The 115,343-nt window shown below is 68.3% G+C and carries 97 protein-coding genes (2 of these 97 cut by a window edge); 52 read left to right on the top strand and 45 right to left on the bottom strand.

What is annotated here, in order from left to right; translation table 11 throughout:
• Window positions 1-487, top strand: partial view of an aminopeptidase P N-terminal domain-containing protein gene (locus KF709_08530; protein MBX3174447.1) — the final stretch only. 1,007 nt of this gene lie to the left of the window's left edge; only the last 487 of its 1,494 coding nucleotides appear in the window; the start codon falls outside the window, past its left edge; its stop codon occupies window positions 485-487.
• Here KF709_08530 and KF709_08525 read toward each other — a convergent pair whose 3' ends face one another.
• Entirely contained in the window at window positions 488-2,206 is a 1,719-nt protein-coding gene (locus tag KF709_08525) for a M61 family metallopeptidase (GenBank protein MBX3174446.1), read from the bottom strand.
• Between the two features lie 233 nt (window positions 2,207-2,439).
• Between KF709_08525 and KF709_08520 the strand changes: the two genes are divergently transcribed.
• Complete coding sequence (locus tag KF709_08520) at window positions 2,440-2,961, top strand: hypothetical protein (protein ID MBX3174445.1); 522 nt, start codon at window positions 2,440-2,442, stop codon at window positions 2,959-2,961.
• Here the strand turns inward: KF709_08520 and KF709_08515 are convergent.
• Window positions 2,951-3,796, bottom strand: coding sequence for a hypothetical protein (locus tag KF709_08515; GenBank protein MBX3174444.1), 846 nt, complete (start codon window positions 3,794-3,796; stop codon window positions 2,951-2,953). The genes KF709_08520 and KF709_08515 overlap by 11 nt on opposite strands.
• Before the next feature lie 134 nt (window positions 3,797-3,930).
• Here KF709_08515 and KF709_08510 point away from each other — a divergent pair, with 134 nt between their 5' ends.
• Window positions 3,931-5,799 carry a M61 family metallopeptidase gene (locus KF709_08510; GenBank protein MBX3174443.1) on the top strand — a complete coding sequence of 623 codons (1,869 nt, stop codon included), beginning with the start codon at window positions 3,931-3,933 and terminating at the stop codon, window positions 5,797-5,799.
• Here the strand turns inward: KF709_08510 and solA are convergent.
• Window positions 5,780-6,904 (bottom strand): N-methyl-L-tryptophan oxidase, encoded by a 1,125-nt coding sequence (gene solA, locus KF709_08505; GenBank protein ID MBX3174442.1) that lies wholly within the window; start codon window positions 6,902-6,904, stop codon window positions 5,780-5,782. The genes KF709_08510 and solA overlap by 20 nt on opposite strands.
• Before the next feature lie 201 nt (window positions 6,905-7,105).
• Here solA and KF709_08500 point away from each other — a divergent pair, with 201 nt between their 5' ends.
• Genes KF709_08500 through KF709_08485 form a run of 4 tightly spaced genes read left to right on the top strand, consistent with a single transcriptional unit; the run spans window position 7,106 to window position 11,171 of the window.
• Complete coding sequence (locus KF709_08500) at window positions 7,106-8,788, top strand: amidohydrolase family protein (protein ID MBX3174441.1); 1,683 nt, start codon at window positions 7,106-7,108, stop codon at window positions 8,786-8,788.
• Between the two features lie 3 nt (window positions 8,789-8,791).
• Window positions 8,792-9,169: a hypothetical protein gene (locus KF709_08495; protein ID MBX3174440.1), complete on the top strand. Its 378-nt coding sequence runs from the start codon at window positions 8,792-8,794 to the stop codon at window positions 9,167-9,169.
• 8 nt (window positions 9,170-9,177) lie between these two features.
• Window positions 9,178-10,089: an ABC transporter substrate-binding protein gene (locus tag KF709_08490; protein MBX3174439.1), complete on the top strand. Its 912-nt coding sequence runs from the start codon at window positions 9,178-9,180 to the stop codon at window positions 10,087-10,089.
• Window positions 10,090-10,100: 11 nt separating this feature from the next.
• A complete protein-coding gene (locus tag KF709_08485; GenBank protein MBX3174438.1) occupies window positions 10,101-11,171 on the top strand; it encodes a M42 family metallopeptidase in 1,071 nt (356 codons plus the stop codon).
• Here KF709_08485 and KF709_08480 read toward each other — a convergent pair.
• Entirely contained in the window at window positions 11,158-12,849 is a 1,692-nt protein-coding gene (locus KF709_08480) for a HEAT repeat domain-containing protein (protein ID MBX3174437.1), read from the bottom strand. The genes KF709_08485 and KF709_08480 overlap by 14 nt on opposite strands.
• 95 nt (window positions 12,850-12,944) lie before the next feature.
• On the opposite strand from KF709_08480, the gene KF709_08475 reads away from it, so the two are divergent.
• The 10 genes from KF709_08475 to KF709_08430 all read left to right on the top strand — a co-directional run bounded on the left by KF709_08475 (window position 12,945) and on the right by KF709_08430 (window position 22,117).
• Window positions 12,945-14,267, top strand: a complete 1,323-nt coding sequence (locus tag KF709_08475) for an amidohydrolase family protein (protein ID MBX3174436.1) — start codon at window positions 12,945-12,947, stop codon at window positions 14,265-14,267.
• Between the two features lie 26 nt (window positions 14,268-14,293).
• The gene (locus KF709_08470) at window positions 14,294-15,202 is read left to right on the top strand and encodes a histone deacetylase (GenBank protein MBX3174435.1); all 909 of its coding nucleotides are present in this window, start codon (window positions 14,294-14,296) and stop codon (window positions 15,200-15,202) included.
• Window positions 15,202-16,095, top strand: coding sequence for an alpha/beta hydrolase (locus tag KF709_08465; GenBank protein ID MBX3174434.1), 894 nt, complete (start codon window positions 15,202-15,204; stop codon window positions 16,093-16,095). The genes KF709_08470 and KF709_08465 overlap by 1 nt, the downstream gene beginning before the upstream one ends.
• Entirely contained in the window at window positions 16,095-16,550 is a 456-nt protein-coding gene (locus KF709_08460; GenBank protein MBX3174433.1) for a hypothetical protein, read from the top strand. Before KF709_08465 ends, KF709_08460 begins: the two co-directional genes overlap by 1 nt.
• A gap of 66 nt (window positions 16,551-16,616) precedes the next feature.
• Window positions 16,617-18,350: a hypothetical protein gene (locus KF709_08455; protein ID MBX3174432.1), complete on the top strand. Its 1,734-nt coding sequence runs from the start codon at window positions 16,617-16,619 to the stop codon at window positions 18,348-18,350.
• Between the two features lie 65 nt (window positions 18,351-18,415).
• Window positions 18,416-19,081, top strand: coding sequence for an endonuclease III (gene nth, locus KF709_08450; GenBank protein ID MBX3174431.1), 666 nt, complete (start codon window positions 18,416-18,418; stop codon window positions 19,079-19,081).
• A gap of 2 nt (window positions 19,082-19,083) precedes the next feature.
• Entirely contained in the window at window positions 19,084-19,533 is a 450-nt protein-coding gene (locus KF709_08445) for a hypothetical protein (GenBank protein MBX3174430.1), read from the top strand.
• Between the two features lie 16 nt (window positions 19,534-19,549).
• Entirely contained in the window at window positions 19,550-20,008 is a 459-nt protein-coding gene (locus KF709_08440; protein MBX3174429.1) for a peptidylprolyl isomerase, read from the top strand.
• 45 nt (window positions 20,009-20,053) lie between these two features.
• A complete protein-coding gene (locus tag KF709_08435) occupies window positions 20,054-20,215 on the top strand; it encodes a hypothetical protein (GenBank protein MBX3174428.1) in 162 nt (53 codons plus the stop codon).
• 3 nt (window positions 20,216-20,218) lie between these two features.
• Window positions 20,219-22,117 (top strand): heavy metal translocating P-type ATPase, encoded by a 1,899-nt coding sequence (locus KF709_08430; GenBank protein ID MBX3174427.1) that lies wholly within the window; start codon window positions 20,219-20,221, stop codon window positions 22,115-22,117.
• On the opposite strand, the gene ccoS is transcribed toward KF709_08430, so the two are convergent.
• The 9 genes from ccoS to KF709_08385 form a co-directional block, all read right to left on the bottom strand.
• Window positions 22,089-22,283, bottom strand: coding sequence for a cbb3-type cytochrome oxidase assembly protein CcoS (gene ccoS / locus KF709_08425; protein MBX3174426.1), 195 nt, complete (start codon window positions 22,281-22,283; stop codon window positions 22,089-22,091). The genes KF709_08430 and ccoS overlap by 29 nt on opposite strands.
• A complete protein-coding gene (locus tag KF709_08420) occupies window positions 22,280-24,730 on the bottom strand; it encodes a heavy metal translocating P-type ATPase metal-binding domain-containing protein (protein MBX3174425.1) in 2,451 nt (816 codons plus the stop codon). Before KF709_08420 ends, ccoS begins: the two co-directional genes overlap by 4 nt.
• Complete coding sequence (locus KF709_08415; GenBank protein ID MBX3174424.1) at window positions 24,708-25,490, bottom strand: sulfite exporter TauE/SafE family protein; 783 nt, start codon at window positions 25,488-25,490, stop codon at window positions 24,708-24,710. The genes KF709_08420 and KF709_08415 overlap by 23 nt, the downstream gene beginning before the upstream one ends.
• Entirely contained in the window at window positions 25,487-25,957 is a 471-nt protein-coding gene (locus tag KF709_08410; protein MBX3174423.1) for a FixH family protein, read from the bottom strand. The genes KF709_08415 and KF709_08410 overlap by 4 nt, the downstream gene beginning before the upstream one ends.
• Window positions 25,954-27,360 (bottom strand): cytochrome c oxidase accessory protein CcoG, encoded by a 1,407-nt coding sequence (gene ccoG, locus KF709_08405; protein ID MBX3174422.1) that lies wholly within the window; start codon window positions 27,358-27,360, stop codon window positions 25,954-25,956. The genes KF709_08410 and ccoG overlap by 4 nt, the downstream gene beginning before the upstream one ends.
• A complete protein-coding gene (locus KF709_08400) occupies window positions 27,357-27,920 on the bottom strand; it encodes a c-type cytochrome (protein MBX3174421.1) in 564 nt (187 codons plus the stop codon). Before KF709_08400 ends, ccoG begins: the two co-directional genes overlap by 4 nt.
• Complete coding sequence (locus KF709_08395) at window positions 27,913-28,119, bottom strand: cbb3-type cytochrome c oxidase subunit 3 (protein MBX3174420.1); 207 nt, start codon at window positions 28,117-28,119, stop codon at window positions 27,913-27,915. The genes KF709_08400 and KF709_08395 overlap by 8 nt, the downstream gene beginning before the upstream one ends.
• Window positions 28,116-30,305 (bottom strand): cytochrome-c oxidase, cbb3-type subunit I, encoded by a 2,190-nt coding sequence (ccoN, locus tag KF709_08390; GenBank protein ID MBX3174419.1) that lies wholly within the window; start codon window positions 30,303-30,305, stop codon window positions 28,116-28,118. The genes KF709_08395 and ccoN overlap by 4 nt, the downstream gene beginning before the upstream one ends.
• A 210-nt stretch (window positions 30,306-30,515) precedes the next feature.
• A complete protein-coding gene (locus KF709_08385) occupies window positions 30,516-31,979 on the bottom strand; it encodes a hypothetical protein (GenBank protein ID MBX3174418.1) in 1,464 nt (487 codons plus the stop codon).
• A 156-nt stretch (window positions 31,980-32,135) separates the two neighbouring features.
• On the opposite strand from KF709_08385, the gene KF709_08380 reads away from it, so the two are divergent.
• From KF709_08380 to KF709_08335, 10 genes are all read left to right on the top strand, one after another.
• Entirely contained in the window at window positions 32,136-32,789 is a 654-nt protein-coding gene (locus KF709_08380; protein MBX3174417.1) for a hypothetical protein, read from the top strand.
• A gap of 120 nt (window positions 32,790-32,909) precedes the next feature.
• Window positions 32,910-33,509 carry an HDIG domain-containing protein gene (locus tag KF709_08375; protein MBX3174416.1) on the top strand — a complete coding sequence of 200 codons (600 nt, stop codon included), beginning with the start codon at window positions 32,910-32,912 and terminating at the stop codon, window positions 33,507-33,509.
• Window positions 33,510-33,640: 131 nt separating this feature from the next.
• Window positions 33,641-34,201, top strand: coding sequence for a sigma-70 family RNA polymerase sigma factor (locus KF709_08370; GenBank protein ID MBX3174415.1), 561 nt, complete (start codon window positions 33,641-33,643; stop codon window positions 34,199-34,201).
• On the top strand, window positions 34,198-34,575 hold the full coding sequence (locus KF709_08365) for a hypothetical protein (protein MBX3174414.1): 378 nt from the start codon (window positions 34,198-34,200) through the stop codon (window positions 34,573-34,575). Before KF709_08370 ends, KF709_08365 begins: the two co-directional genes overlap by 4 nt.
• Before the next feature lie 15 nt (window positions 34,576-34,590).
• Window positions 34,591-34,968, top strand: a complete 378-nt coding sequence (locus KF709_08360; GenBank protein ID MBX3174413.1) for a hypothetical protein — start codon at window positions 34,591-34,593, stop codon at window positions 34,966-34,968.
• Complete coding sequence (locus tag KF709_08355) at window positions 34,965-36,266, top strand: TolC family protein (protein MBX3174412.1); 1,302 nt, start codon at window positions 34,965-34,967, stop codon at window positions 36,264-36,266. Before KF709_08360 ends, KF709_08355 begins: the two co-directional genes overlap by 4 nt.
• A gap of 49 nt (window positions 36,267-36,315) precedes the next feature.
• Window positions 36,316-38,034 (top strand): efflux RND transporter periplasmic adaptor subunit, encoded by a 1,719-nt coding sequence (locus KF709_08350; GenBank protein MBX3174411.1) that lies wholly within the window; start codon window positions 36,316-36,318, stop codon window positions 38,032-38,034.
• 6 nt (window positions 38,035-38,040) lie between these two features.
• Entirely contained in the window at window positions 38,041-39,261 is a 1,221-nt protein-coding gene (locus tag KF709_08345; protein MBX3174410.1) for an ABC transporter permease, read from the top strand.
• A gap of 95 nt (window positions 39,262-39,356) precedes the next feature.
• On the top strand, window positions 39,357-41,342 hold the full coding sequence (locus KF709_08340; protein ID MBX3174409.1) for a potassium transporter Kup: 1,986 nt from the start codon (window positions 39,357-39,359) through the stop codon (window positions 41,340-41,342).
• Window positions 41,343-41,465: 123 nt separating this feature from the next.
• The gene (locus KF709_08335) at window positions 41,466-44,213 is read left to right on the top strand and encodes a hypothetical protein (GenBank protein ID MBX3174408.1); all 2,748 of its coding nucleotides are present in this window, start codon (window positions 41,466-41,468) and stop codon (window positions 44,211-44,213) included.
• 6 nt (window positions 44,214-44,219) lie between these two features.
• Here the strand turns inward: KF709_08335 and KF709_08330 are convergent, their stop codons facing one another.
• Window positions 44,220-45,230, bottom strand: coding sequence for a PDZ domain-containing protein (locus KF709_08330; protein MBX3174407.1), 1,011 nt, complete (start codon window positions 45,228-45,230; stop codon window positions 44,220-44,222).
• A 136-nt stretch (window positions 45,231-45,366) separates the two neighbouring features.
• Here KF709_08330 and KF709_08325 point away from each other — a divergent pair, with 136 nt between their 5' ends.
• Window positions 45,367-48,669, top strand: coding sequence for a hypothetical protein (locus tag KF709_08325; GenBank protein ID MBX3174406.1), 3,303 nt, complete (start codon window positions 45,367-45,369; stop codon window positions 48,667-48,669).
• 221 nt (window positions 48,670-48,890) lie between these two features.
• Here KF709_08325 and KF709_08320 read toward each other — a convergent pair whose 3' ends face one another.
• From KF709_08320 to KF709_08295, 6 genes are all read right to left on the bottom strand, one after another.
• Window positions 48,891-51,647: a UPF0182 family protein gene (locus KF709_08320; GenBank protein MBX3174405.1), complete on the bottom strand. Its 2,757-nt coding sequence runs from the start codon at window positions 51,645-51,647 to the stop codon at window positions 48,891-48,893.
• Window position 51,648: 1 nt separating this feature from the next.
• Window positions 51,649-52,167, bottom strand: coding sequence for a DinB family protein (locus KF709_08315; protein MBX3174404.1), 519 nt, complete (start codon window positions 52,165-52,167; stop codon window positions 51,649-51,651).
• Between the two features lie 78 nt (window positions 52,168-52,245).
• Entirely contained in the window at window positions 52,246-54,666 is a 2,421-nt protein-coding gene (locus KF709_08310) for an ABC transporter permease (GenBank protein ID MBX3174403.1), read from the bottom strand.
• Between the two features lie 69 nt (window positions 54,667-54,735).
• Window positions 54,736-55,317: a hypothetical protein gene (locus KF709_08305; GenBank protein ID MBX3174402.1), complete on the bottom strand. Its 582-nt coding sequence runs from the start codon at window positions 55,315-55,317 to the stop codon at window positions 54,736-54,738.
• Window positions 55,314-57,056, bottom strand: a complete 1,743-nt coding sequence (locus KF709_08300; GenBank protein MBX3174401.1) for a DEAD/DEAH box helicase — start codon at window positions 57,054-57,056, stop codon at window positions 55,314-55,316. Before KF709_08300 ends, KF709_08305 begins: the two co-directional genes overlap by 4 nt.
• A gap of 73 nt (window positions 57,057-57,129) precedes the next feature.
• Window positions 57,130-58,323: a beta-lactamase family protein gene (locus KF709_08295; GenBank protein MBX3174400.1), complete on the bottom strand. Its 1,194-nt coding sequence runs from the start codon at window positions 58,321-58,323 to the stop codon at window positions 57,130-57,132.
• Between the two features lie 108 nt (window positions 58,324-58,431).
• Here KF709_08295 and KF709_08290 point away from each other — a divergent pair, with 108 nt between their 5' ends.
• The 4 genes from KF709_08290 (at window position 58,432) to KF709_08275 (ending at window position 63,847) form a co-directional block, all read left to right on the top strand.
• Window positions 58,432-59,550, top strand: coding sequence for a site-2 protease family protein (locus KF709_08290; GenBank protein MBX3174399.1), 1,119 nt, complete (start codon window positions 58,432-58,434; stop codon window positions 59,548-59,550).
• Window positions 59,547-60,131 (top strand): rhomboid family intramembrane serine protease, encoded by a 585-nt coding sequence (locus KF709_08285; GenBank protein MBX3174398.1) that lies wholly within the window; start codon window positions 59,547-59,549, stop codon window positions 60,129-60,131. Before KF709_08290 ends, KF709_08285 begins: the two co-directional genes overlap by 4 nt.
• Before the next feature lie 160 nt (window positions 60,132-60,291).
• The gene (locus KF709_08280) at window positions 60,292-61,995 is read left to right on the top strand and encodes a hypothetical protein (GenBank protein ID MBX3174397.1); all 1,704 of its coding nucleotides are present in this window, start codon (window positions 60,292-60,294) and stop codon (window positions 61,993-61,995) included.
• Window positions 61,996-62,044: 49 nt separating this feature from the next.
• Window positions 62,045-63,847 carry a hypothetical protein gene (locus KF709_08275; GenBank protein ID MBX3174396.1) on the top strand — a complete coding sequence of 601 codons (1,803 nt, stop codon included), beginning with the start codon at window positions 62,045-62,047 and terminating at the stop codon, window positions 63,845-63,847.
• Window positions 63,848-64,062: 215 nt separating this feature from the next.
• On the opposite strand, the gene leuS is transcribed toward KF709_08275, so the two are convergent.
• Window positions 64,063-66,546 (bottom strand): leucine--tRNA ligase, encoded by a 2,484-nt coding sequence (gene leuS / locus KF709_08270; protein MBX3174395.1) that lies wholly within the window; start codon window positions 66,544-66,546, stop codon window positions 64,063-64,065.
• A gap of 35 nt (window positions 66,547-66,581) precedes the next feature.
• Here leuS and KF709_08265 point away from each other — a divergent pair, with 35 nt between their 5' ends.
• Entirely contained in the window at window positions 66,582-67,922 is a 1,341-nt protein-coding gene (locus KF709_08265) for a methyl-accepting chemotaxis protein (protein MBX3174394.1), read from the top strand.
• Between the two features lie 86 nt (window positions 67,923-68,008).
• Here the strand turns inward: KF709_08265 and KF709_08260 are convergent, their stop codons facing one another.
• Window positions 68,009-69,037 carry a N(4)-(beta-N-acetylglucosaminyl)-L-asparaginase gene (locus KF709_08260; protein ID MBX3174393.1) on the bottom strand — a complete coding sequence of 343 codons (1,029 nt, stop codon included), beginning with the start codon at window positions 69,035-69,037 and terminating at the stop codon, window positions 68,009-68,011.
• A 194-nt stretch (window positions 69,038-69,231) separates the two neighbouring features.
• Window positions 69,232-69,645, bottom strand: a complete 414-nt coding sequence (locus tag KF709_08255) for a four helix bundle protein (GenBank protein ID MBX3174392.1) — start codon at window positions 69,643-69,645, stop codon at window positions 69,232-69,234.
• 198 nt (window positions 69,646-69,843) lie between these two features.
• Here KF709_08255 and KF709_08250 point away from each other — a divergent pair, with 198 nt between their 5' ends.
• The 9 genes from KF709_08250 to dacB all read left to right on the top strand — a co-directional run bounded on the left by KF709_08250 (window position 69,844) and on the right by dacB (window position 80,589).
• The gene (locus KF709_08250) at window positions 69,844-71,238 is read left to right on the top strand and encodes a M20/M25/M40 family metallo-hydrolase (protein MBX3174391.1); all 1,395 of its coding nucleotides are present in this window, start codon (window positions 69,844-69,846) and stop codon (window positions 71,236-71,238) included.
• 17 nt (window positions 71,239-71,255) lie between these two features.
• Window positions 71,256-73,115 carry an aspartate ammonia-lyase gene (locus KF709_08245; GenBank protein MBX3174390.1) on the top strand — a complete coding sequence of 620 codons (1,860 nt, stop codon included), beginning with the start codon at window positions 71,256-71,258 and terminating at the stop codon, window positions 73,113-73,115.
• Between the two features lie 152 nt (window positions 73,116-73,267).
• Window positions 73,268-73,642: a hypothetical protein gene (locus KF709_08240; protein MBX3174389.1), complete on the top strand. Its 375-nt coding sequence runs from the start codon at window positions 73,268-73,270 to the stop codon at window positions 73,640-73,642.
• 219 nt (window positions 73,643-73,861) lie between these two features.
• Window positions 73,862-75,055 carry a cytochrome c oxidase subunit II gene (gene coxB, locus KF709_08235; protein ID MBX3174388.1) on the top strand — a complete coding sequence of 398 codons (1,194 nt, stop codon included), beginning with the start codon at window positions 73,862-73,864 and terminating at the stop codon, window positions 75,053-75,055.
• 17 nt (window positions 75,056-75,072) lie between these two features.
• Window positions 75,073-76,989 (top strand): cytochrome c oxidase subunit I, encoded by a 1,917-nt coding sequence (gene ctaD / locus KF709_08230; GenBank protein MBX3174387.1) that lies wholly within the window; start codon window positions 75,073-75,075, stop codon window positions 76,987-76,989.
• 14 nt (window positions 76,990-77,003) lie between these two features.
• Window positions 77,004-77,696, top strand: a complete 693-nt coding sequence (locus tag KF709_08225; GenBank protein MBX3174386.1) for a cytochrome c oxidase subunit 3 — start codon at window positions 77,004-77,006, stop codon at window positions 77,694-77,696.
• 16 nt (window positions 77,697-77,712) lie between these two features.
• Window positions 77,713-78,024: a cytochrome C oxidase subunit IV family protein gene (locus KF709_08220; protein ID MBX3174385.1), complete on the top strand. Its 312-nt coding sequence runs from the start codon at window positions 77,713-77,715 to the stop codon at window positions 78,022-78,024.
• Between the two features lie 195 nt (window positions 78,025-78,219).
• Complete coding sequence (locus KF709_08215; GenBank protein MBX3174384.1) at window positions 78,220-79,041, top strand: cytochrome c oxidase assembly protein; 822 nt, start codon at window positions 78,220-78,222, stop codon at window positions 79,039-79,041.
• A gap of 30 nt (window positions 79,042-79,071) precedes the next feature.
• The gene (dacB, locus tag KF709_08210) at window positions 79,072-80,589 is read left to right on the top strand and encodes a D-alanyl-D-alanine carboxypeptidase/D-alanyl-D-alanine-endopeptidase (protein ID MBX3174383.1); all 1,518 of its coding nucleotides are present in this window, start codon (window positions 79,072-79,074) and stop codon (window positions 80,587-80,589) included.
• Between the two features lie 34 nt (window positions 80,590-80,623).
• On the opposite strand, the gene KF709_08205 is transcribed toward dacB, so the two are convergent.
• Window positions 80,624-80,878, bottom strand: a complete 255-nt coding sequence (locus tag KF709_08205; protein MBX3174382.1) for a DUF2007 domain-containing protein — start codon at window positions 80,876-80,878, stop codon at window positions 80,624-80,626.
• A 213-nt stretch (window positions 80,879-81,091) separates the two neighbouring features.
• Window positions 81,092-82,243 carry a saccharopine dehydrogenase NADP-binding domain-containing protein gene (locus tag KF709_08200; protein MBX3174381.1) on the bottom strand — a complete coding sequence of 384 codons (1,152 nt, stop codon included), beginning with the start codon at window positions 82,241-82,243 and terminating at the stop codon, window positions 81,092-81,094.
• Window positions 82,244-82,311: 68 nt separating this feature from the next.
• On the opposite strand from KF709_08200, the gene KF709_08195 reads away from it, so the two are divergent.
• Window positions 82,312-82,752 (top strand): CoA-binding protein, encoded by a 441-nt coding sequence (locus tag KF709_08195; protein ID MBX3174380.1) that lies wholly within the window; start codon window positions 82,312-82,314, stop codon window positions 82,750-82,752.
• A gap of 34 nt (window positions 82,753-82,786) precedes the next feature.
• Window positions 82,787-83,095, top strand: a complete 309-nt coding sequence (locus tag KF709_08190; GenBank protein MBX3174379.1) for a hypothetical protein — start codon at window positions 82,787-82,789, stop codon at window positions 83,093-83,095.
• 2 nt (window positions 83,096-83,097) lie between these two features.
• On the opposite strand, the gene KF709_08185 is transcribed toward KF709_08190, so the two are convergent.
• A complete protein-coding gene (locus KF709_08185; GenBank protein MBX3174378.1) occupies window positions 83,098-83,331 on the bottom strand; it encodes a hypothetical protein in 234 nt (77 codons plus the stop codon).
• Window positions 83,332-83,554: 223 nt separating this feature from the next.
• On the opposite strand from KF709_08185, the gene KF709_08180 reads away from it, so the two are divergent.
• Both KF709_08180 and KF709_08175 read left to right on the top strand, forming a co-directional pair.
• On the top strand, window positions 83,555-84,118 hold the full coding sequence (locus tag KF709_08180) for a hypothetical protein (GenBank protein MBX3174377.1): 564 nt from the start codon (window positions 83,555-83,557) through the stop codon (window positions 84,116-84,118).
• Window positions 84,119-84,224: 106 nt separating this feature from the next.
• Window positions 84,225-85,499 (top strand): alpha-hydroxy-acid oxidizing protein, encoded by a 1,275-nt coding sequence (locus KF709_08175; GenBank protein MBX3174376.1) that lies wholly within the window; start codon window positions 84,225-84,227, stop codon window positions 85,497-85,499.
• Window positions 85,500-85,570: 71 nt separating this feature from the next.
• Here KF709_08175 and KF709_08170 read toward each other — a convergent pair whose 3' ends face one another.
• The 5 genes from KF709_08170 to KF709_08150 all read right to left on the bottom strand — a co-directional run bounded on the left by KF709_08170 (window position 85,571) and on the right by KF709_08150 (window position 91,178).
• The gene (locus KF709_08170) at window positions 85,571-86,548 is read right to left on the bottom strand and encodes a tetratricopeptide repeat protein (GenBank protein MBX3174375.1); all 978 of its coding nucleotides are present in this window, start codon (window positions 86,546-86,548) and stop codon (window positions 85,571-85,573) included.
• Between the two features lie 216 nt (window positions 86,549-86,764).
• On the bottom strand, window positions 86,765-88,135 hold the full coding sequence (locus KF709_08165) for a sigma-54-dependent Fis family transcriptional regulator (GenBank protein ID MBX3174374.1): 1,371 nt from the start codon (window positions 88,133-88,135) through the stop codon (window positions 86,765-86,767).
• Complete coding sequence (locus KF709_08160) at window positions 88,132-89,781, bottom strand: HAMP domain-containing protein (protein ID MBX3174373.1); 1,650 nt, start codon at window positions 89,779-89,781, stop codon at window positions 88,132-88,134. Before KF709_08160 ends, KF709_08165 begins: the two co-directional genes overlap by 4 nt.
• Window positions 89,778-90,536 carry a hypothetical protein gene (locus tag KF709_08155; protein ID MBX3174372.1) on the bottom strand — a complete coding sequence of 253 codons (759 nt, stop codon included), beginning with the start codon at window positions 90,534-90,536 and terminating at the stop codon, window positions 89,778-89,780. Before KF709_08155 ends, KF709_08160 begins: the two co-directional genes overlap by 4 nt.
• A gap of 231 nt (window positions 90,537-90,767) precedes the next feature.
• Window positions 90,768-91,178 (bottom strand): helix-turn-helix domain-containing protein, encoded by a 411-nt coding sequence (locus KF709_08150; GenBank protein ID MBX3174371.1) that lies wholly within the window; start codon window positions 91,176-91,178, stop codon window positions 90,768-90,770.
• Between the two features lie 80 nt (window positions 91,179-91,258).
• Here KF709_08150 and KF709_08145 point away from each other — a divergent pair, with 80 nt between their 5' ends.
• Together KF709_08145 and KF709_08140 are read left to right on the top strand one after the other, a co-directional pair.
• Window positions 91,259-91,750 carry a DUF2938 domain-containing protein gene (locus KF709_08145; GenBank protein ID MBX3174370.1) on the top strand — a complete coding sequence of 164 codons (492 nt, stop codon included), beginning with the start codon at window positions 91,259-91,261 and terminating at the stop codon, window positions 91,748-91,750.
• Between the two features lie 10 nt (window positions 91,751-91,760).
• Window positions 91,761-91,997: a DUF2798 domain-containing protein gene (locus KF709_08140; GenBank protein ID MBX3174369.1), complete on the top strand. Its 237-nt coding sequence runs from the start codon at window positions 91,761-91,763 to the stop codon at window positions 91,995-91,997.
• Here KF709_08140 and KF709_08135 read toward each other — a convergent pair.
• The 3 genes from KF709_08135 to KF709_08125 are packed head-to-tail and all read right to left on the bottom strand — an operon-like array spanning window position 91,975 to window position 94,335.
• Entirely contained in the window at window positions 91,975-93,015 is a 1,041-nt protein-coding gene (locus KF709_08135; protein ID MBX3174368.1) for an alpha/beta hydrolase, read from the bottom strand. The genes KF709_08140 and KF709_08135 overlap by 23 nt on opposite strands.
• Window positions 93,016-93,029: 14 nt before the next feature.
• Complete coding sequence (locus KF709_08130; GenBank protein ID MBX3174367.1) at window positions 93,030-93,701, bottom strand: DUF2306 domain-containing protein; 672 nt, start codon at window positions 93,699-93,701, stop codon at window positions 93,030-93,032.
• Between the two features lie 25 nt (window positions 93,702-93,726).
• A complete protein-coding gene (locus KF709_08125; GenBank protein MBX3174366.1) occupies window positions 93,727-94,335 on the bottom strand; it encodes a hypothetical protein in 609 nt (202 codons plus the stop codon).
• A 164-nt stretch (window positions 94,336-94,499) separates the two neighbouring features.
• On the opposite strand from KF709_08125, the gene KF709_08120 reads away from it, so the two are divergent.
• Both KF709_08120 and KF709_08115 read left to right on the top strand, forming a co-directional pair.
• The gene (locus KF709_08120) at window positions 94,500-95,333 is read left to right on the top strand and encodes a TetR/AcrR family transcriptional regulator C-terminal domain-containing protein (GenBank protein ID MBX3174365.1); all 834 of its coding nucleotides are present in this window, start codon (window positions 94,500-94,502) and stop codon (window positions 95,331-95,333) included.
• 55 nt (window positions 95,334-95,388) lie between these two features.
• Window positions 95,389-96,954, top strand: a complete 1,566-nt coding sequence (locus KF709_08115) for a Na+/H+ antiporter (GenBank protein MBX3174364.1) — start codon at window positions 95,389-95,391, stop codon at window positions 96,952-96,954.
• 23 nt (window positions 96,955-96,977) lie between these two features.
• On the opposite strand, the gene KF709_08110 is transcribed toward KF709_08115, so the two are convergent.
• The gene (locus KF709_08110; protein MBX3174363.1) at window positions 96,978-97,988 is read right to left on the bottom strand and encodes a hypothetical protein; all 1,011 of its coding nucleotides are present in this window, start codon (window positions 97,986-97,988) and stop codon (window positions 96,978-96,980) included.
• A 158-nt stretch (window positions 97,989-98,146) separates the two neighbouring features.
• On the bottom strand, window positions 98,147-99,325 hold the full coding sequence (locus KF709_08105; protein ID MBX3174362.1) for a winged helix-turn-helix domain-containing protein: 1,179 nt from the start codon (window positions 99,323-99,325) through the stop codon (window positions 98,147-98,149).
• A gap of 228 nt (window positions 99,326-99,553) precedes the next feature.
• Here KF709_08105 and KF709_08100 point away from each other — a divergent pair, with 228 nt between their 5' ends.
• Window positions 99,554-100,876, top strand: coding sequence for a hypothetical protein (locus tag KF709_08100; protein ID MBX3174361.1), 1,323 nt, complete (start codon window positions 99,554-99,556; stop codon window positions 100,874-100,876).
• Window positions 100,877-100,916: 40 nt separating this feature from the next.
• Here the strand turns inward: KF709_08100 and KF709_08095 are convergent, their stop codons facing one another.
• From KF709_08095 to KF709_08055, 9 genes are all read right to left on the bottom strand, one after another.
• Window positions 100,917-101,837, bottom strand: coding sequence for a hypothetical protein (locus tag KF709_08095; protein MBX3174360.1), 921 nt, complete (start codon window positions 101,835-101,837; stop codon window positions 100,917-100,919).
• A gap of 1 nt (window position 101,838) precedes the next feature.
• Window positions 101,839-102,858: a protein kinase gene (locus KF709_08090; GenBank protein MBX3174359.1), complete on the bottom strand. Its 1,020-nt coding sequence runs from the start codon at window positions 102,856-102,858 to the stop codon at window positions 101,839-101,841.
• A complete protein-coding gene (locus KF709_08085; GenBank protein ID MBX3174358.1) occupies window positions 102,858-103,847 on the bottom strand; it encodes a threonine/serine dehydratase in 990 nt (329 codons plus the stop codon). Before KF709_08085 ends, KF709_08090 begins: the two co-directional genes overlap by 1 nt.
• Before the next feature lie 105 nt (window positions 103,848-103,952).
• Window positions 103,953-104,561 carry a histidine phosphatase family protein gene (locus tag KF709_08080; protein ID MBX3174357.1) on the bottom strand — a complete coding sequence of 203 codons (609 nt, stop codon included), beginning with the start codon at window positions 104,559-104,561 and terminating at the stop codon, window positions 103,953-103,955.
• A gap of 46 nt (window positions 104,562-104,607) precedes the next feature.
• Window positions 104,608-107,691: an efflux RND transporter permease subunit gene (locus tag KF709_08075; protein ID MBX3174356.1), complete on the bottom strand. Its 3,084-nt coding sequence runs from the start codon at window positions 107,689-107,691 to the stop codon at window positions 104,608-104,610.
• 11 nt (window positions 107,692-107,702) lie between these two features.
• The gene (locus tag KF709_08070; protein ID MBX3174355.1) at window positions 107,703-110,825 is read right to left on the bottom strand and encodes an efflux RND transporter permease subunit; all 3,123 of its coding nucleotides are present in this window, start codon (window positions 110,823-110,825) and stop codon (window positions 107,703-107,705) included.
• Window positions 110,826-110,843: 18 nt separating this feature from the next.
• On the bottom strand, window positions 110,844-111,995 hold the full coding sequence (locus KF709_08065; protein ID MBX3174354.1) for an efflux RND transporter periplasmic adaptor subunit: 1,152 nt from the start codon (window positions 111,993-111,995) through the stop codon (window positions 110,844-110,846).
• A 117-nt stretch (window positions 111,996-112,112) separates the two neighbouring features.
• Complete coding sequence (locus KF709_08060) at window positions 112,113-113,270, bottom strand: hypothetical protein (protein ID MBX3174353.1); 1,158 nt, start codon at window positions 113,268-113,270, stop codon at window positions 112,113-112,115.
• Window positions 113,271-113,394: 124 nt separating this feature from the next.
• Window positions 113,395-114,648 (bottom strand): hypothetical protein, encoded by a 1,254-nt coding sequence (locus KF709_08055; GenBank protein ID MBX3174352.1) that lies wholly within the window; start codon window positions 114,646-114,648, stop codon window positions 113,395-113,397.
• 141 nt (window positions 114,649-114,789) lie between these two features.
• Here KF709_08055 and KF709_08050 point away from each other — a divergent pair, with 141 nt between their 5' ends.
• Window positions 114,790-115,343, top strand: partial view of a PQQ-binding-like beta-propeller repeat protein gene (locus tag KF709_08050; protein ID MBX3174351.1) — the start only. The gene runs 745 nt beyond the window's last position; the window shows 554 of its 1,299 coding nt (coding positions 1-554); its start codon is at window positions 114,790-114,792; its stop codon lies beyond the right edge, outside the window.

Raw genomic sequence — 115,343 nt, 5'->3', positions numbered from 1 at the left:
GGTGCTGCGCGAGGGGCTGGCGCGGCTGGGACTGATCGAGTCACCCGGCGCCACCTACGACTGCGGTACGGCCGCGCGCGCGCGCCAGTGCCCGCAGATCGGACTCTTCTATATGCACGGGCTCGGGCACGGCATCGGGCTCGAGGTGCACGACCCCGACCAGTACTACGCCACGGGCGTGATCGGCGTGGGTAGCGCGTTCACACTCGAGCCCGGCATCTACGTGCGCGAGAATCTCGCCGAGGCGATGCCGGACACACCGCGGAACCGCGCGTACCTCGCCAAGATCGCCGCGGCGTTCACGCGCTACGCGGGCATCGGCGTGCGGATCGAGGACGACTACCTCGTCACCGCGAACGGCGTGCTCCGGCCGAGCAGCGGCGTGCCGCGCGACATCGATGCCGTGGAGCGGGTGATGACCGAGCCACGGACGCCGCGCGATCCGACGGTGATTGAGCGCTTTCGTCGATATCGCAGCGGCCGCTAGTCAGGGCCTTGGCGTGCCGGCGAGGATGCCGGCACGGATGCGCCGCGCCTTCGCGTCAGCGTTGGGATCGGGCTCGATGCGTCGCTCGACGCGCGGCTGCAGTTCCACGGTCGCGCTCAACACCAGCGACTGGCCCGCGCGCGTGGCGCGGATCGGCAGCATCGCGCCGGGCCGGCGGCCCCACACGCCTCGCCAGTAGTCCCCAAACCCGGGGTCGAGCACCGAGCGCCCACCCAGTTCCGTGATCACGTCACCGATCTGCAGGCCCGCGCGGGCGCCAGCGCCCTCGGGGTCGACGGCGGAGACCAGCACACCGTCAGGATGCTCGCGCAACAGGACGCCGAGCCGCGGTTCGGCGATCGAGTCCTCGACGAGCCGCCATCCTCCTCGTTGCAGCCAGTCAGCCCAGGGATACGTGTCCCGGCCGTCGAGATAGCGGCGCTCGAAGTCGCCCCAGGCGCGCCCGCGCGTCGCGCGTGCGACGGCGTTCCAGAAATCATCGTGCGTAAAGCCGCGCCCCGCGCGATACGTGCCGTCGTAGAGTTCACGCACCACGTGGTCGAGCGAGCGCTCATTTGCGCTGGCGTCGCGGATCAGGATGTCCAGGGCCAGACCTGCGAGCGATCCCTTGTCGTAGTAGAGGTCGCCGGTGCCGTCCTCGATGCCGATCCACGCCTGCAGCGAGGCGTCTTCGAGCGCGGTGGGTGGGCGCGCGGTCACGCTCTCGATCTTGTCGAGTGTAGCGGAGAGGAAGGCGGACTCATCGCGAATGCCACCTCGCAGCAGCGCCAAGTCGGCGTAGTAGTCGGTGATGCCTTCGCTCACCCAGAGCCACGGCGTGGGCTGCGCGCGGTCGTAGCGGTACGGTACGAGTTCTGATGGCCGCAGGCGCTTCACGTTCCACGCGTGCACAATCTCGTGCGCGTGGATGCTGAGCACGAAGGGTTCGTCGAGGAAGGAACTGCCCACCAGCGCCAGTTCGCTCTCGCTGTGCTCGAGTGCGCTCATTCCCGGCACGTCCGGATGCGCCACCTGCAGGATCGTGTAGCTCCGCCAAGGCAGGTCGCCGAAGACGGCGACCATGGGTTCGACACTGCGCATCGCGGCATCCCAGAGTGCGGCGCGGCGAGCGCCAGCGAGACTTCCCTCGGGCCAGGTCGCCAGACGCATCCAGCGCTCGCCCACCAGCGCAGAGTCGAGGTCGAAGCGACCGACGAACACGGGATGGTCCATCAGGTCGTGCACATCCTCGGCGCGAAAGACGTTGGTGGAGTCGTGTGGCGTCATGCCCGTGGTCACACGCCAGTCGCTTGGGACATCGATGGCGACCAGCGCCGGAGTGTGAGGGCGCCCCTCGACCTCGAGGAACAGGTTGGTGCCGTTGAAGAAGCCGAAGCCCTCAGTCAGCCAACTACCGGCAACATCGAGACGCTCTGCGCGCACTCGGTAGCGCAGCTCCACTCGACCCGATCGCTGCGGCCAGACGCGCCAGGTGTCAGGATCGAGCTTGTCCCAACGCAACGGTCGACCGGCCTGCGTGGCAGCGAACCCCATCACGCTGCGAGCGTGGTTTGCGATCTCGTACGCACCCGGTGTCCACGCCGGCATCGAGAGCAGCACGGGCCCAGTTCCCTGAACTGCGAACTCCGCGCGCAGCTCGAGCAGGCCGTCGGACACCTGCTGCGGGCCGACGCTCACGACGAATCGCAACCCGGTCACCGCGGCCGAGACTGGCGGTCGCTCCCGTGCCCCGAGGGTGGCTGCCTCGGGGGCGCGTCGCTGCGACGCCGCCGTCCCGGCCGTGAGGGCAAGCGCCGCAATGAGGCAGACTGGCCGCCAAACACCTATGTTCTGCATCCCGAAGCCTCGAACACGGCCGGTCTCGCCCGCAAGTGGGCGTATCGTTCACAGGCGTGGCTCGTCAGTACCTCAGACCTCAGCTGCCCGACCCAATGACTGCTCCCACCGGACGCCAGCGCACTAGAGAGAGTAAGCGCCTCCACATCATCCTTCGCGACGGCAATCTCGTCGAAGGCGCAATCCACATCGCCGAGGATATGTCGTTGGTTGCGTTCCTCGGCAGCCGCAAGGGCGGCTTCGTGAACATGGTGGACGCGCATCGACCGAAGCTGCAGGAGGCGCGCGGTCACCTGATCGTGCAGACGGCGTTGGCGGTGCTGGTGACGGCGCCCGACGCGAACATGGCGGTTGTGGGTCCGGCCGGTTCCGGCCAGGGCGAGCGCGAGGTGGAGCTGCACCTGGTGGGCGGCAAGTCGCTGCGCGGCACGATGTCGCTGGCCCCGATGCAGCGGATGAGCGACTACCTGCACCACTGCGGCCAGTTCGTGGGCATCAGCAAGGCGGTGCTGGTTGCGGAGAACAAGCCCGTCGGGGACGTGGCCGTGAACATCTCGGCCATCGCAATGATTCGCGAGGCGCGCGACGAGTCGGCGGCCGAGCCGGCTAGCGGCTGACTAGCCGCCGGATCAAGTCGGGTCGATCGGTGAACATCCCGTCGACCCCGAGCCCCAGCATATAGACCATCACCGTGGAGTCGTTCACCGTGTACGGGTGCACGACGAGCCCGGCCACGTGCGCGCGCTCGACGAAACGTGCCGAGACGATACGACGCGACGGACCGACGCCCACCGCGTAGCCGGCGATAGCCGCGAACCGGGCGTCCAATGAATCCGCAGGGATCGGATCATCGAGCAGCTGCACGAGGCGCAGCCGTGGCGCCTTGCTGTGCAGCTCACGCAGTGCCGCCGCGCTGAAGGACTGCACGAGCAGGCGCCGCCGGATTGCCTCTGGCATCAGCAGGCCGTGCTGCCCGAGTGCGGCAAGCAGTGAGTCGATCATCCCCGGCGCTTCGTCAGGATTCTTGATTTCGATGTACAGCCGCGCCCTCGGCGCGAAGCGCGCGAGCGCTTCATCGAACGTGGGAATCCGCGCGCCGATGAAGGCATCCGACGCGCGATCTGGGTGGTCCGCGTTGAACCAGACGCCAACGTCGCAGCCGGCAAGTTGCCGCAGCGTCTTGCTGCGCACGTCGCCCCGGCAGTCGTCGACCGGCCCGCGCGCCGTACGGTCCAAGGTCTCGTCGTGCAGCACGACCAACTGGCCGTCGGCCGCCTGCTGCAGGTCGAACTCGAGCCAGTCGGCGTCGTGGCGCAGGGCCAGGTCCCAACTGGCGAAGGTGTGCTCCGGTGCGTCCCAGGACGCCCCGCGGTGCGCGATGACCTGCACGTCGTCATCGTCAACGCAGGCCACGACGCCAACGAATAGCAGGGCGAGGGCGATCAATCGCATGCCGGAGTGTCGCGCCGAGCCTCCTCGTCGCGCAATCTTTCCTACGTCACAGCCTCGTCCCGGCCGACGTGGCGCTCGCCGCTGCGAGCGTCCTCCGGTCGATCTTCCCGACCCTCCGCGTGCCAATCCGACCGATGCCCAAGACCACTGCCCTGCTCGCCGCGCTCTGTCTCGCCTCCGGCTCGCTGGCCGCACAGGCGACCCCCGCCGCATCCGCGAACGACACGCGCATCGAAGTGCGCTTCCCGAATGCCGTGCATCACGAGGCCGAGGTCTCGATCAGCTATCGCGATGTGCCCTCGGGGCCGCTGGAGCTGCGGATGGCCCGCAGTTCACCGGGCCGCTACGCGGCGCACGACTTTTCCAAGAACGTCTACGCGTTCCGTGCCACAGACGGCGCGGGACGTGCGCTCGAGGTGCAGCGCGTCCGGCCAAACGTCTGGGAGGTGCGGGGGCATCGCGGCCGCGTGGATGTGGCCTACACGCTCTTTGCCGACCGCGCGGACGGCACCTACGCGGGGGTGGATGAGTCACGCGCGCACCTCAACATCCCGGCCACGCTGGCCTACGCGCCGGCGTTGGCCAACCGCGGCATCATCGTCACCTTCGTGCCGCCCGACAGCTCGTGGCGCGTCGCGACACAGCTGGCCCCAACGACGGATCGCTACACGTTCCGCGCCCCGCACCTGCAGTACCTGATGGACTCGCCGACGCACCTCGGCCGACTCGACATCCGGGAGTGGCAGGTGGGCAGCGGTCAACGCCAGCAGACGATCCGACTGGCACTGAACCACCTGGGCACCGCTGACGAGGCCGCGAACTTTGCCGACCTGACCAAGCGCGTGGTGGACGAGATGACCGCCGTGTTCGGTGAGTTGCCGCGCTTCGACTACGGCACGTACACGTTCATCGCCTGCTACCGTCCCAACTGCTCCGGCGACGGGATGGAGCATCGCAACTCGACGTCGCTGACCTCGGGCAATTCGCTCGCACGCTCGGCGGCAGGATTGCTCGGCACCGTGAGCCACGAGTTCTTCCACGCGTGGAATGTCGAGCGCATCCGGCCCGCGGCGCTGGAGCCCTTCGACTTCAGCGATGCCAACATGAGCGGCGAGCTGTGGTTCGCCGAGGGTTTCACGAACTACTACGGGCCGCTGGTGATCCGCCGGGCGGGCATCATGGACACGCCGCAGTACGCGCAGCGCATCTCCGGCGCCATCAACACCGTCTCGCAGCACCCAGGGCGGCGCTTCTTCGGCCCCGTGGGCATGAGCCAGCAGGCGCCGTTCGTGGATGCGGCGACGAGCATCGACCCGAACAACCGCGCCAACATGTTCATCTCGTACTACACGTACGGCGAGGCGATCGGGCTGGCGCTGGACCTGACCCTGCGCGCGCGCACGCCGGCGCGCACGCTGGATGACGTGATGCGCACGATGTGGCGGCGCTTCGGGCCGCAGACGTCGTCGCTGGCGCCCGTCCGCGGCTACACCGTGGCGGACGTCGAGGCCGCGCTCGCCGAGGTCAGCGGCGACGCGGCGTTCGCAAAGGACTTCTTCGACCGGTATGTGCGCGGCAGTGAACTGCCCGACTACCCGCGCCTGCTCGCAGCAGCAGGCTTCGTGCTGCGACCGGCACAAGCGCAGCAGGCGTGGATGGGCGACACCCGGCTCTCGGGATTCGAGGGTGAGGTCGTCGTGGCTGGCCCTACCACCTTTGGGACGCCGATGTACGCACTCGGACTGGACGCGGGTGACCGGCTGCTGTCGATGGACGGCCGAGGGATCGGGTCCACGGCCGACGTGAACGCCGTGCTTGCGTCACATCGTCCCGGCGATGTCATCGTGGTGAGCTGGCGGTCGCGGGGCGGGGATCGCAGCGGCCAGCTCACGCTGCAGTCCAACCCGCGACTCGAGGTCTTGCCGATCGAGGAGACGGGCACCGCGCCATCCGCGGCGCAGCGCGCCTTCCGCGAAGCCTGGCTCAGCTCGAAGCAGCGCTAGCGAGCCGCCAACCCGGCCAGTGCAGCGGGGACTCGTCGCCGTCGACCATCGCGGCGACGAGCTCCCCAAGCGCGGGTGCGAACTTGAATCCGAAACCGTTGCAGGGACTGGCCAGCACCACCTGCGCGTGCTCAGGATGCCGATCCACGATGAAGTGGCCACTCGGCGTGCGTGTGTAGAGACAGGTCTTGGCTTCGCGATGCGCGCCGTGGCGCCCCGGGAGCCATCGGTCGAGTGTCTCCTGCACCGCAGCGATGTCGGCCGCGTGGATCTCGCGGTCCACGTCCTCGGGACGCGCGACACGATCCGGGCTTCCGTGACCGGCAACCTTCACGAGTCCGTTCCGCGCGGGAAAGATCACGGTGGCGTGGTCGTTGCCGTCGGTGACGATCAGGACCGGACGCTGCTCGTCCTCCTCGCTAGCGGACTCGAACCAATGCATCGTCTGCCGTTCGATCTCGAGCCGCAGGCCGAGCGGGGCCAGCATCGGCGGCATCCACGCGCCGAGTGCGAGAATCAAGGCATCGGCCTCGAGCTCGCCGCGCACGGTCCGCACTGCGACTCCCGAGTCGCGCGCATCCCACGAAAGTAGCGGTTCATCGAAACGCAGGTCTGCGCCGGCCGCAGCTGCGGTGCTGAGCATCGCGGACAGCGCGTCGTCCAGCAGGAGCACGCCGGCGCCCGGATCCTCCACAACGACACTGCGCGGTGACAATCGCAGTCCGGGTGCGCGCGAAGCGGCGCTCGAGGCATCGACTTCCACAACCGGCACATCGGAGTCAGCGGCCGAACGCAGGGTTTCGGCCACGATCTCTTCCTGCGCTTCGCCGATGAAGAGCGCCCCGCATCGCTGGCGAATCTTCCGGGAGGAAACCGACTCGAGTTCGTCCCAGAGCTCGTGTGCCCGTGCGGCCAGCGGCACGTAGGCGGCGCCTTCCCACGCGGTCGCGCGCGTGACGCGCGTGTCGCCGTGGGACGAACCGTTCGAATGCGGCGGCCGCCAACGGTCCAATCCAATCACGTGGTGGCCCTGACGGGCGAGCCGCCACGCGGCGGCAGCCCCGGCCGCGCCGAGTCCGGCGACGACGATGCGACGGGCGCTCACGGCGGCGATGTGGGGCAGTCTGCCATACGCCAAGAGAAGCGCCGGGCGAACACAGGCGCTAGGGCGGGACGCGCCGCAGCGGTCCCCGGCCGCGGCAGGCCACGTCCAGCGGCGATGACAATACGCTGCAACTGGCGCCGTCCCGTCATTCCAGCGAAACTCATCGGGTTGTCATCCGCGCCACGCTCCCCAATCGAATCCATGACACGCATTTCCATCTGTCGCGCCGCGCTCGCGTTCGCCCCGCTCACGCTGCTCGCGCAGGCACCGTCGGCCGCGAACGCCCCGGCCGACCTCGTCATCACCAACGCCCGCATCTACACGGCCGACCAGTCGCGACCGGTGGTGGACGCCATCGCAGTTCGGGGCGGCCGCGTGGTGTTTGCCGGCAACGCCGCCGGCGCCAAGGCGCTGACCGGCGCCAGCACCCGGACCATCGACCTCGGCGGTCGCACGGTGATCCCCGGGATGACCGACGCCCACGCGCACGTCGCCGGGCTCGGCGAACGCCTGCGCAACGTGGACCTGATGGAGACGCGCTCGTACGAAGAAGTCATCGCGCGCGTGGTGGACCGCGCGCGGACGACGCCCAAGGGTGAGTGGATCCTCGGACGCGGTTGGGACCAGAACGACTGGGGCGACACGCGCTGGCCCCTGCACGAGGCGCTTACGCGCGCCGTGCCCGACCATCCGGTGATGCTGACGCGCGTGGACGGACACGCCGGCCTCGCGAACGCCGCCGCGATGCGGCTCGCCAACCTCACGTCGAGCACGGCCAGCCCGACGGGTGGCGAGATCATCAAGGATGAGCGCGGTGCACCCACGGGCGTGCTGATCGACAACGCGCAGGGACTCATCCGCCGCGTCATTCCCGCCGCGACGCCGGCGCAGGTGAAGGAGAATGTCCGCGCGGCGATCGCCGAGATGCATCGCTGGGGCCTCACCGGTGTGCACGACGCCGGCGCCTCGGCCGGCGTGCTGGCGGCCTACGAGGAGCTGGGTCGCGAGGGCGCGCTCAACATCCGCCTCTACGCGATGATCTCCGACCACGCGCCGACCATCGAGGCCTGGTTCCGCCGCGGCCCGATGGTCGCCGGCCACAACGGCATGCTCTGGGTGCGGAGCGTCAAGCTGTATCAGGACGGCGCGCTCGGCTCGCGCGGCGCGGCGCTGCTCGAGCCCTACAGCGACGACCCACGCACCAACGGCCTGTTGGTCTCGCGCACCGAGCATATCCAGGAGGTGTCAGGCCGCGCGCTTGCCGCGGGCTTCCAGGTGAACACCCACGCGATCGGCGACCGCGGGAATCGCTTGGTGCTCGACGCCTACGAGGCCGCGCTGGCGGCACGCCCAACGGCCGACCATCGCTTCCGCGTGGAGCACGCGCAGATCCTGCACTCCGACGACATCCCGCGCTTCGCCAAGCTGGGCGTCATCCCCTCGATGCAGGCGTCGCATCAGACCAGCGATATGTACTGGGCCGGCACGCGCCTGGGGGAGACGCGCCTGCGCGGTGCCTACGCCTGGCGCTCGCTGCTCGCGACGAACGTCGTCATCCCCAACGGCTCGGACTTCCCGGTGGAGTACGTGAACCCGCTGATCTCCTTCAACGCCTCCGTCGCGCGGCAGGACGCCGCGGGATGGCCGGCGGGTGGTTGGTTCCCGGAGCAGCGCATGACGCGCGAGGAAGCGCTGCTCTCGATGAGCCTGTGGCCGGCCTACGCCGCGTTTCAGGAAGCGGAGCTCGGATCGCTGACGCCCGGCAAGCGCGCCGACTTCGTCGTGCTCGACCAGGACATCATGCGCGTGCCCACCGAGATGATCCTGCAGACCCACGTGCTGTCCACCTGGGTCGGCGGCGCGATGGTCTACGAACGGAGGTAGGCGATGCCCAGCAAGCAACTCTTCATCGTACGCGTCGGACTGGTCGCCGGCGTCTTTACCTTCGCCGCCATCGCCCTCTACCAGCGAGGTACGGGGACAGCGAACTCCATCGTGCTGCCCATCGATTCCCTGCGCTACGTACTGTGGGTGCTGATCGGTGCCTCGGTGCTCTCGGCGATGTTCCTGCGGCCCAAGGTCGAGGTCGCCGCGCCGGCGCAGAAGGGCCTGCTGACGCTGATCGGTTGGTCCTTCGGTGAAGGCGTGGCGTTGTTCGGCATCGTGCTGCACTACGCGGGCGGTCCGGTGTCGATGCTCGCGCTGGGCATGCTGGCCTTCGTGTTCGCCCTGCTGATGCTGCCCGTTCCCCAAGTGCGACGCTGATGCGCGTGGTGTCGCTGTTGCCGAGCGCGACGGAGATCGTGGCCGCGCTCGGCGCAATGGAATCGCTGGTTGGGGTGACGCACTGCTGCGACTATCCGGCCGTCGTGGATTCGCGCGTACGCGTGACGACAACGTCGGTGGATGCGAACGCGGCGCCCGACGAGATCGACCGGCAGGTGCGTGCCTTGATGGACGGGGGCGCGCCGCTCTACCAGCTGCTCGAGGACCGCATTCGCGACCTGCGTCCTGACCTGATTCTCACGCAAGCGCTCTGTGATGTGTGTGCAGTGGTGGAGACCGACGTGCGCGCGCTGGCGGCGCGGCTCGATCCCTCGCCGAGCGTCGTGTCGCTGAGCGCCACGACACTGGACGGCGTGCTCGACGACATCGCGCGCGCGGCGGAGGCCCTGGGCGCGCAGGACGAGGCCGAGGAACTGCTCGCGGGAGCGCGGGCACGGATGCGCCTAGTACACGAGACGCTCAAGGCGGCGAAGGCCCCGCGGCCGCGCGTGGCCGTCATCGAATGGGGCGATCCAATCTTTGCAGCGGGCCACTGGGTACCAGAGATGGTTCGGCGCGCCGGGGGCATCGACGTGCTCGCCACCGCGGGCGAACACTCGCGCACGTTCACGCTGCAGCAGCTGCGTGACGCTGATCCCGAGATCCTGCTCATCGCGCCCTGCGGCTACGACCTGCAATCCTCACTCGACGAGGCGCAGCGCCTGCTGGCCCTGCCCGAATGGGCCTGGTCGCGCGAGCGCCTGGTGTTCGCGCTCGATGCCAACGCGTTGGTCAGCCGGCCCGGCCCGCGCGTGATCGACGGCATCGAGGTGATGGCGCGACTGTTCAACCCCTCGCTGTTCTCCCCCGTGGATCCCCACTACGCCGCGCCGCTGCGCGCGGCGACGCTGCACGCATAGAGGACGCCTAGATGCTGAAGCCGAACGCCATCAAGTTCCTGAAGCAGTTGCTCGACACCCCGGGTCCCTCCGGCTACGAGGCCGCTGCCGCGAAGGTCTGGCGCGACGAGGCCGCCGGCTTCGCCGCCGAGGTCAGTGGCGACGTACACGGCAACTCGATGGCCGTGGTAAACCCCGAGGGTAGCCCGACGATCATGCTCGCCGGCCATATCGACGAAATCGGCGTGATCGTCACCTACATCGATGACGACGGCTTCGTCTACATCGCGCCGATCGGTGGCTGGGACCCGCAGGTGTTGGTCGCGCAGCGCATCCGCTTCCAGGGCCGCGAGGGCGAGGTGATGGGCGCGGTGGGCAAGAAGCCCATCCACCTGATGAAGCCCGACGAGCGCGAGAAGGCCTCGAAGATGACGGACCTCTGGGTGGACGTCGGGGCCACGACCCGCGCGCAGGCCGAGGCGATGCTCTCCATCGGCGACGCCGGCGTGATTGACTCACGCAGCCTGGATTTTCCGAACGACCGCATCGTGTCGCGCTCGATCGACGACCGCATCGGCGCGTTCGTGGTGCTCGAGGCGCTGCGGCGCTACGCGGCGGAGCCCGGCGAGGCGCGCGTGGTGGCGGTGGCGACCACGCAGGAGGAGATCGCGTACCGCGGCGGTGGCGCGCTGGTCGGCGCCGAGCGCGTGGACCCGGCGATGGCTGTCGTGGTGGATGTCACCTTCGCCACCGACCATCCCGGCGTGAAGAAGGAGGAGTTGGGACATTCGCCCTTGGGCAGTGGCCCGGTGTTGACGCGCGGTTCCGTGGTCTCGCCCGTGGCCTTCAGTATCCTGCGCGACACGGCGGAGTCACTGCGCATCCCGTTCACGCTGCACGCCGCGGGCCGCGAGACCAGCACCGACGCCGACGCGATCCATCTCGCGCGACAGGGCGTGGCGACGGCGCTGCTGTCGGTGCCGAACCGCTATATGCACTCGCCCAACGAGATGGTGAGCCTAGTGGACCTCGATCACGCCGCGGCGTTGATCGCGGCGGCCTGTCGCGCGGTGAGCGCGAAGACGGACTTTACGGCGCGCTGACGGCGCGCATCGACGTCGTGGTGCGGCGCGCCGCCTGCGCCACCAGGCGCAGCGCGCCCGCTCGTACGTCCTTGTCCCGGTCGTCCCGCAGGGCCTGCACGGCGGCCATCGCCTGCGGAGTGCGGATCACCACCAGCGCACGGCAGGCCTGGAGCCGGTACTCAGACGAGCGCTTGCGGGCATGGGCGCTCTCGCCGGTCGCGACGCGGACCAAGGCCTGCACACAGTCCGGCGTCCCGATGCGCGCGAGGGCCATCACGGCGCTGGCCAGCACCTCCGCGTCGGCTTCCGAGTCCAGCAAGGGCAGCAGGTTCGGCAAGGCGGACTCCCCGCGCGTGGCGAGCGCGTGCACGGCGCGGGCACGGACCAAGACCGACTCGTCGAGCAGGGCGACACCCAGGGCGTCCAGCGAGGTCGGGCTCTTGTAGTGCTCGAGGGCCGCAACCACATCGCGGCGCACCGCACGGTCCGGATGCCGCTGCAGTTCAAGCAGCATCCCCTCCGCCCGCACGTCACCCAGATGGCCCAGCAAGCGGGCGGCCACGCGAACCATCGCGTGATCGGTCTCGCGCACGAGTTCGAACAGTGCGTCGTGCGTTCGACGCAGGCCGCGCAGGCCGACGAGGCAGTGGACGCGCGCCGTGCCGTCCGGCGCCGACGCCCACTCGTCGATCAGGGCCTCCGCCCCATCGGTCCCGAAGCGGTAGAGCACCGCCTGCACGCGGACCTTGAGCTCCGGTGCGTCCGCCAATTGGTGCCGCAGGATGGCGAACTGCCGCAGCACCAACGGCGAGGCAAGCTTGCGCAGCGCCTGGCCGAACTCGCGGCGGCGCTCGTCCGAGGGGTCGCGCTCAAGCTGCAGGTACTCGATGGCAACGATGCCGGAGACGGCATCGAGTAGGTTGTGCCAGCGACCGGTGCGGAAGGCGAGGTCCGCGGCTTCAATGAGCGCCCCGAGCGGCGCCGCAAGGTCCGCGACCTCCTGGGCAGTGTGAAGTTGCTCCAGCGCGGCGGCAATGGTGGGGTTCGATGCCGTGGGGATGGACAGCGCCTCCTTGAGGCGCTCCGAGCGCGGATCTGCGGCGCTGGGGCTCTCGCGGATCTCCTCCTCGTCCACCGAGTCCTCGAGCGGCGTCTCCAAGTCACCTATGGGGCCCTCTGCGGCCCCGGTTGCCTGCGCCGCGGCCACGACCGGGGCGCTGGCGATGCCCGCGACAGTCGTCGCTGGCGCGGCTGGCATCGCTGGCGAAGTGTCCGACGGCCTTGCCCGCAACTGCCGCGGGATCCCTCGGGCGTCCACCGCGGCTACGCGTGCCGCGAAGAACGCTAGCGGGTCCGCCTGCGTCGGTGCGGTCGCCAAGGCCCGCGCGAGATCGAGCAGGTCCGCGTCAGCGGACTTGGCGCCAAGTGAGAACTGTTCCAGCCCGTACGCACTGAGGCGCGAGGCCAATGCGCGGAGCACCTCGGCCTCGTCATCGGTGGACTCGGCAACCGGTGCGCCGTTCACGGTCAATGCATCACCCGAGGAGAGGCTGAATCCCAGCCCGTCTCGCGGCATTGCCTTCAAGAGTGCGCGAATCGCGGCGCGATGCTCCTGCAGCGCGCTCGGCTGCGCCGACACGTCGAACACGAGGCGGGCGAACTGGGCGGCGAGGCTGAGGTCGGATGCGTCGGTCATCGTTGCTGGTGGGGCGTGGTCCGGTGGCATAACATACCCGTCGCACCAGGCAGCGACCACGCACCTGGGCCCTTCATCTCTGCCTTGGGAATGCCATGCGCGTCCTCCTCGCCGCCGCCCTGCTGCTGGTCTCCTCCGCACTCGAGGCGCAGCGCCTCCCGACTGCCGGCAGCGGGACGGTGGCCATCCGCGCCGCTCGCATCATCGACGGCACCGGCGCCGCAGCCATCCAGAACGGCGTCGTGGTGGTCACCGACGACCGCATCGTCGCGGTCGGGCCGGCGTCGAGCGTGCGCGTGCCGACCGGCGCCCGGCGCGTGGACCTCGGCGATGTGACGCTGCTGCCCGGCTTCATCGATATGCACGTGCACTTGATGGGTCGCGAGTTCGATGACCCTGGCGTGTTCGACGCGAACGTGAGCGACTACCCGGGCTTCATCGCAGCGCTTGGCGTGGAGCACGCACGGCGCACCTTGATGGCCGGCTTCACCAGCGTACGGATGGTTGGCGCCCTCGGCTTCGAGGACGTCGGACTACGCAAGGCGATCGACGGCGGCTACGTGCCCGGACCGCGTATCCAGACCGCCGGACACGCGCTGGGCATCACCGGCGGACACTGCGACGAGAACAACTATCGGCCGGGACTGCTCGACGGCACGCCGGAAACCGGCATCGCCGATGGCGTGGACGAGGTGGTCCGCGCCGTGCGTTACCAGGTGAAGTATGGCGCCGACGTCATCAAGACCTGCGCCACCGCCGGCGTGCTGAGCGGCGGGACGCAGGGCGTTGGGGCCTCGCAGTACACATTGGCAGAACTGAGCGCGATGGTCTCGACCGCGCGCACGCTGGACCGCAAGGTCGCCGCGCACGCGCACGGCACCGAGGGCATCAAGCTCGCGGTGCGGGCGGGCGTGGCCAGTATCGAGCACGGCTCCTTCCTCGACGAGGAGGGCGCGCGCTTGATGGTCGCGCAGGGCACGATGTTCGTGCCGACGCTGATGGCCGGTGAGGCGGTGTTGGCGCTCGCCGATGCCGGCCAGATGCCGCCGCTGGTGGCTGTGAAGGCGCGCGCCGCCGGCGCCGCGATGCGCAACGCCATCCGCATCGCCAAGGCCGCGGGTGTGCGCATCGCGTTGGGCACCGATGCCGGTGTGGGCAAGCACGGGCGCAACGGGCACGAGTTCACGCTGATGGTGGAATGGGGCGGCCTCACGCCGATGGAAGCCATCGTCGCCGGGACGAGCACGGCCGCCGAGCTGCTGGGCTGGCAGGATCGCGTGGGCACGATCGCCGTTGGCAAGCTCGCCGACCTCGTGGCGGTGCCGGGTGATCCGCTGCGCGATGTCACCGCGCTCGAGCGCGCCAGCTTCGTGATGAAGGGCGGCGTGGTCTTCAAGGGCGAGGGTGCCGTTCGCTGAGCGGCCGCGCCGCTGCGACTGACCGCGTGAGCCTCCACGCCTGGTCCAGCGCGCAGTACGTCATCGCGCTGCCCGAGGGGCACCGCTTTCCGATCGCCAAGTACGCCTTGCTCCGCGACGCGGTCCTGGCGGAAGGCATCGTGGCCGCGGCCGCGATGCACAACCCCGAGCGTGCGCCGCTGGAGGACGTGCGGCGCGTGCACGACGCGGCGTACATCGAGCGCCTGCTGCGCGGCACGATGCCCGCTGCCGAACAGCGCGCGCTTGGGTTCCCGTGGTCCGAGGGATTGGTGGAGCGCTCGTTCCGCGCCGCGGGTGGCACGCTGGAAGCCGCGACCCACGCCCTCACCGCAGGCATCGCGATGAACCTCGCCGGCGGGACGCACCACGCCTTCGCCGCGCACGGTGAGGGTTTCTGCGTGCTCAACGACGTGGCAATCGCAGTCCGTGCGCTGCGTGCGCGCGGCCGCATCCATCGGGCCGCCGTCGTGGATCTCGATGTGCACCAGGGCAACGGGACGCACGCGATCTTCGCCGACGACGACGAGACCTTCACGTTCTCGATGCACGGGCGGCGCAATTACCCGTTCCGAAAGGTGGCGGGCCGGCTCGATGTCGAGCTCGAGGACGGCACGGGCGATGGCGAATACCTCGAAAAGCTGGGCGAGGCCCTCCCGCAGGTATTGGCAGTCTCGCGCCCGGACCTTGTGTTCTATCTCGCCGGCGCCGACCCGCACGAAGGCGATACGCTGGGCCGCCTCAAGCTGAGCTTCGACGGTTTGATGCGCCGCGATGCGATGGTGCTCGACGCCTGCCGAAGCGTTGGCGTGCCAGTGGCAATCGCCATTGCCGGTGGCTATGGTCGGGACATCCACGACACGGTGCGCGTGCACGTGAACACAGCCCGTGTCGCCAAGAGCTTCCTCTCGCCCTGATGCCTGCGATTCCTGCACCCACCACCGACGGCTACACGTCGACCACGCCAGTCCCCCTGTACTGGTGCCGGTACTCGCAGGACTCGTCGGTTGGACGGCTCGTGGTGCTGCACGGCGGGCCCGGCGCGCATCACGACTACCTGCTGCCCCAGATGCTTGAGTTGGCCAAGTCACGGGACTGCCTGCTCTACGACCAGCGTGGCGGCGGACGCAGCAAGACTGATGACCGCACGCCGATCACCTGGCAGACGCACGTCGCCGACCTCAGCGCGGTGCTCGAGGAGCATCACGATGGTCCGTTGACCCTCGTGGGCTACTCCTGGGGCGCGATGCTCGCAGCGCTCTATGCGATCGAGTCGGCAGCTGGTCGGGCTGGCCCTGCACCCGCGCGGCTCGTGCTGATCAACCCGGCCCCCATGTCCCGCGCCTGGCGGCAGGAGTTCGAGACGGAGTTCGCCCGACGCCAAGGCGGCGCGGAAGTCGCCGCACTGCGCGAACAACTGGCGGCCAGTGGACTCCGGGAGTCCGACCCGGCCGCGTACCGCCAGCGCACCTTCGAGCTCTCGGTCGCCGGCTACTTCGCCGACCCCAGTCGCGCCCGCGACCTCACGCCGTTCCGCGTCACCGGCCGCGTGCAACAATCCGTATGGGAGTCGATGGGTGAGTTCGACCTCATCCCCGCCCTTCGCGATCTCCGGGTCCCGGCACTGGTCGTGCACGGCCGACAGGACCCGATCCCCCTCGCCTCCGCAAAGGCCGCCGCCGAGGCGCTGGACGCCGAGTCGCTATGGCTGGAGGACTGCGGGCACGTACCGTATGTTGAGCAACCGGAGGAGTTGTTCGACGCCGTCGAACGCTTCCTCGCCCGCACCGAGGCCTCGACCGCTCCCTGATGTCGCTGCAGTCGGAAATCACCCAGCCGCACATCACGACCATCGAGACCGATGGGCGTCGCTACAACGTGTCGGTGCGCATCGCCTTCGACGGCATCGAGTTCCTCGGCCGCCTCTGGTTCGCCGACGAGGCCTGGGACGACCTCGGCATCCCCGACCGTGGCCCGTTGGCCGGCCGCTCGCGCGACGACATCGTCGCACTGGCCCGCAAGCTCACGCATGAGGAGCTGCGCGCGCGGCATCGTCGAGCGCTCTCGGAGAAGCGCCGCTTCATCGGACTGCGCAAACACACCGATGAAATCCTCGCCAAGATCCGCTACCTGAACCAGGTGGCCGTGTCGATGCGCGCCGGCCTGCTCGACGTCGCCGGCGCCGCGCAGGAGATCGACCTCACGCAGGAGCAGCTGCACAAGTTGATCGACGACCTCGGCACCTTCGCGGGGAAGGAAGACTAGGACGCGTCCGGGGATTTCCCCGCCGACTGCTTCACCGCCCCGCGCGATTTGGCCATCTTTCGGGTGATGGACTCCCGAGCCGCCGCCCACCTGCTGCACGAGATCGCCGCCCTGTTGGAACTGCAGGGCGAGGATCCGGCCGTCCCCGCGCCATTCTCCGACGCCGCGCGGGCCTTGGCCTCGGCGGAGCCGCGTCCGCTGAAGGAACTGCTCAAGCGCGACCTGCGCCGCTTCGCCCCCGAGGTCGTCGAGGCACTGGAACAGCTGCGCGACGAGGGCGACTCCGAACTCCTCGACCGCCTGCGCGAAAGCACGCCCGAAGGACTCTTCGAGATGATGCGCGTGCCTGGCCTCGGCCCCTCGCGCATCCGCCGCATCCACGAAGGATTGGGCATCGACACGCTGCAGGAACTCGAGGAGGCCGCCCGCGACGGCCGGCTGGCCAAGTTGCCGCGCTTTGGCGAACGCACGGCCGAACAGGTGCTGCGCGGGATCGCGTGGCTCAAGGAGTCTGGCGCGCAGATCCTGCTGCCGCACGGGCGCGCGGAGGCCGAGCGCGTACTGGCGGCGTTGCGTCGTCAGCCCGGCGTCGTGCGCGCCGAGGTAGCGGGCGCCGTGCGGCGGCATTGCGAGACGGTGAATGAGCTCGAGGTGGTGGCGGCCTGCTCGCGGGATCCCGAGAAGGTGGCGGCCGCATTCGCGCATTCGCCGGGTGTGCGCGACTCCGTGGGCGTGGGCACGCGCAAGGTGTCCATCCGCTTCGACGACGGCGTGCGCCTGCAGCTCTACTGCGTGCCTCCCGATGAGTTCATCGTCACCTGGTTCCGCGCCACGGGGGCTCTGGCGCACGTGCAGGAGGTCGCGGCGCGCGCCAGCCTGCGCGGGCTGACGCTCGAAGAGCACCACCTGCTCGATGCCAGCGGCGCCGCGGTTGACCTGGCCGACGAACCTGCGTTGTACGCGGCAATCGGCTTGCCCTGGCTGGCTCCGGAACTGCGTGAGGGACTCGGGGAGTCGGCGGCCGCCGCCTCGGGCGAGCTCTCGGGCCTCATCACGCTGAACGAGGTCCGCGGTGTGCTGCACTGCCATTCGCAGTACTCCGACGGCGGCGCGAGCATCGCCGAGTTGGCGGCGGCGGCGCGGGCTCGCGGCTGGAGCTACCTCGGCATTTCCGACCATTCGCAGTCGGCGTTCTACGCGGGCGGCCTGACAGCGGAGACGCTGGCGCAACAGCACGAGGAGATCGACGCCATCAACGCGACGTTCTCGGACTTCCGGGTGCTGAAGGGCGTCGAGGCGGACATCCTGCCCTGCGGGCGCATCGATTATCCCACGGCCGTGCTTGATCGCTTCGACTACGTGATTGCGTCCGTGCACTCGCGTCTTGGCATGAACGAGACGCAGATGACCGAGCGCGTGCTCAAGGCGCTGGATGACCCGCACATCGCAGTGTTGGGGCATCCGACCGGTCGCCTGCTGCTCACGCGCGAGCCGTATGCAATCGACATGGACGCCGTGCTGGAGAAGGCGGGACGACTGGGCGTGGCGGTGGAGTTGAACGCCGACCCGCACCGCTTGGACCTCGACTGGCGACTCGCGCGCCGCGCGCGGGACTTTGGCGCGCGCATCGAGATCGGTCCGGACGCGCACTCCGTGGACGGGCTCGACAACATGGCCTTGGGCATCGGGATGGCGCGCAAGGCCTGGCTACGCCCGGAGGACGTGATCAACACGCGGGATGCGGAGGCGTTCGTGGCGTTCGCCACCGCGCGTCGGCGAGCCGCGGCCGGCAGCGCCTGAGCCGCGTGTCCACGGGGAAGTCGAAGCCTGCGTCGAAGCGCGGGCCCGCCAAGCGTCCTGCGACCATGCGTCCGCCGCGGACCAAGGCCCCGCGGGGCACGGCGCTCAAGGAGCACGCGGCCGAAGTCCTGAAGCGGCTATTCGCCCTGTATCCCGACGCCCACTGCGAGCTGGACTACCGCAACCCGTACGAGCTCGCCGTCGCCACCATCCTCTCAGCGCAATGCACGGACAAGCGCGTGAACCTCGTCACGCCGGATCTGTTCGGGCGCTGGCCGGACGCCGCCGCACTCGCCGCGGCGCCGCGCGAGGAGATCGAGACGGTCATCCAGTCGACCGGCTTCTTTCGCAACAAGGCCAAGTCGCTGTCGGGCTTCGCCAATCGTGTCGTCGACGAACACGGCGGCGAGGTGCCGGCGGAGATGGACGCGCTCGTGGCCCTGCCTGGCATCGGCCGAAAGACGGCGAATGTCGTTCTCGGGAACGCCTTCGGCCGCAACGAGGGTATAGTGGTGGACACCCATGTCCAGCGGCTGGCGAAGCGTCTCGGACTGACCAAGGAGTCGGACCCCGTGAAGGTGGAGCGGGCGCTGATCCCGCTCATCCCCCGCGACGACTGGACGATGCTTTCCCATTTGATGATCTGGCACGGACGCCGCGTCTGCGACGCCCGGAAGCCGAAGTGCGGCGACTGCGCGCTCGCCGATATCTGCCCCTCCTCGACCATTTGAAGATGCGACTGACTGTCACAGCCGTGACGTTTGCGCTGGCCCTCGTCGGCGCGGCCTGCGCCACGACCCCGAAGGTTCGGAACGCCCAGCTCCTGGAGCCACCCAAGGACGTCTGCGAACTCGCCCGCGAGGACGCGGCGCTGGACCCGCGGCTCGACGTGGAGCGTGTGCCGACGCCCGTGAAGATGGACCCGGCACCCATCCGCACCCCCGTGCCCCGCACGGCCCTGCGCCGCGACGGCAGCTCGTCCCTCAAGGTCGAGGTCCTGGTGGATACGCTGGGCAAGGCCGACATGACGACGTTCACGGTCATCGAGTCGACGAGCGCCTGGCTCACGACGGGCGTGCGGCGCGCCATCGAGCGCTGGACCTTCGAGCCCGCGTTGCTCCGGGGCTGCAAGGTGCCCCGCTACTACCAGTTCAGCGCCTCCTCCCCGCCGCGCCGCCGCTAGTCGTTAGATTTCGGGGATGAAGACTGCCACGTTTGAAACCAACAAGGGCACGATCACGGCCGAGCTCTACGAGAAGGACGCGCCGGGGACCGTCGCCAATTTCGAGAAGCTTGCCAACGACGGCTTCTACGACAACATCCGCTTCCACCGCGTGATCCCCGAGTTCGTCGTGCAGGGCGGCTGCCCGAACGCGAAGATCGGCGGCACGCCGAAGGGCCCGCCGGGCACTGGCGGCCCGGGCTGGACCATCAAGTGCGAGACCGCGGGCAACCCGCAGACCCACAAGGTTGGCGCGCTGTCGATGGCGCACGCCGGCAAGGACACGGGCGGCTCCCAGTTCTTCATGGTGCTCAGCGAGGCCAACACGCGGCACCTGAACGGCGTGCACACCGTGTTCGGCCAGGTCACCGGCGGGCTGGACGTGATGAACCAGCTCACGCAGAATGACCACATGGTCAAGGTGCGCGTCGCCTAGCCGTCTGTTGCTTTCGTCCTTCCACCTCCTACCTCCCCCTTCGTTATGACTGCTGGCACTCCCATGACCGGCAAGGACACAGCCGCCTATTTCAAGGGGCTGTTGGTGGGCGCGATCTTCATTGGCGTCGTCGTGGTCTCGATCACGATCATGACCAACAAGAAGTTCGACGCGCACGAAGCCACGCCCGCGGCTGAAACACACTAAGCCGTGACCGGCGCATCCGCGCCTGAACGCCCCGCGCCCCTCACCAGGGCCGGGGCGTTGTCGTTGGTACCGCTGCGGGCGGTGCTGCCGCCGGCGCTGACGCTGTCCGCGCTCATCGGCGGTGGCGTGTTCACGCTCGGCGAGGCCACGCGGCCCTTCGCGTTCCCGCTGCACTACGGCGCGCTGATCCTGCTCGGCCTGCCGCTCGTCTGGCGCACCCTGCGCGGGATGCTGCGCGGCGTGTTCGCCGCCGATGTGGTCGCGATGCTCGCCGTGGTGACGGCGGTGGCCCTGCAGCAGCCGGTCGCGGGCCTGGTGATCGTGCTGATGCAGACTGGCGGCGAGCTGCTGGAGCGCTACGCCGAGGGCCGGGCGTCGGACGCCGTACGCGAGCTCGAGGCGGCGGCGCCGCACACCGCGCACCGGCTCATCGCCGACAGCGCCAACCAGACCGAAGACGTGCCCGCCGAGTCCGTGCGCATCGGCGATCGTATCCTCGTGCGGCCGGGCGAGATGCTGCCCTGCGACGGCACGGTACTCGAGGGCTCGAGCTCGCTGGACACCTCGCGCCTCACGGGTGAGCCGCTGCCTGAGCGCGTGGGGCCGGGCGCACCCGTACAGTCGGGCGTCGTGAACCTGCAGAGCCCGCTGGTCCTGTCGGTGACGGCACCGGCCTCGCAGTCACTCTATGCGCGCATCGTCGAGTTGGTCCGGACGGCACAGGCGGAGAAGTCGCCCATCCAGCGGCTCGCCGACCGCTGGGCCGTCTGGTTCACGCCACTCACCCTTGTGGTCTGCGCGCTGGCGTACTGGCTCTCCGGCGACCCACTGCGTGTGCTTGCCGTCCTCGTGGTCGCCACGCCCTGCCCGCTCATCCTCGCCACGCCGGTGGCGGTGATCGGCGGCATCAATCGCGCGGCACGGCGGCAGGTCGTCGTGCGCAACGGCTCCGCGCTGGAGCTGCTCGCCCGCGTGGACACGGCCGTGTTCGACAAGACCGGCACCCTGACCATCGGTCGGCCGGACGTGGACCGTGTCGAGACCGTCGGCGGCCTGCCGGACGGCGAGCTACTGCGCCTCGCGGCCGCCCTCGAGGTGGGCAGCGGACACTTGCTTGCCCGCTCCATCGTCGCCGCGGCCACCACGCGCGGGATCGCGGTGCCAACGGCCAGCGACATCGTCGAGCATTCCGGACAGGGCGTCGAGGGCAAGGTGGACGGCCGCCGCGTCACCGTGGGGTCGCTGCCGCTGGTGCAGGCGCGGCATCCCGCGGCCGCTGATGCCCTGCGCGCGATGCACGACGGCGGTGCGGGCCTCAAGGCCTACGTGGCGGCGGACGACAGCGCGCTGGGCTGCATCCGATTCGCCGACCGCGTGCGCCCCGACCTCGCGCCGATGTTCGCGCGGCTCTCGGCGCTCGGCCTGGGACGCACGCTCCTGCTCTCCGGCGACCACACGGAGAACGTGGCGCCGATCGCCGAGGCCGTGGGCATCGCAGAGGCGCGTGGCGACCTGCTGCCCGCCGACAAGGTGGCCGCTGTGCGCGCGCTCGAGGCCGAAGGCCGACGCGTCCTGATGGTCGGCGACGGCACCAACGACGCGCCCGCGCTCTCCGCCGCGACCGTCGGTGTCGCGCTCGCCGCCCACGGTGGCGGCATCTCGGCCGAGGCCGCCGGCGTCGTCCTGCTCGCCGATGATGTCACGCGCGTGGCTGATGCTGTAGACATCGGCCAGCGCACCGTGCGGATCGCGCGGCAAAGCATCGGCTGGGGACTCGGTCTCTCGGGCGCGGCGATGGTCGTGGCGGCGCTGGGCTACATCCCGCCGACGGTGGGCGCGCTGCTGCAGGAAGCGATCGACGTTGCCGTGATCGTCAACGCGCTGCGGGCGGCTCGGGGCTAGCGCTCGAGCGCTGTCTCGACGACGGCGACGCATCGTCCTGCACGGCGCGCATCGCCGGCGTGGTGAGGTCGTCGAACTGCCCGCTGCGTGCCGACCACACGTAGGCGCCCACGAACACGGCCACCAAGAGGATGGCCAGCGGCACGAGGAGGAACAGCACGCTCACGCGGCAGCCCGCGAGAAGGTCCGACCCTGCCAGGCGCCGAGCACCACGGTCAGGGAGCTCAGCGGCATCAGAATCGCCGCGAACAATGGGTCGATCACGCCCATCACCGCCAGCGTCACACCGATGAGGTTGTAGCCCAGCGCCAGGAGCACATTGCGCTCGATGATGCCCGTGGTGCGACGCGCGCCCTGCACCAGTTCCTGCAGCGCCGCGATACCACCGCGCGCCAAGTACACATCCGCCGCCGCCATCGAGGCCTCCGCGCCACCGCGCACCGCGATGCCCACCGTTGCCGTGGCGATTGCCGCCGCGTCGTTCACGCCATCGCCGACCATCACCACGTGCCCGTGTTGGCGCGCCGCGCGAACGGCCTCGCGCTTTCGTTCGGGGCTGGCGCCCCCTTCGGCGTCCGCGGCCGCGATGCCCAAGGCTTCCGCCACCGCCGCGACCACCTCCGGTGCGTCACCGGATAGCAGGCGCACCTGCCAGCCGCGCCGCTGCAGAGCACGCACGGCGTCGGGTGCCTCCGCGCGCAATGGATCGCCGAACGCGAGTCGCGCCACGATCTCGCCGTCCACCGCGACAAGGACAGGGGTCAGCCGCGGATTGAGCGGCGCGAACTCGCGGCGTGCGGCGGCGCTGCGCCCCACCTCGCGCTCCACCCACGCGGGCCGACCGACCACCACCTCGTGCCCAGCCACGATGCCGCGCAGCCCGCCGCCCAGCGTTTCGCGCACTCCGTGCGCCTCGAGTGCGGCGCCGTCATCCATTGCGGCGAGGACAGCTGCCGCCACGGGGTGACGTGAGTGACGCTCCAGCGCAACGACCAACGGGCGCACGGCCTCGTCGCCGTCCATCTGTTCCAGCAGCATCTGCCCCGTGGTCAGCGTGCCCGTCTTGTCGAGGAATAGCGTGCCGGGCTTGTCGAGCGTCTCCAACGCGTGCGCACCCTTGATGAGGATGCCGCGAGCCGCCGCACGGCCGATAGCCACCGTGAACGTCAGCGGCGTAGCCATGGCGAGCGCGCAGGGGCAGGTCACGACCAACATCGCGATGGCGTTATCGATGGCCGTGGCCTGGTCGCGGCCCCACCAGAGCGCGGCCGTCGTCACGGCCAGCGCCAATACGGCGGCAATGAACCAGCCGGCAAGCCGGTCCGCGAGCAGCACCACGGGCGGCCGTTCGCGCGCACCATCCTCGACGTCGCGCAGCAAGCGTCCGAGCCGGCTTGTGATGCCCGCCTCCTCCACGCGCACGCGCAACGGGTGCGAGAGGTTGACCGTGCCGGCAAACACGCGGTCGCCCTCACCGACGCTCACGGGACGCGACTCGCCCGTGAGCAACGCGAGGTCCAGCGACGAGTGGCCGCGCAGCACGCTGCCGTCAGCGGCGAGCGTATCGCCGGCGCGCACCTCCAGCTCCATCCCCGGCAGCACGGCCTCGGTGGGCAGCTCCCGCACGCTGTCGCCCTCGACGACGCGTGCCGTGGTCGGCGTCAGCGCGCCGAGCAGCGCCGCGGAATCGGCGGCGGAGCGTTGCGCGCGGTGCTGCAAGTATCGCCCGAGCAGCAGCAGGAAGATCAACGTGCCGACGGCGTCGAAGTAGATCGGCCCGGAATCCCGGAATGTGTTGAACGTGCCCTGCGCGTAGCCCACCGCCAACGCGGCGGCGATCGGCACGTCCATGTGCAGTCCGCCGTTGCGCAGCGCCTGCCAGGCACTCGTGAAGAACACGCGGCCCGGCCAGAGCATCGCCGGCGTGACCAAGGCGAAGCTGAGCCAACGGAAATAGGTCTCGAACTCGCGCGCCATCCCGCCGAACACACCGCTGTAGAGCGCCAGCGCGATGGTCATCACGTTCGCCGCGATCGCGCCCGCCACGCCGATGCGTGTGAGCATCACGCGCTCCTCGGCGCGCCGCGCCTCGTCGGCACCGCGGCCGCGGAAGGCGTGCGGTGGATAGCCGAGCCGGTCCAGCGTGCGTGCGATCGCACTGAGCGTCGTCGCCGCGGGATCCCACTCCACGTGCGCGACGCCACGCGGCACGTCGAGTTCGGCGCGTACGGCGCCGGGCACGATCATCGGCACGCGTTCCACCAACCACACGCAGCTCGCGCAGTGCACACCCTCGAGGTAGAGCGTCACCTCGTGTAGGCCGTCGGCGCGCGCGCGGACGTGGACCCGCTGGAAGGCCTCGTGGTCAAACTCCGCGTAACTGCGCTGGCTGGCCGCCACGCGCAGGTTGCGGCGCTCCGGCAGGGAGTAGAAGCCGCTGTCGAGCCCACTTTGGCGCAGGATACTCGCGGCGGTCTCGCAGCCAGCGCAGCAGTAGAGCGCGCCGTCCACGCATCGGCTCTCACCCGGAAGGGCGTCGAGGCCGCAATGCGCGCAACGGAGGTCGTCCGCCGCAGCGAGCGCGCCGAACTCAGCGGTGGCCGTCGTGCTCATCGGCGGCGGCGGCGGGGAGAGCGGCAGCGGGAACGGCCGAGCTCCGGGCGTCGGACCCGGCGGAAGCCGGCGCGGCCGCATGCGCGTGCGGCATCGGCGTGAACCGACCGGCAACGGTCAGCGCGCCGAGAATCACCAGCACGCTCGCCGTGACAACCGGCAGGCGGCGGCGGAACGGCCCGAGCAGGCGCTGTGCTCCCAGCCCCACGGCGGCCATCATCGGCACGGTGCCGGCCCAGAACGCCGCCATCGTGGCGGCGCCGCCGAGGGCACTGCCCGCGGCGGCCGAGGTCGCCACGAAGGCGTAGAGCCAGCCGCAGGGCAGCGCGGCACTGAGCGCACCCAGCGCGAGTCCGCGCGCAGCGGGCGGACGCTCCTGCACGGCGCGCACCGCGCGCGCGATGCGCGAGGCCAGTGCCGGCGGGACATCGAGCATCGGGACACGCACGCCGAGCGCGGAGAGCAGCGACGCGAGTCCCCAAAGGATGAGCAGGATCCCCGCAGCGACCGCTGCCGGACGCGCCAACCCGGCAATCGTGCCCGCGCGATCCAGCCCCGCCCCGGCGGCGCCGGCAAGCGCACCGAGCGTGGTGTACGAGAGCAAACGACCGCCGTTGTAGGCGGCGGTCGACTTCAGGCTCTGACGGCCGCTCGAGGCATCACCACCAGACGCGAGGCAGGCAAAGCTCCCGCACATCCCCGCGCAGTGGGCGCTGCCGAGCAGTCCGGCGACGAAGACCGAGCTGGCCAGCGCGATCACGGCGCCTCGACGTGCGTGGTGTGATAGAAGCGTGCCTGACCTCGACGGGCCTCCACGCGCACTTCCCAACGGCCAGCCCGCGTGGCCGCGAGTTCGGCGCTGTACTCCCCGGCCCTGGCCGTGAGCGCGGACTGCAGCGGATGCGCCGCCTCGAGATTGTGGATCAGGGTGACGCGGACATCGGCGCCGGTGACGGGCGCGCCGCTCGCGTCGCGGAGCTTCACCGTCACCCTGCGGCCGTCAGGTGAGGAGGACCCCATGGCGACCTCAGCCTGCCAGCCCAGGGCGTCGCTGGTCGCGCGCTGCGCCATCGTGCGGTCCCACTCCACCGCCTTGCGATAATACTCGGGCTCGACGACGGTGCCGTTGGGATCCGCACCGGCGGCAAAGAGCATCACCACGTTGACACCCACCGTGAACAACAGCGAGGCGGTGATCAACACGGGCCACTGCCATCCGCGTTTCATCGTTCGTGCTCCTTCTCGTCGTCGTGGATCTCGGGGCCCGGCAGGCGTCGCGCGAACTCGCGCGTGAAGCCGTCGCCGTCGCTGATACGGAAGTGGACGAGCCGCTCCCCATCATCGAAGCGCGTCGCAGGCTGGGTGACGAACACCGACGTGGTCACCGTCGCGCCCGCCGCGACTGCGAGGGGATTCTCAGGGGCGATCATCGTCGCGCCGGCCTCATCGACATAGGTGATGTGGTAGCGATGCGCACTCCTGCCGCGGTTCGCGATCTTGATGCGCACCTGGTTCACCACCATCCCCGCTGCGTCCACGGTGAACGGCGCGCCGATCGGACCCAGCAGCGTCACATCCGCCGGTGAGCGCGTGGCCAGCGTGACGAGGAAGCCGCCGAAGAACAGCAGGAAGGCCAGCGGATACAGCACGGTGCGCACACGCAGGAAGCGCGGCGGCTTGCCGGCCAGCGCGTCCTGCGAGGCGTAGCGGATCAGCCCCTTTGGCTTGCCCACCTTCTCCATGATGCTGTCGCAGGCGTCGGCGCATTGCGTGCAGTGGATGCACTCCATCTGCAGGCCGTCGCGGATGTCGATGCCCGTGGGGCAGGTGTTCACGCAGGCGTTGCAGGCCACGCAGTCGCCGAGGCCCGGACGCGCACCGGCGCCGTGCCCACGCGGTTCGCCGCGCGTGGTGTCGTAGGCGACGATCAACGACGAACGGTCCAACAGCGCCGACTGCCAGCGCCCGTACGGACAGGCCACGAGACAGGTCTGCTCGCGGAACCAGGTGAAATCGAGGAAGACGCCGAGCGAGGTCACCGCCATCACGAGGAACGGCGTCGGGTGGTCGATGGGCGAGCGCGTCACCCACTCGCGCAGCGCGTCAGTGCCCACGAAATACGCGAGGAACGTGTTGCCGAGGATGATCGCCAGCACGCCATAGATGGCGTACTTGAGCAACCGTCGCGGCGTGAAGTGCCGCTTGTCCTTGTCGAGCCGTCGCGACTCGCCGTAGCCGCCTTCCACCAGGCGCTCGATGGGCCGGAACAGGAACTCCATCCACACGGTCTGCGGACAGGCCCAGCCGCACCACACGCGGCCGAACAGCGCGGTCAGCAGAAAGATGCCGATCAACACGCTCACGAACAGCAGCATCAACAGCAGCGTGTCCGTGGGCAGGAAGGTCGAGCCGAAGAAAGTGAACTCACGCCTTGGAAAGTCGATCTGCATCCACGGCTTGCCGTTCCAGCGCAAGTGCGGGATCGCCAGGTACAGCGCCATCAGCGCGTAGGCCACCACGCGCCGGCGGATCAACCACTTGCCCTGGGAGGGCTTGGGACGGATCCAGCGGCGCGACCCATCCTCGTTCAGTGTCGCGAGAACACGTCCGGTAGCGACAGGAGCGGTCACGGGATGACCGTGCCCTCGGGCGCCTTCGGGTTCGGCGGGTTCGTGCCGGCCAGCGAGATCACGTACGCGGTGACCGCATTCACCTGCTCCGGCCGCAGGATGCGCTCCCAGGGCGGCATGCCTTTCTCGAGGACGCCGTTGGCCACGGTGGCGTGAATCTCCGCCGGCGTGCCGCCGTGAATCCACGCGTTGTCCGTGAGGTTCGGGCCGATCATGCCGCCGCCGTCAGGCCGATGGCAGGCCGCGCAGTTGGCGTCGAACACGACCTTGCCGTCGGCGATCGCCTGCGCGTTGCCGACGAGCGACGCGAGTTGGTCGGCGGTCGCCGAGGGGTCGGCGGGCGGCGGACGCATGGCCTCGTACTTCGCGACCTCCGCCTCGTACTCGGCGATCTTTCCCGGCCCCTCGCCGAAGGGCAGCGGCAGGAAGTAGTAGGCCACCGCGAAGATCACCGTGGCGTAGAGGATCCATAGCCACCAGCGCGGCAGCGGGTTGTCGTACTCCTGGATGCCGTCGTACTCGTGGTCGAGCAGGCGGTCTTCGGCGGACTTGTCAGCCATTGGTGCTCCCGGTCCGCGAGGCGGTCCGTGCAGGATGGTCGTCGTCGAGCGGCAGGCGCGCAATCTCCGCGTGCTTGTGCGTGTTGTCGGGAATCACCAGCAGCAGCACCACGGTCACGAAGGCCGCCACGAACAGCAGCAGCGCGACGATCGCGTACATCGAGAGGCCGCTGGCACTCATCACGTCCACGAGTTTCACTGGATGCCTCCCGTGCTCGCGACGCCGGGCGCCGACTTGATGTCCTGGCCGAGGCGCTGCAGGTACGCGATCAGCGCCACCACCTCGCGGTCGGCAATGCCGCTCGGACCACCGGAGGACTCGATGCTGGCGCCGATCCGCTGGGCCTGCTCGCGCGCCATCGCCGGCGCGTTGCGCACCGCGTCACCGTAGGGCACGCCGAGCATCACCATCGCATCCACGCGCGCCTGTACGCCATCAAAGTCCATCGGGCGCTGCAGCAGGTGCTTGTAGACCGGCATGATCGAGTTGGCCACGATGCTCCTGGGCTCCTCGAAGTGCCGCAGGTGCCAGAGGTCGGGATACTTGCCGCCCACGCGCGCGAGGTCCGGCCCGATGCGGCGCGAGCCCCAGAGGAACGGATGGTCGTAGACGAACTCACCCGGCTTGGAGTACTCGCCGAAGCGCTCCGTCTCATGGCGCAAGGGCCGCACCATCTGCGAGTGGCAGTTGAAGCAACCCTCGCGGATGTAGAGGTCACGCCCTGCCAGCTCCAGCGGCGTGTATGGCTGCACGCTGGCGATGCTCGGCACGTTCGAGCGGATCAGGAAGGTCGGCACGATCTCAGCCAACGAGGCCACCGCCACCGCGAGCACGACCATCACCGTGAAGAACAGCGGCAGGCCTTCCCAGCGGCGGTGCCAGTTGGCGGAGGTGAAGCGCGCCCACAGGCCGGCCGGCTCCGGCGCGGCGTGCAGCTCGGGCGCCTTGCGCACGAGCGGCGGCGCCGAGACGGTCGGCTCTTCATAGGTTGCCGGCCGCGCCTTCCAGGTCATCAAGATGTTGTACAGGAAGATCAGCGTGCCGACGATGAACAACGAGCCGCCGACCACGCGCACCCAGTACATCGGCATCAGCTGCATCACCGTCTCGACGAAGTCGGGATACGCCAGGCGGCCCGTCTCGTCGAACGCGCGCCACATCAGGCCCTGCGTGATGCCGGCCGAGTAGATGCTGGCCACGTAGAGCAGGATGCCGAACGACGCGATCCAGAAGTGCAGCTCGGCCAGCTTCTTGGAATGGAGCGGCGCCTGGAAGAGCCGCGGCGCCAGCCAGTACACCATGCCGAAGGTCAGCAGGCCGTTCCAGCCCAGCGCACCCGTATGCACGTGGGCGATGATCCAGTCGGTGTAGTGCGCGAGCGCGTTGACGCTCTTCACCGAGAGCATCGGGCCCTCGAAGGTGCTCATGCCGTAGGCCGTGATGGCCACGACGAAGAACTTGAGCACCGGCTCCTCGGTGACCTTGTGCCAGGCTCCGCGCAGCGTGAGCAGGCCGTTCACCATGCCGCCCCAGCTCGGCATCCAGAGCATCACCGAGAAGACCATCCCCAGCGTCGAGGCCCAGTCCGGCAGCGCCGTGTAGTGCAGGTGGTGCGGACCGGCCCAGATGTACAGGAAGACCAGCGACCAGAAGTGCAGGATCGAGAGCTTGTACGAGAAGACCGGTCGCTCGGCCGCCTTCGGCATGAAGTAGTACATCAGGCCGAGGAAGGGCGTGGTGAGGAAGAAGGCCACCGCGTTGTGGCCGTACCACCACTGCATGAAGGCGTCCTGCACACCGGCATAGACCGAGTAGCTCTTCAGCCAACCGGCGGGGACGCTCAGGTTGTTGAAGATGTGCAGCACCGCGACCGTGATGATGCTCGCGATGTAGAACCAGATGGCCACGTAGATGTGGCGCTCGCGCCGCCGCCAGATGGTGCCGAAGAAGTTGATGGCGAAGGCCACCCAGACCACGGCGATGGCGATGTCGATCGGCCACTCGAGCTCGGCGTACTCCTTGGCCTGCGTGAAGCCCAAGGGCAGCGTGAGCGCCGCGGCGACGATGATCGCCTGCCAACCCCAGAAGTGGAAGTTGCTCAAGCCGTCGGAGAACATCCGCGTCTTGAGCAAGCGTTGCGTGGAGTAGTAGGCGCCGGTGAAGATCGCGTTGCCGGCGAACGCGAAGATGACGGCGTTCGTGTGCAAGGGTCGCAGGCGGCCGAAGGACAGCCACGAGATGTCGAAGTTGAACATCGGGTTGGCCAACTGCAGCGCGATCAGCAGACCGACCGAGAACCCGACAAGCCCCCAGATGATCGTCGCCCACAGGAACTTGCGGACGATGGCGTCATCGTAGGAGAAGGTGTCGACGTGCGTGCTCATTCCGGCTCCGAGGGAACAGGGAACGGACGCCGGGAGTGGGAGCGGCGCCGTGGGGGGATGCATCGGGAAATAGGATGCGCCCGCACGGCTGGTACGGATAGTCAGCGGATGTCGGGAATCACCGTAGGGCGGTCGCTCCCAACGGTGTAGGGGAATCCCCCGCTATCGTCTCGATGGTTGCGGACCGACGGGCAGTACCCCCCCCCCCCGCTAGGGCGCCGTGGCGAGGCGGCGGGCCATGTCGATTGCGGGATCACGCCCGGCGAGAATGTCGGCGACGCGCAGTGGAACCACGTGGTCGGGCACAATTCCGCGCCCGCCGGGCACTGCGCTCACGGCGTTCCAATAGCCGTACATCATCACGCGCAGGCTGAGCCGGGAGTTCGGCAGGATGATGCGGGCGTTGAGTCCCGAGGTGTTGCCTTCATACGTGCCGGCGGTCTCCTCGCCGATGAAGACCGCCCGATTGCGCGACCTCAACTGCGCCGCGACATCCGCGGTGGTCGAGAAGCTGCCACCGTCGATCAGCACCGTGAGGCGGCCACGGAAGCCAGGAGCCGACGGCTGTTGGGTCCCCACGCCCGAGTGGCGCTGCTCCGTGATGCGGAAGCCACCCGCCGGATCTGCGACAGACCCCGCGCGCAGCGCGTCACCCGTGCGCGGCAGCCAGGTCGCGAACGACGGCGCGACCGTCGTGACGTGGATGTGGTCGAAGTAGCGGAACGGCTGCTCCGTGAAGTACGACACGAGCAGCGCGCCGTACTCATCCACACCACCGCCGTTGCCACGCAGGTCGAGCACCAGATGCTGTGTCCCGCGCTCGCGGAGCTGGCGGAAGATGCTGTCGAGCGTCGAGGGAAACGCCTGCCCGTCGAACGCGCGTACGCGAAGCCGCGCGGTTCGACCATCCGCGTCGAACGCTACCCCGACGCGTTCCTCGATGCCGTCAAGCCGCGCCACGTTGCGCGCGAACGCTGCGTTGACCGGGTTTTCGACGTTCCGCCGCTCGCGGTCCGTTATGCCGGGAATCGTTGCGCGCACAACGCTGCCATCGGCCTGCCGTGCGACGAGTTCGTAGCGCTCCGCCTGCTCCACGTACAACCAGTGCAGGCGCGCAAAGTCCACGCCCACGCGGTGGCGCCTCCCAGTCTCGATGAAACCATCCGGCGAGATTTTCGGCAGCAGCGCCGCGAAAAGGTCCGTGCTCGATCGACCATTGATGCTCAGCAACTCCATCCCGGGCAGGATGCTGCGGTCCGTCGGTGAGTCGTTGGCGCGCACGATGAGATGCTCGCCCTCAAGCTGCACGCGAAGCGGGAGCAGCAGGGCCGATCCGAGCGCGGCGTTCGTCAGCGAGTCGAACTCCAAGCGCGCGTGCCCGTCGCGCAGCTCGGCGATGGCCTCCGACAGGAGGCCGGCAAACTCGTACTGGCCGAGGGGCCGCGTGATGCGCGCCCTGTGCGTCGCGAAGCGCCGCGCCAGCTCGGTGCGCTCGACAAATCGATCGTAGCCACCGTGGGCCTCCTCGAGCGCCCGCTGCAGGACATCGAGGTCCTCCCGCGCCTGTTCCACCGTGAGGGGCGCGCGCGACGACTGCGCCTCGGTGCTCGAAACGGGGAGCAACAGAATGGCAGCGATGACGAGCGGCAGGGCCGTGCGGAGACACGGGGTCATCTCAGGCGAGTCCTTGGGTGGGGTCTTCCATTGGAGGGCCTCAGGGTCGTGATGGTTGCGTGGGCTCCCATCGCACCCCCCTCGCGCCCTAGGCCTGGTCCATACATCATTCAAACAGTCCCGAGTACGGCCCCCCACCCTTCGGAGATCACGTCGATGCGCCGTGTTGCGTTCGCCCTCGCCCTGGGAGCGCTGGTTCTCAGCCCCCTCACCCTCGACGCCCAAGGCCGCTCGGCCGGGACCGGCGGCACCGGTGGTACGGCCCGCGGTCGACCGGGACAGCGCGGCGAGGCCGCCGGCCGTCAGCCCAGCCCGCTGCCGAACGTGCGCGCGGTGACCAACGGCATGAACCCGGCGACGGAGCTGGTGGACAGCCGGCGCAAGCTGAAGCTCGACGACGCCACCGTGACCCGCCTGCGTGCGCTGTCCGAGGCAATGGACGCCCGCTACGCGCCGATGCTCGCCCGCTACGACACGATGCGCGTGCAGGCGAACATGGCCCGCAACCAGGCGGCGGCTGCCTCGGCCGCCAACATCGGTGGCCAGGCCGCACGGCCGCAGGCCAACGAGGAGGAGCAGGCGCTGGCCCGCGAGCGCATCGCCGTGCTGCGCACCGTGATGGCCGAGGTCCGCGAGCAGCGAGCCAAGGATGTCGAGGAGGCGCTGGCCGCGATTCCTGAGGACAAGCGCGAGGACGCCAAGAAGATCCTCGACGACCAGGCCGAGGCGATGGCCCGCACCTTCCGGCGCAGCGGCGCTGAGGGCGCGGCAGCGGCGGGTCCGGCCGGCGGCGCGCAACGACGCCCCTGACTCCGGAACAGCGGCGAGGCTACTAACCTTCTCGTCGCTTCGGTTGTCCAATCCAGTACGGGTTGGCCGCAGAGCCTGCGGCCGACCCGTAGTTTTGTATCCCACCCCAACCCGCACGGGATGTCTGATTCACTGCCGGCGCGCGCCGATGCGCTCGCCCTGATGGAGTCGTGGACCGCGAGCGAGTCGCTGCGCAAGCATATGCTCGCCGTGGAAGGCGCGATGATCGCCTACGCCCGTCACTACGGCGAGGACGAGCATCGCTGGGCCCTGGCCGGCCTGCTGCACGACTTCGACTACGAGCGCTTCCCGAACGCGGCGCAGGCGGCCGACACCGAGCACCCCAGCGAGGGCGTGCGGCATCTCCGTGGGCTGGGCTATCCCGAGGACATCCTCCAGGCCATCCTCGGCCACGCGCTGTTCACGGGCGTCGCCCGGGAGACGCGGATGGCCAAGGCCCTGTTCGCGGTGGACGAACTCTGTGGCCTCATCACGGCGGCGGCCCTGGTGCGGCCGTCGCGCAGCGTGCTTGACCTCGAGGCCTCGAGCGTGAAGAAGAAGATGAAGGACAAGGCCTTCGCCCGTGGCGTCTCGCGGGAGGATGTCCGGCTGGGCGCCGAGGAGCTCGGCGTGGAGCTCGAGCCGCACATCGCCTTCGTGATCCAAGCCATGCGGGAGCGGGCCGACCTGCTCGGGCTTGCCGGCCCCTCCGCCAGCTAGCCGTGCCGCACTGCGGTCCCCGGGCCCAACGAGGGCCAACGTCCGGCCAACGCCCCGAGGCGGCCCCGCGTATTTGGGGGCGTGAAGATTGAGCGTGACACGTGACTGCAATCGCCCTCCCCTGGGAAGGCGTGCGGCGGCGGACCGTGACTGAGCGGCCAGCCGACGAAAAGGCACTCGTGCTTGCTGCCCAGCGTGGCGAGCAGGAGGCGTTCTCCGAGCTGGTGCGACGGCACCAGCGCCGGGCGTACGCCGTGGCTCGTTCGATCGTCACCAACCATGAGGATGCGGAGGACGCCGTGCAGGAGGCGTTCCTCCACGCCTACAAGGCCATTCACCGGTTCCTGCCGGACCAGGCCTTTGGCGCGTGGCTGCATCGCATCGTGGCGAATGCCTCGTTGGACGTGACGCGCCGCCGCAAGGTGCGCGACGCGGATGAACTGCCCGAGACGGTGGCCTCGCCGTTCCGGGATCCGGCAGTGGGGGACGAACTCCGCCGTCGGCTGAAAGAGGCGCTGGATGCACTCCCCGAGCGGCAACGCGCGGTGATCGTCCTGCACGATGTGGAAGGCTACAAACACGCGGAGATCGGGCAGATGCTGTCGATACCTGAAGGGACAGCGCGCTCCGACCTCCATTACGCAAGATCTCACCTACGCCAGATCCTGGCCGCCGTGAGGGGTGAACTATGACGGAACATCATCGCGAAGGCCCGGCATTGGTCCGGGATGACGAATTGACGACGCAGCTGCGGGCCATCGTGGCCCCGCCGGCCGACGCGTCGTATTGGGACGGGCTTGAGGCGCGCATCCTCGCGCGCATCGAGCGCGGCCGTGAGGAGCGTCGCTGGTGGGCGCTGTCCGAGCGGGCATATCAGTTTGGATTGCTGGCCGCGGGTCTCACGCTGATCGTGGCGGGCTCGGTGTTCCTGCGCGAGCGCGCGCTGGAACGCCGGATGGCCATCCGCTCGGTGATCGAGACGCCGGCACCGGCGCCGCAGGTGTGGGCCCGTCGGGGTTTGGTCCCCGATCGGCAGGCAACCCTGCGCGCCGTCACGGACCACTAACGAACGGCGCGTTCGATGAGTCGAACCAATGGGCTGGCGCTCGCGTTCTTCGCGGCGGCGTTCGCGGCAGGTGTCGCGGCCGGCGTAGCGACGGACCGAATGCTGGTGCGCGAGCGGGCGCAGGAGCAGTGGGGTGACCAGAGCGCGATGCGCGCTCGGTTGGCGGACGATCTCGGGATGACGCCCGAGCAGCGGACGCAGCTCGACTCGGTCCTCGATGAGCGGGAGCGGTTGCGGGATTCGATCATGGATCCCGTGCGGCCCAAGCTCGATTCGCTCGGCACCAGGGCGCGCCAAGGCATACGGCAGCTGCTCAATCCCGGGCAGCAGGCCATCTACGACCAGATGTTGCGGGAGCGCGAGGAAGCGCGCCGCCAGGAGAAGAGGCAATGAAGCGGTTGATGCAGGCAGCAGCGGTGATGGCAGCAGTGATCCCGATGACCTTGGCCGCGCAGGATGCGCGGCCGATTTCTCTTGATGAGGCGGTGCGGCTGGCGCGGCGCAATGCGCCGGCCACGGTGCAGGCGCGGAACGCGCTGCGCACCAATGCCGCGCAGGTGCGCTCGCGCTACGGCGCGTTCCTGCCCTCGCTGAGCTTCAGCGCCGGCGTCAGCCGCCAGGACGGCTCGCGCTTCGTGCCCGACTTCAACACGGTGGTCGCCAACGACCAGCCCTGGCGTGGCAGCCATCGCTTCAACTCGAACCTTGAGCTCTTTGACGGCGGCCGTCGCTACTTCGACCTCCAGGCCGCCCGCGCGAACCTCTCTGCCGCCGAGGCCACCGAGATCTCGCAGTCGTTCAACGTCGCGCTGCAAGTGAAGCAGCAGTACTACGGCGTGCTCGCCGCCCGCGAGCAGCGCGCCGCGGCGCAGAAGCAGCTCGAGCAGGCCGAGCAGCAGCTGCGCGCCTCGACCGCCCGCGTGCAGGCCGGTGCCGCCACGCGCTCGGACTCGCTGCGCACCTCGATCCAGGTGGGCAACGCCCGCCTGGCGATCCTGAATGCCGAGAACTCGCTGGCCACGGCCAACGCCGCGCTCTCGCGCCTCATCGGCTCGGACTTCATCGTCACCGCCGACCCGGCCGACACGGCCGAGACCGGCCTGCTCGCCGCCTCCGAGGCCGAGCTGATGACGCTGGCCGAGCAGGGCCCGATCGTGCGCCAGGCGCAGGCCAACCACGCCGCGGCCCGGCAGTCCTCGCGCGCCGCCAAGACGCCGTACCTGCCGACGCTCTCGGCCGGCCTCGGCTGGTCCTACGCCGCCGCCGACACCGGCTTCCGCTTCCTCGGTGACGGCCGCAATCGCAACATCTCCACCTCGCTGAGCATCAGCTTCCCGATCTTCAACGGGCTGAACCGCGAGCAGCAGGTCGTCTCGGCCTCCGTGGCCGAGGACAACGCCCGCGTGCAGCTGCGCGACGCGAAGCTCAATGCGCGCCAGCAGATGATCCAGCAGCTGGGCGCCTTCCGCACCGCCGAGGCCCGCGTGCAGATCCAGCTGGCCTCCGTGGCCGCCGGCGAGGAGGACCTCCGCGTGCAGCAGGAGCGCTACGCACTGGGTGCCTCCACACTGCTCGACGTGCTCAACTCGCAGACCACCCTCGACCAGGCCCGCCGCGACCTCATCCAGGCGCGGCTCGACGCCCGCACGGCCAAGGCGCAGATCGAGGCCCTCATCGGCCGCGATCTCTGATCGCAGCATCGTTCGACCCCACCATCGCAACCATTCGGAGTATCAAGTCGTGTCGCCCCGCCTGAAGTACCTGTCCTTCGCCGCGCTGCTTGGCGCCGTCGCCGCCTGCGGCGGCAAGAAGGAGACCGCCCTCCAGATCCAGACCGCCGGTGTCGAGCGCCGCACGATCGTCGTGCAGGCCGAGGCCACGGGCGTGATCGAGCCCATCAACGTCGTCGAGGTGAAGTCGCGCTCCTCGGGTCAGATCGTCGAGATGCCGGTCGAGACCGGCACGCTGGTGCGCCCCGGCGCGCTGATCGTGCAGCTCGACACGCGCGACGTGCAGAACCAGTACGACCAGTCCAAGGCCGACCTGGAGAGCGCCGAGAAGTCGCTCGAGGTGGCGTCGCAGAACAAGAAGCGCTCGGATGACCTCTTCAAGGCGCAGATCATCACCGCGCAGGAGAACGAGCAGGCGGGGCTGACCTACCAGAACGCGCTCTCGCAGATCGTCCGTGCGCGCACCAATCTCGACCTCGCGCAGCAGCGCCTCGACGACGCCCGCGTCGTCGCGCCGGTGATGGGCACGGTGATCGAGAAGCCGGTCGCGCTCGGCCAGGTGATTCAGTCGGGCACCAGCGCCGTCGGCGGTGGCACGACCATCGTGAAGATGGCCGACCTCACCAAGGTGCGGGCCCGTGCCCTGGTGAACGAGACGGACATCGGCCGTGTGTCGCCGGGGCAGGACGCGACGGTGACCGTGGACGCCTTCCCCGACCGCCCGTTCCGCGGCGTCGTGGAGAAGATCGAGCCGCAGGCCGTGGTGCAGCAGAACGTGACGATGTTCCCGGTGCTGGTCTCGCTCGAGAACCGCGACGGCCTCCTGCTGCCGGGCATGAACGGCGAGGTGGCCATCATCTCCGATCGCCGCGAGAACGTCGTGGCGGTGCCGAACGAGGCCATCCGCTCGGTGCGTGAGGCCGCGCAGGCGGCCGTCATCCTCGGCATCAACCCCGACAGCGTGCAGGCACAGTTGCGCGCAGCGATGGGTGGCTTCGGTGGCGGGATGCCGCAGGGCGGCATGCCTGGTGGTGCGAACGGCGCTCGTCCGGTGGGCCAGGCCCCGGCCGGCGGTGCCACGCGTTCGTCGCCGGGCTACACCGACCTGGTCCCGCAGCAGGGACGTCAGGGCGGCTTCCAGATGCCCGAAGTGACCGACGCGCAGTGCAAGACCGTCACCGACGCGCGCACGGCCAAGCCGGCCGCCGCCAAGAAGGTGGACGACCTCAACGCCAAGATGCGTGACCCCAATGCCGACCGGCAGGCGCTGACCGCTGAGCTGCGTACGGCGTACACCGAGCTTGGCGTGGACATGCTCGTGGCCCGCGCTTGCCGGATGCGTGAGATGCAGGGCGGCAACGGGGCGACGGCTGCTCCTGCCACCAGCGGCACGCGTCCGCAGAGCGTCTCGGCCCCGAACACCGGCGGCGCGCCTGCCGGTGGCCGTGGTGCGATGGGCGGCCGCCAGGGTGGCCGTGGTGCCACCCGCACCGGCCTCGTGTTCGTACAGAAGGCTGATTCCAGCTGGGAGGCGCGCGTCGTGCGGCTCGGTGTCGCCGACTACGACTTCACCGAGGTCATCAGCGGCCTTGAGGAAGGCGATCGTGTGGCCCTGCTGAGCGCTGCGGCGCTTCAGATGCAGCGCCAGGAGAACCAGGACCGGATGCGGGCGATGACCGGCGGCAACAGCCCGCTCGGTGGTGGCACGCCCGGCGGCGGACGGCGGTAACCACCCATGCTGTTCGGCGAAACCATTCGCGTCGCCCTCGGGGCGCTGCGCGCGAACAAGCTCCGCTCGCTGCTCACGATGCTCGGCATCGTGATCGGCGTGTCGGCGGTGATCGCGGTCGTGGCCCTCGGACGCGGCGCCCAGCAGGCGGTCAATGACCGCATTTCTTCGCTCGGCACCACCTTGCTCACCGTCTCCCCCGGGCAGGCCCGCACGGGCGGCGTGATGTCCTTCGACGTCCGCTCCCGGCTCCTGATGGAGGACGCGGACGCCCTCGAGGCGCGCGGCACCAAGATCGCGGCCGTGCAGCCCGAGATGTCGTCCAACCTGCAGGTGCAGTTCGTCAACAAGAACGCCGGCACGCAGGTCGTCGGCACGACCTCCAACTATCCGGAGGTCCGCAAGTATGAGATCGAGTCCGGTCGCTTCTTCACCAACGGCGAAGACCTGAGCCGCCAGCGCGTTGCAGTTGTCGGCCCGCAGGTGTGGCAGAACCTCGGCCTGCAGAGCGCGGACGGCATCGTGGGCGAGAACATCCGCATCCGCGGCATCCAGTTCACGGTCGTGGGCGCCTACAAGTCGAAGGGACAGGCCAGCCCGTTCAACAACCCCGACGACCAGATCCTCATCCCCATCCAGACGGCGCGCTTCCGTGTGATGGGTTCCAACCGCCTGCGTTCGATTTCCGTGCTCGCCCCCAGCGAGGCCGAGATCCCGGAAACCATGGCGGACATCCAGCGCATCCTGCGGCGCGAGCACAAGCTGCGCCCGGAGCGTCCGGACGACTTCCAGATACGCAACCAGGCCGACTTCCTGAACACGCTGGGCGAGACCACGCAGGTGTTCTCGATGCTGCTGGCCGGCATCGCCGCGGTGTCGCTGCTCGTCGGCGGGATCGGCATCATGAACATCATGCTGGTGTCGGTCACCGAGCGCACGCGCGAGATCGGCATCCGCAAGGCGCTCGGCGCCACGCGGCTGAACATCCTGTTCCAGTTCCTCATCGAGGCCATCGTGCTCTGCCTGGTCGGCGGCACGCTGGGCATCGCGGTCGGGGCCGGCGGGGCGATGGGCTTCACCAAGTTCCTGGGCTGGAGCACGCAGGTCGGCGCCAGCTCCGTGGGGCTCGCCTTCGGGTTCTCGGCCTTTGTCGGGCTGGTCTTCGGCGTCTATCCGGCACGCCGGGCGGCTGGGCTGGACCCCATCGTCGCGCTGCGCTACGAGTAGTCCGGCAGCGGCGGGGCCACGCGTTACATTATGGAGGGGCGACGAGCAGGCCGGCGTCGCCCCTCCTGCTTTTCGGCTAGATTCAGCGTCCATCAATGTCGGACCAACCCAAGCCAGGCGATTCAGAGCCGCGCCAGTCGATTCCGCGCCTGACCGCCGAGTATAAGCCGCCGGAGCGCGTGCACGTCGAGGCCAACCCACACGGGAAGCGCCTCGCCATCCTGTCCCTCGGCGCCCTCGGCGTCGTGTACGGGGATATCGGTACCAGCCCACTCTACGCGCTACGCGAGTGCTTCAGCCCCGAGTACGGGCTCCAGCCGACTCCAGAGAATGTGTACGGGATCCTCAGCCTGATTCTCTGGGCCCTGCTGCTGGTGGTGACGATCAAGTACATCGTCTTCATCCTGCAGGCCGACAATCGCGGCGAGGGCGGCATTCTCGCGATGCTCGCCCTCCTGCTCCAGAAGGAGCCCACCCGCCGCTCCCGCAGGTTCCTGGTGATCGCACTGGGCCTGATGGGGGCGGCGCTGTTGTATGGCGACGGCATGATCACGCCAGCCATCTCCGTCATCTCGGCGATGGAGGGCCTCGAGGTCGTCTCGCCGGCCTTCCACCCGGCTATCGTGCCGCTCTCGATCGCCATCCTGGTGGCGCTGTTTGTCGGCCAGCGCTTCGGCACGGCCAAGGTCGGCGCGCTGTTCGGGCCCGTCACCTTCGTGTGGTTCCTGGTGCTCGCGGTGCTGGGTGCGAAGGAACTTGTGAAGGCACCGGAGATCCTGGCGGCGATCAACCCCTGGTACGCCGTGAAGTTCTTCGCGCACAACGGGCTGCCGGGATTCCTCGTCATCGGTGCCGTGGTGCTGGTGGTGACCGGCGCCGAGGCGCTGTATGCGGACATGGGGCACTTCGGGAAGAAGCCCATCCGGCTGGCCTGGTTCGCGATGGTGCTGCCCGCGCTGCTGCTCAACTATTTCGGCCAGGGCGCGCTGATCCTGCGCGATGTGGCGGCGGTGGAGAACCCGTTCTTCCTGCTCGCGCCGCGTGCCATGCTGTATCCGTTGATCGCGCTGGCCACGGTGGCCACGATCATCGCCTCGCAGGCGATGATCTCGGGCGCGTTCTCGATCACGCAGCAGTGCATCCAGCTGGGCTACAGCCCGCGGATGACGATCACGCACACGTCGGCGCGCGAGTTCGGGCAGATCTACATCCCCGAGATCAACAACGCGCTGTTCATCGGCACGCTGGTGATGGTGCTGAGCTTCCGCTCCTCGGCCTCGTTGGCCGCGGCCTACGGCATTGCGGTGACGGGGACGTTCATCCTTGGCACCACGCTGTACTTCATCATCGCACTGCGGCGCTGGGAATGGGCACCGTGGAAGGCGGCCCTGTTCTTCACGGTGTTCCTCGCGGTTGATGCGGCCCTGTTCGGCGCCAGCGCGCTCAAGTTCGTGCACGGCGGCTGGGTCCCGATTGTGGTGGCCATCGGCATCTTCACGCTGATGACCACCTGGAAGCGTGGCCGCGCGATCCTGTCGGAGCGGATGAAGGAGCAGACGCTGCCGATGGAGCACTTCATCTCGGACCTTGGCGAGTCACCGAAGACGCGCGTGCCGGGCACTGCTGTATTCATGACCTCGGAGCCGCTCGGTGTGCCGGTGGTGTTGCTGCACCATCTCAAGCACAACAAGGTGCTGCACGAGACAGTCATCATCCTGTCGATCCAGACCGCCGACGTGCCCGAGACCCGGCGCGAGGAGCGCGTGTTCATCGAGGCCCTGGGCCACGGCGTGTTCCGCGTGGTGGCCGTGTACGGCTTCATGGAGTCGCCGGACGTGAAGGAGATTCTCCAGCGCTGCCGCGACAGCGGCATTGCGGCGCGCCCGCTGGACACCAGCTATTTCCTCGGCCGCGAGCAGTTGATTGCGCGCCGCGGGCCGTGGAAGAAGGGCGGGCTGTCGATGAACATCGTCCGCAAGAAGATCTTCGCCTTCATGGCGCGCAACGCGCGAGGGGCGACGCAGTACTTCCAGCTGCCGCCGAATCGGGTGGTGGAGCTGGGCACGCAGATTGAGTTTTAGCTTCCGACGGAGGACGGAAGAGAACGACAGCGCTCACGGAGGTCTGAGTTCGCCGTTTGCCTTCGTCCTTCGTCCTCCGTCTTCCGTCCCGCGTCGAATCACCCCGCACCCAGCCCAACCACCATGCGTTTGATCGCCGCCGCACTCTCTCTTGCACTGCTGGCCCCCGCGCTTCCCGCCCAGCGCGCCCCCCTCGACTCCCTCCGCGACGACCGGAACTTCTCGTTCTACTCCGGCGGCCCCTACCGGAGCAGCGTCCCGCGGCCGGAGTCGGTGCTCGGCTACAACGTCGGCGCGCGCCACACGCAGTACCACCAGCAGGAGCGCGTGTTGCTGGCCATCGCCCAGGCGGCGCAGGACCGCGTGCGCGTCGAGGAGATCGGCGTCACGAACGAAGGGCGCACGATGCGCATCTACATCGTGAGCACGGCGGAGAACATCGCGCGGCTGGACGCCATCAAGGCGGACCTGGACCGCATCGCCGACCCGCGCGGTGCCACGCAGGCACAGCTTGATGCGGTGATTGCGCGTACGCCGACCGTGGTGTGGTTCTCCGGCTCCGTGCACGGCGACGAGGTGCCGGGCTTCGAGGCCTCGATGCAGCTGCTGTATCACTTCGCGGCCTCCGAGGACCCGGCCACGCTGGCGCGGCTGCGCAATGCGCTGGTGATCATCAATCCCAGCTCCAACCCCGACGGCCACGAGCGCTTCTCGGTGTGGAGCAACTCCATCGCCGTCGGCAGTCCGGAGCGCCTCTCGCTCGAGCAGCAGCGCAACCAGCCGTGGAGCATCAGCGGGCGCTTCAACCACTACCGGTTCGACATGAACCGCGACCTGATGGCGATGACGCAGCGCGAGGTGCAGGCCATCGTGGGTGGCATGCTGCGCTGGCACCCGATGATCACCGCCGACCTGCACGGCTACACGAGCACGTTCTACATGGCGCCGGCGGCGCGGCCGGTGAACGCGAACATCTCGCAGTGGCCCTACAAGTGGTCGGAGGCGATTGGCCGGGGCAACGCAGCGGCCTTCGATCGGTATGGCTGGCTGTACTTCGTGCGTGATGCCTTCGACCTCTACTATCCCGGCTACTACGACTCCTGGCCCTCGCTGACGGGCGCGATGGGCACGACGTATGAAACCGACGGTGGCCCCGCGCTGCTGAAGCGCCGCGAGGACGGCACGCTGCTCTCGCTGCGCGACGGCATCAGCAAGCACTTCGTGGCCGCTGTGTCCACCTTCGAGACCTCGGCGGACTCCGTGCGCGGATTGGTGCGGGACTACGCCGCCTTCCGCTCGCGCGCCGTGACCGAGGGCCGCAACGGCACCATGAAGCGCGTGGTGTTCCTGCCAGGCAACGACCCTGCGCGCGCCGCCGAACTCGCGGCCGCGCTGCTTCGCGCCGGCATCGAGGTGTCGCGCGCCGATGCGTCGTTCAACAGCAGCAAGGCCGCGAGCTACCGCAGTGACGGCGCGCGGGCGCGGCAGTTCCCGGCTGGCTCCTACATCGTCGACCTGGCCCAGCCGCAGGGCAAGCTCGCCAAGGCCGTGCTTGAGCCAGACCCCGAGCTCGACCCCGTCTTTGCCCAGGCGCAGGTCGACAAGTTCCAGCGCAACCAGCAGCGCTCCCGCAACGCCAACGATTCAGAGTTCTACGAGTTCTACGACATCTCCGCCTGGGCGCTGCCGATTGCCTTCGGTGTCGATGCCTATTGGACCGAGGACGCGCCGTCGGTGAACGCCACGGCGCTCTCGCTCACTAACGGTGTGCGCCTGAATGGCGAAGTGCTGCCGCACGCCATCAACGGTGGCATCGTCGACGGCCGCGATGCGCGTTCGGCATTCCTGTGGAAGAACGACCGACACGGCGCGGCCAAGCTGGCCGCACACCTGCTGCAGGAGGGCTACCGTGTGTCGATTGCCGCCGAGCCGATCCAGACCGGCGCGACGAACTGGCCGCGCGGCACCTGGGTGGCGCGCGTCGGCCGCAACGATGCGTCGATGGCTGCGCGTATCGACGCACTCGCGCGTGAGTCCGGCGTCGAGGTGCGTGGCGTGAACACCGCCTTCCCGGAGTCGGCACAGTACGGCACGGGCTCGGGAGTCGTGGTCGCGCTCGAGGAACCGAAGATCGCCATCGTCGGCGACGCGGGCATCTCGCAGACCAGCTATGGCGCGCTGTGGTGGAACCTGGAGCAGCGCTATGGCCTCAAGTTCACGCCCATCTCCGCCGACGCACTCGGCGGCGACCTCTCGGCGTTCAACGCGATCATCATCCCCAGCGGCGGGCTTGGACGCCTGGGCAACGGCGCCAACCTGAAGCGTTGGGTCGAGGGCGGCGGCGCGCTGGTGACCTTCGGCGGCGCCACGCAGTGGGCGACGCGCGAGGACGTCGGGCTCACGTCGGTGCGTCGCATCCAGTGCGAGGAGAAGAAGGACCTGAAGCCCGCGCCCGCCGAGCTCGCGCCGCTGGACTCACTGCGCACGACGGCCAGTCCGAACGCCTGCGCCGAGGACATCGCGGACCTGCCGGGTAGCCACTTCGATGTCGTGCTGGACATGACGAGCTGGGTGACGCTCGGCATGGAGGAGCGGCGATTCCCCGTGCTCGTGGGCGGCAGCTCGTTCTACACGCTGTCGAAGGACGGCGGGAACGTGGCGGTGTTCCCCACCGAGGGCACGCTGCGGCGCGGCGGCTTTGTGTTCCCCAACAACTCCGAGCGCAAGCTGCGGGGCAGCGTGTTCATCGCGCAGGAGCGGGTCGGGCGCGGCAACGTGGTGATGTTCACCTCTGACCCGATGTTCCGGGGCTGGTGGCGCGCGCTCGACCGGCTCGTGCTGAATGCGGTGCTGCTGGGCAGCAGTTTCTAGCGAACGTTAGATCGTCACGATCCGGGTCCGGAACCGCGTCGGTGCGGCAGGCGGCGCGGGCGGAGTCGGAGGCGTGGGCGGCGTCGGTGGGGTTGGAGTGAACCACACGCCGCCCGCGCTGTTGTTATATCGGCGCAGTGTGCTCTCCACGCTGGGCGAGAGCTCGAAGTAGGCACCGCCGGAACCACCAGGCATATCGCTGGCCTTCACCGTGGTCACGCGCACGGTGCGCGAGCGTCCCGCGGTCACCACCACCAGCTCTGCCACATCGCCGGCCTTGAGCTTCTCAAGCTCGCGCAGCAGGCGGTTCGCCTTCGCGCTGCCGACGGCCGGGTCGTTCGCATCCTCACGGGCCACGCGCACGCTGACGCCGTTTACCGAGGCAATGCGATCACCCTCGATGATGCCCGCCTTCTCAGCCGGCCCACCGCTGGTCACGCTCGAGACGAACACGCCGAGCGTGTCGCGCGGGCTGCCCGTGCTGGAGATGGTGACGCCGAGCATCGCGCGATCATCGTTGCGACGCACGAAGCCGAAGGCCATCGACTCCTTCATGAACTCCGAGGACTTCACGGGCTTGATCTTGACGTTGCGCGCGCTGCCGCCGGAGTAGACGCGAAGGTCGACCTCGTCGCCCTCCTTCACCTTGGCCATTTCCCGCGTCAGGCGCCGCGAGAGGATGCCCTCGTAGTCGTCGTAGCCGGCGTCGCCGGCGCTGGCGCGCAGGCTGGTGCCGTTGATGGACTGGAGACGGTCGCCTTCCTTGATGCCGGCCTTGGCCGCTGGCGAGTCGTCGTACACATCCTCGACGAGCAGGCCGAGCGTGTCGGCGCGCTCCGAGTCCGAGGAAGTGGTGATGCCGAGCATCAGCCGATCACTGCGCAGCAGCTCGATGCGGCTGGGCATCAGGATGCGCTCTTCCACGCGCGGCGCGGTGCGGATGCGCACGTCCTGCGCGCTGGCGGTGAGCGGGATGGCGGCCGCGAGCACGGCGGCGACCTTCAAGAGTTTGGTCATGGTGCGGTCCTGTGTGTCTAGGGTTCGCCCATTCCGTCACGGAAGGCCCAGCGGATGGTTGCCTCAGGGCGTAGAATCCCTATGCCCGCGCCCGGCGGGCCGAAGTGTCCAGCCCCTCACTTCCTCCCGTGAGACGATGCGCAAGACCCTCGCCCTGTTCCTGCTCGTCCCAGCCCTCTCGCTGAGTGCCCAGGCCCGCCCCGCGCGTGGCGGCGGCCAGGGTGGCTCCGACTCCACCACCGGCATCCCGTCCTCCGCGCTCGGCGGCTTCCGCTTCCGCAGCATCGGACCCGCCACCTACTCCGGCCGCATCGGCGACATCGCCGTGCATCCGAACAAGCGCACCTGGTACGTGGCCGTCGCTTCCGGCGGCGTCTGGAAGACGGAGAACGCCGGCACCACCTGGTCGCCGATCTTCGATTCGCAGACGGACGTGTACTCCATTGGCACGGTGGTGCTCGACCCCAAGAACCCGAATGTGGTCTGGGTCGGCACCGGCGAGAACAACGCCCAGCGCTCGGTGAGCTACGGCAACGGCATCTACAAGTCTGAGGACGGCGGTCGCAGCTGGCAGCACAAGGGCCTGCGCGAGTCGGAGCACATCGCGAAGATCGTGTTCGATCCTCGCGACTCCAAGGTGATGTATGTAGCCGCGCAGGGCCCGCTGTGGAGCGAGGGCGGCGAGCGTGGCCTCTACAAGTCCACCGACGGCGGCGAGACCTGGTCCAAGATTCTTTCCGGTGAGAAGTGGGCCGGCGTCACGGACGTGGATCTCGACCCGCGCAATCCGGATCACCTCCTCGCCGCGACCTGGCAGCGCCATCGCCACGTGTTCGGCTACCTCGCTGGCGGCCCGGAGAGCGGCCTGCACCGCTCCACCGACGGCGGCCTGACCTGGAAGCAGCTCTCCACCGTGCCCAGCGGCGAGGGCCGCATCGGCCTCGCGCGCTCGGCCTCGCAGCCGAACATCGTGTACGCGATCGCCGAGGCGGCGCAGAGCCGCGGTGGCACCTTCCGCTCGGAGGACGGCGGGGCCAGCTGGTCGCGCCGCGGCTCGCATTCCACCATCGGGCTCTACTACCAGGAGATCTGGGTCGACCCCGTGAACCCGGACCGCGTCTACTCGGTGGACGTGCGCACCCAGGTTTCGAACGATGGCGGCCGCACCTTCTCCGCGCTCGGCGAAGACGGAAAGCACGTGGACAACCACGCTGTGTGGGTGGATCCGGATGACACGCAGCACATCCTGATCGGTTCGGACGGCGGTCTCTACGAGTCCTTCGACGCCGGCGCGACGTATCGCTTCTTCGAGAATCTCCCGCTGGCGCAGATGTACAAGATCGACATCAGCCGCGAGGCGCCGTTCTACATCGTCTGCGGCGGCACGCAGGACAACTACTCCTTCTGCGGCCCGGCGCGCAGCAACAGCGACAACGGGCTGGTGAACGCCGACTGGTTCGTCACCAACGGTGGCGACGGCTTCCAGAGTCGCGTGGATCCCACGGACCCGAACACGATCTACGCCGAGTCGCAGAATGGCGGCCTGGTGCGCTTCGACCGCCGCACGGGCGAGTCGGTGCGCATCGTGCCCGAGGAGGCGCCGGGCGAGGATCCCTCCCGCTGGAACTGGGACTCACCGATCACGATCTCACCACATCGCAACACGCGCATCTATTTCGCCTCGCAGCGCCTGTGGAAGTCCGAGGACCGCGGCGGTGCGTGGACGGCGGTGTCGCCAGACCTGACCCGCAACATCCCGCGCACATCGCTCAAGATGCAGGGTCGTCTGTGGAGCGTGGATGCGGTAAACCGAAACACGTCCACGTCGTACAACGGCAACATCACGGCGCTCACGGAGTCGCCGCGCGCCGAGGGCCTGCTCTATGTGGGCACCGACGACGGCCTCATCCAGGTGAGCGAGAACGGCGGCGGCGAGTGGCGGCGCATCGAGCGCTTCCCGGGCGTGCCCGACACCTCGTACGTCGCCTACCTCACGGCCTCGGCGCACGACGCCAACGTCGTGTACGCCGGACTCAACAACTACAAGCGCGGTGACTTCAAGCCATATGTGCTGCGCTCGCGTGACCGCGGCCGCACCTGGCAGAACATCTCCGCGAACTTGCCGGAGCGCGGCTCCATCCACGTGGTGAAGGAGGATCCAGTGCGCGCCGGCTTGCTGTTCGCCGGCACGGAGTTCGGGCTCTTTGTGAGCTTTGACGATGGCGCCAATTGGCAGCAGCTGCGCGGCGGCCTGCCGCCGATCCCGGTGCGCGACATCGCCATCCACCCGGAGTTGAACGACCTCGTGGTGGCGACCTTCGGGCGCGGCAACTACGTGCTGGACGATTACGCGCCGATGCGTGCGTTGAACCCGGCGGCGCTGCGCGCCGAGCTGACGCTGTTCCCCACGCGACCCGCCGTGATGTTCCTCGGCGATTCCCCGCTGGGCGGTAATGACGAGTCCTTCCAGGGCGCCGCGCACTACTTCGTGCGCAATCCGCCCGTGGGCGCGACCTTCACCTACCACTTGCGCAGCACCTACCGTTCGGCGCGGCAGCAGCGCCAGCAGCGCGAGCAGGGGCTGAATCGCAGCGGTGCCGACGTGCCCTTCCCGGGCTGGGACGCGCTCAAGGCCGAGCAGGACGAGGAGGCGCCGAGCGTGGAGATCGAGATCACGGATGCGAGCGGCGCGGTGGTCTCACGCTTCGACGGCGGCAATAGCGCCGGCACGAACCGTGTGACCTGGAACCTGCGCTGGCCGTCGATGGCGCCGGTTGGTGGCCAGGGCGGAGGCTTCGGCGGATTCGGCGGTGGGGGCGGTGGGGGCGGAAACGCCAACGCTGCGCGCGGCGGAAACGGACCCTACGTCGTGCCGGGCACCTACCGAGTGCAGATCTTCAAGCGCGTGGCCGGTACGCGCACGGCGCTGACGCAGCCAACGCCGTTCGAGGTGCAACTGCTCCCGAACGCCACGATCACGGTGGCGCAGCGTGCTGAGGCAGTGGCCTACCAGCGCGACGCGCAGGCCCTGCAGCGGCAGGTGCTGGGCACGAACGCGCTGATGGCCGAGACGAGCAGCAAGCTCGATGCGCTGCAGACAGCGGTGGACCGCATCACGGCCACGACGACGCTCGACGCAGACGTGCGCGCGGCGCAGGCCAAGCTGCGTGAGATCCGCCAGCGCCTGAGCGGTGACAACACGCCGGGCCGCTACTCCGAGCCGACGATGACCTCGTTGCTGGGCCGCATGAACCGCGCGGCATCATTTGGTGGCACGCTGGCGCCGCCGACGGGCACACAGCGCGAACAGCTCGCGATCGTTGCGCGGGAGCATCCCGGGATCAAGGCGGCGCTGGATGCATTCATTGCCGAAGACCTCGCGCGGTTGGAGCGGGAGGCCGAGCGGCAGGGGGCGCCTTGGACGCCCGGGCGGAAGTAGAGTCTTGTAACTGCTGGCCACAGAGGCACAGAGACACAGAGATGTCGGAACGCGAGTAGGCCTCGGTGTCTAGGCCAACGGCAACGTCAAAGGGGGTCCGGCGGAGAGAGCTTTCCGCCGGCCCCCTTTTAAATTCCTTCTAGACCAGACACAGAGGCCAACGCGCGCACCCAACCCCCTGTGTCTCTGTGCCTCTGTGGCAAAGACTCAGCGCACAGATCTCACGGCTGCCGCAACCGCCTGAGCACCTCGCCGAGCCGCTGCATCTCCTCGCCGTACGTTGCCCAGTCGTCAGCACGCTGCGCCGCGCGGGCACGGTCGTAGTGCTGCAGCGCCTGCCGGATGAGCGCATCGCGCTCGGGTGACACGCCGGTAGCCGGCAACTGCACACCAGGCACCGCAGCCTGCGTAGGCCGAACCGCGGGACGCGTGGAGCCCGCCCCGTCGCCGAAAAGCGCACGCAACCCCGCATCCAGCGTCTCCTGCATCACCACCCGACCTTCGTGCGCCACCACCACGCGCTTGAGCTCAGGAATCTTGCCGCCCTGCGCGCGTAGGTAGATCGGCTGCACATAGAGCAGCGACGCCTCCACCGGGATCACCAGCAGCTCGCCGCGGATGACCTCCGAGCCGCCCTGGTCCCACAGCGAGATCTGCTGCGAGACCTCCGTATCCTGGTTGATGCGGTTCGCAATCTGCGTCGGGCCGAACACCAGGCTCTGCCGCGGGAAGCGCATCGCAATCAACCGCCCGTACTGATCGCCGTCGTTCCGCGCCACCATCCAGGCCGCGAGGTTGTCCTTCTGCCGCGGCGTGAAGGGCCGCATCAACAGGTACTCGGCGTTCTCCTCTCCCGGCAGGCGCATCACGATGTGCCGGGCATAGCCACCCCGCACGCCACCGCGCTGGTCCGGCGGCACCTGCCACTGGTCCTCGCGGTGGTAGAAGGTCTCCGGGTCCGTCATATGGAACGTGGCGTAGAGCGAGGTCTGCGCGCGGAACAGGTCCTCGGGATACCGCACGTGCGCCCGGATGTCCGCCGGCATCTCCTCGAAGGGGATCAACACGCGCGGATAGATCTTCGCCAGGGTCTGAATCAGCGGATCCGACGGATCGGTGAGATATGCCTGCACCGTGCCCTCGTAGGCGTCGATCACCACCTTCACGCTGTTGCGCAGGTAGCTGACCCCGCCGGCCATGCGCGCCGAGTACGGATAACGATCCGATGACGTATAGCCATCGAGAATCCACTTCAGCTGGCCACTGTCGCTGACCACCAGGTATGGATCGCTGTCGAAGTCCACGAAGGGCAGCGCCAGCGCGGCGCGCTCGCGCACGTGCTGGTGGAAGATCACCCGCGTGTTCTCCTGCAGGTCCGAGGAGAGCAGGATGTTCATCGAGCCGAAGCGTAGCGCGAAGGCCAGCCGCCGCCACAGCGCGTTCACCGGCACACCAGCCCCACCCGTGTATGTCGAGTACTCGGCTTCGTCGCCCTCGGCTGATGGGAAGTCGAACTCGCGCTGCCGCGACGGCGCCAGCACGAAGGGCCGCGGCAGGTCGCCGAAGTAGATCTGTGGACGAGTCACCGGCGTGGCGATGCTCGACGACGGCGGCAGGTCCTTGATCCACAGCACCGGCAGGCCCTCGGCCGTCACCTCGTTTGAGGGTCCGAGCGTAAGGCCCATCCCGTGCGTGAAGGTCAGGTGTTCGTTGACGAAGGTGCGCGTCGGCAGCGAGGCCGGGTCCAGCTCGCGTGCCGAGAGCAGCACGTGGCGCATCTCGCCGTTGACCGTATAGCGGTCGTCGTCCACGCCCACGAAATCGTAGTACGTGCGGATCGATTGCAGTTGCCCGAAGGTCTGCAGCAACGGCTCGCGGTCCCAGAGCCTGATGTTGTCAATCGTCGCGCGGTTGGCGGCGATGTCGCGCGCCGAGAGCTGCTGGTTGGCGTCGAGCTCACGGCGTTCGACGCTATCGAGCCCCCAGGCGGCGCGTGTGGCCGCGATGTGGTGCTGGATCTGCGGCGTCTCGCGCGCCAGTTCGTTGGGCTGCACCACCAGGCGCTGCACGAGCGCCGGCACCACACCGTTGACCGCGGCGGTGAACAACAGGTTCGCCGCGACCACGAGGACCAACGTGCGCACGAAGGCGGGCCGCCGCGAGCGCAACACCATCAGCGCCGCCGCAAAGACGAGGAACACGGCGAGCGCGCGAAGGCCCGGCAACCGCACGTGCAGGTCCGTCCAGCTGGCACCCACGAGGGGCGTATGCGTGGACAGCAACAGCGTGGGGATGCGCACGGCCCAAGTCCGCAGCGCCGCCAGCAGCAGCCACAGCGCCGCGAGCGTGGCGAGGTGCGTCTGCGCCTCGGGCTCGATCGACAGGCGTGCCACGCGGAACGTGATGTCCCCGCGCACGAAGTAGATCGGCACGGCCACCGCCACCAGCGCGATGAACACCAGGCCCCAGACGAAATCGATGCCCAGCTGCAGCGCCGGCAGCGTGAACACGTAGTACGCGATGTCACGCCCGAAGACGGGATCCGTCGCGTTGAACGGCGTGCGATGGATGAACTGCAGCACCGTGCGCCACTGGCCCGCAATCCCTGTGGCAGTGAGGAACGAGAGCAGCAGCGACGCCGGCAGCACCGCGACCTGCGCCAACTTCACGAGGAAGCTTGCGCGCGTGCGCTGCCCGCCCTCGGCCAGCACCACGATGCTTTCCGCCGAGCGTTCCATCCCGCGCAGGGCGAAGCGCGCGTTGCCGAAGAGCGCCGCGAACGCCAGCACGAAGGCGACGGCGCCCATCGCCCACTGGGCGCCGATCTTGAGCAGGAAGACACGCTCGAAGCCGACCTCGCGGAACCACAGCCAGTCGGTAATGCGCGAGGCGGCGGCCGGAATCGCAAGCAGGAGCAGAACGACGCCGACGATGAGCAGCGCGAAGCGGCGTTGGGCGGCGGCGGGGGATTGGGCCATCTCAGGACTCCGTGGGGGACGCGTCGCGAAGCGCCGCGCGTGCGAGGCGTTTCATCAGGGCCACCTGTCCGGTGTGGTAGACGTCGTGTTCGGCCAGCGAACGGATCATCGCGCGCTGGGTGATGGCGTGGCCCGGGGGGTCCCAGGGCCGGTCCTTCACCTGCGCGGCACGGGCCGCATCGTCCATCGCGGCCACGTGGCTGGCGAGCGCGGAGTGGGCGCCCTCGAGGCTCTCAAGCGTCTGCTTCCAAGCCTTCGCGTTCGCCGGCTCTGGCATCGTCGGCCAATCGCCGTCCTCGGGATCGCCTGGCACTTCGCCCTGCGCCCGTCGCAGCACCTCGCGCGTCCAACTGCGCATGTGCAGCACGAGCTCCCAGATCGTGTGCGCGTCGACGGCTGGGCGCCACGCCGCCTCGCGCGCGGTGATGTCGCGGAGCACATCCGCGCGCGAGGGGCCGTGCCAAGGGGCGCCCGCGTGCGCGCGGGCCAGCGCGTCGAGCAGGCGGTCGCGGGGGGGCATACCTGAACCTAATCCCGGACGCGAGGCGCGGCGCCCGGGACGAGGTGGCGACTAACTATCGAAGGGCACTCTGACCCGTCAATCCGCCCGCATCGCCACCGCAGGGTCCACCAACGTCGCCCGCCGCGCCGGGATCAGGCAGGCCAGGGCGCCCGTCGCTGCCAGTGTAAAGGCGACGCCCGCAAACACGGCAGGATCCAGCGGCTGCACGTCGAACAGGATGATGTCCAACAGTCGCGAGATCCCCGCCGACAGCACCAGTCCGATGCCGAGGCCAACGCCCAACTGCCAGGCGCCACCATTGAAGATCAGGCGCACAACCCGCGCCGGCGACGACCCCAGCGCCATCCGAATGCCCACCTCACGCGCACGCCGATTCACGGCGAAGCTCATCACGGCATACAGGCCGATGCTGGCAAGGAACAAGGCGACGATCCCGAAGATGGCGAACATCGTGCCGAAGATCCGCACGAACCACAGGTTCTGCGCCGCAGCTTCCCGCAGCGTCATCGGCCAGTAGATCGGGATGTCCGGGTTGATCGACGCCACCAGCTCACGAACCGGGGCCGTGAGCGTCAGTGGGTCCGCCGCCGTCCGAATCGTCACGTAGGCGAACTGCGAGCGCGCCTGCGCGAAGGGGCGGAAGACGATGGCCGGTCGCGGATCGTTCTGGCTGCCCGCAAAGATGTCCGGCACCACGCCGACAATCGTGAGCCAAGGCTCCGTGCTCTGCAGCCCGCCGAGGCGGATGCGGCGGCCAATCACCTCGCCGTCCGTGAAATGCTGCCGTGCGAAGCGCTCGTTCACGATGGCGACCGCGAGCGCGCCCGCCCTGTCGCTCGACTCAAAGGACCGGCCCTGACGTAGCGGGATCTCCAGCGTCTGGAAGAACGAGGGCGTCACCGATGCCATCCGCGTGCTCGGGATGTCCTCGGGGCGGTCGTAGGACACGCCGTCGATCATCACGGCGTCGCCACCCAGGCCCTGCTGCGCGCCCGGAAGGCCGGACGCGATTGTCGCAGATATGGCACCCGGCAGGCCCGCGGCGCGCTCGTTCAACTGCTCAAAGAACTGCGCCTGCATCAACGTGTCCGTATACGACGACGGGAAGCCCACGCGCGCGGTGAACACCGTCTCCATCGCAAAGCCCGTGTCGCGCGAGTTGGCCTTCAGCACGCTCTTGATCATCAGTCCCGCTGCCACGAGCAGGCCGCAGGACAGCGCGATCTCGAACACCACCAGCGCCTTGCTCAGCTTGCCGATGCGCAGGCTCGAGGCGCCGCGCGATTCGTCCTTCAGCACCTCCGCGATGTCCGGTCGCGAGGCCTGGTAGGCGGGGATCAGCCCCGAGAGCATCGTCGCCAACAGCGACACGCCGATGGCGAAGATCAACACCGGCGGATAGAGGTCGATCTGGATGAAGAACGGTGGGTCCGTGTCGACGATGGCGCGGTTGAACGCATCCATGCCGAGCTTCGCCACAATGACGCCGAACAGTGTGCCCAGCATCGAGAGCACGAATGCTTCCGACAGGAAGATTCGGATGATCTGGCCGCGTGAGGCGCCAAGGGCCGCGCGCACCCCCACTTCCTTGCTGCGATGCGCCGCCCGGTCCACGAGGAGGTTGGCCACGTTGGCGCAGGCAATCAGCAGCACGAAGAAGACCGCACCGAGCATCGTGTAAAGCAGCTGGTGCGGCTCGTCGCCGATGGCACCGCGGACGAACGGCAGCGCCATCGCCGTGAAGTTCTCGTTGGTCTCCGGATACGACGCGGCCAGTCGGCCGGCGATCGTCGCCATGTCGGCCGAGGCGGCGTCAAGCGACACGCCCGGCTTGAGCTTGGCGATGGTCTGCAGGAACTGACCTTGGCCACGTGTGGTGGCAAGATGGTCGTACTGCGCCGGCAGCCAGAGGTCGCTCTCGTTCGGGTAGCGGAATCCCTCGGGCATCACGCCCACAACCTCGTAGGGGATGCTGTTCACCCGGATCGTCTGCCCGAGGATGTTCGGATCGCGCCCATAGCGGTCGCGCCACATCGCATAGCCGAGCACGGCAACCTGCGGACCGCCCGGGGTGTCCTCGCCGCTGCGGAAGGTGCGGCCCAACTCCGGCTGCACCATCGTCATCTCCAGCGTCCCCGACGTCACCCAAGTCCCGCTGTACCGCTCTGCGCGATCCGTGCCTGTCACGTTCATCGTGCCGCTCGTGTAGCCACCGAAGTGGCTGAACGATTGCTGCTGCTCCCGATAGTCCATGAAGTCCTGGATCGGCAGCGACTGGCGGTTGTTGGGGTTCTCCGCGTTCGCGCGGTACACCAGCACGATCCGGTCGCCGTCCTCGTAGGGCAGCCCGCGCAGCAGGGCGCCGTACACGATGCTGAACATCATCGTGGTCAGGCCGATGCCGAAGGTCAGGGCGACGACGGAGACGAGCGAGAGGCCGGGGCTCTTGCGAAGGGAGCGAAGGCCGAGGCGGATGTCGCGGAGCAGGGATTCCATTGGGGCGTCGGGTGGTAGACCCCCTCGCCTACGCCCAGCAGGCTCCGCTGGGTTTCAGAATGCCCGAAATCAGCCGCGCAGGGCGGCGATGGAATCCCGAAGGTTCGTCCGCGCCGTCGCCTCGAAGCGGGCCGCGAGCTCCGGCACCTGGTAGATGCTTGGACGTTCCAGGAACCGCTCGAGGATCTTGGCCCGGGTCCGCCCGTAGATGAGCCCCGGTACCCAGGCGTACTCCTCGCGCACCTGGCGTTCGTACTCGGCGAAGCGCTCGGGCGTCGCCCCTAGCACCGCAAGGTCGATGTCGCAGAGTAGCCGCGTGTCCCGGTCAGCCGAGATCGCCGCGTGCGTTGTAGCGAGGATCATGGCCTCGACCTGCGCGATGCGCGCCGCGTCCACGCCCTCGGTCGACAGCATCTCGCGCGCGAGGGCCGCGCTGCGGGCCTCGTTGTCCCCGGCCCGCGCGTCGTAGATGGCATCGTGAAGCCAGAGCGCCGCCTCGACGGCGTCGGCGTCGCGGGCCAGTCCGCGATACTGATCGAACAGCGCCAGGCACTCGTCGAGATGCTGTGCGCCATGATAGTGCCGCGAGCTCTCGTTCCAGCGCTCGCGCAGTGCCCGGCGGGAGTCCTCGCCAAGCAGCGACACGCTCACACCGCTCGGTCGCGCCGCACCTGGAGCTTCTTGCCCTTGATCTTGGCGTCGGAGAGCGCAGCGATGATGTCGTCCAGCGCGCCGGCCGGCACTTCAACCAATGAGTGGCGATCGAAGACCGTGATGCCCCCGATGCTCGCCGCATCGATGCCGGCTTCGTTGGCAATCGCGCCGACGAGATCGCCGGGCCGGATCTTCAGCTTGCGACCGCCGCCCACGTAGAGCTTGGCCATCGCAGCACCGCCTCGTGCACGTGACGACTTGCCCGCGGCGCCGGACTTGGCACTGCCAGCGGCGCCCGCGCGCCCCGCGACCTTGTCTGCCGCACGTTCCTTCCGTACGGCCGCACGCTCCCGCGCCGGATGCCGCTCGCGCGGCGGCGGTGCCGCGGGAATCTCCTGCTCGTCCGACTGGTCCGCGCTGCCAGCCTGCTTGAGCGCCGCCGCCGCGATGTCCATCGGGTCGAACTCGGCCGCCAACCCCGCCACCACGCGCCGCCACTCCTCAAGCCCACCATCGAGAATCGTCGCGCGCAACGTCTCCGCCGCCAGCTCCGCACGCCGTGCCTTGAGATCCGCCACAGTCGGCACCGGCGCGATCTCTACCGGCCGGCCGGTTGCCCGCTCGAAGCTCTTGAGCCACCGATGCTCTCGCGGCTCCGCCAGCGTGATGGCCGTCCCGCTGCGCCCCGCGCGACCGGTGCGGCCAATGCGATGCACGTACGCCTCGGCGGCCGACGGCACGTCGTAGTTCACCACGTGCGAGATGTGCGAGACATCCAGTCCGCGCGCCGCGACGTCCGTCGCAATCAACAGGTCAGACGTATGCGCGCGGAAACGCTTCATCACGCGGTCGCGCTGGTCCTGCGAAAGCCCGCCGTGCAGCGCATCTGCCGAGTAGCCTCGCGCGTTGAGCGTCTCGGTGAGCTCGTCCACCTCGGTGCGCGTACGACAGAACACGATGGCGCTCTCCGGCTGCTCCACGTCGAGGATGCGGCCCAGCGCCGCCATCTTGTGAGCCCGCGGCACGATGTACGCCACCTGGCGCACCTTCGCGGCCTTGCCCGCCTTCACCGCCTCCGGCTCGATGCTGATCGTCTCCGGATCGCGCAGATGCGAACGCGCGATCGCCAGGATCCGCGGGGCCAGTGTCGCCGAGAACAGGGCGACCTGCTTTTCCGCCGGCGTCTCGGCGAGAATGGCCTCCAGGTCCTCGGCGAATCCCATATCGAGCATCTCGTCGGCTTCGTCGAGCACCACGGTCTGTACGCCGGCGAGGTGCAGCGTACGCCGCCGGAGATGGTCCAGGGCGCGTCCCGGCGTGGCGATCACCACGTCGACGCCGCGCTTGAGCGAGCGGATCTGCCCGTCCATCGACGCGCCACCGTAGATCGGCAGCGCCACGACCCCGAGTCCCTTGCCGTAGCGGTACACGGCTTCGGCGACCTGCATCGCCAACTCGCGCGTTGGCACCAACACCAGCGCCGCGGTGCGTTCGCGGGGCGGCGCGTCGGGACGCAGACGCTGCAGCAGCGGCAGGGCGAACGCGGCAGTCTTGCCGGTCCCGGTCGCGGCCTGCGCGAGCACATCGCGTCCCTCGAGCTGCGGCGGAATGGCCGCGCGCTGGATCGGCGTCGGCTCCTCGTAGCCCAGCGCGACGAGCGCCGCGAGCACTTGGGGGTCGAGGCCGAGGGCGCTGAAGCCCGAGGGCGAGGGATCGGGCACGGCGCGCGTTGTCATGTAGGGAATCTAGCCTCGCCAGGAACGCGAGGCCGGGTGGCGGCGGCGTCTGCCCGTCGGCGCCATCCGAGCGTCAGCGCATCGCGGCCCTGATGACGGCGGCGAACACGTCGTAGTCGCTGATCTGTTCCCCGCCCTGCGCCTCTGGCCGTGCCGCCCACTGGACGATGACCACGCGCGCCAAGGGGTCCACGAGAATGAACTGCCCGTGGATGCCCTCGGCCGTGAACGCCCTATGCGAGGCCGGCAGCTCCTTTGTCAGCGGCCACCACAACCAGCCGTAGGAATAGTCTGCACCGAAGACCTGCCCGGACTTCCTGCCCAAGGAGTCGACATACCACGGAGGCAGGATCGTGTCGCGGCCCACGATGCCGCGCTCCAGCACGAACTGGCCGAAGCGTCCGTAGTCACGCAGCGTGGCGACGAGGCCGCTTCCGCCGATCTCCACGCCGCCGGGTGCGTCGAGCCACCACTCGGCGTCGCGGGCCATTCCGGCCGGCCCCCACACACGCGCACTGAGATACTCGGCGAGCGGCATCCCGACCGCCGCGCGCAGGGCCATCGCCACGACCTGTGTCTCCCCCGTGCTGTAGACCGTGCGCGTCCCTGGCGGAACATCGCGGTGCAGCGAGCGCAACACAGCGTCCATGGCGCCTGGTTGTTGTGCGAGCTGGGCCTCGAGCAGGCGCCGGCGATCCGAGCTGCTGTCCGCGTAAGCCTCGGTCCACGCCAGGCCCGAGCGCATCGCGATGGCGTGGCGCAGCGTCACGTCTTCCCAAGCGGAGCCGCGCAGCGAGGGCACCAAGGCCGTGATGGCCGTGTCGAGCGAGCGCAGGTGGCCATCGTGCAACGCCGCACCCACCAACACGCCAAGGACCGACTTCGCGACGCTCATCGACATCCATCGTGTCTCGGCAGTGTTGCCACCGCGATAGCGTTCGAGCAGTACCTGCCCATCGCGCAGCACGAGAAAGCCGGTGACGCGATTCAGCACCAGCACCGAGTCGAGCGGCAGCGAGTCCGCGCCGACTGGCACGTAGACGTCGCGCTGCGCCTGCGCGTGTAACGGGAGCTGGCGCGGCGACGGACCGGCCGGCACAACGCGGGTGGCGAAGAGTCGCTCGGTGTTTCGAAAGGTGCGGCGCGCGGCATCTGGTGTGAGGGTGCCGTCGTAGATCTCTCGCACCGTGCCGATGGCTTCCACCGGCGCCCCGTCCGCAGCCTCCCGGCCCGCACAGGCCGTGAACGCGGCAAGTGCAGCCGTCATGGCTACCCGCGCCAGTCGAGCACCACGCCAGGATCCGCGGTCGGGCATCGCATCACGCATGTGCACAGTCTGGCACTCCGTGCGCCGCTCCACCACTACCTTGCAGCTATGCGTTGGTCCTGGCCCATCGGCCGGCTCGCCGGCATTCCCCTGCGTGTGCACCTCACGTTCCCGCTGCTCCTGGCGTGGATCGCCTTCGCGCAGTGGCAGCTGGACGGCGATCCGCGCGGCGCCATCTCGTTGGTCGGCACGGTGCTGCTGGTATTCCTGATCGTCGTGCTGCACGAGCTCGGGCACGCACTGGCAGCGCGACGCTACGGCGTGGTCACGCGCGACATCACGCTGCTGCCGATCGGCGGCCTCGCGCGGCTCGAGCGCATCCCCCGCGAGCCACGGCAGGAGTTGGTCATCGCCATCGCGGGACCGGCGGTGAACGTCGTGCTGGCGCTCGCGATCGGTGCGGCGCTGCTGGCCACTGGTGGATTCGCGCCGCTCAATGGCATCGGCGGGCTCGTGGCGCCCGATCCCAGCTTTGACCTCCGTCGCTTGGCCACACGCCTCGTCGGCATCAACGTCTGGTTGATCGCCTTCAACCTGCTGCCGGCCTTTCCGATGGATGGTGGCCGCATGCTGCGCGCCGCGCTGGCTATGCGCTGGAAGGACTACCTCCGCGCCACGGAGGCCGCCGCGCGCGTGGGACGTGGCTTCGCGCTGCTCTTCGGCGTCGTTGCGGTGTTCGTCGTGAACAGCCCGCTGTTGGTGCTGATCGCCGGATTCGTGTGGCTCGCCGGCGCGGGAGAGGCCGCACAGGTGCGCGCGCAGTTGGCACTTGAGGGCGTGACGCTGCGTAGTGTGACCATGACGGACCTGCGCATCCTGCGGCCCAGTGATACGCTCTCGACAGCCGCACAGCTGGTCGTCGATGGCTTCCAGGCCGACTTCCCCGTCGTCGATGGCGACCGACTGCTCGGCATGCTCTCGCGCGACGACCTCGTGCGCGGCCTGCACGATCACGGTCGCGACCATCCCGTGGCAGACGTGATGCGCCGCGATGGCCCCACACTCGAGGCGAGCCTCCCGCCCGAGACCGCGCTCGAGCGCCTGATGCAGTCGCGGCAGCGGGCTCTGCCGGTCGTGCAGGAGGGACGCCTCATCGGATTGCTCACGCAGGAGAACGTGATGGAGTACTTGCTGCTGCGCCGCGCCACCCAGCGGGTCCCGCAATGACGACGGTCGTCCGTGCGGCGGCCCGCACGCTCAAGCAACAGGCCACGGTGCTCGGCGGCTCCGTGACCGCCGTGTGGGCCGGTTTCGGCGCCCAGCTGGCCAGCGGCGGTGCCATCACACGCTTCGGCATCCGCCCGCGCAGCGTCGAGGGCCTCTGGGGCATCTTCTTCGCGCCGTTCCTCCACGGCTCCCCGCAGCACTTGATCGCCAACACGGTCCCGTTGCTCATCCTCGGCTGGCTGGTGATGCTGCGCGACGCGAAGCACTTCGTGCCTGTGACGATCTTCTCGATGCTCGGCGCGGGCATCTTCGCCTGGACACTCGGCGCGCCCGGCAGTGTGCATATCGGTGCCAGCGGCGTTGTGTTCGGTTACCTCGGCTTCCTGATGCTCGCCGGCTGGTATCAACGCTCACTCGGCGCCATCGCGATCAGCGTGTTGGTCACCGTGCTATGGGGCGGCGTGGTGCTCGGCGTGATGCCCGGGCAACCCGGCATCAGCTGGCAGGCGCATTTCGGCGGCTTCGTCGGCGGCATCATGGCGGCGCGCGCGCTTGCCAAGAGGTCTCGGGCGCTCATTTAGGTCTTCAACGGCTTTGCCACAGAGACACAGAGGCACAGAGGTGTCGAGACTGACGCCGAGCCCTCTGTGTCTCTGTGTCTCTGTGGCATGCAGTTGCAGTTCGCTCAACGTGCACCAAAGCAAACACGTACCTTAGAATTGTCCCCTTTTCCCAGAGACGATGCCACGCATTCGCTCCATCGGCAGGGCGGCGCTGCTGCTCGCCGCACTCTCGCTACCGGCTGGCGCCCAGGCGCGCCCCACGGACGGCTACCACACATCAGCACGACTTACCGCAGCGCTTGACTCTATCGCGCGCGCCAAGTCCTCGCTCGTGCGCGTCACGACGATCGCCACCTCGCCGGGACGGCGTCCCGTGCAGGTCGTGCGACTCGGCGGCAATGAGGAGCGCCCCGCGCTGCTCATTCTCGCCGGCGCCTACGGGCCGCAGATCAGTTCAAGCGAGGTCGCCCTGCGCATCGTGCGCGACCTGGCGCGCCGTCACGGCAACGATGCCGCCATCACGGAGATGCTGTCGCGCAACACCGTCTACGTCATGCCGCGCATCAATCCCGACGCCACCGAGGCGTTCTTCACGACGCTGCGCACCGAGCGTACGGGCAACGACACCGCCAGTGACGAGGACCGCGACCACGCGATCGACGAGGACGCGCCGGACGACCTGAACGGTGACGGCCTCATCACGATGATGCGCGTGAAGGCCCCGAATGGCGTGTGGATTCCGGACGCGGTCGATCCCGCACTGATGCGCCGCGCCGACGCCACCAAGGGTGAGCGCGGCATCTATCGCCTGCTGGTCGAAGGCCGCGACAACGACGGCGACGACGACTACAACGAGGATGGCCCCGGCGGCACGGACATCTCGCGCAACTTCGCCAACGACTACCGCTTCTTCTCGGAGCACGCGGGCCTGCACCCCTTCAGCGCGGACGAGTCGCGCGCCGTGGCAGAGTTCGTCTCCACGCACGACCATATCGCGGCCGTCTACGTGCTCGGCATGCAGGACAACCTGCTGAAGCCATGGGAAGGCCGCCGCGTGGCTGGCATTGCCGGCGCGCCGCAGGGCACCTCGGCGGGCGGCCCCTTCAGCTCCCCGCTTCCTGATGACAACGGCTGGTTCGCTGAGGTGTCGAAGCGCTTCAAGGCGACGACGGGTTGGTCCGATGGTCCGGCGAGCGCTGCCGAGCAGGGTGATCCGCTCTCGTGGTCGTACTTCCATATGGGTCGGTTTGCCTTTGGATCGCGGGTCTGGTGGCCAGGCAAGGCGCCGGCCGACACCGCGGCGGCGCGCAAAGCACCGTCGCCGGATCCCATCGCCGCCGAGCGCAACGAATACCGCTGGATGAAGGCCAATCGTCCGGCTGGCTTCGTCGAATGGACGCCGGTCTCCGGCTACACGATTGACGGCGAGTCCGTCGAGGTCGGCGGCTTCGCGCCCTTCGCCACGCTCAATCCGCCGGGCAACGAGCTGGATTCGCTCGCTTCCAAGCACACGGCGTTCGTGGTGCAGCTCGCAGGCATGCTGCCCAGCGTCACGGCGCAGCGCATCAAGGTCACCGAGCTCGGACCGCGCGTGTATCGCATCACGGCGGACGTGCAGAACGACGGCTTCCTCCCCAGCAACGCCGCGATCGGCGTCCGCTCGCGGCTGCCGCTGCGCATTCGTGCGGAGCTCACGCTGGGCAACCAGCAGAGCATCCAGAGCGGACGACGCATCGAGTACATCAATGCCCTCCGCGGCAGCGGCGCCTCGCAGACGCTCGAATGGGTCGTCGTCGGCGCGGCCGGCTCGACGCTGCAACTCACCGTGGGCTCGCCGCACGCCGGGCTGAGCACGCAGACCATCACCCTTCGCGCGAGGTAAGCAACCGATGACCACACATCGTGTATTGCCGCGCGTGTCCCGAGCTTCCATGTACACGCGTTTTCTGGCTGCTACGGCAGCCCTGCTCCTCCCTGCGGCGCTGGCCGCGCAGCAGATCCGTACCGCGCCTCCGGCGGCGAACGCCACGCAGGTACCAGTGGCCGGCGCGCTCGCCGCACTCGGCTCTCCGCCAAACCCCAAGGTCGCCGTCTCCTGGGACCGATTCTATGATCACGCCGGCCTGCTGGAGATCGCGCGCCGGCTCGCCTCCGCGCACCCCGACCGTGTGAAGCTCGGCAGCATCGGCCGCAGCACGCAGGGCCGCGACATGTTCGTGCTCACGGTGACCGACCATCGCGTGGGCAACGCCGACCGCAAGCCGGCGATGTGGATCGACGGCAACATCCACGCGAACGAGATCCAGGGCGCCGAGTTCTCGCTGTATACGGCGTGGTACCTCGCGGAGATGGCCGACCGCGTGCCAGCCGTGGACTCGCTGCTGCGCAACTACACGTTCTACATCGTGCCCAGCATCAACCCGGACGGGCGCGACCACTACATCCACGAGCCCAACAACGCGAGCTCGCCGCGTTCCGGACTCGCGCCGCGCGACGATGACGGTGACGGCAAGATCGACGAAGACGGCATCGGCGACCTGAACGGCGACGGCCACATCACGCAGATGCGGCGCCGCAATCCGAACGGCCGCTTCCGCGTCTCGCCGGAGGATCCGCGCTTGATGATCCCCGTGCTGCCCGGCGAGCAGGGCGAGTATGACCTGCTGGGCCAGGAAGGCTACGACGCCGACGGCGACGGCAGCGTGAACGAGGACGGCCCCGGCCGCTACGACCCGAACCGCAACTGGCCCTGGCGCTGGGCGCCGCAGTACGTGCAGGGCGGCGCGGACCGCTATCCGGGGTCGCTGATCGAGACGCGCAACATCATGAACTTCGTGATCGCGCACCAGAACATCGCCGGCGCCCAGAGCTACCACAACAGCGGCGGCATGCTGCTGCGTGGCCCCGGCGTGCCGCAGGACGAGTACCGACCGGCCGACGTGCGCGTGTTCGACCAGATCGGTGCCATCGGCGAGGAAGTGCTGCCGGGCTACCGCTACATGATCGTGTGGAAGGACCTGTACACCGTCTGGGGCGGCGAGCTCGACTGGTTCTACGGCGCGCGCGGCATCCTGACGTTCAGCAACGAGCTGTGGACGCCGTTCCTGTACTTCTACAAGCAGCCGGAGCGTGGTGGCGGCGGCTTCTTCGGCGACCCGCGCAACCGCCAGTACCAGACCACCGAGTCGCGCTTCAACCAACTGCTGTTGATGGGCGAGGCGATGGTGGAATGGCAGGAAGTCGACCACCCGCAGTTCGGCAAGGTCGAAGTGGGCGGGATGAAGAAGAACTTCGGCCGCGTGGAGCCAGGCTTCATGCTGCAGAGCGACGGCCATCGCAACATGATGTTCACGCTCTACCAGGTCTCACAGATGCCGCTGGTGGAGGTGGACTCGGTGACGACGCGTTCACTGGGCGGCAACCTCACGGAGGTGACGGCGGTAATCGTGAACCGTCGCATCGCGCCGACGCACACGCAGCAGGATCTCGAGAACCGCATCACCCGTCCGAACCACATCACGCTTGCCGGTGGTCGTGTGATTGCGGGCTTCACGATCGACAATCCGCTCACCGGCGAGTCCACGGAGCAGAAGCGCGATCCGGCGACGATGCGCGTGCCGAACATCGCGGGCCAAGGCATCGTGCGCGTGAAGTGGATCGTGGAGGGACGTGGGCCGTTTACCGTCACTGCTGACGCCGTTAAGGGTGGGGTGTCGACTTTGAGATCGCGGTAACTGCTTTGCCACAGAGGCACAGAGACACAGAGGTGTCGGAGCGCGAGTAGGCCTCTGTGCCTATTCCAACAGCAACTTCTAAGGGGGCTCGGCGGACAGATCTGTCCGCCGAGCCCCCTTAGAAGTGTCGTTCAAGAAGACACAGAGAGATATCCGCTACGCCACGAAACCCTCTGTGTCTCTGTGCCTCTGTGGCAAGCCGTTGCAGTTCCTACTCAAACCACGACGTTCAAGAGCCGCCCCGGCACAAGGATGACCTTCTTCGGCTCCCCAGTGATGAACTTCCCGATCTGCGCATCGGCCTTCGCCACCGCCAGCGCTTGATCCTGGGTCACCGACTTCGGCACCACGACCTTGCCGCGCGTCTTGCCCGACACCTGCACCACCAGCTCAATCGTGTCGGACTCGAGCATTGAAGGGTCGAAGGACGGCCAACGCGCTTCAAACACGCTGCTCGAATGCCCGAGCATCTCCCACAGCTCCTCGGCGATATGCGGCGCAAAGGGCGAGACCATCTGCACCAGCGGCTCCACCTCCGCTCGCGCTGGCACCCGCTCTCCGCGGCGCACGACGTTGATGTACTCCATCATCGCCGCGATCGCCGTGTTGTAGCTGAGCGATGGGATGTCCTCACCGACCTTCTTGATCGTCGCGTGCAGCTTGCGCAGCACCTCGGGGTCGGCCGGAGCCGCGTCGTCGCGGTCGCGCACGGACGCCCAGAGGCGGTCCAGGAAACGCTTTACACCGCTGATGCCCGAGTCGCGGAAGTCGCCGCCCTCCTCGAAGGGACCGAGGAACATCAGGTAGGTGCGGAAGGAATCCGCGCCCCATTGGTCGATGTACTCGTCCGGGTTCACCACGTTGCCGCGCGACTTCGACATCTTCGCGCCCTCGCGGATGATCAGTCCGTGCGCCCGGAACTTCGTGAACGGCTCCTCGAAGTCCAGGAGCTTGGCATCGTGCAGCACCATCGTGATGAAGCGCGAGTACAGCAGGTGCAGCACCGCGTGCTCGTTGCCGCCGATGTACGTCGTGACCGGCAACCACTTCTTCGTGATCGTCGAGTCGAAGGGCACGTCGTCGTGGCCCACGCTCGGGTAGCGCAGGAAGTACCAGGCGCTGTCGAGGAAGGTGTCGCTCACGTCCGTCTCGCGCCGCGCCTGCTTGCCGCACTGCGGGCAGGGCACGTGGAACCACTCTTCGTGCCGCGCCAGCGGGGAGATGCCCGAATCGTCCGGCTTGAAGTCCGGGATGTTCGGCAGCACCACCGGCAACTGGTCCTCGGGGACCGGCACAGTGCCGCAGCTGTCGCAGTAGATGATTGGGATTGGCGGGCCCCAATAGCGCTGCCGCGAGATGCACCAGTCGTGCAGGCGGTAGTTCGTCACCGACTTGCCTGCGTGCATCGCTGCCAGCCAAGACGTGACCTGCGTCTTGCCCGCGTCCACCCCGAGTCCGTCGAACTGCTTGGAGTTCACCAGCACGCCGTCGTCCACGTACGCCGCGCCATCGAACGGCGTGTGCGCGTCCTGACCCGGACCCGCCACCACGCGGACAATCGGCAGCTCGAACTTCGTGGCAAACTCAAAGTCGCGCTCGTCGTGCCCTGGCACCGCCATGATCGCACCCGTGCCGTACTCCATCAGCACGTAGTCGGCGATCCAGATCGGGATCAGCTCCTGCGTGGCTGGATTCACCGCGTACGAGCCCGTGAACTCGCCCGTCTTCTCCTTCGTAGTCTTGCGGCTCACCAAATCCTGCTTGGCCGCGGCCGCACGATACTCGCGCACCACGCCCTCCTGCTGCGGCGTGGTGAGCTGATCGACCAAGGGATGCTCCGGCGCCAACACCAGGTACGTCGCACCGAAGATCGTGTCCGGACGCGTGGTGAAGACCTCGATCTCCGCCGTCCCCACCGACATCTCGGTGGTGACGGACACCGCCGAGCTGCCCGCGTCGGTCAGCGGGTCGATCACGCGGAAGCGCAGCGCCGCACCTTCGGAGCGGCCAATCCAATTGCGCTGGGCCTGCTTCGTGGTGGCCGACCAGTCCAGCGTCTCGAGATTGTCGAGCAGCCGCTTGGAATAGTCCGAGATCCGGAAGAACCACTGCTCCAGAAAGCGCTGCTCCACCTGCGTGCCACAGCGCTCGCATTCGCCATTGATCACCTGCTCGTTGGCCAGCACCGTCTTGCAGGACGGGCACCAGTTCACCGCCGCGGCCTTCTTGTACGCAAGCCCCTGCTTGTACAGCTGCAGGAAGACCCACTGTGTCCACTTGTAGTACGCTGGATCGGTTGTATCCACCGAGCGCGACCAGTCCACCATCAGGCCCGCGCGGTCCAACTGCCGACGGAAGTTCGCGATGTTCCGCGGGATCAACTCCATCGGATGCACGCCGACCTTCAGGGCGAAGTTCTCCGAGTGGATGCCGAACGCGTCGTAGCCCAGCGGCTCGAACACCGTGTGACCTTGCAGGCGCTGGAAGCGCGCATAGATATCACAACCGGTGAACGCGAACAGATTCCCCACGTGCAGGCCTTCGGCCGACGGGTAGGGAAACATCATCAACGCGTAGAACGGACGTTCGCCGTTCGCGATGTCGCTGCGATGCGTGCCGCGATCGGCCCACTGCTGCCGCCATCGCGCCTCGATCGCCGTGGGGTCGTAGCCGATTGGCTCTGGTGCGGGTGCTGTCATCGTCTATGGAAGGGAATCTGGGAAATTTAGCCGCCGTGGAAGCTCCGACCAAACCTGACGCCCCCCGCGGGCGCGTCCGCCGCCACATCATCGACCAGGCCGCCGACTGGTCGGCCATCGTGGGGGCGGTGGGCGTGGCCATCGCCATGCTGGTCGGGGCGCCCATCATCACCGAGCTGGCCGCCGAGGGACGGCTCCCCTGGCTCGTCGGGCTGGTGCTGGCCTTCTCGCTCACCGCGGCGGCGGTCATCTTCCGCTTCCTCATCTCCCCCGCCGTGGGCGAGCAGATCCGCGGGCTCGCGGACGTCGCGGAATCCATCGCCGGCGGCGACCTCACCCAGCGCCCCGACGCCGCCGACGAGGGCGGTCAACTCGGCCGCCTGGGCCGTGCGATGGTCGAGATGACGAGCACGCTGCGGCGCCTCGCCTCGCTGATCCGCGAGAATGCCGGCGCCACGCAGCAGCGGGCCTCGGAGATCACCGCGAGCACGGAGCACCTGGCGCAAGCGGCGTCGGGAGTGGCCGAGACGGCGAGCGCGCTCAGCCTCGAGTCCGCGACGATGGCCGAGACCATCCGCGGCCTGAGTGGCGATGCGACCCGCCTCGCGCAGCTGGCCGCCGGCGTCAGCGATGGCGCCAACGACGGCCTGCGCCGCAACCGCGAACTCTCCGAGCTGGCGGCCGGGAACGCAGGGCATCTCGACGAAGGTGCGCGCCGCCTGGACGAACTCGCCAGCGATGTGCGCGCCGGCGCGGCCGCTACCGAGGCATTGGCAGGCGCATCGGAGGAGATCCTCGCCTTCGTCGCGCTGGTGCAGCGCATCGCCAAGCAGTCCAAGCTGCTGGCGATGAACGCGTCGATGGAGGCCTCGCGCGCCGGCGAGCACGGCGAGGGATTCACCGTGGTGGCCAACGAGGTGCGACGTCTCGCGCAGGCCACGCAGGAGGCGGCGTCAAAGACGGACGTCCTGATGAAGGACTTGATTGCGCAGGTCGAGGCCGCCCACGCCTCGGCGGTGCGCTCACGCGCAACGGTGGAGACGGTACGCGCCACGACATCGCGCGGCCGCGAGGCCTTCAGCTCCGTGGAGCTCGCCGTCGCCGCCGGGGACGGTTGGATCTCGTCGATGTCGGCCACCGCGAGCTCCGGTCAGCAGCTGGCGCGCGAGATCACCGAGAAGCTGGAGTCGCTGTCGCGCGGCACGCGCTCGTTCGCCGACTCGATGCAGGATGTGGCGGCAGCTAGCGAGGAGCAGAGCGCCAGCACCGAAGAGATTGCGGCCGCGGCGAGCTCGCTACTGCAGTCGGCGGAGAAGGTCGGCGGCGCGGCGGCGGGCTTCAGGACGAGCACTCGCCGCGCGGACGGCGCACGTTGACCGCGGTTGGGGAGAGACGCAAGGCCGCCGAGGACGCCGCAGCGGCCTAGAACGCGCCGCGCTGCCGATCGCGACGCCCGTCGCCGCTAGCCGCGCCGGTAGAGGAACGCGCACTTCTCCACGCGCGCCCCATTCGAGTCCGCCACCGCAAACTCGGCGCCTTCGTACATCGTCGCCGAACCGTAACGGCCGTCCTTGCTGATGGCGTAGAACTGGATATCGAAGGTCGGCCGCCCGCGTTCATCGAGGAGCCGGCGCTCGGTCATCGCAACGATCCGCTCCAGCGTCTTGAGGCAGGCCGCCTGCGGCGACAGCCCCTGCCGCATGAACTCGACGGTGAGGAAGCCGCCACAGACCTTGATGTTCGCCTCACCGCGTCCGGTCGAGCCCGCGGCGCCGACGGTGTTGTCGCAGTACTGGCCCGCACCAATGATCGGCGAGTCGCCCACACGGCCCGGCACCTTCCAGGCCATCCCGCTGGTGGTGGTCACCGAGGAAATGTCACCGCTCGCGTTCACGGCATTCATGTTGATCGTGCCGGTCGAGAACTTGATGGCGACGTTGCCTTCGTAGTCCAGATGGGCGTCGTTCGGATTCAACTGTGCGCGCCAGCGCAGCCAGTCCTGCCGAGTCTGCTCCGTCAGCAGGTTCTGCGGCTTGAACCCAAGCTCCAGCGCAAACTTCTTGGCATCGTCACCAACCAGCATGATGTGGTCGGTGTAGTCCATGATCGCCTTCGCGACCAGGCTCGGAGTGGCGATGTCCTCCAGGCAGCCGACGGCACCTGCGCGCTTGGTGGGGCCGTGCATGCAGCTGGCATCGAGTTGCACTACGCCGTCGCGATTCGGGAAGCCGCCGAGGCCGACTGACTGATCGTGGGGGTCCAACTCTTGGATGTTCACGCCGGCGATGATGGCGTCCAGGGTGTCTTCACCCGCGACGATCTTGTCATAGGCCACGCGGACGCCGCGGATGCCGTTCGCGCTCGCGATAATCGTCGGCCTCGCGCGGACTGCGGATGCGGAAGCTTGGGATGCGGCGGCCTCGGAGGCGGGAATCGCGGAGGCTGCGAGGGCAGCCGTCGTCGAGGCTAGGAAGTCGCGTCTGGTGGTCACTTGCTTGGGGATGGGGTGCTGCAATGGTACCCCAATCCGTGGAGATGCGGAATGCGAACTACGATGCGGGCCAAGTGCGCAAAGGGAAGCGGGAACGGAATGCGGGATGATGCGGGGTGAGGGGCTTGATGCGGGAGCTCCGCATCCGTTTCCGGATCCATGCGTCGCTTCGGTCTCGAATGCGGGATGCGGGGCTATCGCCTCCACTTCTGTCGGTCGCGCGCACTGTCTGTTCGGGCGCTGCGGATCATTGTCAGCAACAGCCTGCGGATTGAGACCAGCCGATCGAGGCGTTCGGGCTTCTCCGCGAGTTCGGAGGCCTCGTACCACACGATTGACTCGCGCGTGGAGCCCAGAGCGTACTCGAGGAACTTCCGCCGATCACTCGGCGACCCGCGCGAATACCCCTCGGCAATGTTGGCCGCAACGGAAGCGGTCGCCCGCAGCAACTGCCCCGCAACCTCGGCCAACGCCGGATCCCCCCGCATCCGAGCGACATCCTCCCGCCCCTTCCGCATCGCCTCCAAGGCAAGCCGGTAGGCAGAGAGTCGTTCGACTGGATCCATCCCATCGCCACTGAGGGCAGGCACCGGAAACCGAGTATCCATGCCCACACCGTATCCCGATTCCCGCATCCACCCAGCATCCCCACCCCGCATCCACCCCCGAATCCTCCCCCGCATCAGGTCCCGAGCCCCGCATCATCCCGCATCCCGTTCCCGCTGCCCTCTGCGTAGTTCGACCCCGCATTGCCGTTCGCATCCCGCCTCCCGCATCTTCATCGAGACCCAAACCAAACCGAGACAATGCTCCGCATCCTCGCCCTCGCATCCGCCCTAGCACTGTTCCCCGCATCCCTCATCGCCCAACGCCAGCTGACGCGATGGGAGGAACAAGCGCGGTCATTGCTGAAGGAACTGATCGAGATCAACACCACGCATTCGAACGGCAACACCGTGGAAGCCGCCGAAGCCATGGCGAAGCACATGCGAGCCGCCGGCTTCCCCGCATCCGACATCCACGTCCTCGAGAACGCCCCCCGCAAAGGCAACCTCGTCGTCCGCTACAGGGGCCGGAATCGTGCGCAGCGTCCCATCCTGCTCCTCAGCCACATCGACGTCGTCGAGGCCAACCCCGAGGACTGGACCCTCCCGCCCTTCGAGTTCATCGAACGCGACGGCAACTTCTACGGCCGCGGCGTCGCCGACGACAAGGACGAGGGCGCCATCCACCTCACCATCCTTCTGCGGATGAAGGCCGAGGGCTTCGTCCCCGACCGCGACATCATCGTCGCGCTGACGGCGGACGAGGAGGGCGGGCCGGAGAACGGTGTACGCTGGCTGCTGCAGAACCATCGTGAGCTCGTGGATGCCGCATACGTCCTCAACGAGGGCGGCGGCGGACGCATGGTCGACGACAAGCGCGTCTCCAATGACGTCCAGTCCGCCGAGAAGTACGTGGCGAACTTCAAGGTCGAGGCCACCAACCCGGGCGGCCACAGCTCCGTGCCGCGGCCCGACAACGCCATCTATGCGCTCTCCGCCGCGCTGACCAAGATCGGCCAGCTGCAGCAGCCCGTGAAGCTCAACGAGACCACGCGGATGTACTTCTCGCGCCAGGCCGACATCCTCGGCGGCGAGACCGGCGCCGCCATGCGGCGCATCGTCGCCAACAACGCCGATGCCGCGGCCGCCGCCATCATCGCCCGCGACTTCTCCAACAACTCGCGCATGCGTACCACCTGCGTGGCCACGTTGCTCGAGGGCGGCCACGCCTCGAACGCACTCCCGCAGCGCGCCACGGCGAACGTGAACTGCCGCATCCTGCCGGACGAGAAGGTCGAGGACGTGCGTGCCCGGCTCGTCGCCGCCGTCAATGACACCAGCGTCCACATCACCACCAACCGCGCCGACCGCGATTCGCCCTCGTCGCCGCTCTCGCCGGACCTGCTGCGCGCCTTCGAAGCCACCACGCAGGAGATCTTCCCGGGCATCCCGGTCGTGCCCACGATGAGCACCGGCGCCACCGACGGGATGTACTTCCGCAGCGCCGGCATTCCCGTGTACGGCATCTCCGGCCTCTTCTATTCCAATCCCAACGCCCACGGCATGAACGAGAAGATCGAGACGGAATCGTTCTACCAGGGCCTCGAGTTCATGTATCGCCTCGTGCGGCGCCTCACGGCCGCGCCGGGAGCCTGAGCTAACTTCCGCAGATCATGCCCTTCAATTCGAGCAGCAACAACGTCCTCGCCGAGATCCCGTTCTTCGCGGACCTCCCTGACCAACTTCTCTGGCACCTTGGCCGCGCCGCCGAGGAGGTGGAGTACCAGCCGGAGGACCGGCTCTTCCGTGCCGGCGAGGAGCGTCAGGCCATCTGGGTCATCCTCGACGGGCAACTCGCGATCGAGGCGCCTTTCGGGGCCGTGCCCACGCGATTCGCCACCCTGAGCCACGGCGACATCGTCGGCGAGAGTCTGCTGCTGCAGGAGGATGTGCACCACACCGAGGGCCGTGTCATCCACACGCTGAAGGCCCTGCGATTCTCCAAGGACGTGCTGGGCCCGATGCTCAAGGACCAGCCGCGCCTCTATGCCGCCCTGGTCTCGCGCGCGGCCCGCGTCATCGCCGCGCGGCTCAAGCAGGCCGACCTCTCGCTCTCCGGCCGCGACCGCGTCATCGACGCCAGCTCGCACACCCGCAAGGAAAAGGACCTGCTCGGCGAGCGCGAGGTGCCCGAGGGCGCGCTCTACGGCGTGCAGACATTGCGCGCCATCGAGAACTTCCCGATCACCGGCGTCACGCTGCGCTTCTTCCCCGAGCTGATCATCGCCATCGCCCAGGTGAAGGAGGCCGCCGCGCGCGCCAATGTCGACCTCGGCACGCTCGATGCCGAGGTGGGTGATGCGATCGTGCGCGCCTGCAATGAGATCGAGGCCGGCGCGCACCACGAGCACTTCCGCGTCGACATGATCCAGGGCGGCGCGGGGACCTCGACCAACATGAACGCCAACGAGGTCATCGCGAACCGCGCGCTCGAGCTGCTCGGCGAGCCGCGCGGCAACTACGCGCGCGTGCATCCCAACGAGCACGTGAACCTGGCACAGAGCACCAACGACGTGTATCCGACGGCGGTGCGTCTGGCGCTGCATTACGCCATCGGCGATCTGCAGGGCGCGATGCGCGCGCTGGTCGCCGCCTTCCGCGCCAAGGGCCAGGAGTTCGCCCCGCACATCAAGATGGGCCGCACGCAGTTGCAGGACGCCGTGCCAATGACCCTCGGCCAGGAGTTCACCGCCTTTGCGAATACCATCGCGGAGGACGTGGACCGGCTCGAGGAAGCCAAGGCGCTGATTCGTGAAATCAACATGGGCGCCACCGCCATCGGCACGCGCATCACTGCGCCCGAGGGTTACGCCGAGAAGGTGCGTGCGCACCTCTCACAGGTGACGGGGCTCCAACTGGTCACGGCACCGGATCTGGTTGAGGCCACCAGCGACACCGGCGCCTTCGTCCAGCTCAGCGGCGTGCTCAAGCGCTGCGCCGTCAAGCTTAGCAAGGTCTGCAACGACCTGCGCCTGCTCTCCAGCGGCCCGCGCGCCGGCCTCGCAGAGATCCGCCTCCCAGCGATGCAGCCGGGCTCGAGCATCATGCCCGGCAAGGTGAACCCGGTGATCCCCGAGGCGGTGAACCAGGTCTGCTTCGACGTCATCGGCGGCGACGTCACCGTGACGCTGGCCGCCGAGGCGGGGCAGCTGCAGCTCAACGTCTTCGAGCCGATCATCGCATTCCGGCTCCTGCGCAACATCTCGGCGATGACCAACGCCTGCCGCGTGCTGCGCGAGAAGTGCGTGGACGGCATCGAGGCCAACCCGCAGGTGATGCGCGACTTCGTGGAGCGCTCCATCGGGCTTGTCACGGCGCTGCTGCCAACGCTTGGCTATGAGAAGTGCACGGCGTTGGCCAAGGAGGCCCTGGAAACTGGCCGCGGCGTGGCCGAGCTGGCGCTGGAGAAGAAGCTGATGACGCGAAAGCAGCTGGATGCGGTGCTGGACCCCAGCGCCATGACCGGCAGGTAGCGGGCGCGCCCAGACCGCTACCCGTCGCTGCGGCTCGCGGCAAAAGCCCTTAGGTTGGCAAGAGGCGGGAAAGGCGCCTCGTCCGGTGTACGGAGCCTTGCACCTCGCATCCAGATGCCTTCAACCTCCCACCTTCACCCTTCATCCTAAACATGGCCGGAGTCAAGCTCGACGGCGCAGGCGCCCAGAAGATGAAGACCATCGAGGAGGCCCTGGCCACCATCCAGACCATCCACGGCCACGTGGAGCGGATGGCCATCGACGTCAAGAACCAGCGGGGCGTCGGCATCATCCCGGGACAGATCAAGCGGATTGCCACCCCGCTGCAGGGGCAGCTCAAGGGCCAGTTCGGCCTCATCGCCGACCAGGTGAGCGCGATGATCCTCGCGTCCGGCCGGGGCGGTGGCGAGCAAACCAAGGTGCGGGCCCTTCGTGAGTACGTGGGCCAGATCCGCACCGCCTTGGAGATCATGCAGGCCAAGGTGAAGGAGCAGCACGCGGTGCCCATCGAGATCGCGCCGGACTAGCACCGCAGCCCGCGCCGCGTCGCCCCCGGGCGTTCCTGCGGCTGCGACCCCGCGGCGCAGTATCGGCCAAGGGGTCCGAACCTTGACCGGCACAAGGACTTAGGTGGGGGTTCCGCCGCTTGTGAGACCCCTAGGGGCGGGGTAGGTTATTCCGAGTCCCATATATGGCGGCTTCCGTCCGTTTCCGGACCGGCGGCACTCCCCCCAGCCCGAGTCACGATGTCGATGTCGCGCCTGCGTCAGGCGGCGCCAGCGCTGCTGTTGGCAGCGATTACCCTGACGCTCACCGCGTGTGGAGCGGAGCAGTATCCGAACTCCACCTTCAACCACACCACCGACTTCAACATCGCGATCGATGGCCTCTGGGGCCGCCTGCTGTTCTGGGGCACGATCGTGTTCGTCGTCGTCGAGTTGGCGCTCCTCTACACCATCATCCGCTTCCGCAAGAAGCCGGATTCCCCGGAGCCGCCGCAGACGCACGGCAACGTGGCGCTGGAGATCACGTGGACGGCGATTCCCGCCGTCATCCTCGTGCTCATCGCCATCCCCACCGTGAAGACCATCTTCCAGACGCAGGCGCCGGCCCCGGCGGGTGCGCTCACGGTCGAGGTCACCGGCAACCAGTGGTGGTGGGAGTTCAAGTATCCCGAGTACGGCGTCACCACGGCCAACGAGCTGTACCTGCCGGTCGGCCGCCCGGTGAACTTCGTGCTCCGCAGCAAGGACGTGCTGCACTCCTTCTGGATCCCCCAGATGGGCGGCAAGCGCGACCTCATCACGAACCGGACGAACTACCTCTGGTTCACGCCGAACCCCGACCTCGGCACGAACGCCTACAACGGCTTCTGCGTCGAGTACTGCGGCACCAGCCACGCGAACATGAAGTTCCGGATGTTCACCGTGTCACCCGAGCAGTTCGCCTCCTGGGTGGCGCACCAGGCGTCACCGGCCGTCCCGCACCGTGACTCCACCTACGCGGGCCCGGCGGACGGCTACACGTTCCCGGCCGCCGACCTGCCGGACCACGTGATCCCGAAGACGCCGGTCAACGCGACGATCGCGTATGACGACGCGCTGCTCGCCAACGGCGACGCCACGCGCGGCCAGACCGCCTTCCTGATGGGTGGCTGCATCGGCTGTCACGCTGTCGGTGGCAACCCGATGGCCGTCTCCACGATCGGTCCCAACCTCACGCACTTCGCCTCCCGCCACACCTTCGGCGGCGGCCTCTTCCCCAACACCGACGCCAACGTCGCGCGCTGGGTGAAGAACGCCAAGAAGATGAAGCCCGGCGCGCTGATGCTCGTCGTCGGCGTGGGCGAGTACAGCCCCGACCTCAAGGGCCCCGTGACCGCGGGCCTCACCGATGCGCAGATCGCCGATGTCGTGGCGTACCTGCGGTCGCTCAAGTGATCCGGAGATCCTGACCAATGGCATCCATCGCTGCACCGACGACCGCGACGGCTTCCGCCGCGACCGCGGAGAATACGGGGATCTGGAGCTGGATCACCACTGTCGATCACAAGCGGATCGGCACGCTCTATCTCTGGACCGCGCTCATCTTCTTCATCATCGGCGGCCTCGAGGCCGTCCTCATCCGCACGCAGCTCATGCGCCCGAACATGGGCTTCGTGAGCGCCGAGACGTACAACCAGCTGTTCACGATGCACGGCACGACGATGGTGTTCCTCGCCATCATGCCGCTCTCGGCCGCGTTCTTCAATTATTTGATTCCGCTGCAGATCGGCGCGCGTGACGTCGCCTTCCCGCGGCTCAATGCGTTCTCGTACTGGGTGTACCTCTTCGGCGGCATCTTCATCACGCTGCCCATCCTGTTCCAGGTCGCGCCCGACGGTGGCTGGTTCGGCTACGCCCCGCTCAGCACGAGCCGCTTCTCGGCCGGCCCCAACATCGACTTCTGGGTGCTCGGCCTGCAGATCCTCGGCATCAGCTCGCTGGCCGCGGCGTTCAATTTCATCACGACGATCATCAACATGCGCGCCCCGGGCATGAGCCTGATGCGCATGCCGATGTTCACGTGGATGTCGTTCGTCGTGCAGTTCCTCGTCATCCTCGCGTTCCCGCCGATCACCATCGCGCTGTTCTTCCTGCTGATGGATCGTTTCTTCGGCACGACGTTCTACGCGATTGCCGCTGGCGCCGACCCGCTGCTCTGGCAGCATCTGTTCTGGGTGTTCGGCCACCCCGAGGTGTACATCCTCATCCTGCCCGCCTTCGGCCTCGTGTCGGAGGTGCTGCCGACCTTCTCGAAGAAGCCGCTGTTCGGCTACAACGTGATGGTCTACTCGGGCATCATGATCGGCTTCCTCGGCTTCGGCGTGTGGGCCCACCACATGTTCGCCGTGGGCATGGGTCCCGTGGCCGACTCGATCTTCTCGATGATGACGATGCTCATCGCCATCCCCACGGGCGTGAAGATCTTCAACTGGATCGCCACGATGTGGGACGGCCAGATCCGCTTCACGGTGCCGATGAAGTTCGCCATCGCGCTGATCGGCATGTTCACCATCGGCGGCATCTCGGGCGTGATGCACTCCTCGCCGCCGGCCGACCTGCAGCAGACCGACACCTACTTCATCGTCGCGCACTTCCACTATGTGCTCTTCGGTGGAAGCATCATGGGCATCTTCGCCGGCATCTACCATTACTACCCGAAGATGACCGGACGCATGATGGGCGAGGGGCTGGGCAACCTGCACTTCTGGCTGACGTTCATCGGCATGAACCTCACGTTCTTCCCGATGCACTTCAGCGGCCTGCTCGGCATGTCGCGCCGCATCTATACGTACGACGCCGGCCAGGGCTTTGACCTGTTCAACCTGCTTGCCACCTACGGCACCTACCTGCTGGTGATCGCGACGTCGGTGTTCGTCTGGAACTTCCTGCGCAGCCGCACCCGCGGCGCCGTCGCCGGCAATGACCCCTGGGGCGCGGCCACGCTGGAGTGGTCGATTCCCTCGCCGCCGCCGGAGTACAACTTCGCGCAGATCCCCGAGGTCGAGTCGCGCTATCCGCTCTGGGACCTGAAGTCCCCGGAGAAGACGGCCGGCATCGAGCACTCGCACGCCGACGCGGTGACCATCACCGACGCCCACGCGGTGCCCATGCATGAGGAGAAGGAGCGCCACACGGCCAAGGAACTCGGCATCCCGATGCCTTTCCCCACGGCCAAGCCGCTGGTGGTCGCCTTCTCGATGGTCGTGATGTTCTGCGGCCTGCTGTTCCTCCGCAATGACATGTTCGCCGTCTCGATGGCCGTCACGATCGGTGGCGCGCTGGCGATGGTGGCGGGCCTCTATACCTGGCTCACCAGCCCGCTCGAGTAAGGGAGACCATCACAGTGTCCGCACACGCCGCCGCCGCGCACGCCCACGACGAAGGGCACGCGCACCATCACTACACGACGACGGGCCTCGACCACCGGAAGATCGCCATCTGGGCGTTCATCGGGTCGGAGTGCATGCTCTTCGCGTCGCTGATCGCCACGTACCTCATCTACAAGGGCCGCTCCATCGTCGGGCCCTTCCCGCACACCGAGTACATCAACGAGGCCGGGCAGGTCTTCAAGCCCATCCTCGACATCCCGGTCACGTCGGCCTCGACCTTCGTGCTGCTGATGTCGTCCCTCGCCATGGTGCTCGCCCTGCAGGCCGTGCAGCTCAAGGACACGCCGCTGCCCGAGGGCGCCAACTGGTGGACGCGCATCCAGCGCTCCTCCCAGACCTGGCTGTTCATGACGGCCCTGCTCGGCACGACCTTCCTCGGCTTCCAGGCCTACGAGTTCACCTCGTTCGTCCGCGAAGGCCTGACGATCAAGACCAACCTCTTCGGCTCCACCTTCTTCACGCTCACCGGCTTCCACGGTGCGCACGTGACGGTCGGCGTGCTCTGGCTGATGTCGCTGCTGTGGGTGGACCGGACGCGTGGGCTCGGCCCCAAGGACGAGCTGCTCGTGGACATCGCCGCGCTCTACTGGCACTTCGTGGACGTGGTCTGGATCGCGATCTTCACGCTCATCTACCTCATCCAGTAACCGGACGGAGACGCCCATGGCACACGAGCACAAGGACGCCGCCCACGCGCACCCGACCGGCGCCACGTACATCAAGGTCGGCGTCATCCTGACGCTGATCACGGCCATCGAGGTCTGGGCCTACTACATCCCAAGCCTGGTCGCCTCACCGCTGTTCAATCCGGCGCTGATCATCATGTCGGCCGCCAAGTTCGCCATCGTGGTGCTGTTCTACATGCACCTCAAGTACGACCACAAGCTGTTCAAGGCCCTGTTCACCGGCCCGCTCATCATTGCCGGCGCGACGATCACGGCACTGTTGTTCCTGTTTGGGAAGTTTGTTCTCTAGGACGGAGGACGAAGGTTGTAGGACGAAGGCTGAAACGCGATGCGGGGGTGGCTCGGAATCTCCGGGCGCCCCCGCATCCCGTATCCCCCCCCCCCGCATCTCCCTCCGCATCCTCCCCCGCATCAAGTCCCGCGCCCCGCATCATCCCGCATCCCGTTCCCGCTTCCCTCTGCGTAGTTCCACCCCGCATCCCGCATGAAGCCTGTCATCTGGGCCCACCCAAACGTCGACCTCAGCCAGGGAGGCTTCACCCTCCACTGGTCCACCGTCATCGGCATCCTGGCGATCCAGGCGTTGTGGCTCTCCCGCATCCCAAGAGACGGCAGCCACAAACCGACGCTGTTCCAGACCGCCAGCTTCAGCACTGGCCTGCTGCTGATGTTCCTGACGCTGAACGGCCCCGTCCACGACATCAGCGACTACTACTTGTTCACCGGCCACATGGTGCAGCACCTCGTGCTCACCATCGTCGTGCCGCCACTGCTGCTGATGGGCACTCCCGGCTGGATGCTCCGCCCCGCCTTGCAGTTCAGGCCCATCAGGAAGTTCGCGGAGAAGGTCACGCCAGCCACCGCCGCCTTCACGATCTTCAACGTCGTCCTGGCCGGCTGGCACCTCCCCCCGCTGTACAACTCCGCGATGTTCCACCACGAGATCCACATCCTGCAGCACCTGATGTTCCTCGTGGCCTCGGTCATCATGTGGTGGCCCATGTTGAGCCCGCTGCCGGAGCTGCCGAGACTCAGTTATCCGGGGCAGATGCTCTACAGCTTCCTGCTGACGCTCCCGATGACGATCATCTCGATCTTCATCGTGTATGCAGACCACGTGCTCTATCCTGCCTATGCCAGCGCGCCACGCCTCTGGGGCCTCTCGCCCCTTGAGGACCAGCGCCTCGGGGGCCTGATCATGTGGATCCCCGGCGGCCTGTTCTTCTACCTGATCACCTCGGTGATCTTCTTCCGCTGGAGCACCAGCCAGCGTGACGACAGGGCCGGCGCGCAAGTCAGGGCTTGAGCCCCTCGTCTCACTGGTTAACCTGCACAGATGCCTCATCGCCGCGCCGTCGTCGCCCTCCTCGCCTGCTGTGCCCTGATCGGCACCGTGGACGCGGCAGCGCAGACCCCGCGGCCCCCCACGGCACCGGCAGGCCGACGGCCAGCGCCGCGGCCGACGCCGGCCGCGACCAGTCCCATCGGCAGCGCTGCACTGCAGCGTGACCTCGCAACCCTGATTCGCGCCTCCACCACGCGCGGCGCCTGGGGCGTGATGGTCGTCTCGCTTACCCGCGGCGACACGCTGTTCGCGCACAATCCGGACGCCCTGCTGCTGCCGGCGTCGACGATGAAGCTGTACACGTCGGCGATGGCACTCGACCGCTTCGGCCCCGCACATCAGTTCCGCACCGAGATCCTGCGCGACGGCGCGCTCAGTGACGGCACGATCACCGGCAATCTCTACCTCAAGGGCGCCGGCGACCCCTCGCTCTCCCCGCGCTATCGCAACTGGCACGATGGCGTCTCGCCGATGGACGCGATCGCTGACCAGGTCTACGCGACCGGTGTGCGTCGCGTGACCGGCGACATCGTCGGCGACGCCTCGGCGTTCCAGGACAGCCGCGTGCCCGACGGCTGGCTGCGCCGCTACCTCCAGGCCGGCTACGCGGCCCGCGTCTCGGCGCTCAGCGTCAACGAGAACATCGCCAACATCGTCGTGCGCTCCACCGCGCGCGGGGCCACCGTGCAGTTCGAGGAAGAACTCTACGGTATCCCCATCAACTCCACGGTGAACGTGCGCGAAGGCAGCCGCGGCGCCTGGATTCGCGTGTGGCAGGACACCGTGGCCGGCCACTTCCGCGTGCACGGATGGATAGGCGCCTCAAGCCCGGAGCGGCGCTACCGCGTGGTCGTCGAGGAACCGGAGCGATTCGCCGCCGCATCCTTCCGCGCCGCGCTTGAGAAACGCGGCATCGTGATCGACGGTGAAGTCCGCGCCGATCCCGCGCCCGGGAATGCCGAGCGTCTCACCGCGTGGGGTTCGGCGCCGCTGGCGCAGCTGATCATGACGATGAACGGCGAGAGCAACAACCACTTCGCCGAACTGCTGTTCCGGAATGCCGCGCGCACCGAGCAGGACGCCGGGTCGGCCGCCGCGGCCAACGAAGCCCTGCGCGCCTTTCTCGAATCTCGCGTAGGCGCCGACCGCAACGCCGTGTTCGCCGCGGATGGCAGTGGCCTCTCCACGCACGACCGTGTGACGGCGAAGTCGATGGTGCAGCTGCTGAGCTACGCGCAGGCCGCGCCTTGGGGCGAAGTCTTCGCGACCACGCTACCCGTCGCGGGCCGCACCGAGACCTTGCGCACCCGCATGCGCCGCACACCGGCCGACAACAACCTCCGCGCCAAGACCGGCACCACGAACGACGTGAGCTCCCTCGGCGGGTACGTGACGACCCGCTCGGGGGAGCTCTTGGCCTTCGCCTTCCTGTACAACGGTCGAGATCTCTGGCGCGCCCGCTCCACCATCGATGCGATGGGCGTGACGCTGGCCGGCTTCGCGCGCTGACGAGACAAGCGCGCGGGCGGCGCAGAGTCTACTACTAGCTCGGCAGCGGTGGTTCCTTGGCGTTGGGATCCGTGGCCGCCGTCGCATCGAGCAGCCGCACCGCCGTATCCACATCGCCCTGCCGCACGACCAAGCGCACCGGGTGCAGCACATCCAGGAACGGCAGCATCCCACCGCCGTTGTCCTTCAGCAACATGCAGGCGATGCCATTGGCATCCAGCACCGCCTGGGCAAACTCCGCCTCGACGCTGTTCGGGAAGGTACGGACTACGAACGCATTTTCAGCCATCGCTCCCTCCTTCCGGTTGAGGTGTCGCAAGCCTACTGCGCGTGACGGGAATCGTCCACCGCGTATGACGAGATACCCGTTGAGCCAACTACGCGTCACGACTGGGGATGGTTCCCGCTCGTGAGACGTTTGGGCATTACGTTCGCGTTAAACCTGTTCCGGCGGCATTCCGCGGTTCCGCCGGCATCACGCTCGCTGCGGCGCCGTTTCGCCTCAGGATACTGTTTCGCGAATGTTGATCCCGCGCTTGGCGAGCTCCGCCACGTAGCGCTCGCCAGGCACGCACTCGTCAGGCGTGTGCACGCCGGCAGGCTTCACGAGCCCCTGTGCCTGCAACTGCCCCGTGATGGACAGTGAATAGCCCGTGGTGCGCATCATCGCGCTGATGCCGTGCTCGGCGTCCCTCCGATCCACCAGCTCGAAGCTCTGCGTCTGCGGCTTGCCGTTCTTCGTGCCCTTCACCACCACGCGCAGGGCCACCAGGTCCGGACTCTCGCGCTTGAACAGGCGTGGCTGCATCTGCGCAATCGCCACATCACGCGGCACCACCGGCGTGCCCTTCACGTCCACCGGCTTGTCCTCGAGCAGTCCGAGCTCGCGGATGGCCTCCATAATCTTCGCGTGCCCGGGGTAGCGCAGGGTCTTGTACTCCATCTCCGGGATCTTGCCTTCGTAGCGGTGCGCCATCGTCGAGAGCCCGCCTGCCGTGTGGAAGGCCTCCAACTCGCCCACCGGCGCATCGAAGTGCACCGGCTCGATCTCGCTCAGCGCCTTCACTTCCATCCGCTTGCCGTCGCGGACGATCCAGCTGAGCGTCGTGTAGTAGTCCAGCACGCCTTCGATCGAATAGACGATCTGGTACTTGAGCGGGCCTTCGGGGTGCTGCGGCAGGCCACCGACGTAGATGCGCACCGAGTCCGTCTTGTCTAGCCGGTCGATTCCCAGCTGCGCGAGCACGTTCACCATCCCGGGCGCGAGGCCGCAGTCCGGGATCACCGTCACACCCTTGGCCTTCGCCTCGGCGTCGAGCTGCTTTTGCTCCTGGACGATCTCCGTGTTGCCGCCCAGGTCGCAGAAATGGGCACCCGCGGCGATCGCCGCGCGGGTCATCGGCTCGTTGAAGTAGTAGGGCAGCGCGCACATCACGGCCTGCACACCGTCCATCGCACGGGCCACGGCGGCGGCGTCCTTCACGTCGAGGGCGATGGGCTGGAGTCGGCCCTTGCCCACATATGGCTGCAGGAAGTCCGGCAGCGCGTCGGTGACGCGGTCCGCCAGTCGCACTTCCTTCACGTCAGGGTTCTGCAACAAGTCGTAGGCGCAGGCCGAGCCTTGCAGGCCGGCGCCGAGGACGAGAAGCCGCATCGAGTCTCCGGTCAGGGGGTAGCTTTGGGAATCTAGCGGCGGGACCAGCTCATTTCATCCGATTTGACATGGCCGATTGGCGGAAGCACCTCCTCGAGACAGATGCCGAGATTTCGGCGCTCCTGGACCGCGTGCGCACCGTGGCGGTGCTGGGCATCAAGGTCCCGGAATCCGGGGCACCGGCGTTCTGGGTCCCCGAGTACGTGCAGCGGTCGGGGATGCGGGTGATCCCTGTTCCGGTCTACTATCCCGAGGTCAGCTCAATCCTCGGCGAGCCGGTGTACCGCAGCATCGCGGCGATTGGGGAGCGTGTGGACCTGGTGAACGTGTTCCGCCGATCGAAGGATGTGACGGGGCACCTGGACGACCTTCTGGCGTCACGACCGCGCGCAGTCTGGCTGCAGTCGGGGATTCGTAACGACGCGGTGGCGCAGGCGCTCGCGGAGGAGGGCGTTGACGTGGTGCAGGATCGGTGCTTGATGGTGGAGCTGCAGGAGCGGGGACGGTGACTTCGTGAGCCGAGCAGCCTCGAAGTTGCGGGCCGTGAAGCTAGTGCATACGGTCGCCTGGGCCTTTTTCGCCTCTTGCGTGGTTGGCATCCCGCTCGCGCTGTGGCGCGGCCGGCTGGGCCTGGCCGGCATCCTCATCGGGTTCGTCGCCGGCGAAGCGCTGGTGCTCGCGCTCAATTCCTGGCGCTGCCCACTCACGGATGTCGCTGCGAGGTACACCGAGGACCGCCGGCCGAACTTCGACATCTATCTGCCCGAGTGGCTGGCGCGCTACAACAAGGAGATCTTCGGGACGCTGTATGCCGCGGGCATCGTCTGGGCACTCGCGGCCTGGATCGCGTAGCGCTACCGCAGATATCGACGCGCCACCTGCTCTAGCCGCTCCTGGCCGGCAGCTTCCGCCTCCGCGACGACTTCCTCGACGTACGGACGCAGCTTGGGTTCGCCCCAGTAGTAGCCCGTGGCCCGCTCGGCGAGCTGCGTCTCATTCACACACGCGGCTTCCAACAACGCCCGCGCCGCAGCACGGTCGAAGCCGGGATCATCGCGATCCGGCAGCGCGTAGTTGCGGCGGGGCATCTCCCCTTCCGCATCGTCCCTCAGGAATGCCCTCGACATCGCCGTCCTCTGCTATACAGGCGTTGATGCTCTTGTCCCAGTAGCAAGTTACTCCCGCTGCCCGCTCTGTCCCACTCGCGATTCTAGGGCGCATCCTGCGTCGGGTGAATCCGGCGCGGAGCTGCGCCGTAGGTGCTCTCGAGCCGCCACCAGGTCGGCACACGACACATAGGGAGGAAGAACCGTGGACGTTGCATCCGCGCAGGTTGAACTCCGAGCGTCGTACCTCAACGGTGGGCCGGGCGCGATCGTCTCAGGGATTGTGTGGCTTGTCGCGGCGCTGGCCAGCTCGCGGGCGGGTGTCCCTACCGGATTCGTGTTCCTGTTCTTCGGCGGGATGACAATCTTCCCCATCTCGGCGCTCTTGGTGCGCGTCGTGTTTCGCCGAGATCCTCCGTCTGTGACGAACATCGGTGGGCGCACGGTGACGGAAACGGTGTTTCCGATGCTTGCCGGATTCCTCGCGGCCTGGTTGCTGTTGCCTTATCGACCGGAACTCGTGTTCCCGCTCTCCGCCATTGCCGTGGGCGCCCACTACTTCGGATTCCGCACTGCCTACGGCGATGTTGTGTATTGGGTGATTGCCGCCGTTCTCTGTGGCGTCGGACTGGGCAGCATCTTCATGGGGATGCCGAGCGGAGCGACGGTTCCCTACGTGGTTGCCGCAATCGAAGTGGTGTTCGGCGTGTGGATTACGGCGCGGGAGCTGTCTCCGCGTCGGACGCCGAACGCTCGCTCCGCAGCCTAGGATCGGCCGGAGCGCGCGCACAGGTACCTCCTTCGACGTCGGCCGCTCTCGTGGTGTGCGGCCTTGTGCCGTATGTTCGCCGTACCCCACCACCTGCGAGCCCGACATGCCTGACGCCGACGCCTCACGCCGCGCCCTCGTGAAGTACCTCGCGGCGAGCCCCTTGCTCGCTGCCCTCGCGACCGCCGGGTGCGACACCGACGACGATAACGCCGCCGAGCAGGCCTTGGAGCGACTCGGCACCCTCGGCGAACCCGACCAGGACCTTGGTGAACTGATTTCCAGCGCCGACGACGCCCTCGATGTGTTCGATATGCGCGTGACCGCGCAGCGGACGCTGCCACCGGCGCATTACGGCTATATCGCGACTGGCGTGGACGGCGACGCCACGCTGCGCGCCAACCGTACGGGCTTCGACGGGTGGCAGCTGCGCAGCCGGCGCCTCGTCGATATCAGCGACATCGACATGCGGGTGTCCATATCAGGCACGGAGCAAGACTCGCCCATCGTGGTGATGCCCACGGGCAGCCAGCGAGCCTTTCACGCTGAAGGCGAACTGGCCACCGCGCGCGCGGCCAAGGCGGAAGGACACCTGATGATGCTCTCGACCGTCTCGACAACTTCGGTGGAGGATGTCGCCAAGGAACGCGGCGCCCCCATCTGGTACCAGCTCTATCCCACCAACCAGTGGGAGATCACGGAGCGCCTGCTGCGCCGCGCTGAGGGCGCGGGCTGTCCGGTGGTGCTGCTCACCGTGGACCTGCCCGTGTCCAGCAATCGCATCAGTCTCTCGCGCTTCATCAAGCGCGACCGCCGCAACTGCGCGCAGTGCCACGCTTCCAGCGACTCCTACGGTAGCATGAACACGCAGTTCGCCCGCAAGCCGATGTTCGACGGCATCGAGATGAAGGACGAGTACTTCAACACGCCGATGCACACTTGGGAGTTTGTGGAGCGGCTGAAGGCAGCCACGCCCATGACGGTGTACGTGAAGGGCATTGTCACCGCGGAGGATGCGGCCGAGTGCCTGCGGCGCGGGGCGGATGGCATCGTGGTGAGCAATCACGGCGGGCGCGCGGACGAATCCGGACGAGGAACGATCGAATCGCTTCCGGAGATCGCGCGCGTGGTTCGGAAGCGGGTGCCGGTGATCCTCGACTCCGGCGTGCGGCGCGGCACGGACGTCTTCAAGGCATTGGCAATGGGGGCGGATGCCGTCGGGATTGGGCGGCCGTACCTCTGGGGACTCGGTGCCTTCGGAGAGGCGGGCGTGACGGCGGTGCTGCGGTTGCTCAAGCGGGAGTTACGTACGGTCATGGCGCTTGCCGGCACGCGGCGGATCGCGGACATCGGCAGCGACGCCATCGTCCGCGTGGGCTAGACATCCAATGTGAATCAGCGGGCGAGCCGCGCTGCGACTCGCCCGCTGACTCGAAGCACCCGCGTCCGGAATCACGGCGTCAGAACCGCAACGTCCGTCTTCCACGACCGCACCACCAGCCGGAACCCCTCGGCCAGCACGGTCACGCTGACCTCGTCCACAACCTCCCCGGTGGGGACGATCCCCTTCATCCGCTCGGCATTCCGCACGGCCTTCACGTAGCTCGAGTCATGCTGCACCGCGAGTTCATACCGACGCAGCGCGGCCACCGGATGCCCCGACCGCTCCAGCGCCATCCCCAGGTTGTTGAGGAACAGCGGCGCCGTCGGCTTCACCTGCACGGCACGGGCGAGCGGACCGAGCGCCTCGTCCACGTTGCCGCGCTGCAGGTAGAGCATGCCGAGGTTGTTGAGACCCCACACGTCGTCCTCGTTCCGCACGAGGAGTTCCTTGTAGGTCGCGATCGCGCCATCGACGTTGCCGGACTCGGCCTGCGCGCGGGCGACGAGGCGCAGCCCCTCACCCGACGTGGAGTCGATGGTCCTTCCCTTCTCGATCACCTCCATGGCTTCGGGCACGCGGTCGAGGTCGAGCAGCACGCGCCCCAGGTTGAAGTAGGCCTTCGCGAACGTCGGTGTGATCTCGATGCTCTTCTCGAACGCCTGCTTGGCGCCCTCGAAGTCCCCGGCCTTCCAGCTCGACAGGCCGAGCATGTAGTGCCCGTGGCCGAAGCCAGGCGTCTCCTCCACCTGCGTGCGGTACATCCGCGCCGCCGTCTTGAAGTCGCCGCCCTCGTAGGCCTCCTCGGCGCTGCCGAAGCTCGTCGGCGCGGGCGTCGACACCGGCTGCACCGGAATGTCCTTGGCGGGCGTCACGCGCGTGACCATCGCTGTCGGCGTGATCCCGGGCGTCACGGCCTGCGCCGAGACAACCTGCTTCGACTTCGGCTCGTCCTTGCCGTCGCAGGCGGCGAAGGCCAGGGTGAAGGCCACCACGGGAACCATGGTGAGGTGGCCGAGGGACAGGTGCTGCTGCTTGTTGCGGGTCATGCTGACCTCCCTGTGGTGGCGGGAATCATTTCCCGTCGGTCCACAGGAAAGGCATCAGGCGTACCGTTTGGCACGGTCACGATGCCATCGCGCAAGCTGTTGTGAATCCTCGGCTTGCAGCGTCGCCACTCGGCGGGCCTTCGCGTGGCGTGTCCGCGCGAGCACAATCGTCGTGGAATGCACGTGTCCGCCTGGACACGCGGACGCGTCGCGCAGCTAGCCTTCGCGCTGAATCCCCAGCCGTCGCATGATCTTGAGCAGACTCGCGTGGTCCGCGAGCTCCAACGCCGCGGCAGTGCGTGTGATCTGCCAACCGTGCCGCTCGAGCGCGGCCAACACGATGCGGCGCTCGGCGTCCGTTCGCTGCGCGTGGAAGGACTCGGCGCCGTCCATGGCGCCAGGCGAGCTGCCTGAGGACGCCGAACCACTGCGAAGTCCCGGCGCGAGGTGTTCCGCGCGAATCGTCTCGCCCTCGGCGTTTACCACCGCCCGTTCGATGGCGTTTCGTAGCTCGCGCACGTTGTTGCGCCGCCAATCCTGCGCCACCAAGGCCTCGCGCGCCTCAGGCGAGAGCCGCTTGGCGAGGATTCCGAAGTCGCGACAGGTCAACTCGACGAATCGCTCCGCCAGCGGCGCAATGTCCTCCCGACGCTCCCGCAGCGGCGGCGTGCGGATGACCAAGACGTTGAGTCGATAGTACAGGTCCTCGCGGAAGCCGCCCTCGCGCGCCATCTGGTCCAGGTCGCGATTGGTGGCCGCCACGACGCGCGCACTCACCTTCGTCGCCGTGTTGCTCCCCACGCGCGTGACCGTGTGGTTCTCCAGCACCCGCAGCAGCTTCGGCTGAGTCGCCAGCGGCATCTCGCCGATCTCGTCGAGAAATAGTGTGCCGTCCCCGGCTGCTTCGAACGCGCCCTTTCGCGCCGCCGAGGCCCCGGTGAACGCACCGCGCTCGTGGCCGAACAGCTCGGCTTCCACGAGGTTCTCCGGCAACGCCGCGCAGTTGAGTGCGATGAACGGCGCGGCAGGATGCGCGCCATTCCGATGCAGCTCGCGCGCGACGAGCTCCTTTCCCGTGCCGCTCTCGCCGGTGATCAGGACACTGCTCTTCACCGGCGCTGCGCGCGCAATCTCGTCACGGAGCTTCCGCATCGCGGCGCTGTGGCCGAACAGCGAGGACTCGCCAAGGCGCGCTTGGAGTGCGAAGAGCTCGCGGCGCAGGCGGTGCCGCTCGATGGCGCCCTCGACTTCCTGCGCCACGCGCTCCATCGGTTCGGCCTTGTCGATGAACCCCGACGCGCCGAGCCGCACGGCTTCGATGCAGCGGTCGAAGTCACCCGTGCCCGTGTACACGATCACCGGCACGTCGTCGCCACGATGCCGCAGCGTGCGCAGCACCTCGAAGCCATCGATGCCTGGCATCTCGAGGTCGAGGATCACGCAATCCACTCCACCCGATTCGAGCAGGCGCAGCGCGACACCGCCGTTGGGTGCCGTGCGCACGCTGTGCCCGCCGATGCGCGTCAGGTCGTACGCATACTGCTCGGCGAGCGTCGCGACATCATCGACAACGAGGAGATGGCTCATGCGGCCGGTAACTCGATGGTAAAGGTGGATCCGTCGCCCGGCGCGGTCTCGGCCCGCACGGAGCCGCCGACGTCCATTAGCAGGCGACGCACGACCGAAAGGCCGAGCCCAGTGCCGCTGGCCTTGGTGGTATGGAAGTCGTCGAAGGCGCGATCGAGTTCGGCGCGCGTCATTCCCCTGCCGGTGTCGGTGATCGCGACCCGCACGCGACGATCACTCACCTCGCCGATCACTGCGCCGGAGACTGCGATGCGCCCTGGCATGCCTTCCATCGCCTCGGCGGCGTTCGCAATGAGGTTCTCGAGTATTCGCCGCAGAACGATGGCGTCGGCACGGACCTTGGGGAGCGCATCAGGCAGGTCGAGTTCGACAGTGCACGCCGTGACCGCAGCCGCCAGCTTGGCAAGGATTGGCCGCAGGTCCGTGGGTCCGCGGTCCAACGACGGCGTGAGCTTGGCATAGTTGCGAGCCAGCGTGTCGAGGTACTCCACGCTGGACTCGAGGGTACCGCGGCGCTCCTTGAACATCTGGGCGAGTTGCTCCGGCTCGCGCTCAGCGACCTGGCCGAGGTGCCGGAGCACGTTGCGAATCGGAGCCAGCCCGTTCTTGATGTCGTGGTTCACCTGGCGGGCGAGCTCACCGGTTGCTGCGGCGCGTTCGACCTCCCGCAACCGGCCAACGCTGGCGCGCAGTCGGCCGGTGAGCGTATCGAAGGTCTGCTCGAGCGCGCCGAGCTCGTCATCGCGCCCGGAGCTGAACGTCTGGTCGAGGCGGTCGAGATCGAGTGCGGCGGTGCGGCTGGCCAGCTGCGCCAGCGGCCGGGAGATGCGCTGGCCAAGGATCGTGGCCACTCCGAAGGCGAGCAGCAGCGTGATTGCCACGGCCGCCAGCAGCGAGTTGCGCAACCTCGCCTTGAGCTCGCGGGCGCTCGCTGTGTCGTGCAGCAGAGTCAGGACTGCGGTCGTGGCCGCGCGGCTGTTGGCGTCGTCGAGATACGGGAGCGAGAGCCTCCGAACAGGAACGCCGGAGGCGGCGAAACCTGTATCGAGACGGAGCACCGACGTGATGCTGGGATCCGTCGAGAACGCAGACACTCGCGCGGAGTCGAACGGCACGCCACCGACCAGCGTGAATCGCTCTCCTCGCGCGCTGATGGTGGCGATCACTACGAGGCTGCGACGGCTCCCATCCGGCGTTCGTGCGTCAACGACGGCAAGTCGCGCACTGTCACGGAACAGCTGCGGCACCGCGGCCGCGAGGCGTCCGTGCTCGTTGCGATTGTGGCCGGAGCTCAGGATCCGACCCGTGGAGTCGTGTAGTTGCAGAAATGTGAGTCCTGCGGACCGCATCGCCGCCGATGCCCAGTCGAGCAACCACAGGCGCTCGGCAGATTGATCGTCGGCCAGTGCGAGCCGAAAGCGATTGTCCCGCGCCAGCTCGGCGGCCGCACCCTGCACGCGCTCGCCCAGTGGAACCGCGAGCTGCGTCAGTTGCTGCTCGACGCTGAAGGCCGCGAGATCCAGCCGCGCCTCGGACTCCTGTTCGAGCCGCGCACCCAACGCCCAGTTCAGCCCGAGCCCGAAGAGCAGCAGCGGGATGGTCCCCAGCGCGGCGAGCGCAAGCGTCAGACGGGTTCGGAAGCTCATCGCGACGCTCGACGTGCGAAGTGCAGCGAGCCATCGGGCGCGATGACGAACGCGGCGCCGCTGCCCCGGCGAACGATCACGTGGGCGTGGACATCAACCAGCGGCACGGCAGTGGCAGGAACGCGCAGTCCCTCAGGCACGGCGCAGCCTGTGCGAGGATCGCGCGGTATGGGGAACACCGCGGCCGCGGCACGGCCGGAGCGCAGGGCTCCGTCCACTGAGTCCGCGCCTAGCGCAACCACGCGCTCTAGCCCCGTGATCACGACCAGTCGTTCGGCGAGCGATCGCGAGATACCATCTCCTTCCACGTAGGCGATGGCGCGACTGGGTTCGACGCGGGCGGTCAGGGCAGGCGCAGTGCAGTCGGCATTGCCTCGACCAGGGAACGGCTCTACGGCCCCACGCGCTGGCGCGCGTACGGCCTCGCGTGCGAGGGCGTCGCGCTCCAGGGGCGAGGAGAAGCGCGCGATGGCGCGGGCTTCGGCGGTGACCAGCACATAGGTCCACTGCCAAGGCAAGGCTTCGACACTGTAGCCGCCCCGTTTGCGCGCGAACTCCACCACTTCAGTGGAGGTAGTCACGACGACGTCGGGCCTAAGACGACTCACACCGACGCCGACCTCGATCACATCGCGCAGGTCTGCGCCTGTTGGCACTTGGAGTGCGTACGCGACAGGCGCGTCCACGAACGTCAGCCGCTGCTTCGGACAGACGGGCATCGCCGCATCGGGAGCCGGCGCTCGGACGTTCAGCACACGGATCGTGTCCGGACTCGCAGCGGTGGTGTCGACTACGGAGCAGGCTGGCACAGCCCAAAGGGCCCCGGTGGCGAACTCCACGGGCGCCATCTCGTCCGGTCGCTCTGTGCGAACTGTGACACAGGCAACCAGCGGCGCCGTAGCCGATGTAAGCAATACCAGGAGTCCGACGCGCTGCCGCATGGAGGATGATACGCCGAAGCGCGCGGGACGGCGCTGGCCGTTTCCTCAGCCGCGCCGGCGCCGTGTCCCTCCCCGACCACGCATGGCGACTCGCACCAATCGCCTGAACGTCGGGCACTGCAGGTGGTCGGGTGCTCGACACACGGCCGCGTGCCGCAGGCCGTTGCGCATCGCCGTCAGCTGCCGGATCCGATGGTCCAGCTCGTCCGCACGGCGCGAGAGCAGCTCGCGGTCCACCCGCGGCGGCGCATCCAACGGCAGCATCGCCGCGATCTCCTTGAGTGACAGCCCAGCCATCTGGCCCAAGGCCAACAATGACAGCCGATCGAGCACATCGGGCGCGAACTGTCGCCGCGCTCCCGCTCGCCCTACGGAGCGAATCAGGCCCTGCGCCTCGTAGTAGCGCAGCGCCGATGCGCTGACCCCGGACTGCTCCACGACTTCGCCGATGTCCATCGAGCCCCCCTTGACCTCAAGTCCACTTCAACGTCTAGACTGCCATCCTCGCACTTCACCCGCCAGCCCTGGAGCATTCCTTGGACCTCACCCTGCGCACACTCGCCGTCGGCATCATCGCTACGGCAGCGATGGACGTCTGGGGCGTCGCGCGGCAGCCGCTGTTCGGCTTTCCGCGTGCCGACTACCGCCTGATCGGCCGCTGGTTCGCCTACATGCCGCGCGGTCGTTTTCGCCACGCGTCGATCAAGGCCGCAGCGCCACTTCCTTGGGAGCACCTGCTTGGCTGGTGTGCCCACTACGGCATCGGCATCGGCTTCGCGACCCTGCTCGTGGTGTGGGCCGGCCCGGCGTGGCTGGCGCGGCCGACCGTGGGGCCGGCGCTCCTTGTCGGCCTGGTCACGGTCGTCGCACCGCTCCTCGTGATGCAGCCGGCGATGGGCGCCGGCATTGCCGGCGCCCGTACGCCGAACCCCACGGCCACACGGCTACAAAGTCTCATCACCCACCTGGTCTACGGCGCGGGATTGTACGTCGCCGGGTGGATCATCCAACTCAGCAATCCCATCTAACGGAGTCACCGTGCACATCCATCCGCGTTACGCCCCCATCCTCTTCAGCGCCCTGCTCTCAGCCATCATGGTCTCGATTGTCTCGGCCTTCGTGCTCCTGCTCAATCAGGGCTGGCACGGCGGCATCCCGGCCGCCTGGTTGCGGAGCTGCCTCACGACCTGGCCAGTGGCCTTCCCGACGGTAGCGGTCGTCGCGCCTGCCGTGCGACGAGTCGTCGCCGGCCTTACGGCGAACGCCGCCGCTTGAGTCGTGTGTCGAGGAAGCTGATCGCCGCCGCGTTCATGGTTGCGTGGAACGCGCGGCGGTCGAAGCCGTCGGGGTCGCTACAGAGCCCCGACGGCCGCAGCAGGCCGCAGGGCACGAGAAACGACGGATGACCCGCGCCAGCCACGGAGCGGAAGTCAACGCCCATCCCCAACACTTCACGGATTCGCCGGGCGTTCGTCGCGTAGGGCACGACGCCGTCGGCCTCACCGTTCCACAGCTGCAACGGCACCGTCACGCCGGACAGCGCCGCCGAGTCCATCGTGAAGCCGAGGCCCGGGGCGGCCACGATGATGGCACGGATCCGTGGGTCCCGCTCGAAGCGCGGAAGCGCCACAGACGTGTCGGAGCGCAGAAGGGCGGACCCCGTCTCCCGGAGCACGCGGCACACGAACTCCGGCGCAGCTGCGCAGTGTGCCGCTAGTTGGCCCAGGTTTGGCTGCGCTCCGGCTGCGGCGAGGACCGTGAAGCCGCCAGCCGAGAAGCCGAAGGCCGCCACGCGCGAGGTATCGAGGCGCGCGCGATCCGGCCACTGCACGGTCATCGCGTCAATGGTCGCCCGCAGCTCTGCCACGCGCTCGTGGAACAGTGTCGCCTCACCCGCGCGCCCTTGATCGAGGAAGTTGTCGCCTCTGTGCATCGGGGCGGCCACGACGTAGCCCGCCGCGGCCAGTGCCATCGCCAGGTCGGCGTGGCGCGTTGGACCGCCACCGTTGCCGTGCGAGATCACCACCAGCGGCAGCGCCTGGCCCTGCACAGCCGCATTGCGTGCCACGTTCATCAACACGGCGCCAACCTGCGTCGTGGGCCACGCACGCGCGGTGGTCGGATACCACACCCCCACCGCGAACGACCGTCCGCTGTCGCTGGCGGCGCGAATGACCTGGAACCCGACCGGCGCGCTCGCGCCCACGGCCGTCCCATATGCCACCGCTACGACACCAAGGACCAATCCCACCGTCGCAACCAACGCACGCCGGATCCACCGCTTGATCTTCATATAGGTGGCTCTCGTCAGGCCGCAGCGGGCGACGTCAGCGGCGCCATCGCCACCGGGCGCGGCTGCGGCACCCGCGACTTCCGGATGATCGACTCAGCCACAAGCGCATTCAGAAGCCAAGCGCCGCCCATCATCACGCCACGTGGGCCCTCGCTGGGCCAGCCTTCCATCAGGATGAACCACGGCAGATGCGTCAGCACCTGCGTGCCGGCGCCAAGCCCGAGCGCGTAGGCACGGATCATCCAGTCGCCGTGCGCCTTGAAGTCACGACGGCGGATGGCGTCGGCGCCGAGCACCAGTGAGGCTAGCATCGCGGTGCCCACGATCAGGCGCTCGCCGTACACCATATAGCCGTCGCCAGCAGGCCAGGCGTAGAAGTGCGCCATCCACAGGCCAGTCAGTGCGGCGACGATACCCATCGGCAACATCAGGCGACCGCTGGCGCGATGCCAGCCACGCTTCTGACGACGCAGCCCAGGCGAGAACTGGAACGCACCGACGATGCTATAGAGCACGACCGCCGGGATGTGCAGCAGGATGGGCAACGGAGACGCGAGGAAGCGCGCGTTCTGCTCGGTCACCAGGGGATCGCCGGCCATCTCCACCAAGCGCGCCGTGCCGGCAACGCTCGGCACCAGGCTCAGCAGGATCAGGCCAGCCGGAATCAGATAGTCCTTGCGGGTCATTGAAGTCGTCCGGTTGGGTTGAGGGCTAGCGCTGGGGCGCACGACGGACAATGCGGAGCGCGGTCATCACCACCACATCGTTGGCCAGCATCTGACTGCCCGCGCCGTTGAGCGGACGGAATCCGCCGACGTATTCGCGCAGCTCGAGCCGCAGACCCACACGGCGATACACAAGCTCGCTGCCCACCGCGGCGTACGCGGCCGCGTGCCGCGAGGCGTCGCTACCCACGGCGCGGGAATCGTAGCGGCGCAGCCCAGCGCCAAGGCCCGCGAATCCATCAATGCTGCTCCGGCGCCCGAGCGCCCGAGGACGCGACCGAAGCTCGACGCCCAGATCGAGCGTGATGGCATCCACCTTCGGGCTCCCAAGCGTGAGGAGGTCCCGGCTGCGCGCCCAGCCCAGCGTTCCCGTCACCGCAAGCTGGGGGCGCGGGGACCACGAGACCTGCGCAGCCGTCAGCGGCGCCGAGCGCAACGACTGCTGCAACTCGCCGACCGGCATCATCGAGCCGCTCGTGATGCGGGCCTCCCAATGACGCGGGGCCTCGGTTTGGGCCGCGGCGGGAAGGGCGAACACGAGCAGCGTAGTCATCGTGCGGAAGGCCAACTGGATGCTGCGGGCGATACTGGTCACGGCGATATCCTCGGTACGGGGGTGTGTGGTGGGCGGCGCAAGCGATTGGACTGGCGCGCACCTTTCTTTTTCGATGCGATTGAATTAGTGTACTACATACACAGTACGAGTGTACGATATACACAGTTTCTAGGCTGTCAAGGCCTGGGGACCCTGGAGGGGCGATGGCGGCAAAGAAGCGGGCGGCCGGAAAGGCCCGAAAGCACACCGGCAAGCGGGAACTCACGCACGACGACGTTATGGAAGCATCCAACCGCATCGACCCGGAGCTCCGGCGTCGTAGCCAGCTGCTCTGGGAGGACCGCACGCCGGGGACCCGTGGCCCGAAGGCCGCCGTGACGCCGGACGACGTGGTGGAGGCCGCTATGGAGATCGCCGATGCCGATGGGCTCTCGGCCGTCACGATGAACGCCGTGGCGAGCCGGCTCGGCTACACCACGATGGCGCTCTATCGCTACTTCCCCAACAAGGAGACGCTGCTGGACGCCGTGATCGACGCCGGCACGGGCCAGCCGCCGCGTTTCGACGAGCCGCGCGCGGACTGGCGCAGCGAGGTCGCGCTATGGGCGCACGCCAAGCGCGCATCGCTCTGTGCCAGGCCATGGCTCGCCGAGTTGCCGTTCGTCGCTGCACCGCACGGGCCCAATTGGCTGCTGTGGCTTGAGGCGATCAGCGATTCGCTCTCCCGCACTGGGCTTCGCGCGCAGGACATTGGTGGTGCATTGAGCGTGGTGGACGGCTACACGCGCGGCGCTTCGGACACGGCGGTGTCGCTGGCTCGCGCACGGGCGCGTGGCGTGACGGACGCCGAGTGGGCGGCGGGCGTGGGCGCGGACCTCGGTCGCTCGATCGGGGACCCACGCTTCACGCACTTCGCGGCGATCATCACGGCGCCGTCGGATGGGCAACCGCGGTCGCTGGAGGAAGGCTTTGATTGGGGCCTGCAGCGCGTGCTTGACGGCATCGAGGCCTACGTACATCGCGTCGTAAAGGACTGAGACGCGGCCGCCGCGTTGTCGAAGGTGCCGGCGCTGGGCGTAGATTCTCCCGACAATGCCGGCCCTGCTCCCCGCCCTCGCCACCATCGCGCTGGTCATCGCCCTCACGGCGCTGGCGCGGCGCCTGCCGATCCCGACTCCCATCGTCCAGGTCGCCGCGGGCGCGCTGATCGGGCTGCTCCCTGGCGTGACGGTCCCGCACCTAGATCCGCACGTCGTCTTCTTCATCTTCCTGCCGCCCATCCTCTGGGCTGCGGCCTTCTTCACCTCGCTGCGCGAGTTTCGCGCGAACATCCGACCCATCTCGCTGCTCGCGGTCGGATTGGTGCTGGCGACCACGGTCATCGTCGCGGTCGTGGCCAAGCAACTCCTCCCGGGCATCCCCTGGGCCGTCGCAGTGGCGCTCGGCGCGATCGTCTCCCCGCCGGACGCGGTGGCGGCCGCAGCAATCGTGAGCCGCCTGCCCGTCCCTCGCCGCGTGATCGTGATCCTCGAGGGCGAGTCGCTGGTCAACGATGCCAGCGCGCTCGTGCTCTACCGCACCGCGGTGGCCGCGGCCGTCACCGGCGTGTTCAGCTGGGGCGAGTCGGTCGTGCGCTTCTTCATCGACGCGGGCGTGGGCACGATGATCGGCCTCGCCGTGGGTTGGCTGATCATTTGGACGCTCGCACGCACCAAAGACGCGCTGGCCGAGACGCTGGCGACGCTGGCGGGCCCGTACATCGCCTGGGTGGCGGCCGAGACGGTGCACGTGTCGGCCGTACTCGCCAGCGTGGCGGGCGGCCTCTACGTGCGGCAGCACCTCTCAACTGTCGTCGGCCCGATCTCGCGCATCGAAGCCCGCGCGGTCTGGGACCTGTTCATCTTCCTGCTCAATGCCCTGATCTTCCTGATCCTCGGCGCACAGTTCGGCGAGATCGTGGCACAGGTGCCGCCGGAGTCACTAGGCACGGTTGCATTGGCCGGTCTGCTGATCGGCGTCGTGATGATGGCGGTGCGGCTGGTGTGGGTTCCCGTCGCGACGTATCTGCCTCGCTGGATGGACCGAGACCTACGCCGCCGTGAGCCGGCGCCGCAGTGGAAGCCGGTCGCATTGGTGTCGTGGACGGCGATGCGCGGCATCGTGTCTCTCGCCACGGCTTTGGCACTCCCGTTTGCGCTGGCTGACGGATCGCCGTTTCCCTACCGCTCTGAGATCATCGTCATCACGATGGTGGTGATCGTGCTGACGCTCGCGGTACAGGGATTCTCGCTGGCGCCCATCATCCGCTGGATGAAGTTCGAGCCGGAGCACGGCCATCACGCGGAGGAGCTGCTGGCGCGTCGGGAGATGGCACGACGGGCGGCTGAGGCGTTGGAGGACCAGGCGCGGGAGCCGGGCATCGATCGCAACGACGTGGATTGGTTGCGCATGGAGCTTGGCGAGCGGCATCGCGAGGCTGAGCGCGGCGGTGGCACGGCGGAAGGCCGCGGACGCCTGCGCCTCGGAATGATCGCCGCACAGCGACGGATGTTGGTGCGCCTGCGGAATGAAGGCGCCATCGGCGACGAGGTGCTGCTGACGCTCGAACGCGAGCTGGATCTCGATGAGATTCGCGCCGGGGCCAGCGAGTCTCCCTGACCGTTCCGCCAGGCCCCTGAGGCCTACGAGACCTTGAGGGGTGCACCGCCCTCCAGCGCCGCCGGGCGAGAAGTGCTGCCCTCGCCCGTCGGCTCGGTGCGGCTGAGGCGCTCCACATCGATGGCGACAATACCGTCCGCCGCGTTGGTGAAGATGCTCGCAAACTTCACGTCCCAACGCACTTCATCCCATAGGTAGGACGTCCGCTGCCGCACGCGGGTGGAGAACGTGTCCTCGTGCGCATTGACCGAGATCACCACCTCGGCTTCCATCTCGCGCAGCTGCTCGGGCGTCACGCCTTTGAGCGGGCTGCTTGCGGTGATGGGATGCACCACGGTCCAGTGCAGGTTGAACAGTTCCACGGAATCGCGCTCGAGTTCCAGCAGGCGGAAGTCACGTTCACGCACGCCATTTACCGTCTCGAAGAACACCAGCATCACGCGGACGCGCACGTCACTGAGCTCGCCCGGGCGCGCGTTGACCATCCGGAACATCAGTCCGCGCCCACCTTCGTACGGCGCGACGATGGCGGACTCGCTGAACTCGATCAACATCCGCGGCCGCGTGAGCCGCGCGATGATCAAGCCCGCGGCGCCAATCAGATAGATGATGCCGACAATCGACACCGCGATGGCCAACCAGTTCGCCGTGTCGCCCACGGCGTGCATCGGGCCGGTGCCCGCGCGGGTGAAGATGCCCACCGAGAACACAAGGGCCCGCAGGAAGGGGTCCGACAGTCCCAGCGCCTCGGCACCACCGATGGCATCGGGCGCGAGGGAGCGGAACGCCAGCGCAAAGATTCCGTTGATCAGCAGCAGCGACCCTACGAGCCAGCCGAGGAACTTGGGCCAGCGTGTGTTCAGCGCGTGCAGGTAGAAGCGTTCGGCGCGTTGGCCGCCGAGCCCGAACTTGTGCGAGGCCGGCGAGCCGTCGCGATTGATGAAACGACCGCGGACGGTGTTGGCGACGACGCGGCCGAGGCCGAGGTCGTCTTCGACTTCGTTGTGGCGGATGTTTCGGAGCGGGTCAGACATCTGCACCCGAGAATCGGAGAAAGAAGCGAGGCGCTGCGAGGCCGACCTTGCCTTCGATCAACGGCGGCCCGAGGTTCACTCAATCTGCCGGTCGGGGCAGAGAGCGGCAATCTGGTCGGACTTAGGCGTTCCCGTCGTCCAGCTGAGAAGCCGTTGCCTCAGTCGCAGTCTTGAGCAGCCACAAGACGAGGGACACTCTGGGCTCCGGAAAACGCCGACAGGATCGGCTGGAGCCGCAGCGCCCGTGCGACGTGCTCCGCGACGTCCGAGTGGCTCGCGCTGAGTGATCGTGCGAGTGCCACATGGGCGAGCGCAAGCTGGCCATCCGCACGCAAGAGCTCCTCGGCGTCGTCGCGCAGCGGCACCAGCGCCGCAGTGTCGTCGCGCGCCAGGGCGTCCTCGACGGCGAGCAACAGAGCGAGTGCCCGGAGGGCGAGGAAGTTCGGTGCCCGCCGCGATGCATCCATCACTCGCTGCAGGTCTTGTGCGGGAGTGGCGCCACCGCAGGTACCGAGGAGCCGCACGCCCTCGCGGTATGCACTGAACTCGCGATCACCCGCTCCCGTCCGACCGCCAAGCCAGCGCATCACGCCAGGGGTCGCGAACTGGGCAAGCTGCAGTACGAAGACTGCAGTGTCGGGGTCGGCCGCGCGGAGAAGGTCGGACCGCAACAGCACCGCTCCGCTTTCGACCTGCAAGAGCTCCAGCACGCGCGGCGCGCCACCGAACGCTGCCGCAGCGTTTGTCGGTTCCGCCCCCCCACTGTCTCCGGCCACTACGCGCAGGCACAGATGCGCACGCGCGACATCGTTGCAGGCGGTCCCCGCGGACGCCGCCACAAGCAGCACGTCGGGCAGACGTGCCGCGCCGCGGAAGACGGCGGGGCTCGCGGCGCGCTCGGCGGACGAATCGTACGCGATTCTTACCGGCGTCGGGCCGAGTCTTCCGTCGCGCATGTCCGCTGACTGACGCGGCGACAACACCCACAGCGCCAGCGCTGCCGCGCCAAGGGCAAGGCCGACCCACACTGCTGTGCGCCGCGATGTCAGCCCGTCGGACTGAAGGCTCGGCGTTCGCTCTGGATTGACCGCCGCCGGCGCACCCGGAACGAAGTCCTCGAGCGCCGCGAGCAACGCGTAGCCCTCACCCCTCGCCGAGTCGATGAGCCGCGGCTCGTAGCCGACCTCCGCCAGCGTCCCGCGCAGCTGCCGAACACGCTGCTTCAGCGCATCGGCGGAGATGTGCTGGTCAGGCCACACCCGCGCGATGAGCGTGGCCGACTCCACGAACTGCGGCGCATCCTGGGCCAGCGCATCCAGCAGACGCAGGCTGAGCACCGGCAGAATGGACTCTCGGCCCGCCGGGCCGACAAGCGTTCTTGTGAGCCGATGCAGCCGAATTGTGTCGCGAGAGCGGTCCGCTCGCCCGTCAATCACGCTGCGTCACCTTGCGTCACCTTCGCTCCCTTGAGGACCGGTCCCGAATCGTGGATCCTGCGGCGCGTCGGCGGCGTCCCAGCGGCCCGGGCACGCCACTCATCCAGGACACCCATATCCCTCCTCGCCGTGCCACGTCCGCAACTTATCGTCCTTTCCGCCCTGCTGGTCCCCTCCGTTGCCGTCTCACAGGCGCCACTGCCCGACTGCCGTCCCGCCCCCGCGGTGTGGACGGACTACTTTGCCGCACTCTCGTTCGTCGAGTCCCCGTTCGAGGACGTCGTCGGCGTGCACCGAATGACGGCAGAGGAGGCGAGTCGCCGGAACCACTTTCGCCTGGAGTACGGCGCCGATCGCCGACTTGCTCGCGTCGTCTTCGGGCTCGGCGACATCCCCCGGGCACCGGACCACACCGGCAACGCACTCTCCGAGGCACCGGTCACCGAGATCTGCTACGCCGAGGGCGTCGAGACCCGGCGCTTCCGTGACGCGCACGGCAACCCGATATACACAAAGGGCAACGTGGCGGAGGAGCGTTTCACGCTCGACTCCCTGGGGTATCGGCGCTCGCTGACATTCCACGACGCGGACGGTGCGCCAATCCAGAACGGCTGGGGCGTCGCGCGATACGAGTGGAGCATCGAGAAGGACGGTACCGTGATCGAAGAGCGTTTCGATGCCGCCGGCGCAGCGGCGCCCATCCGGCCGGGCTTCCCGTTCTTCCGGCTGCGGCTGCACTTCGGGCCGGCAGGCTACCTCGCGCTGATGGAAAACATCGACGCGCAGGGCCGGCTCGTGGAGAACACGATGCACGCGGCCCAGGACAAGCTGGAGTTCGCGGCTGACGGGCAGATGCTCGCCTGGAACGTCTACGACGGGCGCGAGGCCCGCGCGGAAGGGAACGGCCCTCGTGTGGCTCGGGGCATTCGCGAGTTTAGTGCAAGCGGATTCGAGTTCTCCGAGCACTACCGTGATCGGAACGGCGCCTCGATGTCCAACGCTTACGGCTTCACGCGGTCGCTCGCGACCTTCGATCGTTTCGGCAACATGCTCTCGCGATTCAATCACGACTCCAGTGGCCAGCGAATCGTCAACTCTGAGACGGGATACAGCGGCTACGTTTTTCGCTGGGACGCGAGCGGTCTTCGGCGCCTGGGGCTCGCATACTTCGCGGCCGACGGCAGGCCGACGCTGCACCGCGAGCGCGGATATCACCGCACGGAGGAACGCTACGACGCTGCTGGAGATCTCGTCGAGCTCGCGTACCTCGACCGTGCGGGCCGTCCCGTCAATCGCAGCGACAACGGCGTGGCAGTCATTCGTACACGATTCGACGAGCGCCATCGCCCGGTCCATCGGGCTTACTTTGACGTGCAAGGACGACCGGTGGCTGTGGGCGGCAGGACGGAGCTGACAATCGCGTATCGCCCAGACGGATACCCTGCGCGCTGAGACGCGATGCCGTTCCCGTGAACAGGCGAGGACGCGCGGGCTACCGCTCCACGATCAGCGTTGCCGTTGCGGCATCCACCTGCCAGCGGGACTCGCGCAGCAGCGCCTGTCCCGCGCGCGACTCCAATGCCACCGGCGGCTGTCCGACGCGTGGCACCAACTGCAGGCCCGGAAAGGTCAGCACAAACGGGATCTGCTCCACCCGCCCGGTGATGGCAGCGGCGTTGGGCGCGCGTCCGAGCGTGAGGATGCCGGTCCGCGTGTCCAGCTGCGGATGCAGCGGCCAGAGCACGTCCAGGCCCACGCGCACATCGTCGGGCGTGTCCAGCGAGTCGATGGTCACGCGGAGTCCATCCAGCTGCCGCTCGCCAATCCACAACGAGGTGCGCCCATCGCGCACGCGCATCCGCTCGGCGGCGCGGCGACCCACGCGCACACCTTCGACTGTCAGATCAAGGAACATCTGCAGTGAATCGCCGCGCGCCGAGAAGCGGCCGACGAAGGCCAGGATCGACGTGGGGTCGCCGACGCGCGGAGACACGCGTATCGCCACTGCCGGCCCGTCCGCCACAACCGCCCGGTACGGCGCCATCCGCTCCTTCGCCGCCCGGATGGCCTGCGGCGACGCGCCAAAGCGCTGCGCTTCATCGAACAGCACCTCGGCGATCTTGAATCGCCCGCGCGAGGCGAGGTACGCGGCCAAGGCCCCGCGCGGCGACGGACTCCGCGGCCGCGCATCCACCGCGGCGTAGAGCGCCTCCTCGGCGGCGGCGAGCCGTCCCATCGCGAGCATCGTGTCCGCGCGCGAGGGTGCCGGCGGCACGATGCCATCGAGCGCGTTGCGTCGCCCCCCGGCCTGCGCCGAGAGCGCGGTTGGCACCCAGATGATCAGCGCGCCGAGGATACCACGCGCGGCCGAGACCAGCCGCGCCGAAGCTATGCGCGAACCGGGCTGCGACAAATCAGCCGATGGCCGCGCGCAGCGCAGCGGCAAACTCCGGCGCCGTCGCATACCGCTCGTTGGCCTCGCGGGCCATGCCCTTGAGCAGCACCGCATCCACCGCCTCCGGAATCTCCGGCCGGCGGTTGCGCGCCGGGATCGGCTCCGCCCGCAGACGCGCGATCATCATCGCCTGCTGGTTGCTGCCCTCGAAGGGCAGCTTGGCGGTGAGCATCTCGTAGGTCATCAACGAGAGCGAGTAGATGTCCGTGCGCGGATCCAGCGGCTTGCCGCGCAGCTGCTCCGGACTCATGAACTCCGGCGTGCCGAGGATGATGCCGGTGGCGGTGAGCTTCTGCAGCTCGCCGCCGGCCTTCTTCTCCTTCGCAAGGCCGAAGTCCATCACCACAGCGAACTCGACGCCGTCGGCCTTCTTGCAGATCATGATGTTCTCGGGCTTCAGGTCGCGGTGCACGATGCCCAGCTTGTGCGCCACATGCAGCCCGTCGGCGATCTGCGTGATGAAGGTCGCGGTGTCCTCGAGCGTCGTCTTGCCCACACGATAGTTGCGGTCCGAGAGGATCTCGCCCTCCACGAACGGCATCACGATGTAGACGAGTCCGTCCTCCGTCTCGCCCATCCGCATGATGTGGCAGACGTTCGGATGCGCCAGGCGGATGCCCAGCGCCGCTTCGCGCCGCAGGCGGGCCATCGCGTTCTCGTCCTTGCTCAGCGTGGGCGAGAGGATCTTGATGGCGTAGCGCTCGTTGCTGGAGACGTCGCGCGCGAGGTACACGTATGACATGCCGCCCTCGCCGACCTTCTTGACTATGGCGTAGCGGCGGTCGAGCACCTGGCCCGTCATGTTCGCGTGGCTGGTCACCGTCTTGGACGGTGGGGCTGCCGCGCTTACCGGCGCATCAGGATTGCGCATGGCCGTCGCGCGCGCCGTGTTGCCGGCCGCGAGCCGCGTCCCGTCCTTGGTGCAGAAGCGCGCCTCGTCGCCGTACTCGGTGCCGCAGGCGGGACACTTGGTGGGCATCAGGCCTTCCCTCCAGCGAGCAGCGCCGTGATGCCGTCCCATTCCATATTCGCACCGCTGAGCACCGCGACCGTCGGGCCATGTGCCGTCACCGTGCCGTCGAGCAGCGCGGCGAGCGTGATGGCACCGCTGGGCTCGAGCACCAGCTTGAGCCGGTCCATCGCATAGCGCATCGCCGAGGCGAGTGCGGAGTCAGGCACGGTGACCACGTCGTCCATATGCGCCTGCAAGTGGTGGAAGTTGCGGCTGCCGATCTGCACCGCGAGCAGGCCGTCCGCCAATCCGTTCGGATTCGCCGGGATCGGCACGGGCTCGCCAGCAGCCTTGGCCTTGGAATACTTGGGCGAACCCTCGGGTTCCACGCCCACCACGCGCGTCTTGGGCGCCATCGCCTTGATGGCGCTCGCGACGCCGGCGCTCAAGCCACCGCCACCGATCGGCACGAGCACCGTGCCCACCTCGGGCAGGTCCTCGGCAATCTCCAATCCACAGGTGCCCTGCCCCGCAATGATCGTCGCATCGTCAAAGGGCGGCACGAAGGTGAGTCCCTCGGCGGCCTGCAGCTCGCGCGCCTTCTCGATGCGCTCGGCCGTCGTGATGCCGTGATAGAAGCAGCGCGCCCCCAGCCGCTCGGCGCCTTCCTTCTTGGCACGCGGCACGGTGGTCGGCATCACGATGGTGGACGGCACGCCGAAGAGCGTGGCCGCCAGCGCCACAGCCTGGCCGTGGTTCCCCGAACTCGCGGTGATCACGCCCTTGGCGCGGTCAGCCGGCGAGAGATTCGCGACATAGTTGTAGGCCCCGCGGAACTTGAACGCGCCGCCGCGCTGCAGGCCTTCGGGTTTCACGTAGGCCGGGACGCCGAGCCGCTCGGAGAGGTCGTCCGAGCGCAGCAACGGGGTCCGCACCGCCACGCCGCGCAGGGTGGCCGCGGCACTGCGCAGGTCGTCGAGCGAGATCAGCGTGTCGAGGGCGGGGGCGATGGTCATCGTCGGGGGTTACCGGGGGAATTTGCCCCCCGCGCCCCCCCACCGCAACGCGAAGGCCGCCGCGACGCAGGAGCGCGTCGCGGCGGCCTAGTCACGAGAAGGCGCCTACTGTCTTGCCGGAGCCGCCATCCCAGGGCAGGCCTGCGTCGGGGCCGGGTTGTCGGGACCGTACTGCCCCGCCACCAGCCGCGTCTCGCCGTGGGCGATCACCAGCGTGTAGATGCCGTTGTACTGGTGGTCGCAGAGGTCGGCGTTCTTGGGGCCTCCCAGTGCCTCGATGTAGCGCATCACCGTGTTGGAATGGCCCACGACGACGACCGTCTTGCCAGGGTGCTTCATCACGGCCTGGGCCACCTGCTCGGCGTGCGCCGCGACCCCGCCGCCCAAGGGCAGCACCTCGGGCGTGATGTTGTTGGCACGCGCAACCGGCATCGCGGTGTCACGGGTACGGGTCGTCGGTGTGTGCAGCACGGCCCCCACCTTGGCGCCCGCCAGCGCCGCGACCAGCGCCTCGGCGCGGGCCTTGCCGGTCTCGGTGAGCGGCGGGTCGTTCGCCGGCGCGGCCGCCTTTTCCGCGTGGCGCACGATCACGACCACCGTGACCGGGTGCTCCATCTTGGCGTGGTTGTTGTCGCCGTGCTCGTGCTCCTGGGCGGAGACGAGGGCGGGCAGCAGCAAGAGGGCCGACAGAGCGCCCAGCAGACGAATGCGCATCAAAGCTCCGGAATGACGGTGCGTGGAATGACCTGCCCGGAAGATACTACGCCGGGAAGGGAGATTCCTCGACTGGACCGGTCTTCGGGCCGCGCCGGAACCACTTCCGCTTCTTCTTCTCCTTCTTCGGGCGGCGGTGTAGTCGCCGTCCGGCCAGCAAGGCGGGCAGAATCAGCATCGCTCCGATGGTCCCGGCCATCGTGCCCCCCGCCGTCGCCAACGCGATGGCGCCGAACAGGGTCGTGGCGCTGGTGCCCACGGCGAGCGGGATCAGCGACGCGATGGTCGTCAGCGTGACCATCACGATCATCCCCGACCGATCCAGCGCGGCCCGCAGCACGCGACCCGGCGACAAGCGGTTGGCCGACGACGCGCGCTTGCGCTCGAGCGCAGCGTCCACGAGCAGGATGCTCTGGTTGACGGCTAGCCCGACCACGAGAATCACGCCCACCGCCGCCTCGCGCGTGAACGCCGCGTCCGCCCACCAGAACGCCGCGATCACGCCGGCCAAGGCAATGGGCAACGACGCGAACACCATCGCCGCGCCCCAAGCCGAGTCGAAGACCATCGCCACGGCGAGGATCACCAGCGTGATGCCGATGGCGAACACCAGCCACAGTCCCTTCTGGCTTGTGTCGCGCGTGTTGAAGAAGAACTGCGCGTCCTCCACCGTGAAGCCCGGCGGCACGCTGATGCTCTTCATAAAGGCGTCGTGCGTGCGCTGTGCGAGCCGGTTGGGCCCGCGAAACTCGTAGGCGACGATGCGCAGGTACTGCTGGTCCTCGCGCGTGATGGTCGCCAACTGCTCCTGCTCGTCCACGCGTGAGAGGTCGGCGATGCGCGCCGGCGTGCCGCGCGCCGTCGGCACGAGGGCGTCGCGCAGCTCGCCAAGCGAACGCTCGCGCGCACCTTTCGCCTTCACGCTGACGGGAATCTCCTCGCCGCCGATCTCGAGGCGCTGTCCACCCACCGGCCCGCGCACCTCGCGGTTCACCGCAGAGGTGAACTGCTGGGCGGTCACGCCATAGCGCGCGAGGGCGTCACGGTCGGGGTCCAGCGTCACCGCAAACGCCTTCTCGCCGCCGAAGAAGCTGCCGCTGGTCACCTGCGCGTTCCGCACGCGCGTGATCTTCTCCAGACGCGAGCGAATGTCCTCGGCGAGCTCGGCCACCGCTGCGTAGGAGTAACCCAACACGCGAATGCGGAAGTTGCTGCTCGAACCGCCACCACCGCCGGAGCTGAAGGCCGGGCCCTGGCCGCTGACATAGATGCTCGCGCCACCCACGTACACGGCGCGCGCGGTGAGCGCCTCCTGCACCTGAAGGGGAATGGCGGTGGTCTCGGCCGCACGCGTGAACGACACGCGCATCCCGGCGCCGAAGAAGCCGCGGTTCGACGCGACCACTTCCTCGACGCCGTTCCAACCGATCACCACGCTCTCCATCTCGCGCATCGCGGCATCCAGGCTCGCGGGATCAGAACCACGCGGGAAGCTGATGCTCACGGAGACGAAGTTGCGCTGCTGCCCGAATCCACCGAAGGAGAAGCGCGGGATCTTCTTGACGAAGACCCAACTCAGGCCGCCAATCGCACCCAAGGCCAGCACCAGCGTCACCCAGCGCCAGCGGATGGTCTTCTTCACCATCCACGAGTAAACCCGCTGCGCGCGCGGCCAATGCGTTTCCTTGAGCCCGTGCCCCTTGGCCAGCGCCGGCACCATCACCACTGCCGAGATCACGGAGCAGAACAAGGCCAGCGTGAACGCCGCCGCGAATGGGAAGAACGCAGCGCGCGCATTGCCCTGCAGGTACAGGAAGGGGAACAGCACCACGGCGGTGGTGAGCGTCGCGCCGACGACGGCCGGCACCATCCGCTGCGCCACGGCCGCGCGCTCCTCCTGTGTGTCCTCGGTGCCGCGCAATCGTTCAACGATCACCAGGCCGTTCTGCACCAGCACGCCGATGCCCATCCCGAGACCGGCCAGCGTCAGCATGTTCGCTGGGATCTTGAGCAGGAACAGTCCAAGCGCCGTGCCGGCAATGGCGATTGCCGCGGAGCCCATCACGAGTGCGACGGCGCGCCAATTGCGAAGCGCGATCAGCAGGACGATGGTCACCGTGGCGAAGGCAATCGCGCCGCGGCGAATCAGGTCGGTCAACTGCCGGTCGAGCTCCACAGACTCGTCCGACGTAATGCGCCAGCGCAGTCCCGCTGGCAGCTCGTCCGTCATCCCCTGCAGCGCGGTCCGGACTCCCTGTGCCGTCTTGATGGCGTCGGAGCCTGCCTCACGGGTCACGGTCAGCGCCAGCGCGGTGTTGCCGTTCACGCGGTAGAAGGCACCTCGCGTGTCTTCCTCAGGCCGTACTTCCGCGAGTTCTCCGAGCCGGAACACACGGCCACCGCGGCCGCGGATCGGCAGGTCGTTCAACTCTTCGAGCGCGTTCGGCTGGTCGCGCAGCACCACCTCGCGCTTGCTTGCGCCGAGGCGCTCGGTGCCGAGCGCCTCGACGACGCGCGACTCGCGAATGGCCGTCGCCAGCGCCTGAGGCTCGACCCCAAGTTGGCGGAGAAGCAGAGCATCGTAGGACACGCTGGCGCCGAACTCGGTGCCGCCGTTCACCGCCACCGCGCTGACGCCGCTCACGGCGCCTAGACGGGGCACGAACACGTCATCGGCAATCCGTTGCAACGCGCCCGGCGTGTAGGGCCCGCGCAGCGTCACGCGGAGCAGCGGCGGTTCCTCCAGGTCCTGAGGCACGAGATTCCCGACAACTGGCGGGGACGATCCCAACGGAAAATCGGCGCGCAGCAGCTCCATGCGCTCGAGGATCGCCAGCCGAGTCAGCTGCACGTTCGCGTCAGGGTCAAGCTCCGCCGTGATCCGCGAGCTGCCGTCCGTCGACGTGCTCTCCGTGCGTCGCACACCGCGCACCCCCTGCACCGCGGCCTCAATCGGCGACGAGATGTACATCTCGACGAGCTCTGCGGACGCACCCTGCCACGATGCCGCGATCTGCAGCCGCGGCAACTCAACCGTCGTGCGCGTGGCCAGGGCCAGCCGCGTGAACGACACCGCACCGCCGAGCACGATGCTCACGGCCACGGCCCAGACCACAGCCGGTCGGCTCACCGCCCAGCGAATCACGCGATCACTTCCTTGGCGCCGGAGAGGCCCTCACGCGCAGCCGCGGCCGCCTCACGCCGCTCCTTCCAGAGCTCCAGCTGCGCGTACGCGACCGGCAGCAGGAAGAACGTCACCAACTGTGCCCCGATCGCGCCACCGATGACGGCGGCGGCCAGTGGCTGGTAGAGCGCGCCACCACTGCCGATACCAAAGACCAGCGGCAGCACACCAAAGATGGTGGTCAACGATGTCATCGTGATGGCCCGCAGGCGCTGGCGCCCGCCGAGCAGCACGGCGTCGTGCACCGAATGCCCTTCCTCGCGGAAGCGCCGGATGGCGTCGAGCTTCACGACGGCCTCGTTGTCGGCCATACCGATCATCACGACGATGCCGATCAACGACACCGCATTGATGCTCTGCCCCGTGACCCAGAGGAACACCAGGCCGCCAGCGGCCGCGAGCGGCACCGTGATCATCACCACCATCGGGATGGTGAACGACGCGAACTCGCCAGCCAGCACGAGGAACACCAGCGCGACCGAGAGAATGGCCACCAAGGCCAACTGCTCGGTCGTGCGACGCTGCTCCACGTCGGCGCCGGTCACCGTCCACGTCAGCCCCGCCGGCGGCGTGAAGCCCGCGAGCAGGGTCTGCACATCCTTCGTGGCGCGCGACGTACCGCCCTCCTCGATAAGTCCTTCAACGATGCTCACCGGCCGCTGGTTCACGCGCACGACCTCGATCGGCGCACGCACTTCCTTATAGGTGACCAGTTGGCTGAGCGGCACGCCGTTCACGGGCGTGGCCAAGGCCACCTGCAGATCCTCGTTGGCATTGCCCGCGTAGCGCACGCGGATCGGCGTGCGGCGATCGGTCTCGCGCAGCTCGCTGGCATCCACGCCACCCAGGCCACCCTGCAGCGCGCGCAGCACGGCCTGCACACCGATCCCACGCTCTGCCAGCCGCGTGCGCTCCAGCGAGACTTCGATCTGCGGCTGCGTGCTGCTGTAGGCGTCGCGCACATCGCTCAGCGTCGTGAGCTGCGACATCTGCCGGCGCACGGAATCCGCCCAGACCTGCGACTCGGCCAGCGTGCGCGCGCTCACCTCGACGCGCACCAGGCGGCCTTCGCGGCCGATCAGCGAGCCGAACTCGGACTGACCGGCCAAGTCCAGCGCCAGCAGGCCGGCGTCGGCGAGGTCAGGGACGGCGTTGCGCAGCCGTTGTGCGAAGTCCGCCGCGGCCATGCCGTCGGGAACAGGCACAAGGAGCTGACCCGTCGCCGACGTTCCCGGCTCGGCGCCAGAGAGCACTTCCTCGTCCGTGGCGATGCCGACGCGTGAGTAGATGCCAATCGAACCCAGCGCCTTGGCTGCTGCCTCGATGCGGCTCGCCTGGCGGACCGTCTCCTCAATGGCCGTGCCCTCCGGCAGCGCCAGCGCGGCGACGACCATTCCCTCGTCCACCTGCGGCAGGATCTCCTTCGGCATCCGCCACATCGAGATCACCATCACACCGACCATCGCCAGCCCCGCCATCCCCATCGCGCGCGGATGCGAGAGCGACCACTCCATCCCTTGCTCGTAGACGTGGGCGAAGCGTTCGCCGATGTCGAGCAGCCGCTTCTCCATCGGGCCGGGTTCGCGCGTAGCCTTCTCGTGGGCCTTCGCTGCGTTCTTGCGACGGCCCACGATCATCACCGGCATCAGCGTGAGCGCGAGGATGAGCGAGCCGCCAGTCGACAGCACCACCGCCAGCGAGAGGTCGCGGAACAGCGCGGCCGCGAGACCCTTCACGAAGATGATCGGACCGAAGACGAGCAGCGTCGTGAGCGTGCCGGCAATCAGCGGCCCCGCCACCTCCTCGGTGGCGACCATCGCCGCCTCGTCCATCGGAAGGTCCGAGTCGGCAACCTTTCTCCCTGCCGCATCCGCCACGACGATCGCGTTGTCCACGAGCAGGCCCACGCCGAGCGCGAGACCACCCAGCGAGAGCACGTTCACCGTCACGTCGAAGAGCTGCAGGAACACCAGCGCCATCATCACCGAGAGCGGCAGGATGACGCCGATGGCGACCGACGAGCGCACGTGCCGCAGGAACACGAGGATCATGATCAGCGCCATCGCGCCGCCGATGAAGATCTCCTGCCCGAGGTTCGACAGCGCGTCCACCACGAAGTCGGCCTGCGCGGCCACCACGTGCATGCGGATGTCGGGGAACTCGCCCTGCAGCAGGTCGATGACCTCGCGCAGGTCCTTGGTCACCGAGACCGTGTTCGAGCCCGCGTCCTTGTAGACCACGAGCCCAACGGCCGCACCGCCGTCCAGCCGCGTGAGCGTGCGTGGCTCGGCCAACGTGCTCGTGATCGTCGCCACGTCACGCAGGCGCAGGTTCGCCGTCGCCGGTCCGACCGGCGTCTCGGCGATTTCGTCGAGCTGCCGAAATTCCGTCAGCGCCCGCACCGAGAAGCGGAACTGGCCGCGGCGAATCGTGCCGCCCGCGCCGTTCGCATTGGCCGCCTGCACCGCGGTAGCCACATCATTGGTGGATAGCCCCAGCGCACGCATGCGCTCTGGATCCACCTCGATGCGGATCTCGTCCTCCGGCGCGCCGACCACGGCGACCGACGCCACACCGCTGATCTGCTCAAGGCGTCGCGCGTGCACGTCGTTGGCCGTGCGGCCGAGGAGCCGCAGGTCGTTGAGGCCGGTGAGACCGATGACGGCGATCGGGCGCTCACCCGGGTCGCTAGTGAGCAGCGTCGGACGCGCCGCGCCCTCGGGCAGCCGTGCGCGGGCCTGGTCCAGTCTCTCGCGCACCGTGAGGATGGTCGTGGGCATGTCCGTGCCCCACGCAAAGCGCATCGTGGTCACGGCCTCACCGTTGCGGCTCACGGAGCGCAGCTCCACGAGGCCCGGCGTAGCCGCCACGGTTGCCTCGATCGGCTCCGCGACGAATCGCGAGACTTCCTCGGCGGCCGCGCCTGCGTACGTGGTGCGCACCGTGAGCACGGGCAGCGTCACGTCGGGCAGCAGCGTGACGGGCAGGCGCGTGAGCGAGACGCTGCCGAGCAAGACGATGGCCAGGGTGGCGGCCACCGTCGTCACTGGACGACGGACGGCGCTGGAGACGAGCGACATGGTGTCCTGGTCCGGCGCTTAGTTGCCGCCGGGCGTGCGCTCGCGCGCCGCCACGACCCGCACCGGCGCATCGTGCGTCAGCGTGAGGTGTCCTTCGACAATCACCTGGTCACCCGGATTCACCGGGATGATGCCGCTCACCGAGTCCGGCAGGATCTCCGTCTCGCGGCCGTTGCTGCGGCCGGGCAGCACGTAGGTCCATTGCGCGCGACCGTCCTTCACCACGAAGACCAGCGGGCGCCCGTCGCGCTCGATGATCGCGCGGGCCGGCACGACGCGGCGGTTCTCCAGGCGCTGCGCCTCGAGTCGCACGTCGGCGTACATCCCGGGCCGCAGCTTGCCACCGGTGCCCGACGCGCGCACGAAGGCGCGACCGGCGCGTGTGGTGCTGTCCACCATCGGCAGGATTGCCGCCACGGATCCGGCAATCACCTCGCCGGGAATCGCGGCGCTGGTGATGGCCGCCTCACCACCCACGCGGATCAACGGCAGGTCGTGCTCCAGTACCGCCGCCTCGATGCGCAGGTTCTGCAGGTCGACGATCTGCCCGAGTTCCTGACCGGCGTTCACGCGGTCACCGGCCACCGTATTGATGCGATCGATGGTGCCGGAGAACGGCGCGACGATAGTCGCGCGCTCGCGGGCGAGCTTTGCGCGGTCCAGGCGCACGCGTGCGGCTGCCAGACCGGAGCGAATCACGAAAGCATCGAGACGCACTTGCGAGGGCATCACGCCCGTGGCCGCCGAGTCGGGGCGGTAGAGATCCTCGTACTGCTGCTGCGAGACCTTCAGTGCGACCTCGGCTTCCGCGAGATCCAGGTCGAACGGGCGCGGGTCGAGCTGCACGAGCGGCGTGCCCTTCTGCACGCGCTGTCCGGGCCGCGCCATCACGCGTTCGACGGTGCCAGCCACTTCGGCGCGAATACGTCCTTCGGCGTCCGAGCGAACCTGGCCCGTGGTGTTGATGGTGAGCACGAGGTCGGCATCGGCGACTTCACCAGCGACGACCGGCAGCGACACTGAGCTGCTGCTCGAGCCGCCTTCGTTCGCGGCGGTGGAGTCGGCCGCAGCGGCATCCGCGGCGGCGGCATCGCCGTCCTTCTTGCAGGCGGTGGCGACGGCGAGGGTCGCGAGCAACAGCAGGCTATGGCGAAGTCGAAGGGCCTTCATGGCGATGCGAGTGGGTTCTGGGAATCAGGAAATGGTGGAGACATCAGTCGCGACGCCCCTGAAGCTGCGCCCCGTTTGACCCTCCGCGCCAGCGGAGGGTTGCTATCCCGGCCTAGGTCACTTGCTGATCTGTACGCGGGCGATCACGACGCCGCCGGAGTCCTCGTCGTCGACAGGAAACAGCACCTCGCCGGTGGGCAGGCGGCCGACGGGCAGGCTGTGGCCCGTGAGGGTGCCGGCGTAGGATCCGTCGGAGTCGAACACATCGAGAACAACGGGCTTGGCGTTGCCCGAGCGCTTCACCCACATCGTGCCATCGGAGAGCAGGGCGACTCCCGTCACGAACGGAAGCCACTCAGCGATGCCTGCCGACGCGATGAGCGCTTCGAGATCCAGTGTGCACGCGGCACTGCCGCCGAACTGGATCTTCATGCCATCCGGGAACTGCGCGCGTACATCGTCGACGGTTGGTGCTCGCGGCACGAGATCGCGGCGGATACGCGCAATGTGGCGCGTGCCCTCAATCAATTGCAGGTCATAGCCTGGCCCGACGTTTACGAGCACGCGGCCACCTGATGCGTCGAACTGGATGGCGGGCGAGAAGAACGGGGGAAACGGCGCGCTGAAGTTCAAGCCGCCCGAACAAGACACCTGGACCATCCTCGGGGTCGGACGCGAAATCTTGAACGAGGGCGAGGTGCTACCCGAATCGAGATGGAAGCTGTTCACCGTGGCCGAGTCGGCCTGGTACTGACGAAGCAACCAGACGCCGCCGGGCCGGAAGCTGAAGTCCCTGACGTCGGCAAACGCGCCATCCAACCGAATGTCGCTGATGGGCTCAAACTCCGGATCCCAGCGGACGATGGCCTGCCGAGCCAGATCCAGCACGGCGATTGAATCCCCCTGCTGCCGCATCAGGAAGGGAAGCTGCATCTCCCCCGGCGCTCCGCCGCGCCGACCGAACGAACGTTCATACTTTCCATCGCGCCCAAAACGACGCACCGCCGGCTCGCGTTCGAGCACGTACACGCGACCCGCGCGGTCGGTGAGCACATCACTCGTGCTCACATTCGTAAACAGCCACGGCTCACCAACCGAATCCCGCAGCACGCCCACGGTATCGAACTTCCAACCCAGCGGCTTGTCGGGTCCCGTCGACGTAATGAGCCGCACGCCAGCAGAATCGGCGCGCACCACGGACGGGTCGGCAGCATCGCCGCCACCACAGGCGACCAGAATGGCTGTACCGAGGGCCAGCAGGAATCGTCGTTGCATGCTCGTATCTGTCGTTCGGTTCACGGTCGGTCAATACGCTTCACCGACATCTAATGAAAGCAGGGCGCCGAGCCTGGTTCTGCCCGACGCCCCGCGGACTGTCACTCGCTGACGAACACCAACCTTAGCCGCGCAACGGCGTCTCGCCGATCGTGTGGCGACGCAGGTACACGAGCCCGTCCTCGTCGGTCGTGGTCGTATAGACCGTGTTCTTGCCGAAACCCACGAGCGTCACGCCCTCCGGGAGGCGGACCTGCATGATGACCGCGCCGGCCGGGTTCACGACATCATATAGCGTGCCCTTGGCACCGGCGGCCTCGAGGCGGCGGATCCAGAGCTCGCCGTTCGGACGCGCCCACACGCTGGCCTGGCCCGGACGGAACGGCGGCTTGAACTCCGGCCAATTGTCGAGCGGGGGAAGCGGCGGAGCGTTGGCACCGGGTCCAATCTGCGCGGAACGGCTCGTGCGGCCGTTCTCGTTCGTCACCGACATCATCATCGAGTTTTGGCGCGTCACCTCACGGAGGCGCTCCTCCTCGCGACGGTCGGCGGCCGTCATGCGGACCGGCGTGTAGCGGAACGGCGCCGGCGACACCTTCTTGCCGTCCGGCATCACGAACTCCACGCGGAACGGGTTGTGCCGCACGATGCCCACGCGGCCGTCGGGGAAGACCGCCCACTCGTCGCGCGGCGATAGTGGGTTTCCGCCGCCGATGCGGATGCTGACGTTCCCGCCGCCACCACCGCCGCCGCCGCTGACCTCGGGCTTCACCACGGCCACATAACCCAAGGTGTCCAGCCGCTTCGTGCCGCGGTCGTAGCGCACAAGCGCCGTGGAGTCCGCGCCCTGCGGGCCGTTCGGTCCCATCGTGATGCTCGGCGCCTCCGTGTAGAGACGACCGCGCGCATCGGACGTACGGGCCATCGACATCCCGCCAATGCGGATGCCACCCGGTGCCGACGATCCCGACTCGATCTCCACGCGGAACGAGTCAGACGGCTTGCCGTCCGGCGCGATGACGAGATAGCGCGAGTTGAGTGGATCGAAGACGAAGGCGGTGTCGCCCGGGGCGCCGAAGACGCGCAGCGGCATGCCGAACTCGCCGGGACCGCTACCCTCCCGGCCAATCGACTGGCTGCTGCCGCGCAGCAGGTCAACCAGCGAGATGATCTTGTCGCGAGGGTCGGCGACAATCACCCGGCCGTCGGCCTTTTCGTACAAGGCGCCCGCTCCGATGCTGCTGAACGGCTCCTCGAAGGTCTTGTCGGGCGCAGGCAGGCTGCGGACGCCCTGTTGGGCCTGGGTTCCTGTCGCACTAAGAGCGCTGGCGGCGAGCACGACCAGCCCGCAGGCAAATGGAGAGGGGAAACGTCGCATGTCTCGGTTCCGTAGATGAGTGGGACTGGGCGAAAGCTACGAGGATTTGGTCACCGCGTCGTCGCTCAGCGTTGCCTCGCCCCGGGAAACCCTCGGCGGGCCGGTTCGGTCAAACCTGAGTCCCCAGCCACTCAATTAGGAATGCGACTCCTCCTCCCGATCGCTCCCCTGCTCGCCGTCCCTGTCCTGCTCGCGGCGCAGCCCACGATGTTCCGCGGCAACCCGGCGCACACCGGCATCTATGATTCGCCGGCCCCAGCGCTCAGCACGGTCGCCTGGCGCTTCAAGACCGGCGCCCACATCCTGTCGTCGCCGGCCGTCTCCGGCGAGACCGTCTACATCGGCAGCGGCGATGGCTTCGTCTATGCCATCAACAAGGCCAGCGGCGAACAGCGCTGGCGATTCGCCACACGCGGCCCGGTGGCATCGAGCCCCGCGGTACACGACGGGCTCGTCTTCGTGAGTTCGCTCGATGGCAATGTGTACGGCATCGACGCCGTGGCCGGCACGCAGCGCTGGCGCTTTCAGACCCAGGGCGAGCGGCGATTCACCGCGCCCGGCATCCACGGCGCCATCCCGCGCACGGAGCGGATGCCCGATCCCTTCGACGTGTTCCTGAGTTCGCCCACCATCGTCGACGGCGTGCTCTACATCGGCAGTGGCGACCAGCACGTCTACGCGCTCGACGCCTCGAC

It is taken from the genome of Gemmatimonadaceae bacterium (genome assembly GCA_019637445.1).
GTDB lineage: Bacteria > Gemmatimonadota > Gemmatimonadetes > Gemmatimonadales > Gemmatimonadaceae > Pseudogemmatithrix.
This window is presented reverse-complemented; position numbering and strand designations above follow the sequence as displayed.

Coding starts and splice junctions, on each gene's coding strand:
- KF709_08460 (MBX3174433.1), top strand. CDS start 16,095: ATGTCGCTGCAGTCGGAAATCACCCAGCCGCACATCACGACCATCGAG.
- KF709_08475 (MBX3174436.1), top strand. CDS start 12,945: ATGCGCGTCCTCCTCGCCGCCGCCCTGCTGCTGGTCTCCTCCGCACTC.
- KF709_08205 (MBX3174382.1), bottom strand. CDS start 80,878: ATGGCTGAAAATGCGTTCGTAGTCCGTACCTTCCCGAACAGCGTCGAG.
- KF709_08385 (MBX3174418.1), bottom strand. CDS start 31,979: ATGACCCCGTGTCTCCGCACGGCCCTGCCGCTCGTCATCGCTGCCATT.
- KF709_08495 (MBX3174440.1), top strand. CDS start 8,792: ATGCCCAGCAAGCAACTCTTCATCGTACGCGTCGGACTGGTCGCCGGC.
- KF709_08250 (MBX3174391.1), top strand. CDS start 69,844: ATGCTCCGCATCCTCGCCCTCGCATCCGCCCTAGCACTGTTCCCCGCA.
- KF709_08160 (MBX3174373.1), bottom strand. CDS start 89,781: ATGAGCTTCCGAACCCGTCTGACGCTTGCGCTCGCCGCGCTGGGGACC.
- KF709_08255 (MBX3174392.1), bottom strand. CDS start 69,645: ATGGATACTCGGTTTCCGGTGCCTGCCCTCAGTGGCGATGGGATGGAT.
- KF709_08360 (MBX3174413.1), top strand. CDS start 34,591: ATGAGTCGAACCAATGGGCTGGCGCTCGCGTTCTTCGCGGCGGCGTTC.
- KF709_08055 (MBX3174352.1), bottom strand. CDS start 114,648: ATGCGACGTTTCCCCTCTCCATTTGCCTGCGGGCTGGTCGTGCTCGCC.
- coxB (MBX3174388.1), top strand. CDS start 73,862: ATGTCGATGTCGCGCCTGCGTCAGGCGGCGCCAGCGCTGCTGTTGGCA.
- KF709_08170 (MBX3174375.1), bottom strand. CDS start 86,548: ATGACCCGCAACAAGCAGCAGCACCTGTCCCTCGGCCACCTCACCATG.
- KF709_08500 (MBX3174441.1), top strand. CDS start 7,106: ATGACACGCATTTCCATCTGTCGCGCCGCGCTCGCGTTCGCCCCGCTC.
- KF709_08375 (MBX3174416.1), top strand. CDS start 32,910: ATGTCTGATTCACTGCCGGCGCGCGCCGATGCGCTCGCCCTGATGGAG.
- KF709_08150 (MBX3174371.1), bottom strand. CDS start 91,178: ATGGACATCGGCGAAGTCGTGGAGCAGTCCGGGGTCAGCGCATCGGCG.
- KF709_08320 (MBX3174405.1), bottom strand. CDS start 51,647: ATGGCCCAATCCCCCGCCGCCGCCCAACGCCGCTTCGCGCTGCTCATC.
- KF709_08280 (MBX3174397.1), top strand. CDS start 60,292: ATGCCACGCATTCGCTCCATCGGCAGGGCGGCGCTGCTGCTCGCCGCA.
- leuS (MBX3174395.1), bottom strand. CDS start 66,546: ATGACAGCACCCGCACCAGAGCCAATCGGCTACGACCCCACGGCGATC.
- KF709_08245 (MBX3174390.1), top strand. CDS start 71,256: ATGCCCTTCAATTCGAGCAGCAACAACGTCCTCGCCGAGATCCCGTTC.
- KF709_08115 (MBX3174364.1), top strand. CDS start 95,389: ATGCCGGCCCTGCTCCCCGCCCTCGCCACCATCGCGCTGGTCATCGCC.
- KF709_08480 (MBX3174437.1), bottom strand. CDS start 12,849: ATGACCGACGCATCCGACCTCAGCCTCGCCGCCCAGTTCGCCCGCCTC.
- KF709_08365 (MBX3174414.1), top strand. CDS start 34,198: ATGACGGAACATCATCGCGAAGGCCCGGCATTGGTCCGGGATGACGAA.
- KF709_08120 (MBX3174365.1), top strand. CDS start 94,500: ATGGCGGCAAAGAAGCGGGCGGCCGGAAAGGCCCGAAAGCACACCGGC.
- KF709_08165 (MBX3174374.1), bottom strand. CDS start 88,135: ATGAGCCATCTCCTCGTTGTCGATGATGTCGCGACGCTCGCCGAGCAG.
- KF709_08290 (MBX3174399.1), top strand. CDS start 58,432: ATGCGTTGGTCCTGGCCCATCGGCCGGCTCGCCGGCATTCCCCTGCGT.
- KF709_08445 (MBX3174430.1), top strand. CDS start 19,084: ATGCGACTGACTGTCACAGCCGTGACGTTTGCGCTGGCCCTCGTCGGC.
- KF709_08060 (MBX3174353.1), bottom strand. CDS start 113,270: ATGCAACGACGATTCCTGCTGGCCCTCGGTACAGCCATTCTGGTCGCC.
- KF709_08510 (MBX3174443.1), top strand. CDS start 3,931: ATGCCCAAGACCACTGCCCTGCTCGCCGCGCTCTGTCTCGCCTCCGGC.
- KF709_08085 (MBX3174358.1), bottom strand. CDS start 103,847: ATGACCATCGCCCCCGCCCTCGACACGCTGATCTCGCTCGACGACCTG.
- KF709_08465 (MBX3174434.1), top strand. CDS start 15,202: ATGCCTGCGATTCCTGCACCCACCACCGACGGCTACACGTCGACCACG.
- ctaD (MBX3174387.1), top strand. CDS start 75,073: ATGGCATCCATCGCTGCACCGACGACCGCGACGGCTTCCGCCGCGACC.
- KF709_08325 (MBX3174406.1), top strand. CDS start 45,367: ATGCGCAAGACCCTCGCCCTGTTCCTGCTCGTCCCAGCCCTCTCGCTG.
- ccoN (MBX3174419.1), bottom strand. CDS start 30,305: ATGAGCACGCACGTCGACACCTTCTCCTACGATGACGCCATCGTCCGC.
- KF709_08485 (MBX3174438.1), top strand. CDS start 10,101: ATGCTGAAGCCGAACGCCATCAAGTTCCTGAAGCAGTTGCTCGACACC.
- KF709_08410 (MBX3174423.1), bottom strand. CDS start 25,957: ATGAAACGCGGATGGCAGTGGCCCGTGTTGATCACCGCCTCGCTGTTG.
- KF709_08110 (MBX3174363.1), bottom strand. CDS start 97,988: ATGTCTGACCCGCTCCGAAACATCCGCCACAACGAAGTCGAAGACGAC.
- KF709_08215 (MBX3174384.1), top strand. CDS start 78,220: ATGAAGCCTGTCATCTGGGCCCACCCAAACGTCGACCTCAGCCAGGGA.
- KF709_08310 (MBX3174403.1), bottom strand. CDS start 54,666: ATGGAATCCCTGCTCCGCGACATCCGCCTCGGCCTTCGCTCCCTTCGC.
- KF709_08520 (MBX3174445.1), top strand. CDS start 2,440: ATGACTGCTCCCACCGGACGCCAGCGCACTAGAGAGAGTAAGCGCCTC.
- KF709_08220 (MBX3174385.1), top strand. CDS start 77,713: ATGGCACACGAGCACAAGGACGCCGCCCACGCGCACCCGACCGGCGCC.
- KF709_08400 (MBX3174421.1), bottom strand. CDS start 27,920: ATGGCTGACAAGTCCGCCGAAGACCGCCTGCTCGACCACGAGTACGAC.
- KF709_08380 (MBX3174417.1), top strand. CDS start 32,136: ATGCGCCGTGTTGCGTTCGCCCTCGCCCTGGGAGCGCTGGTTCTCAGC.
- KF709_08435 (MBX3174428.1), top strand. CDS start 20,054: ATGACTGCTGGCACTCCCATGACCGGCAAGGACACAGCCGCCTATTTC.
- KF709_08185 (MBX3174378.1), bottom strand. CDS start 83,331: ATGCCCCGCCGCAACTACGCGCTGCCGGATCGCGATGATCCCGGCTTC.
- KF709_08285 (MBX3174398.1), top strand. CDS start 59,547: ATGACGACGGTCGTCCGTGCGGCGGCCCGCACGCTCAAGCAACAGGCC.
- KF709_08455 (MBX3174432.1), top strand. CDS start 16,617: ATGGACTCCCGAGCCGCCGCCCACCTGCTGCACGAGATCGCCGCCCTG.
- KF709_08065 (MBX3174354.1), bottom strand. CDS start 111,995: ATGAAGGCCCTTCGACTTCGCCATAGCCTGCTGTTGCTCGCGACCCTC.
- KF709_08315 (MBX3174404.1), bottom strand. CDS start 52,167: ATGCCCCCCCGCGACCGCCTGCTCGACGCGCTGGCCCGCGCGCACGCG.
- nth (MBX3174431.1), top strand. CDS start 18,416: ATGCGTCCGCCGCGGACCAAGGCCCCGCGGGGCACGGCGCTCAAGGAG.
- dacB (MBX3174383.1), top strand. CDS start 79,072: ATGCCTCATCGCCGCGCCGTCGTCGCCCTCCTCGCCTGCTGTGCCCTG.
- KF709_08295 (MBX3174400.1), bottom strand. CDS start 58,323: ATGACGGCTGCACTTGCCGCGTTCACGGCCTGTGCGGGCCGGGAGGCT.
- KF709_08420 (MBX3174425.1), bottom strand. CDS start 24,730: ATGAGCACGACGGCCACCGCTGAGTTCGGCGCGCTCGCTGCGGCGGAC.
- KF709_08200 (MBX3174381.1), bottom strand. CDS start 82,243: ATGCGGCTTCTCGTCCTCGGCGCCGGCCTGCAAGGCTCGGCCTGCGCC.
- KF709_08175 (MBX3174376.1), top strand. CDS start 84,225: ATGCCTGACGCCGACGCCTCACGCCGCGCCCTCGTGAAGTACCTCGCG.
- KF709_08135 (MBX3174368.1), bottom strand. CDS start 93,015: ATGAAGATCAAGCGGTGGATCCGGCGTGCGTTGGTTGCGACGGTGGGA.
- KF709_08340 (MBX3174409.1), top strand. CDS start 39,357: ATGTCGGACCAACCCAAGCCAGGCGATTCAGAGCCGCGCCAGTCGATT.
- KF709_08070 (MBX3174355.1), bottom strand. CDS start 110,825: ATGTCGCTCGTCTCCAGCGCCGTCCGTCGTCCAGTGACGACGGTGGCC.
- KF709_08130 (MBX3174367.1), bottom strand. CDS start 93,701: ATGACCCGCAAGGACTATCTGATTCCGGCTGGCCTGATCCTGCTGAGC.
- KF709_08345 (MBX3174410.1), top strand. CDS start 38,041: ATGCTGTTCGGCGAAACCATTCGCGTCGCCCTCGGGGCGCTGCGCGCG.
- KF709_08195 (MBX3174380.1), top strand. CDS start 82,312: ATGGCCGATTGGCGGAAGCACCTCCTCGAGACAGATGCCGAGATTTCG.
- KF709_08330 (MBX3174407.1), bottom strand. CDS start 45,230: ATGACCAAACTCTTGAAGGTCGCCGCCGTGCTCGCGGCCGCCATCCCG.
- KF709_08300 (MBX3174401.1), bottom strand. CDS start 57,056: ATGACAACGCGCGCCGTGCCCGATCCCTCGCCCTCGGGCTTCAGCGCC.
- KF709_08355 (MBX3174412.1), top strand. CDS start 34,965: ATGAAGCGGTTGATGCAGGCAGCAGCGGTGATGGCAGCAGTGATCCCG.
- KF709_08440 (MBX3174429.1), top strand. CDS start 19,550: ATGAAGACTGCCACGTTTGAAACCAACAAGGGCACGATCACGGCCGAG.
- KF709_08275 (MBX3174396.1), top strand. CDS start 62,045: ATGTACACGCGTTTTCTGGCTGCTACGGCAGCCCTGCTCCTCCCTGCG.
- KF709_08080 (MBX3174357.1), bottom strand. CDS start 104,561: ATGCGCATTCGTCTGCTGGGCGCTCTGTCGGCCCTCTTGCTGCTGCCC.
- KF709_08240 (MBX3174389.1), top strand. CDS start 73,268: ATGGCCGGAGTCAAGCTCGACGGCGCAGGCGCCCAGAAGATGAAGACC.
- KF709_08090 (MBX3174359.1), bottom strand. CDS start 102,858: ATGCCCACCAAGTGTCCCGCCTGCGGCACCGAGTACGGCGACGAGGCG.
- KF709_08515 (MBX3174444.1), bottom strand. CDS start 3,796: ATGCGATTGATCGCCCTCGCCCTGCTATTCGTTGGCGTCGTGGCCTGC.
- KF709_08335 (MBX3174408.1), top strand. CDS start 41,466: ATGCGTTTGATCGCCGCCGCACTCTCTCTTGCACTGCTGGCCCCCGCG.